Genomic DNA, 115343 nt, shown 5'->3' with positions numbered 1-115343 from the left:
GATGCCTGCTTCGCTGAGTTTTTGCATGATAAAGGCATTAAAGCGGTTATTGACTTTGCCTTTACGCGCTAACTGTTCGATACGCTCGCCGTTGAACGCAGAGGTATCATCACGAAATTCTAAAATCAGATAATCTGGATTGTCAGTTTCGAAGACGGATTTTGCTTTGCCTTTATAAAGTAAATCGAGTTTTTGCATGGTAATTCCCAAATGGCTGTTTAAGATTGGCTAAGGTTGGCTCAGAGTAGCTAATTTATGACAGTTGCATTGATTGGCTGATACGCGGTTAGCAACACAAGCTGCCAACTATCATAGATGCTATCAGCCACTCTTTATTTTACGGTACTAATTGGACGCGGTAGCTCAAAACGCTTACTGCCTTCTTTTGTGATTTTTAACGTATTTTCACCCGATTGCGGCACTGCATAAACTGGCGTAAAAGGTAGCGTTTGTGCATCTGCCGGTAATTGGATGGGTTCAAGTTTTTTGGTCTTTGTATAGTCCAAAGAATTGTCGCCAACTTTACGTTTAAAAGTAGTACAGCCTGTCATAGCAATGCTAGCAGAGGCAATAATCGCTAGGGCTAGCTGGGCGTTGAATCGATTGCGGTTGGTGCTGCGTGTTTTTTTCATAGTAAACCTGCTTTGGCAAGTGCTTCATCCATCACTTGTTGGTGTTCTGGGGTAAGCCAAGTTAATGGTAAACGGATACCTTGCTCAATATGACCCATTTTGTGTAACGCATATTTTGCAGGAATTGGACTTGACTCGATAAATAAATCTTGGTGTAAATGGGCTATTTTTTGGTTTAATGCTTCGGCTTGTTCAAACTCACCTTTGAGTGCCAAGCCAAAAATTTGGCTCATGATTTTTGGTGCGACATTGGCGGTCACTGAGATATTGCCTTTTGCCCCATGACGCATCAGTGCTAACGCGCTTTCATCATCCCCTGACAATACAATCATGCGACCTTTTACTGCTTCAATCAGTTTGGCACCACGCGCCACGTCACCCGTCGCATCTTTAATCGCGATGATATTTTCGATGTCCGCTAAGCGCTCGACAGTGGCTTGCTGCATATCAACAACAGTGCGCCCGGGTACGTTGTACAGCACTTGGGGAATGTCCACGGCTTCAGCAATGGCTTTATAGTGTAAGTATAGCCCTTCTTGGGTCGGTTTGTTGTAGTAGGGGACAACCAACAGCACGGCATCAGCGCCCGCCTGTTTGGCGTGCTGGGTCAGCTCAATGGCTTCAACTGTATTGTTAGCGCCGGTACCCGCGATGACGGGAATACGACCACCCACTTGCTTCATGGTAAATTCAATGACATCCACATGCTCTTGCATGGATAAGGTTGCGGATTCACCCGTCGTACCAACCGACACCAGTACGTCCGTACCTTGCTCGATTTGCCAATCAATGAGATTTGCCAATGATTGCCAATCGACGTCACCATTGCTATGCATAGGTGTAATCAACGCGACCATAGAGCCTTGTAGTTTATCTAAAATGGGGGTCATAACAATACCTTGGACAAAACCTTAAGTAGAATATGTAACAGCTGCGACAATTTTTTGAAAATTTTTGTCTAGTGTAGCATACATTTGGGGCGAAGTTTAAGCGCTTTGATAGCAAATGCAAGTTTCTCCACCGCTGTAGCCAATCAGGTTATAGACCCCACTCAACCAGATAATAAACCAACAACTGTTTATAGTCGCTGGCTTACAGTGGCGAATGGTATGGGTTAAGCATCAACCGTTTGAACCTGGATGGTTAGCACATCAATGGTAGGCGGGCAGTTAAACCGAAACGGCAACCCTGTCACGCCAATCCCGGTATTCACCCATACTTGGTAGCGTTTGCTGGGTTTGTCATCCTCATTGAATGCTTTGGGATGATAGTCGGATTGTTTGGCTGTATCTGGTGTGCGTAACCCTGCTGCTAGTTTATTGCCTGTCAATGCTCTGACCATCAGCGGTGTCAATACAGGTATATTGACCTGCCCACCGTGGGTTTGCCCCGCAATCACCAAAGTATCATTGTTGGCGTCGCTTAAGGTTCGCGGATTGGCTTCTAACTGCTTGATATCATGAGTGGCAATGACTAATGGCTGCCCCGCGCTGCGCTGCTGTTCAATCACGCGCGGTAAATCCATTGTACTGCCATTATGAATACCTATGATTTTTATCCCGGCAATGCGCAAGCCTTGCTCAGGCAATAATTGAATACCGAAGGTTGGCAAAATGTTCCTTAATTGCATATTGCTAGCAGGTTCGCTATTTTGTGCATCATCGACAACCTGCTGGGTATCGGCATCGCTAAGGACGGTATAGCAAGGCTTGTTCAGCGTTTTAAATGGGCTTAGATGGGCATCCAAAGTTGTCGCTTGATATAACCAATCACCCAAAATCAGCACCGCATCAACATCCAAGCGATTAAGGCATTTCACCAAACGCGCTAACTGATGCGGGTTAGAAAATATACCAATGTGGATATCACTCAGCACCGCAATTTTTGCAGCTTGTCTTTTGATAAGTTGTCGTTTGATAGGTTGTGACGATGGCGCAGCCAATGAAATATCGGTCGCGGGCTGATAGCTCGCAGATGTGGTCAAATTGATTGAAAAATGCGAAACGCGCAGCCGATTGGGCTCAACCCAGCTCATATAGATATACAACAGCGATAACGCGGTAAGCAGCCAGTAAATGATTTGGTTGTCATACAGCAGTTGCACGTTTGCCCACACTAACAACCAAACAAACCAATAGCGCGCGTAGAAACTGACCAGTTGTAGCAGGATTTGCAGGTTATCCGTTCGCGCTTTGAGTTGCACGGTTTTTAGGCACGACCATAGGATTACCAAAACGGCAATGAGCGCTCCAAGATGACCTAGCCAACTGCCAATCATGCTACTACCCATATAAAGCGTTACCTAAATTTACTGAATAATCAATAATTTGCATGAAAAATGCGTATAAAAAAAGCGCCCATTATAAATGGCAATGATGAATATGACAATTTAAACTGTCATCATATCGCAAAAAATGAATGAACAGCTAGGCGAGTTTTTTGTATTTAACTCATCTAAAAATGCCTGACTTTGCATTTTGACCCTGTTGTCTGGTAGCGACGGCAAAACAAAGACGAGCGCGTTTGCATACGTCGCACCCTGTTTAGCCTTAACCATTGGCGATTTAGATGGGCTAGCTACTTAAAAAACAAACCATAGAAAAAATCCGCCATCATTTATAAAAGCTGATATGATAGCTTATTTTCCCATGGCTTTTTAAACCTAGCCTTTTAACCATAGCTTTTAAAATAGCCTTTTAAACACAGCCTTTTAAATGTAGCACGCTGACCCAATTTGCTCAGCGCTGGTTTAGATTTTTTTGGCTCTTTAACTCATTAATTTGAAGGACGTCAGCCTTATGACAGCAAGCGTTAATGTGTCAAACTCCTATATCGAAGAAACTACAAAGCCGCAAGCACAGGCTAACCATCGCCACGCATTTGATGTGGTGATTGTTGGCAGTGGCGGTGCAGGTTTATCGTTAGCTTTATCCTTACCAAGCCATCTATCGATTGCGGTTTTGGCAAAAGACAAGCTCACTGAAGCCAGCACTTTTTATGCCCAAGGCGGCGTGGCAGCGGTACTATCGGATGATGACTCGGTTGATGAGCATGTCGATGATACCTTGATTGCAGGGGCAGGTCTTTGCCATGAAGATGCGGTACGTTTTACGGTAGAGCATAGCCGAGAAGCTGTGGAGTTTTTGCTCAAACAAGGTGTCAAGTTTACCTTGGATGAAAACGAAACCTTGCACCTGACCCGTGAAGGTGGTCATACCAAACGTCGTATCATCCATGCGGCAGATGCCACTGGGGTGGCCATTTCTACCACGTTAGTCAAACGTGTCAAACAATGTCCGAATGTCAAACTGTTTGAGTATGTCGCTGCCATTGATGTCATCACTACCAATAAGCTTAGCAAACATAACTACAGTCCGATTAGCGAGCCCAATCGTGCTGTGGGGCTGTACGCCCTTGATTTGGCCACCAATCAAGTCATTACCTTTACCGCACCCTTTATCGCCTTGGCATGCGGTGGTGCTTCAAAAGCGTATTTGTATACATCCAACCCAGATATTGCCACGGGGGATGGTATCGCGATGGCATGGCGCGCAGGTTGCCGCGTTGCGAATTTGGAATTTAATCAGTTCCATCCTACTTGTCTCTATCATCCAGAAGCGCGTTCGTTTTTAATCACCGAAGCCATGCGCGGTGAAGGTGCCTACCTACGCCTGCCAGCAACCAAAGAACACCCAGAAGGTGAGCGCTTTATGCTTCGCTTCGATGAACGGGGTGAGCTGGCACCGCGTGATATCGTGGCTCGCACCATCGATTTTGAGATGAAGCGTTTGGGAATACGTCATGTTTGGTTAGATATTACTCATAGAGACCCAGCGTTTATTAAAGGTCATTTCCCTATGTTATATGAGCGGCTACTAGAGCTGGGCATTGACATGACCCAAGATAAAATCCCCGTAGTACCCGCCGCTCACTACACCTGTGGCGGGGTGATGGTCAATGAAAACGCCCAAACCGATGTGTTCAATTTATATGCCATGGGCGAAACGTCATTTACGGGTCTGCATGGCGCCAATCGCATGGCGAGCAACTCGCTATTAGAATGTTTTGTGTATGGGATGACTGCAGCGCGCCATATTGCCGCCGCATTTGCAGAAAATCGCGTCCCCCCCATTCCTGCTATTCCTGATTGGGACAGCCAACATGTAACCGACCCTGACGAAGAAGTCATCCTACTACAAAACTGGGATGAATTGCGCCAAAGCATGTGGCACTACGTTGGTATTGTGCGCTCAGACAAACGCCTACATCGCGCACTCAACCGCATTTTGTTGTTAAAACAAGAGGTAAATGATTACTACGCCAACTTTGTGGTCAGTAAAAATCTGATTGAATTGCGTAATTTGCTGCTAGTCTCTGAGCTGATTGTGCGCTCGGCGCTACGTCGCCACGAATCGCGCGGACTGCATTACAACAAAGACTTTCCACAAACTTTGCCAGTCGCGGCAGATGTGATTCTAACGCCATCTATGCCATAGTATGGGTTAAATAAAAAAGGGGAAGTTTATCATCCCCTTTTTTTATAATAATTCTAAAAGCTTGATAGCACTAAATAACGACATTAAATACCCAGCTGCGTTAGCACTTTTGCCAACACTTCATCGGCTGTACCCTGCGCATCAATGCGTTTGACGCGCTGCGGTTGCTGCGCTGCTTGATAAGCAAACCCTTGATGCACCCGCTCAAAAAACGCTAGCTGATTTTGCTCAAAGCGGTCTAGTTTGCCGCGATTTTTGGCACGGCTCATCCCTTCTGTCACCGGTAAATCTAGCCAAATGGTCATATCTGGCATTTTTGCCACAAACTGCTGAATCAGTAATTCAATTTTGCTAAGTTCTGCCCTATCGCCCTGTTTGCGCCCAAACCCTTGATAGGCAATGGTGGAATCGGTAAAGCGGTCGCACAGCACCCATTGACCCTGAGCGAGCGCTGGCAAAATCACTTGCGCCACATGATCGGCACGTGCCGCAAACATCAATAAGAGTTCACTGTCCTCTGTCATAGTCGTTGCAGGGTCAAGTAACATGGCGCGTAACTGCTCAGCAAACGGACTGCCGCCCGGTTCACGGGTCTGGATAAAATCGATGCCTTGCGCGGTCAAATACGCTGCCAGATTGGCAATCAAGGTGGACTTACCCACCCCTTCGGTACCTTCAAATGAGATAAATTTTTGGCTAATGGGGGCTTTCGCAGCTGTTTGCATGGGTATCGTTTTTTACTGACCTAATTGGCTGTTTTGGCTGGCGCGTTTTTCACGCATCACCCGCAGATAATCTTGCACCGCTTGGTTATGGTCTTCTAAATTACTGGTAAATTTATGACCGCCATTGCCCGTTGCCACAAAATATAGCGAATCGGTTTGATTTGGGTGGAGTGCCGCTTTAATGGATGCAATACTTGGCAAGGCAATCGGTGTCGGTGGTAAGCCGTCAATCTGATAGGTGTTGTAAGCGGTTTTTTCTTCAAGGTCAGATTTGCGAATATTGCCATCGTAACGATCGCCCATGCCATAAATCACGGTGGGGTCGGTTTGTAGGCGCATATTATTCTTCAGACGATTGACGAACACGCCTGCCACTTCACCCCGCTCACTTTCGACACTGGTTTCTTTTTCAATAATCGATGCCATAATCAGCGCTTCATATGGTGTCTTGTACGGGAGATTGGCTTGGCGATTGTTCCAGTTTTCCATCAATGCTGTGTGTTGACGGGTAAATAAATCCGTTAGCACTTTTTTATCGCTGCTGCCTTCATTAAAATAATAGGTGTCCGGTGAAAACCAACCTTCAAGGTTGCCATTCGGATGGTAGTCAGCAGGGATATTGAGCCCAAGTTTATCGACGTCAACTTTGCTACCATGGATAACTTCGTTTTTAATCCCTTTATTGTCCATCAAATGTTGATATAAATCTTTGGCTGTTTTGCCTTCAATGATTTGCACTTTGATAAAAGCGACTTTTTCACCTTGTTGTAGCATGGCTAAATAATTGGCAAAACTTGGATTTTCAGGCAGTTGATAGACCCCTGAATGGAGCGGTTTATCCACCGTCATTTTGATATATAGTTTGGCGAGTGGCGCGACGAACAGCTTTTTCTTTTTATCCCAGTCGTCTACCAGCGCATAGTAGGTTTGACCTTTATTGATGGTCACCATCTGCTTAGGCTGGGTGATAGTGCCATATAAGGTGTTATACCAAGCAAATAACAACCAGCCTAGCACCAATACAATAAACCCCACTAGCCCCAGTAGACGGTATTTATTTTTTTTGTTTCTACCGGTGATGTTGTCATTGAATTCTCGCGTTGAACGATTAATCAGACAAGCATCGTTAATATTGACGTTTTTGCTATGAGGGTCTTCGTCATCCTTATCCTTGATATCCTTATCTTTGCTATGATTGTCCTGCAATTGAGAATCTGGAATATCCACTGCGTGAGGTGCGTCACTGTGCTGAGTAGGATGATGCTCAGAACCTTCTGAGTTATTAGACATATTATTATTAGATTGGTCGTTCATAGAGAAAGCTTATATTGACTCAATTAGCGAGAATTTAACAATTAATGACAAAAATAGCAATTTTTTTTGGTTACCAGCAACACGATTTAAGTTAATTTTTGCGTATAGATTGGGGCCAAATCAAGCGCTGTTGACTGCCCATTGGGTAGCATCAATGCTTGAATGGGCAAAATCCCCCGTACGGCATTGCAAAAGAACAAGCTTGTGATATTGGCTAAATCCTCGCTGGCTAAATACCGCTCCTCATGCACCCTATCGGAGTCGGCAAACTTAGCCAATAACACCTGCCGCATCACCCCTTTTACCCCTGAGCGGTTGATAGGCGGTGTGTACCACACGTTTTCATGATTAAGCTGATAAAACACATTGCAAAAGGTACCTTCTACCCAATCCCCCATCACATCTTGCACCAGCCCATCAATCATTTGCGCATCTTGAGTTTGATGCTGCCACAGCTCGTGACTTGCCATCACTTTATCTTGGGCGTTTAGTAGCTTAAGTCCTACCAAGGGTTTGGGTAAACAAGCAATTTGCTGCGTAAGACAAATGGCGGTAGCGGCAGGTTGGATGATGACTTGATTGGCTTGCTGTGCTAATGGCTTATCGGTGGGCATGAGCTTAATAAAAGCGTCAAATTCAGAGTTGCAAAATCCATAGCCTTTGATAGGTTGGTTTTTTCGGCAGACTATCAGCTTGAGCATACCGTGATTGAGGGTTTTAGCAAAATTGGCTAACTGGCTATTAAAGTATGCGCGGATAGTGTGATTGGGGGATTCTAAATTGGCGGCGTATAAATTGAAGGAGTCTAAATTGGCTGCGTCTAGGTCAGCGTTGGTTAAATCGAGTTTTAACGCCTGGGCACTCTCGTCGATTCTATCTAAGTGGTAACTGAGCCAATTGATTTGTCCTGCAACCACCGCCATGGTGGTAAAAAACCCATCGCCATATGCTATGACCCGTGAGTCAATATCGATAGCGGTGATTGGCGTTTGCTTGGCATACTGAGCATCAGATAATGAATACCACATGGTTATTTGGCTACTTGATTAAATTGATAGTTGACTGTCTGACAGTGAAAGCCGCATCAATCAACCGCTTTTTTTAGCGGTTTTGGCGGTGACAGTCGGTTTTCTGACCACCAAATCACAATGATAATTGTCACAGCGTGCTAATTCTACCAAAATTCCATGGTAGCTCGTATTTTTAATCGGCTGTCCTTGCAACATGTGGGCAACAACGTCCGAGCCATCTTGCCCAAACCAATTTTGGGTCAGGTGAAACGCGGTTTTGGCATGCTGGATACTGAGGTTTTTAACGCTGGCATTGTCATAGGCACTGGCATAATACCACTGTAACTCGATATACATAGGTGAATCAAGCAAATCAAAATACGGCTCACCGATTTTGGCAAAACTATATTTAGTTGCCACATTGCTTCGGTAATCCAAGCTTTGCTTATCAATGGTAATGGGTTGACCCAATAATAACGTCATGGCTTCGGTATTGTGGATACTGACTTTGTTTGCCAGCGTTTGTTGCTGCCACTCATTGATGGGATAAACCACAGGCGTTGGCTGCGAGGTAGGGTTGATAGACGGATTGGCGGCTGTGGTCGATGCGGTAGTGCTAGCGGTCACACTGGCACTGCGTTGTGAGGTGATTTGTTTGACCTTATCACAGCCAGTTAAGGTAAATGCTAAGATAAGCCATCCCCAGCCAAGATGGTTTAGCCAAGTGGGTTTATTTTGGGTAGCGCCTTTTTGGGTAGCGTCTATCGGATGTGCTGAGCGGTTTCGACGCGATAAAAAAAGCGGTTTGCGGGCAATTAGCTTCATTGTGTTTTGTAAACGTATATTGTATAACGGGTTGGTGTGAATAGCGCATTGTAACAAGGCATTGACAGCAGTTAACAGTACGCTTTTGTTGTTATTTTTAGCCACGTTGATGAAATGCTAAGCTTTACACCCACCCAATCATAACCTAGCCAATTAAAACCCATCCAATCAAAACCCAGCATTGATATAGCAGCCACAGTTATTGTAAAGTGAGGGGAATTGGTAATTTTACTCATCGTATTATAGGTTTTCCCATGTCATCAGTTCCTGATTCAAACGTCCGTTATCATTGCATGGTAATCGGCAATCCGATTGCCCATAGCAAATCGCCTGATTTGCACCAAGCCTTTGCCAAACAAACTGGCATCACCTTGTCTTACCAACGCCAATATTGTCCCAACGATGTCGACAGCTTTACCGCTGTCATCGAAGCATTTTTTGCCGGCGGTGGCACAGGGGCAAATGTGACCGTACCTTTTAAAGAGATGGCATTTGCGCTGTGCCAGCAGCGGGGTCAACTATCTGAATACGCGCGCTTGGCGGGTGCAGTCAATACCCTTGCCATCAAAGCGGGCAAACTGTATGGCGACAATACCGATGGTCGCGGTTTGGTGGCGGATTTATTATCGCAAGGCGTCAGGTTAAAAGACGCAAACGTTGCTATTTTGGGGGCAGGTGGGGCGACTCGTGGCGCGATTTTGCCGTTGCTAGATGCCCAAGTAAAATCGCTACATATTGCCAATCGCACAGTAGAAAAAGCGGAGAATTTAACCCGATTATTTGATACCGATAAGCTCACCTTTTCAAATTTGACGGATTTACCCAATGATATTGAGGTGATTATTAATGCAACGTCGATAGGTCTAAGCGGTGACACCTTGCCGTTCGCTAAGGATATGACGGTCGATTTTGCCTATGACATGATGTATGGCAAACCATCCGCGTTTTTGGACTTTTTTAAAGCGAAACATGCCAAAACCTCGGATGGCTTGGGAATGCTGGTCAATCAAGGGGCATTAAGTTTTGCGCTTTGGACGGGTAAACAAGTCGATTTGACGAATTTTCAGTTTTAGCTTTCTCATAAAAAAGCACTACGCACTCGCCTACGCTTTAGATAAAATAGACAAAACCAAAATTTGCCCAAGAGAGCGCAGGAAAACCCAATAAAAAAAGCCAGTTTGTCACTAGCTTTTTTTAGTCATACTAATTTAGCGATTCGCATTGCCTAATTGCGATAAAATATCACTGATTTCTTTGTTGGCCTGGCTCTCAGTTTGGGTATCGCCATTTGGCGTCAAACTATCAAATAACTGTGGCAAAAGCTCCGCCATACTTTGACGGACTTCACTTTGGTCGACACCAGTTTGTGACGCAACTTGCGCCAACTCATCATTATCAAATAGCTGATTGATATCATTAGCATCCAGCGGTTGGTTTGATTGATGCGCACTCATCCAAGAGTTGGCTTGATGCCCAAATCCCATATTTTGGATTTTATTAAAAGCGCCTGATAGACCCCCATTACGCTGAATAAACATTAACGCGATTGGCAACAAAGCCGCCATTAACATACCCTTACCACCAAAGCCACTTTGACTTTGTGGAAATTGGTTCATACCCACGTTATTGCCCATACCACTACCTAGACCACCGCCCATGCCACCCCCTAGCACGCTACCTAGCACTTGTCCAAGCACGCCACCTTGGGACATACCTTGATTTTGGTTCATCGCCATACCGATGATATCATCCAAACCAAAACCATTTGACTGCATTTGTGGCTGCTGCATCCCGCCGCCTAAAACATTACCAAAAATATTCCCTAGGCCGCCCATATCTGCTTGGCTTTGACCGCCCATTTTGCTTTGGCCCATTTTGCTTTGAATGGCATTTTGCGCCACTTGTGTTACTAGACTTGTTAATAGACCCATGGTCATTCCCTTTTATCTTTTTCAATGATTGTCGTATATCACCAATAATAATGCACTGATGCACGCCCATTGCCAACTGCACTTAAGTTCAAGCTAAAATGCGCAGTCGCCTCAACACTTGGTTGATTTAATTGTAGCAATATTGAATATAACTTATATACCATTTTTGTTATCGCTCCAGCGTGTTCGCTAGCACCTTAAATTGCCGCCATGTATCGCGATCCACTTGGTCTTGCCAAATGGTTACACTGATTTTAGTTGGCGCTGATTCTATCAAGCCAAACGTTAAAATCACTAGGCACCCCATATCAGCGATGCCCAGCAAATTTGCCTGCCACACCGCTTGTTTACTCTGTCTAGGTACTTTGATAACCCCACGTACCCACTGGATTTGCCAGGTTAAAAAATCAAAATTGTCATAGGGTGAGGTTTGATTGTTAGTTTGCGATTTGGCGTGTAACGATGAAATAGCCAATAAGTGACAACTCGATATTTGCCCGAACCAAAGACTGGCTATAGCGACCATACCTAGCAGAAGTTTGTAGATAAGTGCCAAAGGCACCAGGGCCAAAATGCCAACAACCACCCATAAACAAGCCCCCCACAGCAGTTTTTTATCCACACTGGGTTTGAGCGTGGCATCAATGTCAATAAATGACGTGTTATGACGCGATAAGTAGCGCTCGTTCATCTAAGTCAATTAAGAAGAAGCTTTTAATGATTTGAGCTTGGCTATCAAATCAGCAAATTCTGGCTTGGTCGGCTGATTGTGTAAAAACCAATCCAGCAAATCAGGATCTTCTTCTTTCACCAATTCTGCAAAAATTTGCTGCTCTTGTGAGTCGGCTTGTAGATAGTGCGCTCTTACATACGGATCAAAATAATAATCGAGTTCTTTTAGACCGCGTCTGGCACGATAGATGACTTTGCGCTGCTCTAATGTAGGTTCTGGCTGGTTGTCACTCATGATAAATCCTTATCGTTGCGCGTTAAATTGATGTAATTTTTAAATTTTTATGAAGCGTTTGCTTGTTGGGTCGCTTGCCACATCGCAAGCCCTGCTTTAGTCGCTGCTACGTTATGGGTACGCAATATACACGCCCCTTGCTGTACAGCAAATAGCCCTGCAACCATACTACCAACATCTCTATCGGTAGGGTCATGGGGTAGATTGACTAACTTGAGGACTTCACCAACAAAGCGTTTACGGGATAATGCTACCATGACAGGTAAGTTAAACGTATGCAACCGATAAAATTCATTCAGCCATGCCAGATTTTGCTGGGCGTTTTTGGCAAAGCCAAACCCTGGGTCAATGATAAGATTATCACGTCTGACCCCACCCGCCATAACCTCATCAATGCGCTGCTGTAACTCGGTAATAACATCGTTATATAAATCTTGATAATCATTTAGCTGATTCATGGTCGTTGGCTCACCGCGCATATGCATGAGCATGACAGGGATATCGAGCTTGGCAGCGGTAGCAATGGCATCGGGGCGCGTCAAGGCTCGGACATCATTCCAAATTTTTGCGCCGACTTGACTGGCGAGTGTCATCACAGTCGGGCTACTGGTATCAACCGAAACCCACACTTGCTCACCAAAGTTATGATTAATCGCTTCAACCACTTTAATGACTCGGTCAATTTCTTCTTCCTCACTCACAGGACTGGCGTTTGGGCGAGTAGATTCCCCCCCCACATCAATAATCGTCGCCCCGTCTTTGATCATCTGCTCGGTGTGACGCAAGCCTTGGTCGATATGATTATATCGACCGCCATCAGAAAATGAGTCTGGGGTGACATTTAAGATCCCCATGATATGGGGATAAGATAAATCGAGCGTTTGATTATGATAATGAATGGCAAAGTTGGGAATGGGCTGTAACTGCATGATGTCCGCAATGATTGCTAAAATTTTCTACTATTTTAAGTGAAAAACAAAAAAACCGCTATCAAGTTGGTAGCGGTTTTTGGGTAACTCATATTATGGATAAGTTACATTGCAGGTAACGGCGGTGGGGTTAAGCCCGACCCACTTGAGGGTGGATTGCTTGGTTTATCAAAATTTACTCTAACAGGCTCTTGATAAACTTTAGGCTCGCGTGGTGGGATACCCGCCATAATGTCTTGCAATTGGTCACGGTCGATAGTTTCCCATTTCATTAACGCATCAACCATAGCATGCATTTTGTCCGCATTACCTTCAATTAATGCACGTGCGATATCATACTGCGCTTCTAGGATACGACGAACTTCATCGTCCACTTTCTGCTGGGTCGCTTCTGAGATAGTGCGAGATGAGGCACCAAAGTAACCTTGATTTTCATCTTCTTCGTACACCATCACACCCATGGCATCTGACATACCGTATTTGGTAACCATCGCACGTGCCATTTTGGTAGCACGTTCAAAGTCATTTGACGCGCCAGTCGATTGCTGATTGATAAAGGCTTCTTCAGCGATACGACCACCAAACAAAATCGCAATGTCATTTAGCATTTTTGACTTATAAACACTGGTCTGATCATGCTCTGGCAATTGCCAAGTAACACCTAACGCCCAGCCACGCGGCATAATAGTAACCTTATGCACAGGGTCGGTACCCGGTAGCATTTCAGCCACTAAGGCATGCCCTGCTTCATGATAAGCCGTTGCACGACGCTCTTCTTCACGCAGTACCATCGATTTACGTTCTGGACCCATATACAGCTTGTCTTTGGCTTCTTCAAAGTCGTTCATATCAACTGACGCTTTATTGTTACGTGCAGCAAATAGTGCCGCCTCGTTCACCAAATTCGCTAATTGTGCACCACTAAAACCTGGGGTACCACGCGCCAATGAACGAATATCGACGCCAATTGTTGAGGGCAATTTTTTCATGTGTACACGAAGAATTTGCTCACGGCCTTTGATATCAGGCAAGCCAACTTGTACTTGACGATCGAAACGACCTGGGCGCAACAATGCTTTATCGAGTACATCGACTCGGTTGGTTGCAGCAATCACGATTACCCCGTCATTGCCTTCAAAACCATCCATCTCAACCAATAACTGGTTCAAAGTTTGTTCACGTTCGTCATGACCACCGCCCATACCCGCACCACGATGACGACCGACAGCATCAATCTCGTCAATAAAGATGATACAAGGGGCATTTTTCTTGGCTTGTTCAAACATATCACGCACACGGCTTGCACCGACACCCACAAACATCTCAACAAAGTCAGAACCTGAAATTGAGAAGAATGGTACTTTCGCTTCACCTGCAATCGCTTTGGCAAGCAAGGTTTTACCAGTACCGGGTGGACCTACCATCAACACACCACGTGGAATAGTCGCGCCAAGTTTGGTAAATTTTTCTGGGTCACGTAAAAAGTCGACAATTTCTGTTACTTCTTGCTTGGCTTCATCACACCCTGCCACATCTGCAAATGTCACTTTGATTTGGTCTTCTGATAACATTTTGGCTTTAGATTTACCAAAACTCATCGGACCCATACCGCGACCACCACCTGCACCACCACCACTCATGTTACGCATGATGAACAAGAACAAGCCAATAATTAATAGCACAGGGAAGCTTGCAATCAGTAATTGCATCATCACGCCTTGACGTTCAGGGGTGGCACCTTGAACTTCAACATTATGCTTGATAAGCTTTGGCATTAGCTCAGTGTCAGTGACTGCAGGACGCACTGTCTCAAAGGTTGAGCCGTTTTTCTTTTCGCCAGAAATTTGCTCACCGTCAATTTTGACACTTTTGACCTGGTCAGTTGCCACTGCAGTGACAAATTGGGAGTAATTGAGCTTATCAGGTTCATTGCGGGTATCAAAATTGCTAAAGACTAGCACTAATACCCCTATCACAACTAACCACAATAAGGTATTTTTTACCATGTCGCTCACGTTGTTTTTCATCCTTCGCGTTAGGGGGTTGATTAAAAAGTGGGGTTAAATCAAAATGTTTACCAAAGATAGGTAGATTTTTCACCAAAAATAGACGTTACATTAATCTTTCAATATAGCATGATATATGGATTTACCTTAACATTATCAAGCGAATTCTCTGTTATTTTCTAGTAAAAACATATTACCAATTTTTATCCAGTCAACTTCACGGATAGACTAAAGCAAATTACCTTATTTGGTAGCAATCCAATACATTTCTTTTGAGCGTGCGCGTGACGCTGCCGGCTTGATACTGCGCACTTTACTAAAACGCTGCTGCATATTTTTTCGTAAGGCGTCAGAGCCTTCGCCTTGGAATACCTTAATTACTAAGGTACCACCTTCCGGGAGCACTTGCTCGGCAAAGTCCATGGCAAGCTCACACAAATAAATCATGCGTGGCTGATCGACTGCAGAAAACCCCGAGGTATTAGGCGCCATATCAGACAGCACCACTTCCACTTTTTTATCGGCGACTTCTGCCATAATTTTGTCAAAGACTTCTTGCTCACGAAAATCACCTTGGATAAAGGTCACATTCTCTAGCGTATCCATCGGCAATATGTCTGAGGCAATGAGTTTGCCATTATCACCGACTAGTTTGCCAGCAACTTGCGACCAGCTGCCTGGGGCAGAACCCAAATCGACCACCGTCATGCCTTTTTTAATCAGCTGCAGTTTTTCGTTGATTTCTAGCAATTTGTAAGCCGCTCTTGCCCGATAGCCATCGCGCTGGGCAAGTTTGACATAGTGGTCGTCAATGTGCTCTTTCATCCACGCACGGCTACTTTTGGACAATTTTTTGTTGGTAATACGCGTTGCCATAATTCTCTACAAACTACCCTTTATATATAGTTTAAAAATTCTTCACTTGGGATTTGGCTAAAAAACCCAAAGCCATCTTAGAATGACCATCGGCAAATTTTGACAATCTCAAGGGTTAAGGCTGTTATTTTAGCATATTTCACCCAGTTAGCTTGTGTTAACTCATGGATTGGCTATTGATTTTTTTAATTCAGTGATTTTTGCAGATTGATAAGTCATGGCAGTTTTTTTGCCTATGTGTTTTTGCCTATGTATTGCCCATAATTTATTAGGCAAAATGATTAATATGGTATAATGCCAGCTAATTTTTTTATAGGTCAATCGACAGTTATGGCAAATTCAAGCTTATCAAATGCGGATATCAAACATTTAAAAGGCATCGGTCACCAGCTGAACCCTGTGGTAATGATTGGCGGTCAAGGCGTTACCCCAACCGTCATTGAAGAAATAGGGCGCGCACTGACCGATCATGAGCTGATTAAAGTAAAAATTCCAGCCGGTAGCAAAGCAGATCGTGACGCTGTGGCAAATGCGATTGCTGAAGCCACTGATGCGATTTTGGTCACCAGTATCGGTCGTATGGTATTGTTATTGCGTCGCAATCTGGACGCCAATCCTAAGTTATCAAACTTGGCACGTTTTGGCTAAGGCTACAATGGACGCATTACAGGGTGTGACATTCGCACTGACGAGCGCGGCTGAACCACTCACCGTATCGGCAACACTGGACTACCGGCTCTCAGTACATGTGGTCGCTGATAGTAAATTTTTAACGCTCTTATTTGATGCTACCCATCCCAAGATTGATGATAGTCAAACCGCTCTACAAGCTGGTCTATGGGCAAATTTTCCGACATTTAGCCCATTGGTACTTGAACGCGTGATGCGCCAAGATTATTTATGGCAAGCAGATTGTTTTGAGTGTTTTATTGCCAAAGATAGCCAAGCGGATAGCCCGTATCTTGAGGTCAATTTGGCGACCAATGGTGAATTTAATATTTATTATTTTGACAGTTATCGGACACCGAATGCATTACCCCCTCGGCGCTTGCCTATCAAAGCGCTGACTTATGGTGAGGATATCAATTTTTTTAGCCAAGCCGTTACACAAGATACCGAGCTTGCGCTTGTGTTTTGGTGTTCTGCAAGTCCAATGCTCCTTACCCATGTACGAGCCGTACAGCAGCAATATGCGTTTAGTACTGGTACTTTTCGTGTCGGTATGACATTTGCCAAATCAGCCTTGGACAAGTTAGTGGGTGCAAATGGTAATTATGCGCTAAATCCAACGCGTGTGATTCAGCGACCGCCAGACAGTGGATTAGCAAATAGCTTAGCTCCAACCGTCGATGAAATGAGTTATTGGGCCATACAGCATGCACACCCAGCGGACTTTCATAACAAGGCACACTGGATAAACATCTAAATTATGATGGTTTTAAACCGTTTTAAACCATAGCACAGCGAAAAATAAAAAACTGGCATATAAGCCAGTTTTTTTATACCGAGATAGTGTCACGATTAACGCGCTGGCGCCATTGCTAAGTAAGTTTGTGGATTGATGGCTTGACCATTTTGGCGCACTTCATAATGTAAGTGGGCGCCTGTTGAACGACCCGTGTTGCCTACTGCCGCGATTTGCTGGTTTGCATACACCGTATCGCCAACGTTAACATAGTTTGCAGAGGTATGTGTGTAACGCGTGACAGTACCGTTGCCATGATCCACTTCAACATAACGACCATACCCTGTACCCCAACCTGAGAAAGTCACCACACCATTACCGGTGGCATAAATAGGGGTGCCAATGGGAGCAGCAAAGTCCATCCCTTTATGAAACTTTGATTTACCAGTGACCGGGTGGATACGATAGCCAAAACCTGAACTCATACGCGCAGATGAAGCAATCGGACGTACGGTCAACATGCCATTACCTGCATAGCTGCCCATTGCCGGCATGTTGATAATGGTGGTTGGCTGAGTCGATAGCTTTTGTGCTAAACTTGCGAGGCGGTCTTCTTTTTGCTGGGTTTGCTGGCTTAGATTTTTGATAGCGGCATTGACGGCGTCTGAAGGCAGATAATAATCTTCACCATCATCTTCACGGACAATAACTTGACTGGTTTTACCGGCATTGGTAATCGATAGAATTTGAGCTTGTGCAACACTCATTGTGGTTAAAGCAACAACTGGCAATGCGATTAGAGCTAACTTCATCTTTTATCCTTTGTTAAACCTTATGCTATTAAACCCTGTGCCAATGTCATGTGAACGCTGCTTTAGCGCATTGGCAAGATTTAATTCACTATAACTTGGTCTTAAAATCACCTACACTAACACTAAGACCCAATACTAAGACTAAATCAAAATTTTTGTCGCTTAACTACCCACCACACTGCTCATTGACTATGAAAAAACCAACCAACCATCTTGCTTCTCGCACTGAGCGCCTTGCCAACTATCAATTACCGTTTCAAAAAAAGCTGCAGCAATTACAGCAATTGACGGATGATGTTCGCAGCGCTTGGCAAAACGTGTTGACTGAGGAAATCTTAGCAAGTTTACAAGTGATTGCTTGTGAGTCGTTTAGGCTTGTGGTGAGTACGACCAGTCATACCCTTGCCAATCACCTTAATTACAACCAGCAGCACCTACTGTTAACCCTGCAAGCGTTCGACAACAATTTTCATCAATTCAATCAGTTACGTTTTCGCGTGGTGATTGTCAAACCTATTCATGGCTTGCAAATGTCAGATTTACATTGTAACCACAGTGTTAGCAGTGTAAAAAATTGTGAGCTAAGCGAATCTACGAAGCGAAATATAACACAGCTATGTGACCTTGTCACGGATAACGAGCCGCTTAGAACAGCGTTACAAAAACTGATAGAAGACTAAAGCAGCCAAGTTACAATGTAATTTTATGTAAATTATGTTGCTGATATCGCAAGATTTATCAATGCATTAATGGATTGTGCAAGTGAAAGTAAAAAACTATAAAAAAATTTACAATTAATAGGCTAGATGAAGATATCTTTTTTTTTATTTTTACGGCGCTTATAGTAACTAGTGGCTAAAAAAAGATATCCAGAAATCAAATGATAAAATTGAATGGTTGGGTTTAATTAGTGTAATAAAATGATAACTTCTTGATGAAAAAATGTTACTAATCAAACAATAGGTAAAGTTTTCTGATTAGTAAAAATACACAATAAAATTAATAAAGTTAAATAAATCTAGTTAACATTGTTATGCTTTGTTACAACTTTATATTTATTTTCATCACTAAATAAAGCCTGTAATAATTTATTATTGAGTGCATGCCCTGACTTGTAAGCGTAAAATTCACCCAAAATTTGGTGACCGGCAAGGTATAAGTCACCAATCGCATCTAGTACTTTATGGCGCACAAATTCATCGTCAAAGCGTAACCCTTCAGGATTAAGTACGCCACTATCATCTAAAACAATGGCGTTTCGCATACTACCCCCCAGCCCTAAGTTATTGCTTTTTAGGTATTCAATATCTTTTAAAAAGCCGAATGTGCGCGCTTTGGCAATATGCTCGATAAAATTGCCTTCATTAAAATCCAATTTAAACTTTTGATGTGAGCCATTAAACGCAGGGTGATTAAAGTCAATTTGAAAATCTAATACAAATCTATCGTAGGGACGAAAGCCTGCAACTTTATCCTCCACGCGAACCTCAATTGGTTGCAACACCTGAATATAGCGTTTGGCAGACGTTTGCTCGGCAATACCCGCTTGTTGCAATACCTTCACAAATTCGATGGCACTACCATCCATGATTGGAATTTCAGGGGCGGACACTTCGATTTGTAAATTATCAATTTGAAGCGCAGCGATGGCACTCATCAAATGCTCGACTGTCCCAATGCGCTGACCTAACTCATTGGTGAGATTTGAGGACATCATGGTATCGGTTACCGCATGATAGATAGCGGGAATGGGCTGTGCATCTGCTATATCACTACGTAAAAATTGAATCCCATAATCAATGGGTGCAGGAGAAAAGCGCAGGTGTACAGGGTTACCACTATGTAAGCCGATGCCTTCAAGATTGATGGGTTGTTGAATAGTACGCTGCTGCATAATGCCCCCTAGTAGATTGCATTCATCCTTAGCCAAAGCTAGGTTGATATAATTTGTTACATTTGGCTATTCTACCATTGTCCCTTTCCACATCATAGTGATGCTTGATTGATTTTATCGACCTTTATGATTGACTCCAGTGATAAAAAAACCCCACAACGATTAAGGTGTGAGGCTGTTAAAAGTCATACGGTATTTTAGCGATTTTGCTGACGACGTAGATAATCTTGAATACTGTTGCCTGTGCGTTGTGGCTGCGATGATTGCGGTTGCGCTGGCGCAGGCTCAATAGCTTGCTGTACAGGTGGCTGAGGTGCAGGGATGGGTTGTGGTATATCACGGCGTGCCGCATACGCAGGTTCATGCGTGCCTGCTTCTACTTTGTGGGTGCTAGAGGCATCTGAGACAAAATCTCTAGTTGTATGCTTTGGGGTATTATCTAGTGTAAGACCTGTTGCCACCACGGTCACTTGGATTTCATCGCCCATGTCTTCATCAAATACCACGCCATAGAAGATGTTGGCTTCATCAATATCCACCAAGCTATGCACTTTTTGGGTGATGCGCTCTTGCTCTTCAAAATTGAAGTCTGAGCTAGCCACCACGTTGACCAAGAGACCTTTGGCATTTTTAAGTAATAAGTTGTCAAGTAATGGGCTTTTGATGGCTTTTTCGGCAGCGATCTCAGCGCGGTCTTCACCACTGCCTTTACCGATACCCATCATCGCATGGCCTCGGGAAGTCATTGCCGTGCGAATATCGTTAAAGTCGATGTTAATAAAACCATCTTTTGAAATCATATTAGAGATACCTTGCACCGCTTGAAGTAAGACTTCATCGGCTTTTTTGAAGGCATCTTTCATAGAGATTTTGCCATACACTGTCATCAATTTATCGTTAGGGATAGTGATGATGGAGTCGACAAAGTTAGAAAGCTGCTCAATACCTTCTCTAGCCACTTTATTGCGTCTGCCACCTTCAAAGGTAAATGGCATGGTCACCACCGCAACGGTCAACACGCCCAGCTCTTTGGCTAGTCTGGCGATGACTGGCGCAGCGCCTGTACCTGTACCACCGCCCATACCTGCGGTAATAAATACCATGTCAGAATTTTCTAGCAATTGGCGAATTTGTTCTTCATCGCTCTCAGCTGCTTCACGACCCACTTCTGGATTGGCACCTGCCCCCAAGCCGCGGTTGTTATTTTTGATACCGAGCTGGATTTTATTAGGCGCTGACAGGCGGTCAAGCGCTTGTCTATCAGTGTTGGCACAGACAAAGGTAATGCCTTTTACACCATTTTGTACCATGGTTTCAACGGCATTCCCACCGCCACCGCCGACACCGATGACGGTTAAACGGGCTGAATCGGCAAATGTATCAGTGTGATCTTGTACAATACTAAACTTCGCTTCCATAATTGAGAATCTCCGTATACTGTCAAGTAGGCTTGAGCAGCATAAATAGCAAACATATTAAATTAAATATCAAATAAATCATTACACAATTAGTGGATTTTAGAGTCAATCATAACATGAGCACTCTTAAAATACTAAACATCTCTTTTTTAGAAAAATTTACCAAAAAATTTATTCACAATTTTGAGTTTTTCTCGCATGGGCTGAACCTGCAAAGAGTCGGGTGAGCTTTTCTCGCTATGATGAAATGCCTCACTTTGACTATATAACAGTGTGCCAAACGCGGTTTGGTATTTACGCTCACCAATCATCGTCGCAATGGTGCGAAGCTTGTCATCATCACCATATTGGGTGTAGGCAGAAATCGCTGCGTGTTGATTGACCTTGTTTACTTTATTGGCAAAGATTTTTTTGGCCAATGGCAATAATCCGCGCATTTCAGCACCACCGCCCGTGATCACATACCCTTGCTGTAAAAAATCACTTAGCCCCTCTTTATCCAGCTCTCTTTTAATATTGCCTAAAATACTGATATAGCGAGCTTCAGTGACTTCAAGTAGCTCAAGCATATTAATGGTTTTTTCATCGTCATGCTGTGAGCGCTTGATGGTAAAAAATTGGCTTGAGTCAATCCCATGACGATCAACATTGGCTTGGGATTTTTTCATATTCTCTGCTTCAGCAATGGTGACGTCTAGCAGCATAGAGATATCCAGTGTCGCGTGATGTCCGCCTTCGGCAAAACAATGGGTATAAATCAGCTTATCCTCACGGTAAACGCAGACACTGGTGGTAGATGCCCCAATATCAATCAGACATACGCCATGGTATTTTTCTTCAGGCAATAGGCCGTATTCGGCGGTAGATACCGCATCAAATAGCATTTGGTCGATACTGACATCACATTCTTGCAGCAGTTGCTGTAAATTTTGGCGACCTTTGACGGGCATCATCATCAGATGATAGAGCACCATCAAGTCACTTGCTTGCATGCCAATCGCATCATCAATCATCTCAGCATTGCCATCTAAAGCAATACCTTGCTGGGCATAATGCATCAAATACAAATCATCTGTAAGATGTTTATTTTTGGCTTGGGTTAGCGCGGCAACCACGTCTTTGGCTTGTACGATATCGTGTTTGATTTTGACTTCGCCCACACTATTGACGCTTTGCAAATCTGGGGTAGAAAAGCTCAGCCAAACACTGTTGACACGGCAATTTGCCATGTCTTCAGCGTTTTGAATAGATTGTTTGATGGCAGATTTTAGGCGTTCGCGGTGGCGAATGGTACCTTGCGAGAAATCATGATTTTTGACAGTAGATAAACCGATAATACGAATATCTTGCGCACTGTGGATTTGCCCAATCACAGTATGAATAGCAGTAGCACTTAGGTGGACGACGACGATCAGATCTGGCTTTTTCATAGAACACTACAAAATTATATTTCACCTAATGGCTGGGGTAGGCTGGCGTTTTTAAGGCTTCAGTTTTTGAATCGGTTGTTGAGTTGGCATCGGTCACCGGTTTAGTATCAGCCGATTTGGCATTAACGACAGTTGTATCACTGGCTTGCTGTATCATAGGTCGTTTGGTAATTGCCATGCCATTTTTATAGCGTAAATCCACCGTTTGCAGCGTTTTAAGCTGTGGTTTAAGCTGATTTTGTAACATGATGCTCAGTCGATACAGTTTTTCTGAGGTATTGTCATTATCAACCAGTACCCGAAGTCCGTTATCAAAACGAAATAGCCATGCCATTCTGGGCGTTACAATGACTTCTTCAATTTTTATACCCAGTGGCATAAACCAATCACTGACTTGCTTGATTTGCTGCATCATCACAATGGCATTTTGGCTATCGCCTTGTAGCTGCATTAGGCTGGTATTATTTAGGTCATTGCTATCGGCAGGTTTAAATACCATGCCATTGGCATCGACTAAACGCTCACTACCAAACTTGGCAACGGCTTGGCGCGGTACTACATTGACCACAATACCTTGTTGCCAATCGCGGCGCACATCGGCTTGCCCTACCCAATCTACTGTCTCAAGTTTTGCCACATAGCTTTGCAAATCAGCCTTGAGTAAATTTGTGTCTGCTTTTTCGCCCAATAATTGCTGAAGCTGCAGGGTTTGCTGGGTATTTAACCCTTTATGCTGCAAACTGATGGCTGCATTGGGTAATTTATTGAACACATTAATCGCCAAAGCCGCTAATATCAGCAACAATAACACAACGCCAAGCATTAACAACTTTGGCAGCAGCTGATGAAAGCGATTAGGGAGCGTAGTATCTAGAGAAGCAGTTGCCACAAATGAATTTGCCATATTGACCAATCATAACTCGGTCTAAAATTATTAATTACTAAAATCTCAACAACAAAAATCACAATAACTAAAAATATTACAAGGATTTATGCTTAGAAGCATATCATAGCAAATTCAATGAAATGAATGGTAAATAGATAATACGCTTCTAGACAATTCAAGTACTTTTTTTGTAAACAAATATAAACGAAAACGACTTATTCGCTCAACGTTTGTTCTAAGATACGTACGCATAGCGTCGCAAAATCCATGCCACGCGCTTTTGCTGCCATCGGCACCAGACTATGACTGGTCATGCCGGGCACCGTATTGAGTTCAAGCAGATATAGCGTGCCTTCGTCATCTCGTAAAAAATCCACGCGTGACCAACCTTTGCCCCCAATTGCGGCAAATGCTTTTCTTGCAATTTGTTGCATGGTTTGTTCTTGCGCCTCGCTCAAATCTGATGGGCATTGGTAGACGGTATCATCACGATTGTATTTGGCTTCGTAGTCATAAAACTCAGTGGTTGGGATGATGCGAATACTGGGCAACACCTCGTCACCGAGGATTGAGCAAGCATACTCACCGCCTGTGATGGCTTTTTCTGCCAAAATAGCGCCGTGGTATTGTTTGAGCTGTGGGTAGGTCTTGGCAAGCTCGCCCGCTTCTTTAATTTTAAAGACGCCGACACTACTGCCTTCGGCGGCGGGTTTGACAAACAGCGGCAAACCTAGCTGCTGTTCGATAGCGGTAAAATCGGTATTGTCATCAAGCACGACGTAAGGTACGTTTGGTAAATCTAACGCTTGCCAAACTAGGCGATTGCGAAACTTATCCATGGCAATTGCAGAGGCTAACACACCACAACCGGTATACGGAATATTAAAGCCGTCTAGCACCCCTTGCAGGCTGCCATCTTCGCCAAAAGTGCCATGCAACACATTAAATACGCGGTCATAGTCGCGCAGTTTTGAGATATCTGTTTCTTTGGGGTCAAAGTGATGGGCATCCACGCCTTTAGCGAGTAGCGCATCAAGCACAGCTTGACCACTCGTCAGTGACACCTCACGCTCGGCACTCCAGCCCCCACAGACGACCGCCACTTTACCAAATTGTTTGACATCGATAAGCTCTGACATATTGATTCCTAATCTTTTGTTAACCGGATTTATTGCTATAATTATTTCACACAAATTTTTAAACTATTGCTTGGCTATGACTTAGCAATAGTATGGGTATGGTTTAGTAATTTTTTTTCACTTATAAAATAATCGCCTGCTGGCAGCATGGGCAAGCTACAACAGCTTTTCAATATCTTAGTTTCATAGCCGTTTACCGCGTGCTTTTCAATCAAGCGGTTGTTCAATCAAACGGTTACTTATCCGCTAGAAATAAATTATTTTTTGCCAAATCTAGACAGAGTTGACCCACGTTACCCGCCCCTTGGGTAATCAGCAAATCATTGGCTTTTAACATACTACCTAGCACCTGACGGATTTGATCCATGTCATTGATGTTCAGCATAATTGGCTCAACTTGTCCGCGAGTACGGATGGTACGGGCAAGGCTGCGACTATCCGCGCCTTCAATCACGGCTTCACCTGCGCTATACACATCAAGTAGCATCAACACATCGACTTGTGACAATACGTCCACAAAATCATCGAAGCAATCACGGGTACGGGTAAAACGGTGAGGCTGGAAAATCATCACCAAGCGGCGATCGGGATAGCTTTGGCGAGCCGCTTTGATGGTCATTGCCACTTCAGTTGGGTGGTGACCATAGTCGTCAATCAATAGCACATCGCCTGCGCCATCTTTCACAGGGTAGTTACCATTGTTTTCAAAACGTCTGCCCACGCCGGCAAATTTTTTGACCGCTTGACAAATGGCTTCATCACTGACACCTTCATCGGTGGAGATGGTGATAGCCGCTAAGGCGTTATAGACATTATGAATGCCAGGAATGTTCAAAGTAATCGGCAGTGGCTCACGGTCTTTACGCAGTACGGTAAAATGGGTTTTGGTGCCATCTGCCACCACATCAATGGCTTGCACATCGTTATGTTTTTCCAACCCATAAGTCAACACAGGACGTGCGATTTTATCAATCAGTCCGTATAACTCTTTGTCATCACCGCACAATACTGCCAACCCATAAAACGGCATATTCTGTAAAAACTGCACATACGCGGCTTTTAGTTTATCAAAACTGCCGCCATAGGTTTCCATATGGTCTTGGTCGATATTGGTGACAATCGCTGCCATCGGACGCAGCGATAAAAACGACGCATCTGACTCATCCGCTTCCGCCACCAAATAACGGCTTTGACCTAATGACGCGTTTTTGCCTGAGGCGTTAAGTTTACCACCAATCACATAAGTAGGATCCAAACCCGCTTCGGTTAAAATCATGGTAAGCAGGCTAGTGGTGGTGGTCTTGCCATGCGCACCCGCTACTGCAATACCATGACGGTAACGCATCAGCTCACCTAGCATATCGGCGCGGCGTACCACAGGAATACGTCCTGACAAGGCGGCTTGGATTTCTGGATTGGTATGATCAATGGCTGATGACACCACGACCACATCGGCTTCACTGATGTTTTTGGAATCATGCCCGATAAACACTTGAATGCCCATTTGGGTCAAACGGTCGGTCACTGGGCTTTGTTTGATGTCTGAACCGCTAACCATATAGCCATGATTATGGACGACTTCGGCAATACCGCACATCCCTGCCCCACCAATACCGACAAAATGCACGTGGCGAATACGACGCATCTCTGGAATTTCGACCACACGCTTGGTAATTTTTTTGGTGACAGTTTTGGTTTTTTCAGGTTTTTCAGTAGATTGGGCAGTGGCAGTTTTGGCTGATTTTGACATAGACAGGCTCAATGATAAATGACTTATAAGTTGTAAAAATAATTAAGGTTTTAACTGGGATAAAATGGCATCGGCAGCCAGCTGTGTGGCATTGGGTTTGGCAAATTCACGTGCTTTTTCTGCCATCGCTAAGATTTGATGACGGTCGAGCTTGGCTAAAATAGCACTTAAACTCTCTGCCGTTAATTCTTTTTGCGGCATTAAAAACGCGGCGCCATGTTCTGATAGGGTTTTGGCATTGGCCGTTTGGTGATCATCGACTGCATGGGGCAGCGGCACAAACACCGCAGGCAATCCAACCGTGGCAACTTCTGTGACCGTCAGCGCCCCAGCACGGCAGACAATCACATCTGCCCAGCTGTATGCTTCTGCCATATCTTTGACAAATGGCAAAATCTCATACTGGGTTGATTGGAGTTGTGCTTCGCTATATACCGCTTGGGTAGCCTCTTGGTTGTTTTTACCACATTGATGCCGCACTTGCCATGGCTTGGAGTCTGGCATACTTTCTAATTTTTTTAGCGTGGGCGCGATATGATTATTTAATGCCTGAGCACCCAGAGAACCGCCAATGACCAATAGCTTTAAAGGACTGGTATCATTGACATTGATACGGGCTTTTGGTGGCGGTACTTGTACAATAGCCTCGCGTACGGGGTTGCCCACTGTCATCACTTTATTAGAAGGTAGTTCGGTGAAGGTATTTGGGAAGGCTTCTAACACTTGATTAGCAAGCTTAGATAGATAGTTATTACTCATGCCTGCGATGGCATTTTGTTCATGAATTAAAATTGGTATTTTACAAAATTTTGCGGCCAATCCGCCGGGTGCGGTCACATAACCACCAAACCCTACCACGATGTCGATTTTATTGGTTTTGATAATTTTGATAGCCGCTAATGTTGCTTTGAGTAAGGTTGACGGGGCTTTAAATAAGCGTTTGATACCGTTACCGCGTAACCCCTGCATATTGATGGCATGGTAGGTAAAGTCGTAATGTTGTAGTAACTCATTTTCCATACCGACTAGGGTGCCGAGCCAATGCACTTGGGCACCTGATTGTTGTAACGCTTGAGCCACCGCAATCGCGGGAAACACATGCCCACCCGTGCCTGCTGCCATCATCAGCACGCGCGGTTTTTGCATCGTTGGCTCACTCATCTTATTATCCTTGACCAATCCAATCTAGGTGAGGTGGGGATTAAAAAACCCCGTATGACTGACCGTCTATCGGGAAAAACAATCACCATAAAAATGGCAAAATCATAGCATTATTTCACCCAATAATAAAGTAAATCGCTTGAATTGCTAAGTACTACCAAGATTTTGCAGCCATCCTATCGCTTTATATTCAAAGCGGCTGATTAGTTGTAACCGTTCTGTCATGAATCAGTCAAGCCACTGTCACATATCCCCTTTACCATACTCAGCATAATTGTTTCTGCATTATTTCAATAAAATTTATTTCGTAGCCAACTGCTAACTGCTATCAGCAAGGAATTCACTCATGACTGAAGTTAATCAATTAAACCAAACCATTAGCCGCCGTAATGTCATTCGTTTTTTGGCAGGGGTGCCTGCGTTGCCACTTGCCACAGGCTCTGTTGCCACCTTATTAACAGGTTGTGATAGTGATAGTGATACTAATAGCACAGCAGGCATACTCAATAATACACAAAAAACCATTAAAGCGACTGAATTTGTCGGTATGGCTGCACCAAATTTATCAAATCCCGCCAATATGGCAACGGTGTATGTGGATTCAAAGCTAAAAGCAACCTTTGATGACAATACCACGACTGACTATAAGCTGCAGTACCAACCGTTTTTTAAAACAGGCGATAAATTAAAAGACTTAAAGGGTAATGACATCATTGCAGGCGGCTATTTTGATATCTATAACAAGCCTATCATGGATAGCTCAGTGCTAGCCTCTACGCGCCAGTTTTTCTCTGATTGCCCCGATGGTTCTTCATTATTGACAGTTAAAGGCGCGCGCGTGGCAGGGGTAACAGGTAATACCGTATTTGCGGTAGTGCAGTTTGAATATACAAGTAAAGACCAAGCAGGCAGCAATACTTACGGTACACTACCTTCACCCATTGCGGTAGTGACGCTTGACCAAAACCCACAAACAGGCGAACTCAAAGTCGTCAAATACCACAACGTGGATATGTCAAAAGTGTATGGGTTATGGATTACTTGTGGTGCATCTCTCTCACCATGGAATACGCATTTGTCATCAGAAGAGTATGAACCAGACGCTTTCATGGCTAAAAGCAGCGCCCAATTTAAAGCATTTAGTAAAAACTTATACGGTGATGAAACCAAAGCAAACCCATACCACTATGGTCATATACCAGAAATCGTAGTCAATGCGGATGGGTCTGGTATCGCGAAAAAACATTTCAATCTAGGTCGTACCTCTCACGAACTGATTCAAGTCATGCCTGACCAACGTACTGCGTTGATGGGTGATGACTTCACTAACAGTGGTTTATTCATGTTTGTTGCCGATAAAGCAGCTGACCTGTCTGCAGGTAACCTCTATGTTGCCAAAATCAGCCAAACGTCAGCCAAAGGCAGCCCTGCGGCTGCCAGCGATTTTAGCATCAAATGGATTCATTTGGGACATGCGACCAGCGCTGAAATCGAAGCCTTAGCCAATACGGTAGTACCAACCGATATCATGGATGTCAAATACACTGACCCCAATGATACCTCTTACAAAAAAATCGGCTATGACGGGGCAAGTAACTGGGTAAAACTTGCGCCAAATAGCAAATTACCGGCAGACAAACTCACCCAAGCGGCTGCATTTTTAGAAACCCACCGCTACGCAGCGCTGCAAGGTGCGTCAATGGCGTTTACCAAAATGGAAGGCACCACGGTCAATATCAAGGATAAAATTGCCTACTCTGCCATGTCGCGCATTGAAAAATCCATGACCACAGACGAGTACGATGTCAAAGTGGCTCAGCTAAAATCAGGCGCGGTGTATGCCCATGAGCTTAAAGGCGGTCAGGTTGATAACAATGGTAAAGCGATTAACTCTGAGTGGGTCTCTACCCGTATGTATGTACCTGAAGGCTTAGCAGGGGAAGATATTACCAAAGATGCGCTCGGTAATACATCTAACATTGACAAAATCTCTTGCCCCGACAACCTAAAATTCTCTGAAAAAATGCGTACCTTATTTATCGGTGAAGACTCTGGTTACCACGTTAACAACTATCTTTGGGCATACAATGTTGATACCAAAAAATTAGCGCGTATCTTGTCAACACCAGCAGGGGCTGAGTCTACGGGTCTACACGCGGTTGATGAAGTCAATGGCTATACTTATATCATGTCAAACTTCCAACACCCAGGTGATATGACATTTGTCCCCGCCGTTGAGACAGCAGTTCGCCCGCTCATTAACCAAAACTTCAAAGATGGCTACAGTGCTGCGGTGGGTTATTTGGCGTTTAAAGCTTAATACCCTGCCAAGCGATGATATAAAAAACCCAGTCATTGACTGGGTTTGTTATTTTGCTTTGGCAATGACAGCTAGTGAATTTGCGTTTCAATATGGGTTTCAATATGCGATTCAATAAACGCAATAAAATCCTCTGCGATATGCGTGCCGCATTGGTCGTCAATCTCACGCACACAGGTGGGGCTAGTCACGTTAATCTCTGTCACTTTACCACCAATCACATCAAGTCCGACAAAGTACAAGCCTTTTTGTAGTAGCACAGGCGCCACTTGCTCAGCAACTTGGCGCTCTTGCGCTGACAGTGGCATGGCGACCCCACGACCACCTGCGGCTAGATTACCGCGCGTTTCGCCTTGGCTTGGGATACGCGCCAAGCAATAATCCACGGGCTTACCACCGACAATTAAAATGCGTTTATCGCCGTCCTTGATTTCGGGCAAGTATTTTTGCGCCATCACAGGCAAGCTTTCAAGCTGGGTTAGCATCTCAAGGGTTGAGCCGATATTAGGGCTATCGGCGGTCAGACGAAAAATACCCATTCCCCCCATACCATCAAGTGGTTTGACGATGACATCTTGGTGGGTTTTGATAAAATCACGGATATGGGTTTGTTTGTTGGTCACAATCGTCGGTGTCATCAGCTCAGGAAATTGCGTCGCAAACAGTTTTTCGTTACAGTCACGTACGCTTTCTGGGTTGTTGACCACCAATACACCTGCTCGCTGAGCGTATTCTAGCAAGTACAGGCTATACAAAAACTGCATGTCAAACGGCGGGTCTTTACGCATCAAGATGACGTCAAACGCCGTAGCAGGCTGCGTGGTTTTTTCACCCAGCTCATAAAAATGCGCAGGGTCTTTAAACGTTGTGAGCGACTGGCTATCAATTTGCAATGCGCCATTATCGAGCCACAAATCGTGAATTTGGCAATAATGCGCCGTGTGACCACGATCTGCAATCGCCCACAGCATCGCAAGCGTGGTATCTTTTTTGTAGTTGATGGTGTGGATATCGTCCATGACGATCAGAAAATTCAATGGTTTCATTTAGTATCCTTGTTAGTATGCTTGTTCAATTTTATCAATTGTTCATTTTGCTATTAAAACATCGATTCGACCGCATTGCCATTGTTATCGTAGCGCATACCGCTGGTCGGTTGTTCATTGGTAAACCAAAAATGGTATTCAGGATTTCCCGCTTGGTTGTAAACAATCGCTTCTTGTACCCCACCCTGACGGAACAACACTTTTTGTTTGATACGGCTATCGGACAATCGATACGTCACCCAACCATGATATAAACCGTTAACCAAATCGGTGCGAAGCTGGGTCACAAAGTTTGGGTAGTAGACCACCAAAAATTCATCAAAATAACCATTTTTCACAAAGGTGGTAAATTGCTCCCCTTCTGGCATCACGCCATTATAAGGACCATCGGCAATGCCTTGTGGCGCAGCTTGCGGCGATTTTGGCGGCAAGATAAGACTATTTAACGCATCATAAAACGGCTGCTGGTCAGTTGCCACATTGACAATTGCAGGCGGTTTGCTACCCTCTGCCATCAGTTCATTAATACTACTACAACCTGCAAGCGCAAATAATATTGCCGATAAGGTAAGTGCAGTGCCGACACGCAAAAGGTGTGCCGTTGTTAGTGTGGTGGGCAAGGCTTTTGTCAACATAGCCGTCCTCTTCAATGGTTAATTTAAAAATAATCTATGGTTAACGGGGTTGGGTGATGATGTTTATATAACATGATGTAAAAAACTATCTTGTTAAACAATTATCACTCAGGATGATGGCAACCGCTTATTGAACGCCGTATTGCTCGCGGTAGGCTTGCATTTTGGCAAGTTCCTCCTGCGTGCCATTTTTGGCGACATACTCGGTAATGTCATCCATCGTGACCAAGGCAAGTACCGGTACATTGAGGCTTTGCGCCAATTCTTGAATGGCAGATTGTTCGCTTTGACCTTTTTCTTTACGATCTAGCGCAACGATAATCCCCGCGACTTTGGCCTCTGATTTTTCTAGGAGTGCTACGACTTCGCGCATCGCCGTACCCGCGGTCATCACATCATCAATCACCCAAACCGATTTGCCTTTGAGATCGGCGCCAACCAGCATACCGCCTTCCCCGTGGTCTTTGGCTTCTTTGCGGTTGTAGCCCCAATCGGCATTGATTTGGTGATTGTTCCATAGTGCTTGCGCGGTCGCCGCCACAAACGGAATACCTTTATATGCTGCCCCAAAAATCACCAAATCGCTACTATCGGTAGATTGTAGCTGCTTGGCAAGGGCATCCGCATACCCATTTGCCAACACCGACAACAGCTCACCTGTTGATAACAAACCTGCATTAAAAAAATACGGGCTTATACGACCTGATTTTAGGGTAAATTCGCCAAATTTTAATACGTTATTTTTGAGTGCCACCTCAATAAAATGCTGAGGAATAAACTGCGGTGCGTGAGCGGCTTGGGTTTGAGCTGATTGGGTTTGGGATGCTTGGGCTTGAGATGATTGGGACATACGCGACTCCAAAAAAGAACAAGTTAAAAAATACTATTAGCCGCCTGTGATTGGGTTTTGCGAGCTAATGGTAATAGTACGTTTGCTGATGGCTGTTTGCTTACCCACTTGCCAATCCATGGCAATGGCGGCGAGCTCAACATGCTTCGGTTCGATATATAAATCGTCATGCCGGGTCAAAAAATGCAATTGCGTGCGATGCGTCTCGATGTATTGATTGATAGCATCAGCCAAGTCTTGCAAGGTGATTTGTGGGTTGAGTGATTTGCGTGATTTGCATTGGCATAGCAAAAACACACAAAGCGCAAGATGGTACATTTGTCCCATCAGATACAGTTTGGTTTCGATATTGAGTAGCGCTTGGTTATAGGTTGCGTCAGACTGTGTACTGGGGGCATCGTTAGCTTGATGTGCGCAGGAATTTTGCACTGTCTGCTGTGAGAAGGATGTTGTAAGCGTATTCATAATCGCTAAATGCGGGTATTGACCCATCACCTCTTTCATCAGTGAAATACTACTATCATTGACGAGCTGTGGCAACAAAGATAACGGTAAATGCAATGACGGGTGTTTGCTTTGGCTGCTATTGGCCTGCTGTTGCTGCTGCTGGATAAAGTGCCGCATCTCAATGCTTTGCTCAGATAGTAACTGCTCTAGCATGTCAGGTTGATGACTTTGCGGATTTTTTTGCGCCATTTTTGTTGTGTTATCCCTCATTGTGTAGGGCTTGGCAACGTCTTTTACACTAGCGGTGATGTTGTTGGTATCCGCCACTGGCAATGAAAGCGGTTTTTGCATATAGACGTCAAGGGTGTGACGCGCGGGTATGACGCGCTTATCAATCGGGCGACAAGGATCGGGCAAAGCCAATCTTTCTGCCTCAGTCATCACATTGGGATGGCGTAGCTGGTGTTTGTCTTTAACAACTTGGTTTTTTGCGGCTTGGCGCTCGGTGTTGGAATACGTCATGGCATACACGGCTATAAAATCACTGATAGGTGAATGATGAAAAATTTTTGTTGAAACCCACCACCCATCACTAATCGCCTAAAGTCGACAAAATATACTGATAGCCTGACTGCCAATCTGGGTAGTTGAACCAAGTAGCTGGCAAGTTAGTGATAATGCGTTTGCCCGTTGTTGGCTCCATATAGGGCAGCGATAAGCTCAAGCCCTGTGCAGTCGCCAAATAGTTTAGCACAGTATAGAGCGGGACTGGCGCGTTATCTGTCGCCAAGTAAACTGGCACGGTTTGACCGGCATTGATGACAGTGACAATGATACTCACCAAATCTGTATCCATAATACGATTAGTCCATGTATTGCTCGGATAATCGCTCGCCATATTTGGCGACTGCGCTGCTAACTGTTTTGCCATGGTCAGTAGACGCAGCCGTGACTGCCCATAAATCCCACTTGGACGAATGATAACGCTCTTATCTTCAAAGTGCTGCTGCAACAACTGCTCAGTCTGCAAAATCACTTGAGACGTTGCACTCGCTGGCGCGAACACAGGCGTATTGATATCAATGATTTCGCCCGCGTTTTGTCCGTAAACGCCTGTCGAAGAAATAAATACCACACGCTTAAGGTTTGGCAGATGGTCACCCAATCGCACCACATGCTCGGCAATCGCATAATAACTGTCACGGTAACCTTGTAGCGACAAGGTATCTGGACTGACAATAATGCAGATTTGGCTAATTTGGCTTGACCATTGACTTAGCTGCGCAATGGCTAACGTACGCGCATCACTGGCAACAAAATGTAGATTTTGCTGATATAGATTGTCACTGTCAGGCGGCAGCTTGGCTGTCATGGGGTTACAGAAAACCAAATCTGTCGGCGTGGAGCGGCTGACACCAATCACGCAATGCCCCTGCAGCGCTAATTGCTTAGCAACTGGTAAACCAATTTTGCCCAGTCCAATCATTAAAATGGTTTGCATCATGCTATGACCTATCGAGAATGGCATTAAAAAAGCCGACTATTTTTAATCGATGTATTTTTAACCGATTTATTGTTGAAAACGCATCGATAAATCAATGGCTTTGATATGCTTCGTCAACGCACCCATTGAGATAAAATCCACCCCTGTTTCTGCCACTTGGCGTAGATTGGTAAGGCTAATATCACCTGAAGCTTCAAGCTGGCAAGGCTTGCCAAGACTAGCAACCAGCTCGACCGCTTTTTGGGTATCTTCAATGGTAAAATTATCGAGCATCACGATATCAGCATTGGCAGCGATGGCTTGATGCAACTCATCAAAATTTTCCACTTCAACTTCCACTGGCTTATTGGCAATCTGACGCGCCTGACTGACTGCTTGGGCGATACCGCCACACGCCATGATGTGGTTTTCTTTTATTAAAAAGGCATCGTATAGCCCGATACGGTGATTATTGCCGCCGCCACACAGCATGGCGTATTTTTGCGCATGGCGTAGCATTGGGAGGGTTTTACGGGTGTCTAACAATTTGGTCGGTAGTTCTGCGATGACCGCCACATGGTTGGCAACCACAGTGGCAGTAGATGATAAAGTCTGTAAAAAATTGAGCGCGGTACGCTCACCCGTCAGTAGCGCCCGGGTGTTACCGATGAGCGTCACCAAAACTTGATTGGCTGCCACAGCGTCACCATCTTTGACTGCCCAATCAAGCTGCATATTGGGGTCAAGCTGGCGAAATACTTCATCCACCCATGCCTTGCCCGCGACTACCATCGGTTCACGACAAATAATCGTTGCCGTATCGCGCTGTGTGTCAGGTATTAACTGGGCATTAATATCACCAGTGGCGATGTCTTCTTGCAGCGCAAGTGCGACTTGTTTGGCGATTTCAATACGTAGTAGTGAGCTAATGTGCGGCGCGGTGGTCGAGGTGTCACTAATGGTTTGGCTAGCAGCAGGCATGCAAATAATCCCTTATTTTTGATGGGGTATTTTCGATGAAGTATGTTTGATTGTATTATCGCTTATTCTTTGGGGGCTTGGGTAGTAGTTTGTTGATATAAACGCAGGGCAATCAACGCCAAAGCCGCTACAATCGCGGCGAGCACACCCCACAGTGCCCATTTTTTGTAGCGTTCAAATGACGCGTTGGGATTGTTCAATGCCTCGATATTTTGCATTTGTCCTTCAACGGTATTGCCGAGGCTGGTTAGTTGTTGGTTGGAGAGAGTGATATTGGGTTGTTGTAATACACCTGGCTCGTTAATCACCAGTCGGTAAGGCGCTGTGCCTTGTGCTAAAAAGTACATCTCATACATGGGCGTTAACAGATCAACTGGTAAATCATCTTGCTGCATTTGACCGCCCAATTGCAGCGACTTGGTCAACGTGGGTTGCCAACTGACCGTGGTATGGTTTTTATCAATTTGTGAATTGGCTAAAGTTTTATCATTACTTACATTGACGGTTTTGTTGATTTTAGCCAATTGATTGGCTTCTTGCTCAGGTACGTTGATGCTCACTTGCCACAGCTGATTTTCGGGGACAAAAAAACTCACCCCTGTGGTCAACATGGGTTGAGCAAGGCTAAGCCGCCATTGGTTGGCGTCATCTTTGGTTTTTGAAAAATTGGCGCGGGTCAAGAAGAAACTTGCCTCACTCACCATGCGATTTAAGCTTGCTGCCTCAAGATTGATAGGCTGATTTGCCACCACTTGCCAATACCGATAATTGGTTTGCTGCGGCTCGATGGCAATAGCATTGCCTGTCGCTATCGGCTGATTGGTACCGTCAGCTTGCGGCGCTACCATTTGGCTATGTTGAGTAGCCTGGCTAGGTTGACCACGTTGGCTAGAGTCAAAAGGGCTGACCACCGTTTGGCTGACCATCTGCCAGCTTTGCAAGTCATCACTGCCATAAATTTGCAGTTGTAGTGGGCGCTTGCTGGGCTGGGCTGAATTCACGGGTAAAAATTTTAGCCAAAGATTGACTGCTTGCGCGGTTGATAAAGTAGATTGATTTTTGGCAAAGTTGGGATTGGTTAACCACCAAGTTCTGACTGGGCTATTGGTAACAGCGGCGACTTGGTTTGAAGGTAAATTGCTAAGGTCAATGTTAATCGATTGTTGATTGTCTGGGTTATCAAGCTGTACGGTCAACGCATGGCGTAATTTTTCCACCGCATTGGGGTTATCTGTCTCCACGCTAACTATTTGCAATACTTGATTGACAGATGATTGTTTACTGACAGGGCGAATCGCCATCGGCATAATATGACCTTTGGCATCAATCAAGCGGTAATTTTGTTTATCGCTAATAGTTGCCCCATTTTGCTGCATGATTAAAGCTAACAAACTGGGCGTTAACGACGAAAATTTTACCAGTTGGGCGCTGTTGGGGTTGTCCTCTTGATTTTCTCCCGGTAAATCAATGTCGATTGCAAAGCTATTTTGCAATGCCTCAAAGCCATAGCTGAGACTGTCAGTGTCATGCTCTTGCTCTGAATTGTCAACGATGGCAGGCGCTACCGTGGTGGTGGTTTTTTGCGAGGCGACAGTGACGGATGCCGTTTGCGTAGGGTTTTGGGCATCTGCCTGCGTGTAAATGATAGCTACTAACAATAACGGCGAAACTAAAGTTGCCGACAAGATACAGGCGCGGTGTTTGGCTAATCTCACGTGACAGTGCTTATTTTTTTTCATTTTTACTTCATTGTTAATTTATAGTTACTATAGAATTCATAGCCCCTATATAATAGCTACTGTATAATTGATATGACTTTACAAGCTAACCGATTGCGATGGACATTGACAAAAACCCAGACCAATCAGACTTAACCAAAAAAACAGCGTAGCGTGTGTTTGGGTTATTGATATAAAGCCGTCAGTCATAACTAATCTAAAAAATTTGGAAAGCCTAACATTACATGGTTAGCATCAGTAGACAGTAACAACATTAATTTTTTATGTTAGAAACGCGATAAGTGTTTTTCTAACTTATTGATAGTAATTAGATTTATACTTTAATTGCTGTTGCACTTTGCCCTATAAAGATATTAACAATACCCATTCAAAACTTCTATACCGTGCTACAAACCACTAACAAGAGAACCGATATTTTGGATAAATTCTAGCCAGATGTTACAATTTAAAGACAATTAGCCAGCAAGTCTTTGTGCATTTAGCTAAGCCCGCCTGCCGTAAATACGAAAAATAACCCACGTTACTCACGAGCTTTAGCAGGGGTCTACTTAGCTTTTTTTGGCTGCATTGGGTTTGCCTGAATTGAGTTTACCTGCCTTAGGTTTACTTGACTTAGGCGGTAAGGGTGCAAGATAACCAATGACGAGCATCAATAAGCCTGCCCCGATAAAAGACACCACACGCAGTACCGCACTGGTATTCGACATATCAATCAATACCAACTTGGCAACCACAATGGTCAATAATGCGATACCGGCAAACCATACCAAGCGAATGGCTTTTTTGTTTGCCAAGAACATCAATACCATCGCAATGACGGTCCATAAGATAGTCAGCCCCGTCTGTACCATACTGACTGACCAAGCACCATTTTCCCACGTCGGCGTGCCCCAAACGCTGGCAAACCCACGCACCAACATACTACTGACTGTCACAAATGCCCCTAGACCGCAAACCACCAAAACGATAGTACGATAGGTGTTATCAATTTTGAGTGCCACATAAGATTGGTACAGTAAAATACTGATTAAGGTCAAATCCAGTGGATTGAGCAGCGGCAGATAAACGCCCAATAGCTGACCGTCTAACGAGAAATTGGCAGATAAACTCCAAATAAAGGTCATCGGTACCAAAATATAAGCGCTGTGTTTCAGTAGCGTATCAACCTCTAACCAACCAAGCAAACGACCACCAAGCGCCTGCAATCTTGGCAACAACAACAAACTCATCAAACCAAGCACAGCCAACACGGTCGGTAAAATAGTGATAATGGCTCGAAGCTCTTGGGCATGCTGCCAATAGTTAAATGGCACTTGTTGCAGCATCCAAGTTAGCATGGCAATCAGTGTCAAAAACCAAACGAGCGCGTCAACGCTTGTATCCAGTCGGTCGCGGTGCCAGCGACTAAGCAGCCACGCGCCTAGCAATTTTGCGATGGCTAAACAGCCAAGCATGGCGAGCAAATAACGCCCCAACCCGCTAAATGCTTTGATGTGATAATCGTTTAGGTCTACAACCGTCTCGACCTTAACGTGGGTGAGACAGACTAGCACCCAGCTTATCATCGCAAACGGTAAAATCAAGCGGCTCACCTTACGCATACTGCGCCAAACAAAACGCTGATGTATCAGTTGTCCCACAATTAAAAATACCGCCATAGCCACGGCAAGTTTGATAGTGGTGGTTTTGCCACCGTTGTTCCAAAAGGGGTCAGCGGATAAAATCGCCGACAGATACAGCACAAACCCAACAACCACAAGCGCGGTTGCAACAAAGCTGTGACTAGCATTATCAGCAATTTGTTGAACCCTTTTAGGCGTGGTTTTGACTGCCGCAGGTTGAGTTTGAGGCTGAGGTTGGGCTTTAGCTTGGAGTGTGGCTGCCGTTTGGGATGTGGCTGCCGCGATATTGACCCTGTGCTGACGCAAAATAAAAGCAGACAGCAGCACACACGCTGTCAATACGGTCAGTGGCAAGGTGGATGAAGCCGCCACTATAGACATTTGGTGCGGGACAGATAATTGATCCAGTAGCCCATACCAATGCCGCATGAGGGTATCAAAGCCCACCAATAACAGGATACTAAAGCCTTGCAATGCCAACCCAAAATATACCGTCCAGCGTCTTTGGGTACGCGCACCGAGCCACACCAATGCAGCACCCTGCACTGCCCAACCGATACTAATCCATTTGGCTGATAGCGCCAGTGGTATCACCAGAGCCGAGAACCCACAGCCGAGCGCAAGGCTGGCTTCAATCAGTAGCTCAAAGCTGTTATCAAATTGGTTGTTGGCTTGTGGGTCACCTGCGATGCTACGGCGATGATGTTTGAGCAGCCACAATCCTAGACTCAAATAAATAGCCGATAACGCACTGCTAGCAAAGGCCAGATGATAAGGCAAATCATTGAGCAAGCTTGCCATCAGCCCAAACCCTAGTAACGCGGTGCCAAACAACAATCCTGAATCTATCGATATAATCGGGCGTTTGGCTACTCCCGTGTTCATTTGTAGCAGCGTTTGGTTATAACTCACGACCTGCTGAGAGTATCTAACCGCAATAAACAAATACAGCGCCATGTGCCCAACCACTAACCCCAGCAGTTGCCAGCGTAATGACAGCCAGCCTGCACCTGCACTATTGCCACTAAATGCACGAAATCCCCACACGTACGCAAGCCCAAAAGTCACCACTAGGCTTAGTGCATTGAGCAATTTCCAAGTGCGATAATGGGCAATCACCGCAACCGCTATATTGAGTAGTAAATAATAACTAAATAACATCACCACACTACCGTCAGGTCGGCTGACCAGTATCGGCGCAAAAAACGCCCCACCGAACGCCAAGACCGCAAGCGGTAGCGCATTTTGCCACACCGAAAACATCACTGTTAACCCTGCCAGTAACGCAAGCACGCCGAAGGTTAAGGTTGATGTTAGTAGTCCATACAATTTAAAACTTGCAAACACCGTCAAATAAATCACCGCAAAGCCGACACCTTGCAAAGTCAACCCATAACTGCGTTTTTTGGCAGTGGTGCGATAACCGACTACCGTTATTACCAAGCCACCTAACGCTACCAGCGCCATGCGCACAGGCATCGATACCTCAATATATTGGCTGGCAAGTTTGAGTAATAACACCACGCCTACTAGCAATACCAGTGCACCCACACGCACCACCAAGTTCTCCCCAAAAAACCATTGGGTGGCACTTGCCCAAAGCGATGTCACAATATTGGTAGCACTTTCATCATCTTTTAAAGAAGGAGATGATGGCTGTGATACGCTAGGTTTATGCGGTGGGGCTGCGTCATTCACTGACGGCGGCGTTGCCGTTGGCGGAGCTGAACTAGTCGAAGCGTCAAGCGTATTCGCCATTGGCAAAGAGTTTAATGTTGGGAGTGGCACTGGAAGGGGCGCTGAGACTGGAGCTTGACTGATGGACTGAGTGATAGGGTCAGTAATAGGTTTAGTGACAGGCTGATTTTGGCGAATATCGCTTGCCGATTGCTGGGTAGATGATGGCTTTGCCTCGCTGCTTAGGATATACACAGTTGCCATAACGTCAGCGAGTTGTTTTTGCAGGTTGTCGAGCTTGGATTCAAGTCGGGTAATTGCTTTTTGTTGGACAAAAATTTTATAAAGCGCTCCCACCACTGCCAGTATCAACGCCGCTATAATCGTATCCATCAGATGTCCTACCCTTGTTGTCAGCTTAGCGATAGCATACCATTTTTTTTCCAAATTGCTTTTTTTTAACTGTGTCTTTCGGTTAAGGTGAAGATAAGACCAATTTTATGCTAAATTAGCCACAGCATTGAGTAGCGTTTTACCAACTATTTTAAACACCATTTGGATGATTGGGCGGGGTATAGTTATGTCGGGATTTAGCATTGAGCAGGGTTTGTTAAGCCCATGCGAGTTTGTGGCGTCACCCAATTTTGGACAACGCCCCGACCCTAACGATATTCACCTGATTGTGATTCATAACATCAGCTTGCCGCCCAGTGAATTTGGTGTAAAAAATGACCAAGGCGAGCATTTTGTTCGTGCATTTTTTCAAAATCAGTTAGACCCTAAAGCTCATCCGTATTTTGCAACCATCTATCAGCAGCAGGTCTCCGCGCATTTGTTTATTGAGCGTGATGGTAAGGTCACGCAGTTTGTGAGTTTTGATGAGCGTGCTTGGCATGCTGGCAAATCTAGTTATTTGGGCGTGCCAAACTGCAATGACTATTCGATTGGGATTGAGCTGGAGGGTGATGATTATAGCGAGTTTGACGACAGGCAATACCAAGCGTTAAGTGGCGTGATTGCCGCGATTTATCAAGCTTATCCCAAAACCATCAATCATCTAGCCGGTCACAGCGATATCGCGCGCGGTCGCAAATCCGACCCGGGGCTGCATTTTGATTGGGTGAAATTAAGAAACATGGTCAATAGAAACATGGTCAATAAAAGTGAAATCAGCCATTAGATGATTTTCCAAAATTTATCGTATGGCAATTTTTTCACATGATGCTACTGCCCAAATCAAAATAACTGATAACAACTTCTCGGCAAAACTTGCAGCGATTCTTTCATGTCAAAACTTATCAAATCCACCGCTATTATTAGTTTCTTTACCTTATTTTCACGTATCTTGGGCATGATTCGCGACATGGTATTGATGAGCGTGTTTGGTACGGGGGGCATGATGGATGCGTTTTTGGTGGCCTTCAAATTGCCCAATTTTTTGCGGCGGCTGTTCGCTGAAGGCGCTTTTGCCCAAGCTTTTGTCCCTGTACTATCCGATTATCAACACCAAGCCCAAAATAACGACATGACCGATAGCAAAAAAGCCTTGCTTGGCATTCAAATTCTTATCAGTCGGGTGGCAGGTACGTTATTGTTGATTTTATCAGGTCTTACCGCCGTGATAGTCATTTTCGCGCCCGCTGTGATTGCTGTGTTTGCGGTCGGTTATCTGCATGAGCCTAGCAAATTTGCCACAGCGGTTGAGCTGCTTCGTATCACTTTTCCTTATTTGTTATTTATCGCGATGACCGCGTTTGCTAGTAGTATTTTACAAAGCGTGGGGCGGTTTGCCTTGCCTGCCTTTGCACCGGTGATTTTAAATGTGTGTATGATTGTGGGCGCGATTTGGGTAGCACCGCTGCTTGCCAAGCCAATTTTGGCGGTCGGTTACGCAGTTGCGGTGGCAGGTTTGCTGCAGCTATTGATTCAATTACCGCAATTGCACAGCCATCAGCTACTCGTGATGCCAAAGGTCAGCTTTCGTCATCCTGGCGTGCGACGGATTTTAAAACTCATGCTCCCTGCGCTGTTTGGGGTATCGGTTACCCAAATCAATATGCTGGTCAACACGGTACTGGCTTCAACCATGGTTGATGGCTCGGTCTCTTGGCTGTATACCGCCGAGCGGATGAGTGAGTTGCCGCTAGGTCTGATTGGGGTGGCGATTGGCACGGTGATTTTGCCCAGTCTATCCAAAAGTATCGCAAGCGATGACCATCAACAATTTGGACACACCCTAGATTGGGCGACGCGATTGACGGTGTTGGTCGGCGTACCTGCATCCATCGCGCTTGGCATGATTAGTAATGTGTTTATGATATCCCTGTTTGAACATGGAGAGTTTGTGCGGCAAGATGCCATGATGAGTGGGCTTGCGCTACAGTGCTTATCAGGTGGGATTTTGGCATTTATGCTCATTAAAATATTTGCCCCGGCTTTTTTTGCCCGTCATGACAGTCGCACCCCTGTCAAAGTCGGTGTGATTAGCGTGATTGCCAATGTCGTGCTAAGCCTAATACTGGCTGAGTTATTTAAAAAGTGGCAAATCGCGCCCCATGCCGGGCTAGGACTTGCCAATACACTGGCGTCTTTTATCAATGCGGCGCTGTTATATTTTTATTTACATACCCAGGGTATTTATCGGTTTGGTGCGGCTTGGCGACGATTAGCGGTTATCTTTGCCATGGCAAATGGGGCAATGGGGTTGGCACTTGCCGCTGGTATTCATTTTTTCCCCGTTACTGCGCATCAAGGTGTTCGTATTATTGCGCTATTGGCGTTGTGTGTGGTGGGCGCTGTGGTGTATGGCGCAGCGCTATTAATCACTGGCTTTAAGCTATCAGAATTAAAACCGCATCATAGCGTTCAATAAATAATAGAAAATAAACAACGGACAACGGACGAAAAAAGCGGCTAAATAAAATTTATCTAGCCGCTTTTTTTAACTGAAGTTTTTAATTAATTTTTGTGAGTGATTTTTGCACGTGAGATTTTTTAACCGATTCAGGCATCAACCCACCAAGACATTAGCGCTTTATCGAATTTTGGCAGTCTTTATTATCACAAATTCCATATAGTACCAGCGAGTGCCCTGCTAGGGTAAAGCCAAAGTCTTTGGCGACTTTTTCTTGCAGCGCTTCGATTTCTTCATTGTGAAATTCAATGATTTTGCCGCATTGGTCACATACCAAGTGGTCATGGTGCTCATCTTTGGCGATTTCAAACACTGACAAGTTGTTTTCAAAATTGTGACGCTCGACAATTCCCGCTTGTTCAAACTGGGTTAGCACACGGTAAACAGTCGCAAGCCCCACGTCTTCGCCGTGCTCCATCAAGGCTTTATACACATCTTCTGCGCTCATATGATGGGATTCGGCTTTTTCTAGCAATTCTAAAATTTTCAAACGCGGTAACGTGACTTTCAAACCGGCACGACGCAAATCTTGGTTGGTAAAAGACGACATAAAAATCCTCGCACCTATCAGGTGTCGCTTATAAACTAAAAATTATAACTATAATAACAAATTCGATAAAATCCCACAGTAAAAAAACGTGACATCACTGGCAAAAGCGCCCGTTGACAAATAAAGGGCGAATGCAGGCTAAAGACAAAGTACGCCAACCACCAGAACGCCAAATACCAAACCACCGCGGCGTTTTACACCCAAACATTAACTGTATGTAAAATAATTTAAATTTTGGGGTCAATAGGTAGGCAAAAAAACCCAAATCACGTATGATAAGTCGTAAATTTTATCGTTCACCATCTCAAAGCGGTTTGACAAATGACATCTATCACAACACTATCAAAAAAACTGGCAGTCCTGCCTTTGGTTGCCGTAATTAGCAGCGTCACCGTATTACCAGGTTGCTCATGGTTTAGCGTGTACAAAATCGATATCCCACAAGGCAAGCCGATTCATGAAGACAAATTAAGCCAAGTGCAAGTGGGTATGAATGCCAATCAAGTGCTCTATATACTAGGTAGCCCAACCTTTAGAGACACCCTAAATCCTATGCGTTGGGATTACCTGTATGATTTTACCCCAGGTACTAACGCCAAACGCGCCAACAAGCCCGCGATTCATAACGCCCAACAATACGCCAAAATTTATTTTGACCAAAATGGTATTGTCACCCGTATCGAGCGCCCAGCGGTGACTCAGTAAGTTTTTTTGACTAAAAAGCCAATCACAGCATCACGGCAATGATTGGCTTTTTTTATGCACTACACAATAATACCGGGTCACGCCCTTATCGGTTGAATTTTTTAGACAGTAATTTGCGTTTGTTTTGCGGGTCGATGGTCAAAGGGCGATAGATTTCGATTCTATCGCCTGTGTTGATAGCACTTTGCCAGTCTAGTTTATGGGAAAACACACCGACACTATAGCTAAAAATCTGCGGATACTGCTGTTGCCAGCCTGTGGCATTGACTGCATCAATCACCCGGCTATCATCGGCGAGTTGCAGGGTTAACCGCAATTGTGTTTGGCTATCGGGCGCAAAGGCTATATCAACAGTAATCATTTTGCCAATCCTAGTACCCACCCCACCATCGCCAAAATCACCGCCAATGGCACAATAATGCGCACCGCAATGCGCCAAAGGTTATATAAGCCTTCTGAGCTAAAATTCAATGATTTGCGCAAATGGCTGATTTTCATTTGCCAGCCTGCAAATATGGCTAGCCATACCGCCGTGACTAAACTTATCACGATAATTAGCTGATTGAGCCAAGCAGTTGGTACCATGGCTAGCGCAAGACTAAGCACCGCCAATACCACCAATGCCAAAAAGTTAAATTGCTGTTGTTGCCAGCGTAATGACACTTGATGGGTCAAGATATGCAGTAAATACGCCGCCCCTGCCAGCATTGCCAATGCATTCAGCACTGCCGCCATCGCGCTGTTTGGCGATAAAGTCATGGCAATCAGCGCACCCGCTAGTAACTGAAAACTCCACACCGGTAATACATACCGACTCGCGGATTCGCGTACTTGATCTGTCGCCGTAGTGTTCATCGTGAGCATTTGGTGGGTGCGCGCATGCCAGTATAATCCTGTACCTGCGCCAACACAGACCAGCGCCAACACGACCGCCCCCGCCCACTCCGTCAAGGAGGTGGCTGTCATCTGCCACGCCACAAACCCACCCTGCATGACATTGACCACCAACGCGGCAACGGCAAAACCGACCGCCAACCAACCTGCCAAATGCTTGATAAAACTCAAACCAATCACTATCAGCACCATGATGGCTAACAAGGCAGGCAGAGCAATATTGCTCACCAGCGGATGGATAATCTCGCCACTACTTGCTAGTAAATGCCCCACAACCGCCATCAGCAGCACAATCGTCAGCCAACCAAACCCGCGCCAGACCGTTGACACGTCAGCTTCACGGGTCAGTATGGGCAGACCGACCAGCGGTGACGTACCACTACGATGCGCCAAACCAATCTCTGCAAACACCAATGGTAACCCGACCAAGGTCATCGCCACTAGCCACAACAACCAAAAATCAATCTGCCCAATGTAGTCACGGCTAAACCAAGTAAAAACCAGCAGCGGCAGCAAGCTTGCTATCAAAATCGGCTGTAAACGATTAAATGGCATGGTGTTGGATTCCTTTGTAGCGGTGGGTTGTCGTCATAAAATTATTTGAGTCGCTTCGCTAAAGTGACTTAAAAAAATGACTTAAAAAAAATGACTTTGAAAAAACTGACTGTAAAAAACTGACTGTAAAATTCAACAGTGCAAAACTAAATCGCCGCTATTTTAGCAAACCCACACCGCATGCAAAACCCACCAACGCAAAATCCACACAAACTTATCAAAAATAGCTGTCAAAATAAAAAACCCTGCGTATCACAGGGCTTTCTTTATGGCTGCACATTATTACTTCACATTAAAAAGCGCGGTTACACGTGCGGTAAAATCGCAGGCATCAAATCATGAAAGGTACGACCTGACGCAGTTTCACCAATAGCATGCATTTTCCACTCACCGTTATGGCGATAAATTTTTGCCAAAATCAGCGCGGTATGACTGCCTTGGGCTGACAAATCATAACGGGCAACTTCACTATTATTGCTGGCATTCACCAAACGACAAAACGCATTATTGACCGTGGCAAAAGTTTGACCCGTAAAGCTATTGACAGTAAAAACCAAGGCTTGCACATGGTCAGGGATGCGAGATAAATTGACATTAATCACTTCGTCATCGCCATCGCCAGCACCGGTGCGGTTGTCGCCTGTGTGTTGTATGCTACTGTCTTTTGACTGCAATTGTCCAAACCAAATCGCATCCACCATTTGTTTGTTGGCATCAAGCATGATACACGATGCATCCAAGTCAATGCTGCCGCCTGCGCTGCCACCACCGCCAAACAAGCCACCCAAAAATCCACCTAATTTTTGCGGCGCAGCACCGACATCCCAACCCAGACCCATTTTGATTTGGCTAAGTGCCCCACCTGCTTCTTTTTCTAGCGAGATTTTTTGACCTTTTGATAAATTCACTGCCATGTTGGTTTCCTTATTTTTTACTATATTTCTACTATTCTATCTAGCTATGTTTTAAGAGTTTAATAACGGTTTAGCAGAAACTGACTATAACAAACCGCCCAAAATACCTTCATTGCCACCGCGTCCGCCTGAGTTTGACCCCAATAAGCTTTGAATCCAGCCTTGGTAAGTATCACGGTTGCGCGAGCAAATTACTACTTTGCCTTGACCTGAGAACTTTAGCACCATGCCTTCGCCGCTCGTGACTGAATTGATGATATTGCCCAAAAAGCCTTTTTTCTGGCTGGTCGCCATTGACAGGCTATATTGCAGTCGGCTATCCCAGCATACCACGTGACCGTTATCAATAATCACATCTTTATCAGGCGTGACATCAATCTCAAACAAAGAACCAAACCCAGATACCACAAGCTGACCTTGGCCTTGTGTTTGCATGACCATAAAGCCACCCGTATCCCCAAATACAGCGCCGCCTAAATTGCGCTGGATATTGGCACGCAAATCAACGCCATTAGTTGCTGCCACAAAGGCACCGTCACTGAGCGTATACTGATTAGCACCGACGTCTAAAATTTGCATATCGCCATCAAGTGTGGGCGCCAGTAAGCAGTCACCCTCACCATTGACCGCTTCAATTTGCTGCTGAAAAATCGACTCGTCATTGGCAAATCGGCGCATCAAAGCTTGCATGATGCCGCCACGCATCTGACCTTTGAGCTCAAGATTTGACTCCATCATGACCATGGCATTGGATTCGCAATAAATCGAATCGCCTTTTTTGAGATTACAATGCAAAAATGGCTCAATCGTCCCAATCATACTAAACGTCGCTGCCATAGGTTAATGTATCCTTATTGACTAAGTGGCAAAAATGATGATAAAAGTAGCTAAGTTTGAAAAAGCCCTTAGGCTTAAAAAAGCGCTCAAGCTTAAAAAGCGCTCATGCTGAAAAAAAGGGGCAAGCCGATGCCACCCCATTGTTAAAAAAATGTTAAAAGATTTTAGCCAAAGAACTAAACAGCAACGCCATATGACGCAGCCAATGGTCCTAAACCGCCAGCAAAACCTTGTCCAACTGCGCGGAATTTCCACTCGCCATTGTTCTTATAAAGCTCACCAAAAATCATTGCTGTCTCGGTGCTGCTGTCTTCTGACAAATCATACCGAGCCACTTCAGCGCCGCCTTGGGTATTCACGATGCGAATATAAGCGTTTGCTACTTGACCAAAGTTTTGGTTACGCGCTTGACCATCATAAATCACCGCACAAAATACTACTTTGCTCACATCGGCTGGGACTTTAGTTAAATCCACTTTGATGACTTCATCATCGCCATCGCCTTCACCAGTGCGGTTATCACCCGTATGCTCTACTGAGCCATCGGATGATTTTAGGTTGTTAAAGAAAATAAAATCTGCATCTGCCCGTACTTTACCCGATTCATTGACCAAAAACGCGACCGCGTCTAAGTCAAAGGCTTGCCCGTCAGTGGCACGTGGGTTCCAGCCAAGACCAACGGCCATGTTGGTTAAATTCGGTGCTTCCTTTGATAAATTAACATTACCACCTTTGGTTAAGCTAATTGCCATTGTTTTATCCTTTGTAATAAATTTTTGAAATCAAATAAGAAAATCGATGTCCGTTGTCATGCGCTGCGCCTTTCACGCTCAGACTACAAGTGCCTAGAACAAAAGCGCGCCCAGACTAAAATCGCCCAAAATAAAAGGCTCAAACACCATAAAAAATCGCCTAAAAAAACAAAACGTGAGCCGAAACCCACGTTTTAACTATACCTTTGGTGATAGAATTTGTCCACCATTCGGCTACATTAAGCTGTTATATTTATGTGTCAAAAGCTTAAGGGATATTAAGCTCAAGTCAGCATCCTAAATACCGCTACGGTTACGCATGAGCCCCAGTCTTTTTAGCATCTTTTAGTGTTTAGCCAAGGCTGCTTGGCGCTTACGGTAGCTGATAGAGTTAATCACTGCCCATACGATAAAGGCAATCCCAATCAAACCCGTCACGATTTCTGGCACTTCGATATGCACAGTTGCCAATAGCATGATGACCGCCAACGCGCCAATCGCATAATGCGCGCCATGTTCTAGATAAACAAACTCATCGAGCGTGCCTTTTTCTACCAAGAAAATGGTCATGGATCGCACAAACATCGCACCAATGGCAAGCCCAAGCATGATGATAATCACGTCATTGGTAATGGCAAACGCGCCAATCACCCCATCAAAACTAAACGATGCATCGAGTACTTCTAGATACAAGAAACCTGCGATACCGCCTTTGGCAATCGCGCCCGCTACTTCTTTGCCCTCAATCACATCGGGGGTTGATTCATCATCATCGTCCGCGCCTTCTAAAAGGCTTGATAATACATTGGTGGCTAGATAAATCAAAATACCAAACACACCTGCGGTCAAGACAGCGGCTTTACGCGCTGGATCTACCCAAAACAGCGCCATCATCAATAACGCCAATGCCACAAACACGCTCATGGCATCGACTTTGCCAAAGCGCGCAAGCTTACGCTCAAGCCATTCAAACCACATCACTTCTTTTTCATCAAAGATGAAGTTTAAAAAGACGAGCAACAAGAACATCCCACCAAACGCCGCAATCTCTGCATGGTGCTCAATGAGCTTTGCCGAGTATTCTTTCGGGTTGTTGAGCGCCATGTTGATGACATCCATCATGCCCATATCGGCAGTCACCGCGACGATGACAATCGGGAATACTAGACGCATACCAAATACCGCGATGAGCATACCCACAGTCAAGAAAATCATTTTCCAAAACTTATCCCAGGTTTTGAGTACCGAGGCATTGACCACCGCATTATCAAACGACAGCGAAATCTCCATCACTGCCAAAATCAGCGTGACAAACAGCGCCGACATCATAGTGCCAACGCCACCATGCGAAAAACCCCACCACGCTGCAATTGCCAGCGCAATCGTGGTAAAGACAATATCAAAATAAAAATGTCTCATAACAATCCTACAAATTGAAAAAATTAACGGCTAATAGAGTCATCTAACGCATAAGATGATTGGATGTGACTATCTTACACAACTATTTGTTCAATCATACTACAAATGTGTTACCAAACAATTGATTGCACGCTTAAACCACGCATTATGGCAAATATTCGCCAACTTGGTGCATTTATGGGTACAATAGCCACTTTTAATTTTTTAAACCAAGTGCTAACTGCAAAATATTGGGGTCAGCCTATGTTTAAACCCTGTTTGGAAGCGTCGCGGCATGTTAGAAAACTTTATCACCCTTGTTCTGATTCTTACCCCATTGGTGGTCGGGTTTTTGCTGCCATTACCGCAACGATTCATGCCGCTGGTAGACAAGCTACTGACCAACTTGGTGTTTGTGATTTTAACCTTTATTGGTCTTTCGTTGTCGCAGATTCCTAACTTGGGCGCGCAGATTGGGTTTATTGGCACCAATGTGGCGGTATTGGCGATTTGTACCCTAGGTGCAGGTTTTATCAGTTTGCTGATATTTGACAGGCTGCATCCTTGGCAACGTGCCCTTCCCCATGAGAATAGCCAAGCAGGTTTTAGCATCACAGGAAGCCTCGTTCAGTTGTGCTGTGTGGTGTTGGGTTTTGTACTGGGCAAATTGCTGCCAATAACGGATTTGCCGATTGATGGCATCATCAAGGGCTCGTTGATTTTGCTGATTTTATTGGTAGGTTTTCAGTTGTCGCATTCGGGGATGACGTTGCGGCAGGTATTGGTCAACAAACGCGGCGTACAAGCCTGTGTGATTTTTTGTCTGAGTGTGGCAGTCGGTGGTTTAGTGTACGCACTGATAATGCCTGATGTGACCTTCACCCAAGGCTTAGCGCTATCCTCTGGCTATGGCTGGTATTCGTTGTCGGGAATTATCATGACTGATGCGTATGGCGCAGTTTGGGGAAGTGTGGCATTGCTCAATGATTTGTTACGTGAGTTCACGGCGCTACTGTTTATCCCTATGCTGATTCGCAAATACCCAACCACGGCGGTGGGTTTGGGCGGGGTGACCACCATGGATTTTACCTTACCGGTCATCCAAAGCTCAGGGGGGAATGAAGTGGTACCGCTTGCGATGAGCTTTGGATTTTTGGTCAATATCATCTCACCAGTGTTAATGGTGGTATTTTCAAGTTTTGGCTAATCACACAATCAATACGCGCAAAACTCAACTTGTTGGTCGCCATATGGGCTGCGTACTGTCACATAATGCAGACCTTTCATGATAAGTTCAGTAAAAAAATTTGTTTGTTTTTCACTCACCATAAAAAACCCCGCTCATGTCATCACACGATCGGGGTCTTCGTATTCGCTAATACGATTATTTTCGCTAGTACGATTATTGGGCTAACGCAGGATAATCGGTATAGCCTTCTTGATCGCCACCATAAAAAGTGGCTGAGTTCGCTTTATTAAGCGGCGCATTTTGGTGAAAACGCTCAACCAAATCTGGATTTGCAATATAACTACGACCAAATGCGACGGCATCAATTAAGCCATCACGAATTAGCGTGTCTGCTTTTTCTGCGGTATAGCCGCCAGCACCGATAAGCACGCCGTGATAAGTATCACGAATTTGGCGACGGAATTCTGCTGTAAAGGGTTTTCCACCTGCCCAGTCTGGCTCAGAAATATGTAAATAGGCTAGGTTAAAGCTATCAATCAGTTTGATGATTGCTAATGCATCGTCTTCGCTACCGGCATCCACACCATTGAATTGACCCAGTGGCGAGATACGGATACCCACTTTGTCACTACCAATGGCGTTAGTGACTGCGGTTAAAATTTCTTTCAAAAAGCGCATACGGTTCTCTAAGCTACCACCGTATTCATCGCTGCGTTGGTTGACGCTCTCATACAAGAATTGATGAATCAAATAGCCGTGTGCACCGTGGATTTCAATAACATCCATGCCCGCCTCAATCGCATTACGCGCGGCGCTGGCAAAATCATCGACGGTTTGTTTGATTTCTGCGGTGGTCATCTCACGCGCTGGCGTAGCAGTCACACGGTATACTTTGCCTTCGTCATCTCTTAACGAGGTGCGTACCGCATCACCCAAATCCACGGTTGATGCTGATACAGGCGGCTGACCTTGTGGGCGCAAGCTATAATGCGATACTACCCCTGTGTGCCATAGCTGCATAGCGATATGACCGCCTGCTTGGTGTACGCTATCAGCAATCATTTTCCAGCCTGCAATTTGTGCATCACTAAAAACACCGGGCGCACCTGCGTAGCCTTTGGCATCGGCTGAGATATCAGTGGCTTCCGTGATAATCAAACCACTGCTAGCGCGCTGGGTATAATAGGTTGCCATGAGTGGCGTTGGCAAGCCACCAATATTTTTTGTTCCATTTGGCAAATCAGCACTACGCAGACGGGTCAATGGCGCCATAAAGACGCGGTTTGGCAAGCGCATCGCGCCCACGTTAATCGGTGATAAAAGAGCGGAGTAAGACATACATTCCTCGGGATTGTTGATTCATCTTTCGTTGAGTTATTGGACGCTGCTAGCTTCAAGTCATAACAAACTTGATAAAAAAATTGTTGCAGCATCCTTGTTTATAAGGATTTTAGACTTATATACGTTGCTATCAAACTTCGTCACAGCGTAATTTTCACAGGTTAATCTGCTGTTAGAAGCTTGAGCAAAGACTACGTTTTAGCAAGCATCTGTTTCTAAAACACATTTGTTTTTAAAAAGCTTTTGCGAGTTTTAGACAAATTATTGCAATTGCTTTCAGTATTTTATTCTATGATAGCTCTGTGTTTGAGCGTAACGTTTACTTAATAAGTGCCATGGTGCATTTTTACAAGTGGCAATGTATTAACAATAACAAATTCTTAAGGATCGGCATGAATAATTTCCAATATTACAACCCTGTGCGTATCGTATTTGGCGAAGGTCAAATCAAAGAACTCGCCAATCTTGTCCCTGATAATGCCCGCGTACTTATCACCTATGGTGGTAGCTCTGCCAAAAAAACCGGCACACTCGATGAGGTGAAAACCGCGCTACAAGGTAAACAGCGTGAAATCTTTGAATTTGGCGGTATTGAGCCAAATCCAGAATTTAATACCTTGATGAAAGCCGTCGATATGGTACATGCCAACAACATTGATTTTTTGCTCGCTGTCGGTGGTGGTTCAGTACTTGATGGCACCAAATTTGTTGCATTGACTGCCACCTTAGATGACGACAAAGACCATGAAAAAGCGTGGGAAGCATTAAAAGGATATACCCGTGATATTCAAAATGCGCTACCGCTCGGTACTGTATTGACTATTCCTGCAACAGGTTCAGAGATGAATTCAGGCGGCGTTATCAATCATAGTGAGCGTCATGCCAAATTGCCTTTTGGTAATCCGCTAGTATTCCCGCAGTTTTCGATTCTTGACCCTGCCAAAACCTTAACGCTACCTGAGCGTCAAATGATGAATGGTGTAGGCGATGCGTTTGTGCATGTGATGGAGCAGTATCTGACTTACCCAGTCAATGCCAAAGTCCAAGATAGTTTCTCTGAAAGTCTGCTCAAAATCTTGATTGAAGAAGGCCGTGCCGTCAAAGCCAACCCTAACGACATGGAAACGCGGAAAAACATCATGTGGACAGCGACAATGGCACTCAATGGTCTCATTGGCACGGGCGTACCACAAGACTGGACCACCCATATGATTGGGCATGAATTAACCTCCCTACACGGCATTGACCACGCCCGCACCTTGACCATTGTGTTGCCTGGGGTGATGCGTGAGCTCAAAGATAGCAAAAAAGACAAGCTGCTACAGTATGCCAAAAACGTTTGGCATATCACTGAAGGCAACTCTAATCTAAGCGACGAGGATAAAATCGAGCAAGCGATTGTTAACACCGAAAACTTTTTCCGCGAGCTTGGCTTACCGGTGAGATTGTCAGATGCCGACCTTGATGCGTCTGCAATCGCGCCAATTTTAAGCCAATTAGAAGAACATAATATGGTTAAGCTTGGTGAACATCGTAGCAATGATTTGGCAGTGTCTGAGCGGATTTTGCGCGCAGCGATTTGATGATATAAAAAATGGTATAAAAAAAGACCTAGCCATTTGCTAGGTCTTTTTTTGTGGTAGCAACAGTTAAAAACCATTGGGATGAGCCAATTCATCATGCCCATCTTTATCAATCACTTTTGGCAGTGGCAATGCCATACCGACACTACTAGGCGTCTCTTGAATCACCACAGGCGGTGGCTGATAACGGGTAATCACTTCATTGCCCTGCTCATCCTCGCTGAGCACATACTGGTAGCCTTTGCGATTAAAGCGTTTAACTAGCCTTTGATACCACCCTGCAAAACCTGTCGTGCGTTCGTTGGGGTTATGATAAAACGCATTCATCACCGCAGGTAGCCCCAGACCACATACCACGCCGGACATCAATACCACGATAAAGGTATACCCCACCAAAAAGCTGCTATAGGGCTGCAATTCAGGGACGTTAGAAACCGATAAAATCAATGCCAAAGAAATCGCCCCGCGTACCCCGCCCCACGATAAAATCGTCAAACTGCCGTTATAACTGGTTTTTCGAACATCGGATAGCAGACTAAATGACGCAAAATTTGCCAAAAAGCGGGATAAATGCAGACAAATAAATGCCACCACACCGCCCAAAATCAACGAGGTATTCAGCTCTAAAATAAATAGCTCCAGACCGATAAGGGTGAATAAAAATGAATTGATAATCCCCTCAATGGCGTGCCAAAAGTGATTCACATAGGTGATTTCCCCTTCGTCTAAAATCTGGTGCCAACGGTTACCAACAATCAAGCCACCGACCACACAAGCAATCGGCGCGGAAGCATGCGCATACAATGCCACCAAATACGACCCACACGCCAAAAATGCCGTAGTCAAAATCAGTGACTCCATCTCGTGTTTACCGCTTAAAATCCGCAGCGTCATCTGCCCAAAAAACCAACCAATAATCCCTGCAACTACGATTTCATACAACAATACTTCTACTGTGGTCACGATGCTAAAGCCATTGCCTTGCAGACCATGCAAAATAGTCATAAATAGCGCAATACACACTGCATCATTGAACAGCGACTCACCTTCTAGCTTAATCATCAAATGGCGCGGCGCTTTGATAGAGCTAAGCACGCCTTTGATGCCAATCGGGTCAGTCGCGCCCAGTGCTGCACCCAGTAACAACAATACCGCAAACGGAATACTTGCCCCTGTGAGCCACTGAAAGCCAAACATCAGGCTTGCAAAAAACAGCGCACACAGTGCCAATGCGATACTTGCCAAAATCCCAATCGGTTTCCAATAGTTTTTGAGATCGGACACCTTAAACGTCAGCGCCGATGCCGTCAAAATAAAACAAATCACCCCATTGATTAAAAAATCGTAAAAATCGATATCACGCACCGCATTTTGGATACTGGTGATATTGATGGTAATAAACTCGTTGCCATTGAGCAGGCTTGCGCTCCACTGCAAAATAAAAACCAGTACCGCGGACACAATGGGCACCCCAATGGCTTGTGGAAAGTCCAAAATCCGCTTGTTAAATAGCGTGGTAATGATGGACAACGCACAGACGGCTGCAAAAATTTGTAAAAAAATAAAATTTCCCATAGGCGTTTTTTTAGCTCTTCATTCTATAAAACACTGTCACCAAAGCCATTTTTAGCCGTGACAAAGCAAAAATACTTCGACAAAAATAAAACCCTACGACAGTTTGTCGTAGGGTTTTACCGTAAGCAATTGTTTGCGCAAATGCAAGCAATTTTTGTGATTAATATCTCTTAAACCGTGTTGGCGACATGATGCAGCCAGCGCTGAATCATCACATCAAGCGCTTCAGGCTTATAGGGCTTGGTACAGTAATCTTGCATACCCGCGTTAAGATATACTTCTTTATCCCCATGCATGGCATGTGCCGTCACTGCAATGATAGGCGGCAACTGATTGAATGATTGTTTGAGTATCTTGGTGGCTTCCACCCCATCCATGATGGGCATTTGATGATCCATCAAAATGATATGATATTTGCTAGGGTCAGCTTTATAAAAATTGACGGCTTCGAGCCCATCTTTGGCTCGGGTGACTTCATAGCCATATTTTTTTAGGCTTTTGACCGCGACCATGGCATTTACTTCATTGTCTTCTGCTAGCAGAACATGGGCAGGCAGGCGTTCTAGCGGTTGTATTGTGGTTTCATCATGACTTTGGTGCCACTGCTGATAGCTGATTTCATCAGTTGCTATTATTGGTAGAGATAGGGTAAAGGTTGAGCCTTTATTTTTTTCACTGGTTACCTTAATCGTGCCGCCCATCCCTTCTGCCAACGCTTTGCACACAGATAGCCCGAGCCCTGTACCCCCATATAAACGATGAGTAAACTTATCAGCTTGATTATAGGCATCAAAAATCACTGCCAATGATTCAGGCTTGATGCCAACGCCCGTATCAATCACATTGAATTTGATTTGGTGCTTATCACCGCCATTCATAGCTTGAATGGTCACTTTACCTTGTTTTGGGGTAAATTTGATGGCGTTATTGACTAGATTCATTAAAATCTGTCGCACCCGCACCGGATCGGTGTTGACATATTTGGGCAAGTTATCAGGGTAATCGAAGGTTAGCTCCACGCTGTTGTCTTTTGCAGTGGCTAAAAAGCATTGATACACGTCTTGGCATAGCTGTGCTAAATCAACCGGGATACTCTCAAAACGTATTTTACCTGATTCTACTTTGGATAAATCCAAAATGTCGTTGACGATGGTCAGCAGATGCTCATTGGATGTTTTAATCGATTTGATATAGTGTTGCTGCTGCGTATCAAGCGGTGTCTGCTCAAGCAATTCAAGTATGCCCATGATACCATTCATCGGCGTACGAATTTCATGGCTCATATTGGCCAAAAATGCGGTCTTTACCTCATCGGCGCGCTCAGCTTGGTAACGCTGCTGACGTAATTTTAAGGTATCACTGACCATCGCCGCCAAATCTGCTAGCACGTGTTGTTGATTGGCATCAAAATCTTGATGCGGCTGGTCGTCAATCACACACAGCGCACCCAAAGCAAATTCCCTACCTTGACTGTCGTGAACCACGATGGGTGCACCAGCATAAAACCGAATATAAGGGTAACCGGTAACCAAAGGATTGTTTTTAAATCGGGTATCTTGGTGAGTATCGAGCGTGACAAAGGTGTCGTTTTGTGTAATGGTGTAATTGCAAAAAGCAACATCACGGCTGGTTGAAGGTTCTTTTAGACCAATTCTTGATTTAAAAAATTGTATATCAGCATCCAAAAAAGTAATGGCGACAATCTTAGTACCAAAAAATGCCTTAGCCAAAGCGCTAATACGCTCAAATTCGGCTTCTTTGTTCGTCTTGATGATATGGTACTCATCCAATACCGCTAGACGCTGTTTTTCATTGTTTGCTATAGGATATGATATCATCTCGTTAACACCGTCCTACTACGTGATAAAAATTAAACGCTGAGGTTATTTTAACGCTTCAGCAACCAACATCATCCCCACCACTGAGGTCACGGCAACTGCCGATCCATAGCCGCCACAATGCAAACCACCTGTTTGACAGGACTTATCAACAATCGGCGGCTGTGATGAAAACACACAGCGAATACCGAATTTTTCTTTCATCGTACGATTGATGCCATAATCTTGACGAAGTCGCTGTCTGACTTTAGCCAGTAGCGGATCTTGGTAAGTATCCTTAAGGTCTGCCACCTGAATTTGGGTCGGGTCTGTTTTACCACCTGCCCCACCCGCCATAATTAACTTTAATTTATTGAATCGGCAATGCAGCGCAAGCGCAAGCTTGGCATTCATATCATCGACACAATCTAATACCACAAGCTGTTTACCTGACTGTTTAAGCTGTGATTGCAAAGCACGATTAGGTATTAACAATTGTACGTTATCTTTGCTCAAAAAATCGTCAATCAAATGTAATTTGATATGGGGATTGATTTCTTTGATACGTGCTGCCATGGCTTCAATTTTGCTTTTACCAAAATTGCTATCGGTAGCAGGTAATTGTCGATTGACATTGGAAGCTACTAGCACATCCATGTCAATTAATGTCATCTCGCCCACACCTGTACGAGCCAGTCCCTCAGCTGCCCATGAGCCCACCCCGCCCACGCCCACCACATACGCATGCAGATTCTCAAACTTACTAAATTGCGCGGCGCCATACAGTTTTTGGGTACCCGCAAAACGGCGTTCGTATTGGGCATCAGTTAATGTCATATCAGGCGTCATTTCGGCTGTCATTGTCATGGTTTATCTTAATCTTGGTCAGGGTTTATATTCAATTTGTTTGGGATAGGATAATCCCAGCTGACTTGTAGTGCAGCGCAGCTATTTTGCCACAACTGTTCGGCGAGCCGTGATTGATCTTTTCTTAATAAGTCTGATAATGCTGTCAACACGTACGGCAGATTGGCAGGTACATTGCGCCTACCGTGCGTCCCATGACAGGGCAGCGGCGTAAAGTCTGGGCAGTCCGTCTCAATCACAATAGCATCAAGCCCAACGGTTTTGACAAGTTCTGTAAGGGTATGGCGCAGTTTTTTGGCATTCGGATTGGTCACTTGCCCAGTGATGCCGATTTTAAAGCCCAGATTGACCAGCGCTTTGGCTTCTTGGATACCGCCACTAAAGCTATGGGCAATGCCGCCTTGGGTAAATTTTTGTGATTTTAACATTTTAATCACATCGCCATGCGCGCGGCGAATATGTAGCAGCGCCGGCAGTTGGTATTGTTTTGCCAATTCAAGTTGCTGAACAAAAAAATCTTGCTGCCTAGCGTAATTCTCCGCAGTTTTCATCGGCGCAGTAAAAGTATCAAGCCCGATTTCCCCAATCGCAATGGGAGAATATTGCTGAATAAACTGCTCTAGCCGCTGCAAATCGCTGTCTTTATGCTCAGTGATATAAAAAGGATGCAACCCAAAAGCTAAATGCGCCAAAGGTGTGGCTTTGCCTTGCTGCCCATAACCTTGCATTTGCTGTTGGCACGCCAACATTTGTGCAAAATACTTTGCTAAAAAGCCTATCAAAACCAGATGATGAACGCCATTATCCCATGCCAATTGGGATTGGATTTCACGGTCATGATCGAAGCTATCCACATCAAAATGGGTATGCGTATCAATTAATGGCAAATCAAACGAGCAAGTCGGATCATTTATCATAGTCATATCATTTCAAATACTGTGGTTTGACAATACCGTTTAGCTCGCTGTATGGCACGGTCAACTGCGGTGCAGCCCACGCACGTCATGTATTTATCCTTTATTTGTTATCAGCACATAGCTTTACATAAAAATTTTAGCCATTGTTTTAGTTATGGTTATCTTGCTCAGTATTTTTATTGATAGGCTGCTCAAGTGTATTTTTAGCGGATAGACTTTTACGGCAATCGGCTACTTTATCAGCCTGTGGACTACTGCGTCTAGGTAGCAACAATAAAGCTGTCGCAGCAACCCCTAGTTTAATCACCCTCGATATGCTCATACCTTTTCTTTCCCTGCCTTAGTTTTTAAACCTTAGCTTTTAACAGTATTGCCATAAAAAAACCCATCAGTCGATACCCGTTTAATGGTGGACTAATGGGCTGTTTTCAAATGCCGTTATAGTAAATAGCTGTTATATAACAACGTAATTTGATAAGTATTCGATAATTATTAGAATTTTTTACCCAACACTTTAGCAGCTAGCTCTTTACCCATGGTAAATGCAGTAGTTTTGGCAGGTTTTGTGCCATTTGAATTTACCGCAGCATTATCAGCAGGCTCATTGTCAACCGTTGCTGGATTATTTGCTTTGTTTTCAATGGTCGGCTGGGTTTTGTTACGACCTTTTAACATATAGTAAGCGGCACCAAGTACGCCAAGTTTAATTAAGTTTGATTTGGTTACGCCATTTGGGAATTGCATAGTATCCTCACTTTTTTTGTAGTTGTTAATATTTTAAATTAATAGTTATCGCTAATGGATTTATTGTAGCCAAAACTTAAGCTTTTTACTAAAGTAATTAGGTTACCAATATTTATTGTTTGCCATCATTGGGTTATCGTTTGGTAAATTGGGTAAAATCCTTTTAATATTGAAAAAAAGCTGACAGGGTTTGTCAGCTTTTCTGCATTTATCAAGATGAATGTATCAATGCTCACGGGTGGCGCTAAAGGTAATTTCTGGATAACGATCTTCCATCAATTTAAGATTAACCCGGCTTGGTGCAAGATAGGTCAAATACCCACCACCGTCGACCGATAACTGGTCGTGGGCTTTTTTCTTAAACTTCTCAAACGCCACTTTATCATCACAATGCACCCAGCGCACCGTCGCAATCGACACAGGCTCAAAGGTACATTGCACTTTATATTCCTCAAGCAGGCGATGCGCGACCACTTCAAACTGTAGCACCCCTACCGCGCCCAAAATCAAATCATTGTTGATTTGCGGCATAAATACTTGGGTGGCGCCTTCTTCTGATAGCTGCTGTAGACCTTTTTGCAGTTGTTTTGACTTAAGTGGGTCTTTGAGTACCACACGGCGAAACAATTCTGGCGCAAAGTGAGGAATGCCTGTGAAATTTAAAGTTTCGCCTTCGGTAAAGCTATCGCCAATTTGGATGGTGCCATGATTATGTAAGCCGATAATATCACCCGAATACGCTTCTTCCAGCGCTTCTCGGTCACCTGCCAAAAAGGTCAAGGCATCTGAAATGCGTACTTCTTTGCCCAAGCGCACATGTTTCATTTTCATGCCTTTTTCGTACTTGCCTGAACACACCCGCATGAAGGCAATACGGTCACGGTGTTTTGGGTCCATGTTGGCTTGGATTTTAAAGACAAAGCCCGAGAATTTTTCTTCATCGGCTTTGACAGTGCGTTCAACGGCGTCATGGTCTTTAGGCGCTGGGGCGTATTGGGTCAGTACATCAAGCACCATGTTAATCCCAAAGTTACCCAACGCCGTGCCGAACAGCACGGGCGTTTGTTTACCGGTCAAAAATTCATCGACATCCCAATCTTCATGTGCCATTTTTGCAAGCTCTAGGCTTTCTTCAAATTCACGGAAGGCAATTTCACCGATTCTCTCGCGGACATCTGGATAGTCATAGCCATCACGGCTCTCAATCTCGACAATCTCAGTGCCATGACCTTTTTGATAAAAGTAGGTTTTATCTTCGCTGATGTTATACACCCCAACAAAATGCTGACCCGTACCAATCGGCCACGTCATCGGCACACATTGGATTTTTAGGACGTTTTCAATTTCATCAAGCAGTGATAGCGGGTCACGGATTTCACGGTCAAGCTTGTTAACAAATGAGATAATCGGCGTGTCACGCATCCGACATACTTCCATCAGCTTGATGGTTCGTTCTTCGACCCCTTTTGCCCCATCAATCACCATCAGTGCGCTGTCCACCGCGGTTAAGGTACGATAGGTATCTTCTGAAAAGTCGGCGTGACCTGGGGTGTCTAGCAGATTGACCATGTTGTCGGCATAGGGAAACTGCATTACCGAGGTGGTAATTGAGATACCACGCTCTTGCTCCATGCTCATCCAGTCAGATGTCGCGTGTTTGTCGGTTTTGCGTGATTTGACTTCACCTGCGCGCTGAATTGCTTGCCCCCACAGCAGTAATTTTTCGGTCATGGTGGTTTTACCGGCATCGGGGTGCGAGATAATAGCAAAAGTGCGGCGTTTGGCGATTTCAGAATGTAGTGACATAGTGTTTGACTTAAAAGTAGCGAGGCTTGGTAACCGATAAAAGAAAGAATAAAAAAGATGGCATATTGTAGCCGATTTTACGTTTGATTGCGATTTTCACGGGTTATTATTGCGCACAGTGCCCGTGATTTTGACAAAATTTTGTCATAAATTTAATACTTTAATCACTAAAATTGTGTTAGTTTTATCTCATCTTTTTTTATCTTGTTAAGATGTTATTTATGACCGCTGAACCGCTTGGCACCAATCTTGAACCCGCACTTGAAAATAAAAAAAACGTTTCGACCATTCCTCATGGAGGCGATTCTTTTTTGACCAACGATCGACTACAGTGGTCAGATATGAAAAGTTTTTTGTTAGCGATTAGCAGCGTGATTGTTGTCTGGCTGCCTGTGCTATTGCTACATCTTACCTTGGTGCTTTTTGCAACTTTAATTACTTATGCGCTGATTCGCGGTATTGCTGGCTGGATTCATCGGCATGTCATTGCCTATGTGCATAGCGCCTCGCGTCAGCAGCGTATGGATAAAGTCGCAGAATGGTTTGCTATTGCTGTTTTGGCGACCATGATTTCACTTACTGTGTATGTATTTGGCGATTGGATTGCTGATAAAGCGAGTGTTGATGTCTTTAATAAGCTTATCCGACAGATATTGGACATATTTGACCAGCTTCATACCCTTCTACCTGCAAGTATCTCTCAGCATCTACCCATTTCAGTCAGTTCATTTCAAGCTATGCTCATGAGTACTATCAAAAGTCATGCGCCACAACTACAGTTAGTGGGTATTCACACGTTACGCGGGCTTGGTTATGTCCTAGCCGGTGTCGTGATTGGTTGTATTGTGGCACTGCAAGTACCTGTGAATAGCGCAGCGCATAAAACCCCATTTACCCAGCATTTGCGCCAAAAATTTGATGAACTTATCATGGGGTTTAATGATGTATTTTTTGCGCAAGTCAAAATCTCTAGTATCAATACCATCTTAACCTCGGTGTTTTTGCTAGGGATATTACCGCTACTCGGTCATCCGCTACCGATGGCTTGGACCGTTGTGCTTATCACCTTTTGCGCAGGACTATTTCCTGTCGTTGGTAATTTGGTCTCAAACATTGTTATCGTCTTGCTTAGCCTGACTCACGGGCTTGGCATCAGCATTTTATCGCTGGTGTGGTTGGTGAGCATTCATAAACTTGAATACTTTTTAAATGCGCAAATCATTGGTCACAAAATCCGAGCGTCTGCTTGGGAGTTGTTGTTATTTATTTTGGTCCTTGAAGCGACGTTTGGGTTGGCGGGACTCATCAGTGCGCCAGTGATTTATGCCCAAATCAAACGCATTTTGGCAGATAGAGGCTGGGTTATATAAAACTTCCCTTAGTGTTAGATAGCCCATTCACAAATAATTTGCCCAATAAATTGAATTTTTAAATCTTATCGCCATTAATAACAGAACACGGCTTTATTGTTACAGTGTTGTATGGTTGAATAATTAAAAATGTGTTTTAAAATCTATCAACTGCCAAAATTTTAATGATTGATGTTACAATTTACATTAATATTTTTTGGCGTATTTTGAGGTTTAACCAAAAATTGAAAGATTTTCACGGATATTGTAGTGAAAAATCCTAGCAATTTTAATTTTTAGCAATTTTTAATCGATTGTGCCAAAAAAGCGATTTGCCCATCCATTCATTGATTCATAAGGAATTTTAGCGATGTCTACTATCAATAATAACAACGTTGTACATTTTCATTACACCTTAAAAGACGACGAAGGTAACGTCATTGACCAATCACCAGAAGGTCAACCTTTAGCGTATTTACATGGCTACCAAAACATTATTCCAGGTCTTGAGTCACAATTAGCGGGCAAATCAGTGGGTGACAAATTTACTGCAAGCATTGAACCTGCAGATGCTTATGGCGAATTTGATGATGCGGCAGTACAAGAAGTCCCTCGCGAAAACTTCCAAGGTGTCGAAGATATCCAACCAGGTATGCAGTTCCAATCACAAACTGAAGACGGTCATGTGATGTTAGTCACTGTAAAAGATGTACAAGATGACAAAGTGATTGTTGATGCTAACCATCCCTTAGCAGGCAAAAAACTTCATTTTGATGTGGAAGTGGCAAGCATTCGTGATGCATCAGATGAAGAATTGCAACACGGTCATGTACACGGTGCAGGCGGTCATCACCACTAAGTTATCATTAAAGCTTAGAAAGATTAAATGGAAGGCTATATTTATAGCCTTCTTTTTTTGTGCAAAATTTTACCCTATGAAATAATTTTACGGGGTGTAAGAAATGCTTGAGGTTATTTACAAAATCATTGATTTGGTTACGTTTTTTGATGCTTTACTATAGTTTTTACCACATACTGTGCGCTAGATTTTGGCATAATAGTTTTATACCCAACGAACAATCCAAGCAATAATAAAGACGCATGATTGGGTATATATTTTTAGTTATTTATATATTATTAAACTAATTACAAAAAAGGATACTACTCATGAACGAGAATACAATTAAAGGTCAATGGGAACAAGTTAAAGGCGCTGTAAAAGAAACTTGGGGTGACTTAACTGATGATGAAATTACCCAATTGGATGGTAATCGCCAAAAGCTATCAGGTAAAATCCAAGAGCGTTATGGCCGCGCCGAAGATGTGGTAGAAAAAGAAATCGACGACTGGTCAACCCGTAACAACTATCGTTTCTAGAATAGATTAACTCATCCTCCAAAGTAAAAAAGCCATATCATCTGATATGGCTTTTTTACCTGCTATCCTAGCATTACTGACCTCATCCTTAAGATCCTTACTAACTGGTAGTGAATTTCTTGACTCATCCTAAGTCTCACTCCACCTGTTTATCAAGCATCATTCCTTAACACTACGATAAACCATTCCTTTATTGGCAATTCTGTCCTTATCTCAATCCTTGAGAACCATCCCTGTGCCGTTGAATGTATTATTACAAAATTTACCATTCGGTAACAGTCGTACAAACGTCAATGCATGTAAGCTTTTGCTTACACGCATTTTGCCATTAGGGGCGCTGGTTGTTGGCTGTCTGTGCATCTAGCATGACATTAGCCGCTTCAATCACAAATGCTTCACTTTCAGGAAGCTTTGGACGTTCGGCTTGTTTCATATGGCTACGGGCTTCTAACTCTGCATCTTGCGCAGCTTGGTACGCTGTCCACGTGCTATAAGGGCTTTCCCCATTGGCTTGGCGTCTCGCATTTTCTGCTGCCAAGGTTTTCGCCTCAATGTTTTTGCGGAAAGTACGGCGGTCATTGATGTCCAATTTGACAGGTTTCTTATCGTCTTCCTCATTACGGATTCTGTTGAGTTGGCTTAGATAAGCAAACTGGGCATTGGCTGCTTGGCGCTGCTGTGACAAGGCATTGAGCGATTGCAAGGTCTCACGGGAATAGTTGCCCGCAGGTTGGTACGGCGCGGCACGAATGGTATCCCATGCCAGTGGGTTTTTCATGCTACGTTCACCAAACTCCATGCCTTCATAGATATTGACTAAGCGGACATCGGGCACCACGCCTTTATTTTGGGTACTGCCGCCAGTGATACGGTAGAACTTGCGCTGGGTTAAGGTTGCTGACCCTAAGGCAAGGTTATCAAGCTGAATTTGCGCTGAGCCTTTACCTGTGGTCGTGCTACCGACAATCAGACCGCGACCATAATCTTGAATCGCTGCGGCAAAAATCTCGCTGGCTGACGCTGAGCCTTGGTTAATGAGTACGCTCATCGGGCCTGTATACAGCTGCTTACCTTTGTCTTCGTCTTCATACACTTGGATATTGCCGCGGTTATCACGAATCTGTACCAGCGGACCTGACTTGACAAACAAGCCAATCATTTTGGCGACTTCATCGAGTGAGCCACCTGGGTCATCACGCAGGTCTACCACCAAGCCATCGATATTTTGCTGGTTTAAGGCTTTTAACGCATTTTCCGTATCAATGCTGACACTACGATAGTCTTCTCCCGCACGGCGGGCTTTATAGTTGAGATAAAAACTTGGGATTTCTAGCACACCGATTTTTTTGGCTTGTCCGTTTTTATCTTTAACACTAATTACCCGATGATTGACGCCCGATTCTTCTTGCTGAATCACATCACGTATGAGGGTGACATTACGCGCGCTACTGTCTGGGGTGTTAGGCGCTTTGACGCGTACGGTAACGGATGAACCTTTTTTACCGCGAATGAGGTTCACTACTTCACGTGTCGAATAACCCACGGTATCGACCATGCCTTTATCTTCAGTCGATACGCCGATGATTAAGTCATTGGGTTTGATTTGCCCCGAACGAGCGGCAGGCCCGCCATCAACTAGGCTGATGATACGGGTGTAGTCGGGATTTTTGCGATCGGGCTGAATAGAAACGCCGATACCGACCAATTCAAGGGTCGATTGGATTTGCATCTCATTGGCTTGCACGGGGGCAAAATAATTACTGTGCGGGTCATAGGCTGCCATCGCTGCATTTAACAGGGTTTCAACGATTTGGTCGCTATCGATACGCTGTAGCTGCGCATATTGGCGCTTTAAACGCTGGTCTAGCACTTGGCTTGGTGAGCGCGTTTCGTTTTTGACTAAATCACTGGCGTTGTATTTATCGGCATTTTCTTGCAAAAACTTGTCTTTGTTTTTGTCTTCATCTTGGTTGATGGTCATGCCAATGAGCTGGTAGGTCAGCTGTTTGCGCCAAAAATCGCGTTGCTCGGCAACGGTTTTAAAACGGGGCAATTTTTCACGGTTCATAATCACCGTTTCGTTGCTCTGTAAGTTGACAGGGGATTTTAACAAGCTATCGGCAAAGCTGTAATACGCTTTTGAGCGCTCAATAAAACGCTGATAGATGTCAAAACCCGCTTTTAAATCACCGCGTTTGAGATAATCGGCAAAACTATTGCCATATTTTTGGGTAAATTCATCGATATCGGACTGCAAAAATACGCTATGATTGGGGTCAAGCGCATCAAAATAGTCGCCTAAAATTTGCTTGCCTGTTGCAGCGTCCATTTTTTTATCTAGATAATGGCTACGATCCAACAACGCTGCGACTTGCCGAGTCACCTGCCGCTGCTCGTTATTGATCTGCCCGACGCTCGTCGACGCTGCAATGGCGGTTTGGTAACTTTGTCCCAGTATCGCCCCACCCATCAACAGGGCAAATACACTGGCGGTAAGTTGTTTGTATTGCATGACTTTCCTTACTCTATTTAATGAAGCGATAAACAGAAAAAACTGACAGCCCATCTTAGCACTGTCAGTTTTTCCACACCATACAAAACGTGTAAATGTTCGACTCAAATCATCTATCAAACCTCACCGTTTGTAGCGGTAAGTTGTTGTGTTAGCCAATCAATTGATTGTCTTTAAACAGTTGGTTTAATTGCGCGGCTGTGAGCAATTGTTTTTCACCGTCTTGGCGATTGACATATTCGTATTTCACCTCGCCTGTTTCACTGATATTTTTCTCTGAGATAACGATACGATGGGGAATGCCAACGAGCTCTAAATCGGCGAATTTTACCCCCGCGCGCTCGTCTCGGTCATCAAGTAGCACATCAACACCTTGGGCTTTTAGCTCAGTGTAAAGCGCTTCGGCAAGTAGCATTGCTTTGTCTGTCGCAGCATCTTTCATTTTGCCTTTAATCATCGGCACAATCGCCACAGTGAATGGCGCAAGGCTCTCACCTGTGCTACTGGTTTTCCAAATGATACCATTGTCATCGTGATTTTGTTCAATTGCGGCAGCGACGATACGGGTCACGCCGATACCATAACAACCCATCATAGTAATGACAGGTTTGCCCTGCTCGCCCATCACCGTACAGTTTAACGCTTTGGCGTATTTGTCACCCAATTGGAAGATATGACCGACTTCAATACCGCGGCGGATTTGTAAAGCACCTTGTCCATCTGGGCTTGGGTCGCCTTCTACCACGTTGCGAATATCGGCAATTTCGGAGATGGACGCATCACGCTCCCAGTTAACGCCCGTGGTATGAAAATCTGGCTTGTTGGCACCGCTAACAAAATCTGATAACACCGCAGCAGCACGATCTACAATCACTGGCATGTTCAAATCAAATACCCCGATAAACCCTTTGTGCAGCCCCGCTGCTTGCATCGCCTCTTCGCTCGCCATGGTGAGTGGGGCTTTGACTTGCGCCAATTTTTCGGCTTTGATTTCATTTAGGGTATGATCGCCCCGTAACACTAACGCGACTAAGGTGGCTTTACCTTCTTCGGTAGCTTCACCTTCGACGATTAAAGTTTTGACCGTCTGTGACAATGGCAAACCTAAATGCTGAGCCACTTGCTCACAGGTTGGCATATTGGGCGTACTGACATCGGCTTTGTCCTGCGTTGGGGCAGCACGTTCACCGACCGCCACCGCTTCGGCAAGCTCAATATTGGCCGCATAAGCTGAGCTGTCTGAAAATACAATATCGTCTTCACCACTGCCCGCTAGGACTTGAAACTCATGCGACGCAAATCCACCAATCGAGCCGGTATCGGCTTGCACCGCACGAAAATCTAACCCAAGACGGGTAAAGATATTATGATAAGCGCGGTACATATCATCATAGGTGCGCTGTAATGAGGGCTGGTCGATATGAAACGAATAGGCATCTTTCATGATAAATTCACGTGAACGCATGACCCCAAAGCGTGGGCGAATTTCGTCACGAAATTTGGTTTGTACTTGGTAGTAGCTTACAGGGAGCTGTTTATAGCTTTTTAGCAAGTTACGCGCGATATCGGTAATCACTTCTTCATGCGTTGGACCTAACACAAAATCACGTTGGTGACGGTCTTTAAACCGCAGCAGTTCAGGACCATAGGCTTCCCAGCGACCTGATTCTTGCCAAAGCTCAGCCGATTGCACCACAGGCATTAGCAGCTCTTGACAGTTGATGGCATCCATCTCTTCACGGATGATTTTTTTGACTTTTTGTAAGGTTTTTAGACCCATCGGTAGCCACGTGTAGAGACCCGACGCAGATTTACGAATCATCCCTGCACGGAGCATTAATTGGCTGGAGATGATATCGGCATCACTTGGGGTTTCTTTTAACGTTGCAAAAGTAAATTGACTGGCTCGCATGGCACACCTTGTTTGTACGGCTTGAAATAAGAAAAACGAGAATGGATAGACTATTTGGTAAACCGATTATCTTATTTTATGCCACTGGGTGGTGCAATAGTTTTTTTAATTTTTGCCAAGTCGATGCCGTATTTTTGGACTTAGCTTTTTTAGTTTTAGCATTTTTGGTTTTAGCATTTTTATAAATTAGGACAATTTGGTCATAGCCATTGGCTATTTAAACTAGCTACATTGAAATTATGGCAAGTCATAACCATACAAAATAGTATCCACTATTAAACTGTTAGGAATGGATACATGACCCAACTCCCCACTTCGTCTTCCACGCCATCACCTGAGGCAAAACCGACTACAAACTTGCCAGAACCGCCCGCATCGGGTAACAAAAAGCCGGTTTCTTTTTGGCTGAGTTTATTTTTACTGGCGGTGATTGCGGTGGCGGGTTGGCTATTTTTGCAATGGCAACAAGCAAATACGCCTAAAAAAGTTGAGGTATTAACCCGTGAAGGGGTGGTCACTAAGATTCAAAGTCTTAATCGACTACAAACCGTGGCCTATAATGTCGATACCGTTATCACCAGCCAAAAAGAAGGCAATTGGTACGCCCTGTGGCAAGATGAGCAAAAGGGGCTTTTTGTCGCTCATGGACGGGTGACCGCGGGCATTGACTTAAATCAATTAAAACCCACTGATGTACAAGTGACCCCAGATGGTAGCCATGTCAGTATCACCTTGCCCGCTGCGCAGATTTTGGATAGTTATTTAGATAACATTGAAGTGTATGATATTCAAACAGGGGTATTTGGCATGGTGCAAGCCGACCCGCAAATATTTAACCAAGCGCAAGTGGCTGGCAAAGACCAAGTGCTGACATCCGCTTGCCGCTCGGGCATTCTACAAACTGCCAACGATAATGCCCAAAAACAAGTGCAATCGCTATTTGCACTGGCAAATGTACAAGTCACTGTGAAAGTTACCGCGCCCACTAACAATTGTCGTTAAACCGATTTTTTGCACCTAAATAAGATTAATCTAAGGATAAAACCGATTTTTAGTTGTGTATTGTTTTTTTGTCCTGTCAGAATTGGTATGAAAGGCATAAATAATAGATATGTAACCTACCTTAATTATAGGAATGTTGCTAAAATCTCAACTTTATATCCCGCTAGATAGTCCACTAGATAACCCGCTAGTTTTAGACGACATGTATTTGCTACATCATCAAAAATTGTAATCATCATAGCCAGTTAACGTATCCCTAACCCAGGTTTACGATAATTTATTGCAGGGATGCTTGATGGCGTTTTAGTTGTGTAAAAGATTAATTCGCTAGCTGTTGGAGAGTTTACTGAATGAATGTCACGTCTGCCTCAGATCGTCTAAAAAAAGTGATGCGGATTGCTTTGGTTGGCATCAAGCCTGGCGACCAAGTGATGCTAAAAGGCTATCTACGCCTCTTGCTTAGACTCGAAGCAGACCTTGAATGGGTATCAGCGAACAATCAGCAAATTGATTTATTCATGGTCAATCATGATTTGCGTCATGCTGAAAGTGTTCAACAGTTAATTAGTAACAAACCCAATACCGCCACTATTTATACCGCTCGTAGTGAGACGGAAAACGGCTATTTATTGCAAGATTTATTGGTGTTACCCATCAAAGATTTATCGCCATTGAGCGAGTGGTTGTTTTCACAATTGCCGTTCTTGTCTGGTATGCCTGTCGACAATATGCCATCCGCTGCCGCTAAAATCACCGCTGATGCCGTTGACGCTTCTCAATCAGCGACAGACAATACATTAACACTAGCGCTTAGTCTTTAATGCGCCTGCTCGAGTTGGCAATCCATCATCTGGTGTTACCCAGCTTACGCAAGTTTTAGCTGTTATAACCAGTGATACCCCAATGCCCCTAACCCACTTGCCAAAACTAGTCAGTCGGTGAATTGGCGCTAGAGGGCGGCATTAACGCATTGGTCTATATGGCACACCTGGGCAGGAACGCTTTAGCTTTATTTGGCCGATGTTATCGCAAAGCGATGGGCATTTTTAAAACCTTTACGCTAGTAAATATTTGGATACAAATATGAATAATTAGTTGTTTCAAATGGACAGCCGTATTAAGCCCAGTGAGCCATTTACTGTGCTATCTAATAAAGGATTGCACGAATTAATCCATACCATAAGTGGCTATGAATAAAGCAGCTAATCGTTTGACAGAGCACGATAAAGCATCTCATTAATGTAGCGTTAGTTTACACGGTAACCATTCACCATTAACTATTAGCCATGGAAAAGCGCTCAACAGCATTCAGGGCTTTTTTCATGTCCATCCTATCACACCATCCTATCACACAATGAATTCGTAACATTTTCTGCATTTCATCCGACTTTTTATGCAACTTAAGTTTAATAATTTAGCCAAATGTGATTTAAAAATTGCTATGGATTGCCCCATTACCTTTCATCGGTATAATTCATCATTTTGTCATATAACCTGACTACACTACCGTCACCGACGGACGATGGTTTATCGATTTTCTCAATAGGATGACGCAATTTGGGAAATTGAGATAAACCATCGTTTTTATTTTGTGTTAACGGCTGCTGTTAGAGTTTGTAAGCTTTTTTACTTGGGGCTAAGCGATGCAATAGGTCATTTAATTAGCCAATCAATTTGCCAACAGATAAGTGACAATGATGAATTTTTCCAACCTTACCACACGTTTGCTATGCGTATTATTGCTGGTTTTTTTGGTGTTTTTGGCGATGGTGTATTGGATTATTGACCAAAAAGCCAAGCCTAACGTCGCCAAACTGACCTCTCAGACTATCATTGAAACTGGCAATGAGGCGGTGAATGGTATTTTGTCGCGTGTGAGTCAAATTGATGGCATGGCAGTGACAGCGAGCCGTATGACCGGCAGTTTGCCCAAGAATGCCGATATCATCAACACCAGTGTTGGCAATTTAATGGCAAATATGGATAAAGGCATTGTCGGTGGCGGTGTGTGGTACGACCCTTTAATGTACAAACCTAACGTCGATGAAGCCGCGTTTGTTTGGCAACGCGATATGCAGGGTGTCATGCAATCTGCCAGTCAATATCAAGCCATCAATCCTGGCTATCAAGCACCAGCCAAACTTACCGCAAATCGGGTAGCCGACCAAAAAACCCAACCACAGCTTGCCATGCCCTATTACCGTGATTGGTGGTATGTGCCCGCCGTGTATGCCAATCATGACCACTGTGTGTGGAGCCGTGCTTATATTCACCCGGCGACCAAACAGCCCGTTATGACCTGTGCCAAGGCGATTTTTAATGCGCAAAACAATGGCTTTGAAGGGGTGGTGAGTTTTGATGTGCTGCTCGGTCGTATGCAGTCGATGGTCAAAGAATGGCAGCGCAAAACAGGCGGTTACGTGTTTTTGGTCGATATGAACAACAACTTTTTGACCTTCCCCAATGAAGCCCAAGTCAAACAAGTGACTGCTACTAACCCGCAAGGCGAAATGATGGACGTCAATAGTTTTGCCAAGAAAAACCCTGATTTTGCCCCCATTGCCAAAAGCTTAGACAACATCAATGACAACCTCATCAAACAAGCGCAAAAAATAGACGGTGGTAAATTTGATTTTACCGCCAATACGCTAGTAAGTAGTACCAACCTACAAAAAATCTCTCCCTCAGAGGCACGCATCATTTCAGCCATGCTAATGACCCAAAGCGGGCAAAATGAAAATCTCAACGCTACCCATTTTGTCGAAAAAGTCAGCTTAGACAACGATTTATTACTCAAAACCCCTTCCACAGCGTTTATTTTTGCCATGCCGATGACCAATTGGAAAATGGTCATCGTCAAACCCAATCAAGAGCTGATGTTATTTGCCAATCAGCTAGGTAAACAGCTGCAATGGTATATGCTATTGGGTTTCTTACCGGTACTGCTATTAAGTGGTTATGTTTTCCACCGTATTTTGGCGGTACCACTGCACCAAGTCGCTCGTAACGTCCGTGAAATCGGTCAATTGATTGCACAAAAAAAATATCTGTCACTCAGTGATCACAAATTGCCACCGGCAAACATTCAAGAAATTGGCGTGATTACTGACTCGATGAACCAGCTGGTTGATCGGGTGGTCGAGAACGAAGGTGCATTAGCACAAGTCAATGAACGCTTAGAGCAGCAAGTGGCAGAGCGTACCGAAAACTTGCACCAAGCATTAAAAGATTTAAAAGCCTCTCAAGTGCAGTTGGTACAATCAGAGAAAATGGCAACCATCGGTCAAATGGTCGCAGGTGTTGCCCATGAAGTGAACACGCCATTGGGCTATGTGGGTAGTAACTTAGAGTTGATTGATGAAAATATCGTACGTTATGACGAATTGATTGACCATACCCAGCAGCTCAAACAGCTGATGCAAGAGTCGCCGACTGATACAGCAACCATCAACCAAACGATTGAACAAACCATTGCTTGCAGTGATGAATTGGTCGCCGATGCGGTGAGTGATGATTTGCATGGATTGGTGGATGATGCCAAATTTGGGGTTAGCCAAATCTCAGAATTGGTCGTCAATTTACGTGATTTTTCTCGCATCGACCAAGCCAAAATCAAAGCCGTCGATATCAACGACTGTATCAAAAACTCCCTAGTCATTGCCCGTAACAATATCAAGCAGTTAGAGGTGATAACTGAGTTAAATGCTATCGAACCGGTTAGTTGTAACCCATCCCAGATTAACCAAGTGCTGCTAAACCTATTTAATAACGCGGCACAAGCGATGGGGCAAAATCAGCACCCTACATTACACATTACTAGCACCGAAGACGGCGCCAATGTGTATATCAGCGTGGCGGACAACGGTACTGGGATGAGCGCTGAAACCCAAGCCAAGATTTTTGAACCATTCTTTACCACCAAAGCGGCAGGCGAAGGTACGGGACTGGGTCTTGCTATTTCGACCCAAATCATGCAGCAGCATAACGGCGATATTCATGTGCAATCACAACTTGGCGAAGGCACGACATTTACCATTAGATTGCCCAAAACAGCGATTAGCAGCGAGCAATCACCCAAGCTTTTAATCGCAGAAGAAAGCTAATGCTGATGTTAGATAACCGATAGCTGACAGGCAATCTGCTCAGCCATACACGAGCCACACTTGATTGTGGTCAATTTTAATTGTAGCCAATTTTAATTGTAGTCAACCTTGATTTTAGTCAACATACCTAAGTGACATGACCATGATAACGACTGTAACCAAACCCAAAATCGCCTTTATCGATGATGAAGACCGCATTCTACGCAGCCTAAAAATGCATTTTCGCGCCACCCATGATGTGTTTACCACTACCGAGCCCGATGAGCTACTAAGCTATGTACAAAATAACGAGGTCCAAGTGGTGATTAGCGACCAACGCATGCCAAAAAAACTGGGTGTCGAAGTACTAAAAGAGGTCAAAGACGTATCACCCCATACCATCCGCATCTTGTTGACCGGCTATGCAGACTTAACTGCGGTAATTGATTCCATCAACGAAGGGGAGATTTTTCGCTATATCACCAAACCTTGGCAGACGGATGAACTTAAAAGTATCGTCAATCAAGCCACCCAAATCGCGCTGCAAACCAAAGATGTATTCAAAGAAAATCTGCATGTCGCTCAGCCAACCATCGCCAAACGCAAAGTGTTGGTGATCGATGACAGTGAGATGGTATATTTACAGATGCAGCAAAAATTCACCCAGTTTGAAACGCACTGGGCGAATTCATTAGAAAAAGCGATTGAGTTACTTGAAAATGACCGTTTTGGCGTGGCCATCACCGATGTGTCCTTGGGTGGCGAGAACATTTCACCCGTAATCTATGCATTAAAACAAAGCTTTCCAGATTTAGCGGTATTGGTACTCACCTCACTCAACGACAGCCACACCTTAATCGACTTGATCAATAAAGGGCAAGTGTATCGCTACCTGCCGCGTCCCAGTAATTTATCATTATTAGAAATTAGTATTCAGCGCGCTTATGATTATCACCAAACGTTAGTCAATCAACCAAAATTACAAGCGCGACATGTCGTTGATGCCGTCACTGAAGTTGAAACGCGTAGTTTTGGTAATAAAGTCAAAAAATTCTTATCACGCTTTGGTATTGGTAAATCGCGCTTTGCCTAGCTTAAAATCTAGTGGGTAAGATAACAGGTTCAAAGCGTCGCGTTTGAGCCGTCTCAATCAATGAATGTTAGCCATAAAAAAACCGCCTAGAGTCACGACTTAGGCGGTTTTTGAGCGGTTTTTAATAGCCGATGATTAAGCTGTTTGCTCGTACACTGGGTGTTTGGCGCAGATTTCTTGGACTTTTTCACGCACTTCGCCGATAACTTTTTCATCACCGCGGCTATCGAGCACATCACAAATCCAGCCAGCCAACTCTCTTACTTCCGCTTCACCAAACCCACGGGTAGTGACTGCGGGCGTACCAATACGCACCCCTGACGTTACAAACGGTGATTTAGGGTCATTTGGTACCGCGTTTTTGTTGACAGTGATGTGAGCATCGCCCAACCATTTATCCGCTTCTTTGCCGGTGATTTCTTGTTTGATTAAGCTAATCAGCATTAAGTGGTTTTCCGTGCCGCCCGAGACGATATCATAACCGCGCGACATGATGACGTCTGACATGGCTTTGGCGTTTTTAACCACTTGTTGTTGGTAGGCTTTGAAATCTTCGCTTAACGCTTCTTTAAAACACACCGCTTTACCCGCAATCGCGTGCATCAATGGACCACCTTGGTTGCCAGGGAACACAGCAGAGTTGAGTTTTTTCTCAATCTCTGGGTTGGCTTTTGCCAAGATTAAGCCTGAACGTGGACCGCGTAGGGTTTTGTGGGTGGTGGTGGTAGTAACGTCAGCGATTTGCACAGGGCTTGGATAAACACCTGCGGCAACCAGTCCTGCTACGTGCGCCATATCGACCATCAAGTATGCGCCAACGCTGTCTGCGATGTCGCGGAATTTTTGCCAATCAACCACTTGGCTATAAGCAGAAAAACCCGCGATAATCATTTTGGGTTGGTGTTCTTTGGCTAGGCGTTCCACTTCATCATAGTCGATAATGCCCGTTTCTTTGTTTAAGCCATATTGTACGGCTTTATAGTTGATACCAGAGAAGTTTACATGCGCACCATGCGTCAAGTGACCGCCATCAGCAAGGCTCATGCCAAGTACCGTGTCACCCGCTTTTAATAAGGCTAAAAATACCGCGCTGTTGGCTTGGCTACCCGCGTGTGGCTGAACGTTGGCATAGTCTGCGCCAAACAATTCTTTGGCACGGTCAATCGCTAATTGCTCAACCACATCAACATATTCACAGCCACCGTAATAACGTTTGCCTGGGTAACCTTCAGCATATTTATTGGTCAATTGGCTACCTTGCGCTTCCATCACCGCTGGTGAACAGTAGTTTTCTGAAGCAATCAGTTCAATATGGTCTTCTTGACGTTTGGCTTCATTGTCCATCGCTTGGGCAAGTTCAGCGTCAAACTGGTGAATAGTGACATTTTTAAACATGGCAATTTCCTTTTAAGTGAGTCAAAAAATGGGCGGATAAAACCGAAAATATGGCTTAGTTTAGCATGGTTTGGTTTTTTTTAGTGAATAATCCAGCCATTTGGCTGAATTTGTCGTATTACTTGTCGTCGGCTACTGACCTGACTGATATTGATTTGAAAAACTCATTAATACAACGCGCCATCCAAAAAATTTTCATAAAAAAAGACAGTTATCCTAACTGTCTTTTTTTGGCTAACTATTTAAATACTAGCGCACAGCAACCAATGGTTTTTGTACTTATCCTTCTCGTTTGTCAGTGCTGACATGAATCATGCCGTTTTCTTCTTCACCCATAAGGCTATTTTCAAACGCAGGTAAAAAGGTTTCACTAATCAAAAAATTTCTGCCCTGCCATTGGTAAAGGGTGGTGCGTCGCCAGCCTTGCGCTGTCACATCAATCCAGCGGTTGGTCATCGTGGCGCCATGCCGACGAAACAGTATATAGCCAATCGGTGTTGTGCCCAGATTCGCCAGTTTTCGCGCATTACCAATGAGGCTAGCAAACGGAAATACGGACCGCGCCGCCACCCACGCATCTTGATTAGGCTTGCCAAATAATAAGGCTTCGCGCACCCACGCCGATTGGCTCACCCCAAGCGGTAACTGCAGTTGGCGCTTTTCGCTCAAGGACAAGGTTTGCCGCCCTTCAAACGTTGGCTGTACGATGAGTTTATGCTGAGATAAGGCTTCAAATTTGGCGGTGAGCGACCCTGTTGACGTCAGCCAAGGGATAAGTTTCGGCGGTATCTGCTGTTTGTGTGCTGCGCTCAAATGCGCGAAAGCCAAGTTTAGGTTTAGGTTTAGACCAACATTTATCATTATTTTTTCAAAAACTCATTATCGGGTATTGTGCCTTGCGCGGCAACGTCGCCAAAAAATTGGCTTTTATAGGTGTCATTAAAAGGTAATGCAGTCATCGCATCGGCTTGGTACGTCAATATAGCGTGCTGTTCGTCTTGGCAAAACTGGGCAATGGCAGGGGCAAACACCTTGTCGTAGACACGGTGTAGCGAATGGGTCAACACTGGATAAAAGCCGCGAATCAACTTGTGCTCCCCTTGGGTACCAGGGTCAAAGTGACGTAAGCCTTGCTTGATAGCAAATTCAATGCCTTGGTAATAACACAGCTCAAAATGTAAACAATCATATTCTTCTAGGCAGCCCCAATAGCGACCATATAACGTGCTGGTAGCGGCATCGTCATCGAAAAAAAACAAACTACAAGCCACGATATCACCGTGCGCGTTATACGCTTGAGCGAGCATCAGCTTGTCTGCCATAGTCTGCCCAAGCTGCTTAAAAAATGCTAAATTCAAATACGGCTGCCGCCCTCTGACCAGATAGGTCATGGCATAGCATTGATAAAAAACTGCCCAATCCGCCTCGGTGATATCGTCACCGAGTTTAACCTGACAACTTAGATTTTGTTTGAGTACCTTTTGGCGTTCCACCTTAATTGACTTGCGTTTTTTGGCAGTCAATGTTGCCAAAAACTCATCAAAATTGACGAATTTTTTATCTTGCAGATTGCGATTTTGCCATAAAAACTGACAGCTTAGCCGCTCACAAAGATTGGGCATATTGTGCAACGCTTGGACATTTTTTGGGGAGAAAAACAGTCCGTGCCAAGTGGATGCTTGATAGCGACTCGCCAATTCATCCATCGCTTGCAGCAAGGTCTGATACAGTGGCGCGGTTAATGACTTACCTTGTGCCACCCAAATTCGCTCGCCGGTGACGGGTGTAAAAGGCACGCTTGTCACCAATCTTGGATAATAATTTCTACCATAGCGCTCAAAGGCTTCTGCCCAGCTAAAATCAAACACATATTCACCTTGATGATGCTTTTTGATAAACACAGGCATCACAGCAATCAGTTGAGCACTGTCATCTACAATCTGCACATACTGCACCCACCAATCGCTGCGCTCACCAATCAGCTTTGCATCTATCAGCGCTTGCCAAAAATCAAAGTGCATAAAGGGCGTATCAGGCGTCTGCCACTGTGTCTGTAAGTGCCAGTCAAACTTAGTGGTAAATTGATAGTGATAGGACATATGTTAGTATTATTGTAGTTGTATGAACGGATTATTATACCTTGTTTTTAGCCAAAAATACGGGCTTATCCTTTTGCACAATTTGACACAATTTTGCAAAATATGTATGGCGTTGGGCGGTGTGGTTTATAACGGTGACTTTATTGCAATAACCAAATTGCAATAGCCAAGATTAGCGTTTACACTGAACAACTTAGCAGCCAACTGCTTGATGCGGTTTAAGCTTTTTTTCACTCACTTGTCACCCTCTACCATGCCGACACTGATTTTATTTAACAAACCTTATGGCGTACTCAGCCAATTTCGCAGCGATGATAATAACAACTTTGCGACGCTCAGCGATTATTTTAGCGACAAAAGCCTACGCGTGGCGGGGCGATTAGATGCCACTTCCGAAGGATTGCTACTGCTAACCGCTGATGGACAAGTCAATAAAGCCTTGACCCATCCACCCAAAGCCAATGCAGGCAAACAACAAGGCAAAACCTACTGGATACAGGTGGAAGGCGATGCAAGCGATGCCCAGTTACAACAACTACAAACAGGGGTGCCACTCAAAGACGGTATCACCTTACCTGCCGAAGTTGTACGGCTAAGCGAAACACAAATTGCCGAGCATATTTGGCAAGCGCCGGACAAGATTGCCAAACGCAAAGTCACCACGTGGCTCGCCATTACTATTTTTGAAGGTAAAAATCGTCAAGTACGTCGCATGGCGGCCCATGTGGGACTGCCTTGTCTTCGGCTGATTCGCATGGCATCGAGTGGCTTTAGTTTGGGAAATTTAGAGGTTGGCGCATCCACACAAATACATTTATCACCTGCCGATTTAAAGCGACTGGGTGTCCAACCTTTATCCGCAGCAACCACAAAGCCACAATCGCGCAAAAAACCTCGCCTGTTAACGCCTAAATCGCCACAATCAAAGCACCCAACAAGCCGACACAGACAGCCCTGAGTGAACAGCCGTGAGCAGACAGCCATAAGTAAACCGCTATGAGGAAACAGCCATGATTGGTTACATCTATCGTTTTTTTCAAAGCCGCCCTCGTCTACTGTTAGGGTTTGCCACGATGGTGGTGGTGTATTTTGGGTTATCGACGCTGGTTAGCCTATTGCCCAAAGATTGGACGTTTGCGGTAGCCTATGATAAATTGAAGTTTGTGACGCAATTTTTGCTGGCTTGGAATATCGGGCTTTGGGTATATTTACTGGCTATTTTTCGGATGATGTATAAAGCCGATCAAAATGCAATTTTGGATAAAGCCCATGCTGAAGACGAAGGCACGGTATTAATGCTGATTTTGGTTTTTGTCACAGCCATTGTCAGTATGCTGGCGATTGTCGTAGAGTTGGGCGCGAGCAAGGACGCCAAAGGCGCTTTGATGCTGTTTCATATCACGCTCACCGCCATGACGATTTTGACGGCTTGGTTGTTTATTCATACCATGTTTGCTATTCATTACACTCACGAGTATTTCTTGCTTAAAGAAGAAAAAAACGCAGAAATGCTAGATTTTCCTAATGATGACGACCCCGCTTACTGGGATTTTTTATATTTTTCCTACATCATTGGCACATCTGGTCAAACAGCGGATATCGCCTTCAACACCCAGCAAAGTCGAATCATCGGTACCATCCATTGTGTGTTATCATTTTTCTTTAATACCGCAATTTTAGCCTCATTAATCAATATGTCAGCGGGTCTAATCGGTTAAATAAGTCGGCTAAATAAATCAGCTAAATGAGTCAGTTCAATTCAAGTGAATAGATCGTCAAAATCGCTTGCTGTATGAGGTATACTATCTTCGCTTGTGGTCCTCGTCTTAACATAAAGTGATAGGACTGTCATATCCCACTACGCTAATATCTCGCTACTTTATAACTAGGAAATTGTATGATCGCACAATATTTGATGGTCGATAACGCCCTGCTCGAGCAACTGCAAAATGCCACTGATACAGCGCGAACGGCGTTACTTGAAAGTATGAGTGAGCAGCCTCAAGCACAATTGGTAGATTTGGGCAAACTGTGGGACATCATCCATTTTGTGTTAACCAAACACAGCGCCACCCAACCTGTACCCGATGAGCCTGTCAGCGAGTTTGTGGTGGGTGTAGAAACCTTTAGCGACAATGAAGATGCCGATTTCATTGCTTTTATCCCGTGGGCACATATTGTCGAAATCGTTGATGCACTAGAACCAATTAACTTTAAAAAACGCTTAGAAAAAGTCTCGATGAAGTCACTACGTGAGCAGGCTATTTTTCCACCCAATATTTGGCAAGATAAAAAGGAAAACTTGGATAAAGAATTGCTGGCTTCATATAATGAGTTATTGGGGTTTTATAATGACGCCTTAGACAATGGCAATAATATTGTGGTGAGTATTTTATAACGCCGATATAGTCCTTTTTTCATTTTTTGAACCAAAAAAGCACCTTATAAAAGGTGCTTTTTTTATCAATTCGCGGATGAAAATATCAGCTAGCTTGACTTGATTAGTTAACTGACTGGTTAGTTAACCGATTGCGGTGCAAGGATAATCATCTCTACACGGCGGTTTGGTTCATAGCTTGAGCCAAATTGTGTTGTCGCACCGCGACCAATAGCGCTGATACGGTTACTAGAGATGCCACGATTGACTAAGTAATTAGCGACTGCTGATGCACGGCGTTGTGATAACGCTTGGTTTCTATTTGCATCACCTTCCACTGAGGCGTAACCATTTACTTGAATGTTAGTTTGGTTATAGTCACGTAGTGTGGTAGCTACTTTGTCTAACGTATTATAGAAGTTAGGTAGAATAGTAGAATCACCAACGCGGAAAGTTATCGCTTCTGGGATAGACAAGTTAATGTTATTAGTCACTGGGTCACGCGTTACCGTCACGCCAGAACCTGCGGTTTCTGCACGAAGTTTAGCTTCTTGTTGCTGCATGTAGTAACCCACGCCCGCACCTAGTACACCACCGATTGCCGCATCACGACCGGTTCTTTCACCGCCCGTTGCCTTTGAGACACCCGCGCCTGCGGCTGCCCCTAATAGACCCCCCATAAGCGCTTTATTGTCGGTAATGCCTGTTGTTGTCGTACCAGTTGGCGTTGTTGCACAACCTGTTAAGATAACACCTGATGCTAAAGTAGCTGCTAATAATTTAGTACGCATGAGTAATCTCCTTTGAATTCCTCTAGTTATAATTACTTAGTTATAATTACTTAGTTATAATTGTCACGCACCAACTTGTTGTTTTTATCTCATTTGCCAGATAAACCTGACAACACTCAGTTGCTTTGTGATTGAGCTCATTATGCAATAAACTTTTTCGTTATATGTAATGATTTGTCTTAAGGATGTTGTAAGATGGCATAATTTGTTACAAAATATTTTCAAGTATTCATTATCTATATTATTTATTTTTATATATTAAATGCTTCGTGATTTTGATGAAAACTGTGCTGGATAGTCAATCTATTATCCATAGCTTATTCAATAACTTGTTAATTTTTAAAAAAATTTTTTGACAATTAACTTTACTGGGGTGTATAGCACAGCACCAATAAACCTGCAAGATTTGTGCTTGCCAGTGTATAAAAATTTATTAGTGAACATTTTTGACGTTTGCTAAACTAACACTTATTTTTACAATTAACGAAGCCAATTTAATAAAGCCAAGTATTTATTCTTATGTCTCATTCAAATAAGCTTTTTAAATAAGCTTTTTTTAATAAGCTTTGTGGGAGCCAAATATGACAAATAACAATAAACCATCATTGCTCAAAAACACGTTAAATAAACTGCGTAAAACATCACTACCTTTGGCGCAAAATGCCAGCTTAGCGATGGCGGCAGGCACCATTACCGGCAATTCAGTGCTGTTTAGTCTACCGCTTTGGGCGATGGGCGCGGTAAAAACATTAACGGGTCATACATTGGCCGATAAATCCGTGTTAAAAATAGCCAATCACTGGATCAATACCAACAATCGTTTGATTGAAAATATCCTGCCCGATATTGATTTTCGCATCAACCTGCCTGATGACTTGTCGGTCAATGGCAAATATATTTTGCTGAGCAATCACCAATCTTGGGTCGATACGACTGTCATTCAATATATCAGTGAAAACCGACTACCATTAACGCGATTTTTTGCCAAATACGAGCTACTGTATATCCCAATTGTGGGGCAAGCCTTTTATTTTTTAGACTTTCCGATGATGAAACGCTACTCGAAAACAGCGATTGCTAAAAATCCAGCGCTAGAAGACCGCGATATCATCGAAGCCAAACGCGCTTGTCAAAACTTACTCGACAAGCCTTTTACTTTACTTAACTTTATCGAAGGTACGCGGTTTACCCAAAAAAAACGTGACTTGCAACAATCGCCGTATCAATATTTGCTAAAACCCAAAGCAGGCGGCATTGCACTTGCATTGGGTGCGTTGGGTGACGATTTAGACGCGGTGCTCGACATGACGATTGTGTATCCTGACGGTGTTCCTACCTATCAAGATTTATGGAAAGGTAATATCAAACGCATCGGGGTGGATATTCAAAAAATTGCATTGCCAGATGACTTGCTGCAGCGGCTCATGGATGGCAAATACCAACAGGATGAACAAACCAAAATAGATATGTACCGTTGGCTTGATGGCTTGTGGCAGCAAAAAGACCAACGTATCCAAGCCATGCTCGATGATTTTACCCGTCATCCCTAGCGATCTCACCAGTTATATTGCTAATTAAAATCTAAGGCGAGTCATGCAAGGTATGACTTACCTAACTTGTCCTCATTCACATTTTTTGCGGTATTGACCCCATTTTGAGCAATTTTTTATGCCAACTGCTAATTTAGACCCAAAATCCAGCCCAACGCTAAGCTCGAATATTAGCCAACCTCTCGCTGCCCACCCTGCCAAACCCAGTCGTTGGCAGTTAGCCTACGATACCATCATGATGGTTGCTATCGTGTTGGACTTGCTGCTTATGGGGTTTGACGCTTTGATGCTAAGTAGCTTTATGGCAAAAATAGCAAGTTGGCTGGGTTTTCTTGACAGTATCGTCAGTTATCAGCAAGGATGGCACGAGCCGCTCAAGGTAGCAGGGGGTGTGTTTACCATCTTTTTGGTAGCAGAGCTTGTGGTTCGCTGGTTGATTGCCATCGCCCAAAAACGCTATTACCGCTGGTTTTTCTTTCCATTCGTGCATTGGTATGAAGTGTTAGGCTGTGCACCGCAGCTGCGCGCCTTACGACTGCTGCGCGTCGGTGTGATTGGTTATCGTCTGCATGAACTGGGCTACAAAGTTTTGCCCGCCAGTTGGCTTGCCACTATCAAATTTTATTACCAAATGATTATGGAAGAGATTTCTGATCGGGTGATTTTAACTGCGATTGACAATATCCGCACCGAAATAAGCAACACCGATGGGCATTTGGTCAAAAACATCATCGACAAGCATCGAGATGACATACAAAAGGTCATCGTTGAAGTGCTGCAGCAAGAAGCCACACCGTTATTACAATCCACGCCCGCCAATCCTGCCATCTTTGCCAAACCTTTGGCAGAACAGGTGGGCATCGCCATTCAGCAAGCGCTAACCGATACGCCCGAGCTGCATCGCATATTACGATTGATACCGATTGCTGGTAGTCTGATAGAAAACCAAATGCACAGCATCGGGCAACACATTGGGGAAAATCTGACATTAAGCTTGACCACCAACCTTACCAAACCGCAAACGCTCACGCTGATGTATGAAGAAATCGCCAAAAGCTTGGTACAAATTGACGTCACTAGCCCTGCACTAGAAAAATTAGTTAGCGATATTATTGATGATAGTTTGACGTCACTTGCCAACCAAGTTCGCATTCAACAATGGAAGCACCAAATACGCTGATTCAATCCACCAATTTGGCTGGCAGCTAACGGCTGTACAACGCTTTTTTTATTGCCCTATTACCACTTTGGTTGCCAAACAATAAATAGCGCGGTGAATGGTTGTTGTTTTAAATAATACTTGCTAATATGCGGTATGAATCGATTTTGATGTATAAAAAGTTATTATAAAAAGGTTTTTCATGACACAGCCCGCTGCCCTTGACTTGACCCAATATAGTTCATCACAAAAATTACAAAACCTACCTAACCTATCAGAGCAGGATTCACCGCAAAGTCAGCAGCCAGCCAACCCATTACCCACCGACCCTGTAGTCACTAGCGTGAAACTCACTGGCAGACTACTGAATTTTACCCGCCTAAATATTGAAGGCAATGATATCAAAGTAATTTTGACAAAGATTGCACAAAAGCTAGGTCGTCAACGCCAGTCCAACTTACCGGTGATTGTCAGCTGTCATCACCCGTTAAATTTAGCGCAGCTTTGGGGCGGCTTATGGGCACTAGGGTTACAGCCGATTGGGTTGGTCACAGGCGCCAATGACGCCCAAGCCAATGAGCTTCGCATTGCCATTTTTCCAGCAGATGGGCAGCGCATTGACGGCAAATCACCAAAAAATGTGGCGACGGGCAGTGAGCGCAAGCCAGATAGCACAGCAACTACCCCATCGTCTCAACACGTGGCGCAGCCCCCTACCCAATCACCCGCATCCGACAGTCAAGCGACCAAACGACCCACCCATGCTGCCACTCTCCACCAAACCGCCAATGATATCGCAGCCAATAATACCGCAAGCAATGAGACCACAATCAATGAGACCGCAGCTGCACCTGACAAATTTGTCGCCTCACCGCATCACCAATCGCAGCTTGAAGGCGATTTGGTGCATAGTCAAATTTTGCGCTCAGGTCAAAGTATCAATCATGTTGGGGGTGACGTGATTTTGACCAAAGGCATCAATGCCGGCGCGGAAGCGATTACCGATTATAGCCTACACGTGTATGGCAAAGCCGAAGGGCGATTGGTCGCAGGGGCGACGGGCGACACCAATGCCAAAATATTCTGTTTGCGTTTTAATCCGTCACTGGTATCAGTTGCGGGGACTTATTGCCTAAAAGAAAATATTTCCACCGAGTATTTGGATAAAGCGGTACAAGTCAGCTACCTTGATGGTCAAGGGTTGGTCTTTGAATTGATGGAATGATAATCACCCAAACAACCCTATACCATAATCTATGCAAAAATCGCCAATCTCTCGATTAACTTCGAAAAGTTTTTTATGCTAAACTAGTCCAATTAACCAAATTTGGGCTAACTAAAATTTAAGCCTTAACTTTTAACGATTTACGTTAATTTATATCCATATTTTTCAAACCAGTTTAGCGTGAATGTGTGTATGGCTTGATGATTATCCAATACAGCCTCACTGACACCGTGCTATGAATAGGAGTATGCCAAAGTGGCAAAAATCGTTGTTGTAACTTCAGGAAAAGGCGGGGTAGGCAAAACCACCACTAGCGCCTCTTTCGCTACAGGTCTAGCCCTTCGCGGCTTTAAAACTGTGGTGATTGACTTTGACGTGGGTCTTAGAAATCTTGACCTCATTATGGGCTGCGAAAACCGCATCGTGTATGACTTTGTTGATGTTATCTCAGGGAACGCGCGCCTGTCCCAAGCTTTGGTAAAAGACAAACAGCTCAATAATTTGTTTATCTTACCTGCCAGCCAAACCCGCGACAAAGACGCCTTGACAGATGAAGGAGTCGCCGAAGTCATTAATGAGTTAGCCAAACAATTTGACTACATCGTGTGTGACTCGCCCGCTGGTATCGAGCGCGGTGCCCAGCTAGCTATGTACCATGCCGATGAAGCCATCATCGTGACCAACCCAGAAATCTCGTCGGTGCGTGACTCAGACCGTATCATCGGCATTTTGCAAAGCCGTACTAAAAAAGTTGAAGAAGGTACAGGCGTGGTACGTGAGCACTTGGTCATCAACCGCTACAACGCTGAGCGTGCTGAGCGCGGCGAGATGATGGATATCAACAGCATCTCTAATGACATCCTAAAAGTGCCACTACTTGGCGTGATTCCTGAAAGCAATAGCGTACTTGAGGCATCAAACCAAGGTGTGCCTGTGGTGCTAGATCAAAATTCAAAAGCCGGTCAAACTTATGATGACATGGTCGCTCGTTTCTTAGGGGAAGAACGTCCCTATCGCCATATCGAGGTGAAGAAGAAAAGCTTCCTACAACGCTGGTTTGGAGGTTAGGCTATGGGATTTTGGAGTAATTTATTTGGCGGTGAGCAAAAGTCAAACAGTGCCAATACTGCCGCAGAGCGCCTAAAGGTCATCGTTGCTAGCGAAAACCGCTTGCACAATCGGTTAACCCCAGAGCGTATCGAAAAAATGAAACGTGAGATTTTGGCCGTGGTCAATACCTACGTGTCAGGTGTTAACATTGATGACGTCAATATTCAACATCACAATGAAGCAAACATGGAAGTGCTGGAGATGAATATCAGCTTGCCTGATAGTACACGCCAATAATTCATATTGCGCTTAATCTAGATTGGTTCTAATCTAGGTTGCATTGAAAAAATTGTTACTAAAAAGCCCATGATGACATGGGCTTTTTTATACTATGGGCTAACTTAGCGCATACGGCGAATCAAATGGTCTTTTTGGATAAATTGGTGATACAGCGCGCCGATGACATGCAAGGCCGTGAACACCAGCAGCAACGTCCACAACAGATTTTTATGAATTTTTTCTAACGTGCCTGACAAATCACTGTTTTCACTGACAAAGGCTGGGATATCAAACAGCCCAAACATACTCACCCCTTCCCCATCAAACATAACAGAAAACCAGCCCGCCAAAGGCATGGCAAGTAAAATCAAGTACAGTGCCAAATGCGTTAAATGCGATAGTTTATTTTGCCATTTTGGCATCGGCACATCGGCAGGTGCTTTGGTGACAAAACGATTGATAATCCGACCTACTGTCCAAAATAACACACTGAGTCCAAACGCTTTATGCAAATCAAAATAGGTAAAGTCAGTTGCATCTTCATTCAGCTCAATCATTGCCCAAGTCGCAATCAACAATACCACGCTAATCCAATGGAAAATACGTGACGATAGCGACCATTTGTTGATACCGTGTGGGGCAATCGGCTGTGGCGCTTCATTTGCAGGAAATAATGCCATAATGAATTTTACCTTATCATGATTTGTTTTGGGTTATTCTAGCAATGTTTGGGCAAAATAAAAGTAACAGACTGTTGGCAAAATAGCACAAAGGCGGACTGCGTCTAACTATCTAAATCCACCAAGAAATGCGAGAGCTTGTCCAAATCTGGCACCACACATAGCTCACCTGCCAACATGACTGGCTGAAAAATATAGTCCTGCTGTAAGCTATAGTCTGCCAAATTCGGTGCGCGTGAGCGCTCGACGACCTCATCATCTGGCGCGTTTAAGGCGGCTAATAAGTCAGGGTAGTGAGTCGCTAATTCAGCTTGGTAAGTCGCGTCATCAGCGTCTTTGAGATCAGCAATACGCACAGAATGAAAAGTCACTTCGCCATGAATCTGCAAGGCAATCCGATGGATATCGGTGACGCTTTCTAACACCACTAAGTGGGTGGGCTTATCATCTTTTGGCAACAAGTGATACACCGGCACTTCTTGACCGCGCCAAATATAATTCCAGATGCGCTCATCATAGTTATCAATGCTCAAAATCAAAGCTTGCGGCACAATCCAGTCAGGCGAACTGCTAGAAGGAATTCGAGCAATGGTTAATTGACCTGTGGTGATACTTAGGACGCCTACATCCTCATCTTGCTTAAAATAACGGTTTAAATCGTTTGCCATAGCCTGCTCATTTACTGATTAATAAGAAGTTTAGGGGTCGCTGCTAGCCTGCCGTATTAGCCACACAAGGCGATTAGCTGCTGAGCTAACTGCTTAGGGGTGCCAACAAAAGTGACTTGGTTGCTTTCAATCATGCTTTGTGGCTGGCTCGCGCAGGTGCTACTGTCAGGGGATTGCGCCCAAATAATGCTGCCATTTTTTTTGACCGTCGCTGCCACATCACTGCCATCATTGCCCATACCAGAGAACACAATAGTGATTAAATTATTGCCAAACGCTTCACTGCAGTTACGCATGACGTCACTGATTGGCGGTTTGTAACTGCCTTGCCAAGGTTTACGCTGCAAAATCACCCGTCCATTGGAATCACACACCACGCTGTGTTCAATCGGTAAAATCAAACAACGTCCTGTCAATAATTGCTGGGTATTGGTCACTATGTCACAGCGCCACTCATTGTGACGATTTAAAATTCTTGGCAAGGTGTTTAGCGTATTTTGGTTAAAGTGCTGCGCTAGTAACAGCGCCACTGGTAAATCTTCGGGCAAATTATCTAAAAATTCCTTAATCGCCAGCGGTCCGCCCATCGAGGCTGCGAGCAACACCACATATTTCCAGGGTTTGATTTCGCTCTTGGCAGCATCATAGGGCTCTAACAAATCGCTACGTTCTAGCATGTTGGCAATTTTTCGCTTGAGTTGGCGTTGCCATTTGGCATATAGCAGACTTTCATTGATATAAGGCGCAGTGACAAAGCCCAGCAGCACAACCTTAGTCAAATTGACATTCTGTTGTTTTTCAACATTTTGAATGACGGCGTAATCGTCTGGGGTATCGATTAGCCACACATCAACTTTTTGCTGAAAATGTTTTTCGAACAGCTGTGATGCTGCCAAGCATGCCACGATTTCAAATCCCCAAGAACGAATGGTATCGCTAAAGGCGAGCCGTTGCTGATTTTCCTCAGCAACGATAAAAAATCGCAGCGGTGGGTACTTTGACAGCATGAATGATTGTATCCTTTACCTGGCCAGTCGGCTTAGTCAGTTTTTGCTTGTTGGGTAAAGCGCGCTAACGTGTCTAACAGCATTTGTTCTTGGAATGGTTTACCCATGTATTCATTCACCCCGATATCAAACGCGCGTTCACGGTGTTTTTCACCGGTACGCGATGTAATCATGACAATAGGGATATGCTGGAGCCGTGAATTATGGCGAATATGGTTGGCCACTTCAAAGCCGTCCATACGTGGCATCTCAATATCCAATACAATGACTTCAGGTAGCATTTCTTGCAGTTTTTCTAGCGCATCAATACCATCTGTTGCCACTTGGGCCTCATAGCCGTGACGTTCTAGTAAGCGCGAGGTGACTTTGCGCACGGTTACTGAGTCATCCACAATCAATACCAGCGGTTTGTGCGCTCGTTTGGCCGCTTTATTGGCTTTTTGCAGCTCGACTTTGGTAATGTTGCTGACATTACGCATCAATGCCACCAAGTCAAGAATGAGCATAACCGAACCATCACCCATGATGGTGGCAGAAGAAATTCCATCGATATGGGAGAGCTGACGACCGAGCGGTTTGACGACCACTTCAATACGAGAGCCTGCAATCATATCCACTTGTAGCGCCATGCGCTGACCTAAGTCCGTACGAATAATAATCACTGGCACACTGCTTGACTGGTGCGCTAGTGCATCCACCGGGTCACTGCCGTACAAAATCTGATTAAGATAGCGCAAACGATAGGCTTGTCCATCGATATTGATAGTATCGGCATTCGTGGTATAAAAATTAGCAATCGCATCGATATTAACACGCATCACACGTTCAATTTGCACCAATGGTACAGCAAAGTATTTATCCCCTGCCCTCACCATCAAGGCATCAGACACCGCAACTGTCAATGGTAGACGCATGGTAAAGCGTGAGCCTCTGCCAGGCTCAGAGTCGACGGTTACTACCCCCCCTAACTGCTTGACTTCGCTTTGTACCACATCCATACCGACACCACGACCCGAGATTTGTGATACGGATTTGGCGGTGGATAGACCCGCGTTAAAGATATATTGCATGATATCCAGTGTCTTTAGACTGGTATCTTTGGCAGAAATCAAGCCTTGCTCAATCGCTTTTTCGCGTACGGCATTGACATTAATACCGCGTCCATCATCGGTTAAGTTGATAACGATTTCACCGCCTTCACGCAGCACTTCAAGCGTGATTAAGCCTGTTCTTGATTTACCACTTTCAATACGTTCTTGCGATTTTTCAATACCATGGTCAACGGCGTTACGTAGCATATGCTCAAGCGGCGAGGTAATACGCTCAAGGATATTACGGTCAATTTCACCTTCATCGTTTAGGATTCGCAGTTCAACAGATTTACCCAGTTCGGTTGCTATTTGACGGACGACCCGTTGCAGACGTGGCGTGATACGCGAGAATGGCACAGTACGTGAGTCCATCAACCCTTCTTGTAAATCAGTCTGGGTGCGTGATAACTGCAGTAGCAAGTTTTCGGTTTCACGGGTTTTATCGAGCATGGTCGTTTTGATGTCTAACAAGTCCGATGCCGATTCTGAGAGCGATTTTGACAATTGGTTGAGCGCTGAATATTGGTCCATCTCTAACGGGTCAAAGTCACTTTCTAACGCATGCTCATCACCGATTTGTGACAAGATTTGAATCTCAAGCTCTGTTTCCATACGGCGTAGCTGATCTGCTAGACGCTGTACAGTTGCGCCCATCTCTTCGATATTGTTCGACAGACTTGATATACCCATCTCGATTCGCGAGCGGTTAATCGCGGACTCGCCTGATAGGTTAATCATGCGCTCCATGGTACTTGCAGAAATCCTAAGCGTCTCAGCATGAAGGCTCGATTGATCTTGCTCAGATTCAAAGTTACCCGTCATCAGCGGCATGACGCTTAGGTCGCGCTGTTTGACTTCTAACGTGTCTTGTCCCAAACTACTGCGATAGATATCAATTTGCTCAATTTGGCTGGCTAGGTTAGCATTGGGGATTTCTTTTAAGCTATCAGGTTTTTGCGAGAATTGTTGCAGCGCTGCAACCAACGCCACAGGCGTTTGTGGGTTAAATTTATTCTCTAATACATAAATCGCATTTGCTAACCAGTCATGACACACGGCCAATAGGTTGCCAATCATACGCGTCGCAGGTTTGCGGCGGCTGCCTAGCTCTTCGTAGATGGTTTCCATTTCGTGAGCTAACGTGGCAATCCCTTCAGCTCCGACCATTCTTGCGCCACCTTTGATGGTGTGCAATTCACGTTGCAAGGCTTGTAAGGCTGCAAGATCACTGTTATTACTACGGAATTCTTGTAGATGCTGGCTGCTGCTATCGATCAGCTCTTTGGCTTCTTCAAGATAAATTTTTAAGATATCTTCGTCAGGCTCTTGACCTTTCCAAGTCTCTAAACGACGCCCTTCAAAGTTGTTAATAATTTCTTCGATGTAGAGTGGGTCATTTTTTGCAATCGCGCTATCACCCTCTTGGGCAAGTTGTTTTTGCTCCATCAACTCTTCAGGATTGGCTTCAACAATCATCGGCACTGCAAATACCAAGTCTCGGCTTTGCACTGTACCAGCGATAACCTCATCAATTTGGTGGGCAAAGTCGCTGGCATTGAAGGAGCGATTAAATTGTCGAACTTGCTTGAGCTGCGAGGCAATGGTTTCATGCAGCTTTTGCAGCAATGAAGCAGTATCGGCATCACTCGCTAAAATACCTTTATTAATGGCGTCATACACTTGCTCACCACGTAGCGCCATCTCGGCAATACTCGTTACCCCGAGTAGCTCTGCACCCCCTTTTAACATGTGCATATAATTAGATAGTTCTTTGGTGACCGCTAAATTGCTAAGGTTATTGAGCCATTGGTCGTAGTAATTTTGCACGTCGGGCTGAATGGTTTGCACTTCATCCAAGAAAATTTGCAATAGTTCATCATCGGTAGCAACTGGTTGGTACTCGATAGCATCCATCTCGGCTTGGTACTGATTTTTTGCCAATAATTTTCTTAAGGTTTCAATCGCCTCTTCATCGATATTGACGCGCAGGCCTGCTGCAATGGTGTCAAACATATTGATGAGCTGATTGTGTACGCCCATTAAGGCATCATAAATATCTTCGTTTTTGGCAAATTGCGGATAATCAGCGAGTTTTTTATAGGCAAACTGTAAGGTGCTTGGAATGATAAAATAGCTCAAACCTGCAGACGCCTGCGCAAGCCTTGCTGCCTGTTGTTCAAGCTGCTGGGCATAGGCAATAACTTGTTCATTCTCGCCAGCAAACTTAGCTTGCGCTTGCTGATCGGCAGCGAGTAAGTCATCAATCCCAAGCGCCATCAGGTCTTTGACTGTCAGTTTGCTGCTTTCATGAGGCTCAGTATTGGCATCGGTTAGACGCTCAACCAAGTCGGCAACAATGTCATTGTTATCTTCTATAACCGTTACATCATGATGGATTTTATGCTCATCAATGTAGGTTCGCAGTAGATCTGTGGCCTCTTGCAGGGTCAATAACTGGCGAGCCGTCAGCGGCATTTCATTATGTAATAAGTCGCCCAATACTTTTTCTACCGCTGCGCTTAAGCGATAAACATTGTTAAGTTCAATCAGGGCTGCCCCACCACGCAAGGTATGGAATGCGCGTAATATGGCATCAGGCACATGCGTTGCAGGCTCACCCAAATGGTGGGTGATAAAGTTATCAATATTGACCAATAACTCGTCTGCTTCTTCAATAAATACGTCATCAGCGACATCCATTTCACTACTGATGTCACTAATGCCACTGACATCCTGTAGCGCTTGCGTTTGTGCGGTGGCGTGACCAGACGAGAGTGCCGCATCTGTGTGTGACGCACTCGGCGAGGCGGCCCCCTGCCCCATAAAGGCGGACAAGACTTGAGGGTAGCTAAAGCTGTCGCCATGTTTTTTGGCATAGCTATTAGCGACAGCTTGCCACAGTTTAATCACCGCTGGATAGTCTGTACGATTTTGGGCAAAAATCGTGATGAGTCCAGCAAATGCGTCAATGACATCAGCAACTAGGTGTGAAACCCCCTCATCAACCGCTATGGTATGATCAAGCACGCGATTGAGCATGTTTTCAATCGACCAAGCAAGCTCCCCTAGCTGATTGGCGCCAACCATGCGACCTGAGCCTTTTAAGGTATGAAACCCTCGGCGGATTTCTTTTAAGGTATCAAAATCATCGGGCTTGGCTTGCCAAGCTGCGTTAAGCGGGACAATCGTCTCAATCACTTCATTGGCTTCTTCGATATAAATTTCTTGAATATCGGCATCGCTGACCGCATCTGTGACCGTCGTTAGCTGTTCATATTCGCGAGCCACCACCTCAGGTAAGGCATGAATATCCCCTGTAGTTGATGGCGCAGTGTCACTTGCAACCTCAATGCCTTGAGCCATATTATCACTGTCTTTAGCCTCATTAGCACTGACTGGTACAAGGCTATCTAAGCCATTGGTTTCTGGCAGACCTGTGTTAATCGGCTGCTGCTGTAATAGATTAGTCGCTTGCAATACCGTAACCGCAGGGTCAATACTTGGCGCCCGCCGCTGCTGAAAATCTTCAACCAATATCGGCAGTTTGCGATGGGTATCTTTGATAAAGCCCACTAACGCATCACTAACCGCTAAAGTACCATCTAGCACACGGTTGAGCATGTTTTCTACTGCCCAGCACATCTCACCAATTTGATGAGCGCCCACCATACGACCTGAGCCTTTTAAGGTATGAAAACCTCGGCGGATATCTTTGAGCGCGACTAATTCACGAGGGTCCACTTCCCATACCAGAATTTGCTCACCCAACTCAGCAAGGACTTCTTGCGCCTCTTCAATAAAAATATCTCGGATATCTTCATCCATACTATAGTCATCAGCTTTGAGGGCTTGCCTCGCAGCCGCTAGCGCTTGCGATTCTTGCACGCCAGTCGTTTGCGTGACAGCCGTTTGCTTGATAGGCGCTTCTGAAGCCGTAGCTAGCACTTGTGTTGGTGCTTTCATATCACTGGCAATATATTCGCCTCCATCATCGTAAATCACCGTATCACTGCCAAAGTGCTTGGTTGGCGCTATCACTTCGGCGGCGGTTAATGGCATTTCGATTAAGCGATTAAGCAATAAATTGGCACGGTTAAGCTGAGTTTGGGTTTGATCCAAAAATTCTTCATTAACAGACTGATTGGATAAATAATCCAAAAATAGCTCAAAGCGGGCAAGCATGTCGGCGATGGCATCACTGGCTTCCGCGCTTAATACCTGTACCGAATTTTTATGCATACGACTAAATAATAAGCGAATTTGCTCGACCAATTCTTTGGGACGTGTTAATCCTAATGCCCCAAAAACTTGAATAGTGGCAATCAATTCGTCATTGACAGTTAGTTTATTTAAATCACGGGTTTGGATATATTGATTAAACGACTGTTTGATATGTTCAATATGCACGCGCGTTTGGCGCACCGCTTCATTTTGCGGATTGCTGGCATAGGCAAAATGCTTTAAGCCAATTTGGCTATCAAGGATTTCAACCGTTGACAACAACTGGCTATGAACATCTTGCAGCTGGCGTTCTACCTGCCAACTGAGTGATGACGCCATAAAAGTATCTTGCGTCATCAAGCGCACGTCATCGATAATTTGCGCCATTTGGTTTTCATAAAACACCCAACCGCGATTTGCCAAACTGTTTTTGACCGATTCAAGCAGCGGCAAAATGGTGAGCGGCTCATGCACTTGGTAAATAATTTTTTCAAATTTTTCTAATACTTGACTAAATAGATTATCAAGCGTGTCACTACTATTGATATCCAAGCTTGATAGCAGGGCTTTAGTATCATGCGATTTATGGGTTAACGCATTGAGCGCTAACAACACATCAACTGCCAGACGCGACACGGTAATATCAGGGGTGAGAGTCAAATCATGCGTCAGCAGCAATGACAGACTGTTTAACAGCGAAGCATTAGCGGTTGGCGCAGGTTGCTCATTGATGGTTAGATTATTGCACCAAACCGCGACCAACTGCCAAAATTGACGCCAGGCAGGATTGATAGCAGCCTGGGACAAATAGCCCGCAACTTTGCTCAGCGCATCTAAATGTTTGCTATCGTTGGTCGCGTTTTGTAGTAGTTGCAAACTGTTATAACGCCAGACTTTGAGTAACTCATCGGCTTGGGCACTGTCCCATGGGTGTTTGATGTCTGGCGTGGCTAATTGGCTTAAAAATAATAAAGTATTGTTTGCAGCATCTTGGATGGGCTCATAAGTTGATGCTATGCCAAGCAGCTGCTCAAAATAAGCGATTCGGTCATTGACCCAATCGGTATGAATCTGCTGTTTAGCTTGTACTTGTTCAATGTCAAATTGCAGCAATTTCACCGCATGGCTGATTTGACTAAAATACTGCGGGGATAAAGTCTCTTGCTGAATGGCGATAGTGGTTTTATCAAGCGTTTTCGCCAGTTTTGATAAGGCAGGCTGGTTGGCAAGCGCGAGCGCACCGGTGATTTGGTGCAAATGTTGACCGATTAACTGCCACGCTGGCTGCGCGTCATGTCGTTGTAGCAACTGGTTAAGCTCGCCAAATACGTCTTTTAAAACAGGCATCAACCAGTCTAAGGCGATCAAATTACGTTGTTTACTCATACCATATTCCTAGGACAACGACTGTCAAAAACGATGACGATTTTTCTCGATTTTAAGGTAGCTGTAACGCAGTCGTTTATTAATTTCTTATATCACTTAAAATAACTTACCCGCTGTCTGGCGTCAACTCAGGTTGATACCTTTTATAAGTTATAATGTTTTATAAGTTATAATGTTCACCCATTCGCGCTGCGATATTTGCCAATGCTTTGAGCCAATCTAGGACAACCGTTTTGCAATCAAATAACGCACGATATCGCGCTACTCAAATTGCCGAAAATCATCAATTAACACATTGTTGCGGGCAACCAGTTGGTATTGACCTGCCTCTAAAGGCATCGGTTGCTGCGCATCTACCAAATTTTTGCTAAAAAAATGCCATTGCGATTTTATTGTAGGAATTAGCGAAAATTTATCCCTGCCAACGTCTTTAAGCTGGTGATCAAAACCACAGCGTGCAACGCCTGATCTAACACACATAAGAGCTAGCTACATAAAAAGAAAGGTGGTTAAAACCACCCCTTACTTTTAGCTAACTATTGATTACCAAACCTAACTGACCATTAAGCGCTTGCTAAAGCATCATCTGGCAATTTAAAGCCCGATACTGATTCTTGCAGCGCTGCCGCCATTTCATTAAGCTGACCGATTGAACGAGCGGTTGCCATGGTACCTGATGTGGTTTGCGAGGTAATATCTTGAATGATGTTCATGGTATTTGAAATATGACCCGCTGAGGCTGCCTGCAGACGCGCCGCATTTGAGATACTCTGAATCAATGATGCCAAGTTGTTCGATACAGTTTGTACTTCTTCAAGCGCCTCACCCGCATCTTTTGCAAGTTTCGCACCGCGTACAACTTCTGCCGTGGTTGATTCCATCGACATCACGGCTTCGTTCGTATCTGCCTGAATGGTTTTAACCAGTGTTTCAATCTGTTTGGTCGCTGTGGCTGAACGTTCTGCTAGGCGCTGTACCTCGTCAGCAACAACCGCAAAACCACGCCCTGCTTCACCCGCCATTGATGCCTGAATCGCTGCATTCAACGCAAGGATGTTGGTTTGGTCAGCAATGTCATTAATCAGTCCAACGATATCGCCGATCTCTTGCGATGATTCACCGAGGCGCTTAATACGTTTTGAAGTTTCTTGAATCTGGTCACGAATGGTATTCATACCATCGATAGTACGTTGTACCACTTCTGCCCCGTTATAGGCAATCGCAACCGAACGGTCCGCAACCGCAGCAGATTCGGCGGCATTTGACGATACTTGGTCAATCGACACCGCCATCTCATTAATCGCTGCAGAGGCTCCCGCAATTTCTTGCGCTTGGCTTTCAGAGGCTTGGGCTAGTTCAACTGCCGTTGCCTGTGTTTGGTCAGAGGCGCGCGCGACTCGCTCTGCAGTGACGTTAATCGCAGAAACCAGTTGACGCAATTGGTCAATCGCAAAGTTAACCGAGTCTGCAATCGCCCCTGTAAAGTCTTCTGAGACTGTCGCGTTCACGGTCAAGTCACCTTCCGCTAAATCGCCTAACTCATCAAGCAAACGCAAAATCGCCATTTGGTTACGTTCGTTTTCTTCTTGGATTCTGCGGGCACGCTCAGATTCAACTTCCATCTCATGACGTTGACGCAGCGTTTCACGCTCACCTTCTGCCTTCTCTCGAGAGGTTTTAGCATTAATCTGGCGGGTCAAAAAGTAAATTGCCCCAATGACGCCTAATACAATCAAAATAGAGGGCAACCAAATCGTCAAAAAATTATGGGCAACACTATTCTGTTGACGTACCAAAATCATCAATTGGTAGAGTCGATAAATAAATGCCAAACTAGCAACACCACCACAAATACTTGCCCAAATAATCCAGTTGATTGAGTCCCCTTTATTCAAACGATAATTACTCTTGCCAGGCCCGACCGCGACAGGGGAGTTGGTATTGGTACTTAGGGTCGAAGTTTTAGTATCCATGATATGGTAAACTCTCAATTGTTTTAATGAGTTAGAAAATTAGGTTATAACGCTGCTTCTAAATAACGCGTGTCTTGCGCCAATAAGCTTGGCATAAACACATACCAAATCTGCTCGTTTTGTCTAAAACGACCATGCGTATACTGCGCGAGCGGCGAATCGTTCGGCATCTCGATAGGCTGATATTGCCCACGACTAAAGGTTTGGATACCCAATACCTCATCAACTTGTAAGCCACTAAACAGCTTGGGTTGATCAATTACCAAAATCTTTTGATTGCCTGATTGATAGTTTAAGCCTGATGGATGTAAACCTAAGAAGTTCGACAAATTGGTAATCGGTAATAACCGTCCCCGAACATTGGCAATCCCTAGTAGCCAAGGTTTTGACAAAGGCACCGAGGTATAGGCAGGCAAAGATAGTACCTCAGCCACATCACCGAGTGGGGCTACCAAGTGGTGGCCACCTAGCAAAAACGCGACCCCTAGCCACTGATTTCTTTGGTCAAAGTGGGTACCTTTTTGTCGTTTGATACCGCGGTTAGCGAGTCTTAAAAGCTCGATAAAGCCGTTTGAGGACACGAAACCTACTCCATCACGGCGCAGATTACAGTGATTAAGGCTTCTTCTGTAATCGGCTTGCTGAGATAATCCCTGGCGCCTTGGCGCTTGCCCCAGACGCGGTCAGCTTCTTGATTTTTAGTACTGATGATGATGACAGGGATATGACTGGTTTTTGGATCACGGGTAAGTTTGCGGGTTGCTTGGAAGCCGTTCATCTCTGGCATGACCACATCCATCAAAATCACATCGGGGAAAAACTCATTGGCTTTTTGAATTCCATCCTCGCCTGTATGCGCTTCAATGACTTCGTGCTGATGACGAGTCAAAATATCTCGAAATTTTGCCATTTCTGATGGTGAATCATCAACTACTAAGATTTTGGCCATACACTTACCCTTTTACTAATTATTGATTGCATTAATATTTTACTGTTTTGTATGTCGGTGGGAATAAAAACCCAACAGCACAACGGTTAAACTAAACACGCATCCCAAATCTACGTCTAGCTAGGTTGCAATCTGGGCTTATATTTCAGTCATATCGAGTGATTGCAGACTTTAGGGGTTAACAACAGTTGCAAGCAATGGCATGCTGTTTAGCTTCAACCCAGCGCATGAAGAAGCACAGCGCATTAAGACGCAGGACGATGACGTTCAATGGTATCAAATAGCTCTTCTTTACTAAATGGTTTGGTCAAGTACTCATCTGAGCCGACGATACGACCGCGCGCTTTATCAAACAAGCCATCTTTTGATGACAGCATAATCACGGGCGTGGCAGCAAAATCTGCGTTGTTTTTGATTAGTGAACAAGTCTGATAACCGTCGAGGCGTGGCATCATGATATCGACAAAAATCAAATCTGGGTTGGTATCCGCAATTTTTGCCAACGCATCAAAGCCATCAACGGCAGTAGTCACCTCACAGCCTGCTTTGGCAAGTAACGTCTCTGCGGTACGACGAATGGTTTTTGAATCGTCAATAATCATGACTTTTAGGCCTTCAAAATTTGCATCCATAATATTTTCCTAATGGTTGTTTCGCTACGATTTTGCTACCCATTGTCCTATAGCGATTGCTCAAAACTTTAAGTTATAGGCGTTGGGGCAACTATCAAATGATGCCTCAACCCTCAAAAGCAACTGGTACAATTTTTGACAATTAAACAAAGCTATTCTAAATAATTTTTATAAGATATAACAAATATTTCATACAGTATAGTTACAAACCAACTGTATGGTGATATTTTTAAAATACTACCATACTTTTTTGCTGCAAAGTATGCTTAAATCGATGCACTTACCGTTCATTTTTAACATCCTATGATGATTCAGGTTTGATCTATTGACTGCTTTGTAGATTGCCCATACACCCATGTTAATATACACGGATTCCATGAGATAGTGACACATCTTGAGATAAGCTTAGAAAAGTTTATTGCACTGGCTATTTCTACATCGTTTTATATTTTTTTAAGTTGATTGTTTGCGCTGAGGACATCTCTTTCATGATAACACCGAAGTTTATCACCAAAGTTTTACCATTAAGCCTAGCTATGGCTAGCGCTGTTATGAGTTTGAGCGGTTGCCAAAAACAGCAAAACGATAGCAAAAGCCCGTTGTCAACCCAAAAGACCCAAATCACCACCGCGTCAGCCACCACGCAAATCGCCAATAACGAAATTCAGCTATTAGCCGCTGATGTCATCACTGCCAAAGCAGACCGATTTGAACCGAGTGTCACCGTGACAGGGACACTGCAGCCTTCAGACCACACAGTGGTGCAATCAACCGTAAATGCGCAAGTGCAGCAAGTGCTCGCTGATGTGGGTAAAACGGTGGCAAAAGGTGAGCCACTGGTGCGACTTGATATCAGTGATAGTAAAAACCAACTCGCTCAAGCGCAAGCCGATGTTGCTGCCGCCCAAGCACAGGCCATCGTCGCCAATAAACTTGCTGAGCGCAACAAAATTTTGCTCGAGCAAGGCTTTGTCTCACAAATAGAGTATGAGCGTAGTGTGGCAGACAGCATTGCCCAGCGTGAAGCCATCAAAGCCAAACAAGCCCAATTAAGTAGTGCACAAAAAATGTTTGGTGATACCACGATTTATGCCCCTACCACGGGGATTGTCAGCAGCCGCAGCGTCAATGTCGGACAGGTAGTCACGCAAAACCAAGCCTTGATGGAAATCATTGACCCCAATAAACTTGAGTTTGCCGCCAATGTCCCTAGCGAAGCACAAACACAGCTACAACTTGGTCAACAAGTGCCTTTTACTATTAGTAATCAAACCAATCAGTACATCGGACAAATTAGCCGCATTTCGCCCCAAGTCGATGCCGCCACTCGCCAACTGACCATTTATATCGCGGTTAAGCCTTCTCAGCGTAATCTTGGACTTCGCCCGGGCATGTATGCCACAGGCAAGCTTAATTATGGGGTTGCACAAGTTGGGGTATTGGTGCCTATGTCAGCGGTGGTTCTAGAATCTAGAGCAAAAGGCGCAGCCAATAAACCCACCGACCAATCCGCCACAAATCCAACCTTAGAAGCTGGCACGATTTTGGTGGTCAGTAAAGACAATGTGATTACCAAACAGCCTATCAAGGTACTCAAACACCTTGACGATACCAGTCAGTATTTAATTGCTGGCATCGAGCCTAACACCACAGTGATTGTGGCAAATCTCAATGCCAATGATGTGGGTAAAAAAGTCGTGCTCAAATAACCTACTGATAGTGTTTCATTCAATCATTCAATATTGTTAAAAATTTCACTGTTAAAAATTTTGGTATTAGGAATTTGCTATGTGGCTCACCCGCGTCAGTATCAACAATCCTGTGTTTGCTGCCATGATCATGCTCGCGCTGATGGTCATTGGATTGCTGGCAACATTTCGCATGAAAGTTGAGGAATTTCCTAATATTGAATTCCCTTTTGTGGTGGTCAATACCGTTTATAGTGGTGCTTCGCCTGAAGTCATCGAAACCGACATTACCAAAAAAATTGAAGACCAAGTCAATACCATCGCCGGTGTCAAAGAAGTGACCTCCGTCACCCAACAAGGCTTGTCACAAGTTATCGTGCAGTTTGATTTAAATATCCCGTCTGATGTTGCCGCGCAAAACGTGCGTGATAAATTGGCACTGGTGACCCCCACCTTTCGGGATGAAGTCACCACGCCTATCGTTGCGCAGTACAATCCTGCCGATGCGCCTGTGGTGTCCGTCACGTTTCGCTCTGACAAAATGTCGCTTCGGGAGTTATCCACTTACTTAGACAACACGGTCAAAAAACAGCTACAAACAGTCACAGGGGTGGGTCGTGTTGATATCTTGGGGGGTCGGCAGCGTCAAATCCGTGTGCTGCTCAATCCCACCCAAATGAATGCCTATAAAGTCTCAGTCAATCAAATTAGCAATGCACTACGCTCAGAGAACGTCGAATTACCTGTCGGCACTATCAATAATCAAAATCAAGAAATGGTGATTCAAGTTAACGGGTTGGTCAAAACACCCAATGAGTTTAACCAAATCATTGTCGCCCAAAATCGTTCAAGCACGGGTGCTACCGTGCCTGTGTATTTATCGCAAGTTGCCCAAGTCGTTGATGGACAAGCCGAGGCTGAGTCAGCGTCGCTACAAAATGGTCAACCTGCGGTGGCAATGGATATTATCAAAATGTCGGACGCCAATGTGATTGATGTGGTTGATAAAACCCAGCAGCGTCTGGCAGAAATCCAAGCGACCCTACCCCCAGGTGTCACCATGACGGTGGTCGCTGATAGCTCCAAAAGTATTCGTGGCTCGTTAAATAATGTGGTGCGTACCTTGATTGAAGGGGCGATATTGGCGGTGTTTATTGTTTGGTTGTTCTTAGGGTCGTGGCGCTCGACCATTATCACAGGATTGACGCTGCCCATTTCGCTGCTCGGTACTTTAGCGGCGATTTGGACGTTTGGTTTTTCCATCAACATGATGACCCTACTAGCGCTGGCATTATGTATCGGACTGCTGATTGATGATGCGATTGTGGTGCGGGAAAACATCGTGCGCCATGTGGGTATGGGCAAACATCACCGCCAAGCGGCGCTTGATGGCACCCAAGAAATCGGGCTTGCCGTGCTAGCGACGACGCTGGTGATTGTGGCGGTATTTTTACCTGTGGCTTTTATGGGCGGGATTATCGGACGCTTTTTTTATCAGTTTGGTGTGACTGTTTCTACCGCTGTATTGCTGTCGTTATTTGTTAGTTTCACGCTTGACCCGATGTTGTCTTCGATTTGGCCAGACCCAGATGCCGCGCACCAACATGACCGCGTCAATGAACGGGTTTCATTTCGCAAGCGACCGATTGCTTGGCTATTAGATGGGTTTCAGCGCCTGTTAGATCGGCTGACCAATCTATATAGCCATATTCTTGCATGGAGTTTACGCCATCGTTTGATAACTGTGCTTATTGCAATTGGCTCGCTGGTTGCAGCGTTTTTTGCCGTGGGGTTGGTGGGCAAAGAATTTGTCCCGCAAGCGGATATGAATGAAATCAAAGTCAAATTTGAAACACCTGTCAATGCCAATCTTGACTACACCCAACAAAAAGCAGCACAAGTCAACGCGGTATTACAAAGTTTTCCTGAAGTTACCAATACTTATGCCACGGTTAATGCGATGTCCTATAGCGGTAACAATCGGGTACAAGTGAATGTGTCGTTAGTACCTAAAGATGAGCGCACGCGCGGACTAGATGCCTTAAACCGTGCCATGCGTGAGCAATTGCAGCAGGTAGGCGGTATTAAAGTTACCTCAGTAGCGGCCGCTGCCATGGCGGTCAGCGGTGGTCTTAAGCCGATTATGATATCCATCAAAGGCAATGATTTAACTGAGCTGCAACGTTTATCCAATGAGTTTATGCAAAAACTCTCAAACGTCAATGGCTTGGTAGATTTGGAAAGTACCCTTAAACAGCCCAAATCAATGGTCAATGTCACCATTAACCGGGAAGCAGCAAATGATGCCGGTCTTTCGATTGGACAAATCGGACAAGCATTACGCCCACTGCTGGCCGGTGATAATGTGAGCACCTTTAAAGATGACAACGGCAACAATATCGATGTCAACGTGCGCTTAAATGACGACAACCGCCAGACCATCTCGCAGCTACAATCCATGTACTTGTCATCAAGCCGTATGGACCAAAATGGTCAGCCGATGCTAGTGCCGCTATCGCAAGTGGCGAATTTTAGTGAAACCTTGGGTGCACCGCAAATCAACCGCCGTTCGCTGTTTCGTGAGGTGGTAGTCCAAGCCAACACGGACGGCAGACCGGCAGGTGATATCGGCGCGGATATCACAAAAATCCAAAACGAAATGAAACTGCCACCTGGTTACAGCTTTGCGGTACAAGGCTCTAATAAAGACATGGCAGAATCCATTGGCTACGCAACAACCGCACTTGGACTGGCAATTGTGTTTATTTATATGTTGTTAGGGTCACAGTTTAATAGCTTCTTATACCCTGTGGCGATTATGGCGTCGCTGCCATTATCGCTAATTGGGGTGTTCTTTGCGTTATTTTTATTCGGTTCTAGTCTTAATATGTTTTCTATCATCGGTATTATCATGCTGATGGGATTGGTGTGTAAAAATGCGATTTTGCTCATTGATTTTATTAAAGAATCTTTATCAAAGGGTTTGAGCCGAAATGAAGCTATTATGCTCGCGGGGCAAACGCGCCTGCGCCCAATTTTGATGACTACCGCTGCCATGGTGATGGGGATGGTACCGCTGGCACTGGGCATTGGTGAAGGTTCAGAGCAGCAAGCACCGATGGCACACGCCATTATTGGTGGGGTGATTACTTCAACTTTATTGACCTTGATTGTGGTGCCTGTGATTTATACCTATTTAGATGATGGCAAACAGCGGTTTTTGCGATTATTTGCTAAAAAGAAAGCAGAACCCCCTGCGATAGAGCGCCACGACTCACTTTAAGCAATAATTCATTACAATTTTATACAGTGTAAAGAAACTTAAGAATGAGTAGCCCAGTACAATTTTAAATTGGGCTATGCATTAATTGGATTAATTGGGCTGTGTGATTGATAGCTGTATGATTGGCAGCTAAGAAGTTTTATAAAACTGTGTAAGACACTATCATATTGGCAGTCTCTTGCTTTATGATAATAATCTCTTGCTTATGATTATAGGCTCTTGATTGATGATAGAATGCTGGCTTTGATAAGCAAAAGCAATAATAACAACTGATTTATTTTAGAGATTTTTTGGAGTTGGTGATGGAAGATAATAATAGTGGTACTAAAACCGTACTATTGATTGAGGATGATCCAGATTTAGCCGAGTTGATTAGCGAATATTTGGGCATGAATTATTATGAGGTTCAGCATGCCCCAACCGCAACAGAAGGGTTAGAGATGCTATTTAACCCTGCCAAATCCATTGATTTGGTGATTTTAGATTTGATGTTGCCGGATATGGATGGCATGCAAGTATGTCAACGTATTCGTCAGCACAAAGATAGCCGTCTGGCGCAAACGGCGATTATCATGCTCACTGCCAAAGGTGACACTACTGACCGCGTATTGGGGCTTGAGATGGGCGCGGATGATTATGTCTCAAAACCATTTGAACCGCGTGAATTGTTGGCGCGTATCCGTGCGGTCATGCGCCGTCACGACCTGCCGCTTCACCAGCAAAAAGAAGATAACTTAGTATTTGGTCGCTTAAAGGTTTATCCAGATAGTCATGAAGTGACGATTGATGATGAGCCGGTGCGTTTGACCACCCACCAATTTCAATTATTACATTACTTTGCTACCCACTCAGGTAAAGTACTGAGCCGTGAACAGCTGTGGCATGCGATGCCAAACGATGACAGCAGTGATAACATCGACCGTGCCATCGATGTGCATATTTCACGTCTGCGTGCGCTGATTGAAGACAATCCTCGCCAGCCAAAACGCATTATCACGGTGCGTGGTGTCGGCTATCAGTTTGCCACTGACCAAGTGTAAGAGTGTAAGATTGCTTGACAAATTTAACACGCAAAAGGTCATCATACTTGGTCATTTATGTTAGCAAAGCTATTATAATACCCTGTGATGACCCACGATTTCTGGATTCTGTGTGCGATTGAGCGGCATAAAATTTAACAGTGTATTTAGCAAGTTATTTGCCAGCGTTATGCTGGCATTGGTCATTTTTGCTGGGGCAATGGTAGTTTTAAGCCATTTGGTACACGATACCTCTGCCAATACTCGTCATCAAGTCATTGCCAGCCAAGTCACCCAGCAGCTAGACCCGCTACTAGTGGAGCTACGTACCGCTCAAGACCAACAAAAAAACCTCGAAACCCGTTATTTACTTGCCCTCGTACGTCGTAGTTTTAATATCTATAGCGATTCACTCAACGCCAAATTTGGTCTATACGATGGCAAAAGTGGCGAAGCGATTATGATCATGCGTGGGCTGCCTGCCACTTTACCCCCAAACCCGCCATTTTTTTCCTCTTTGTTTCCTAGAGATGATCCAAAACACCCGACCGAAATTCAAGTCAATAGCCAATCGGGTTATGTGCTGTTATACCAATCAAAACTTAGTAACCGCCGTGCGATTTCGCCCGCGATTAATTTACTGACAGGCACCTTGCTACTGCTGCTCATTATGTCGGGCATGTTATGGATGATTGCACGTACCATGACATGGCGTATCAATCAGCTAAGTCGGCAAATCACCCAACTGGGTGATGGCGATTTCTCTGCCCGTGTCACGCCCGTGGGCAACGATGAAATTACCATTTTGGCACGCGGTTTTAACCAAACCGCCGAGCGTATCGAAACCTTGATGAATGCCAATAAACTGCTGTTAGCGCATGCTTCTCATGAGATTCGCACACCGATTACCCGTATTCGTCTACAAGTTGAAATGATGACCATGCTGGCAAGTCATTTTGACAAAACAATACAAGATAAAGTACAAAAACGTGCCGATGCCATCAACCGTGATTTAACGGGTCTTAATGATTTGGTGGAAAGTATTTTGCTCGTCAGTCGTATGGATGCCGGTCATGCGATAGAAAAAGTAGAAGACGTCGATTTATATGAGTTAATTAAAAACGAGATTCAGCACTACCCCCAAGCTAGCTTTACGGGTGGTCATATTATCATCCAAGGACAAGCCAAACTTCTCACCCACCTGGTGCGTAATTTGCTCGACAATGCCCATCTTCATGGCGTCCCACCTGTGAGCGTACAGCTGTATGCCATTGATGATGCGGGTAATCAACTGGCAATTGATGCCCTACCAGCGATGCAAGAGAGTACAAAAGATACCGATAATCAAAAACATACCGATACCGGAAAAGATACCGATGCTCAAAAAGATGAAATAGCTTTCCCCGCCCCTATAAAAGATGCCACCAGTGCCCCTACAAACGGCGATGACATCACCTTTGATACTACGATGTCAGCGACCACTATACCCCCAGTAACAAACACAGCAACGGACACAGCAGCTAGCGAAGCAAATTCGAGCAAACTGACTAATAAACCAAAAAATAAATCGTCTATTTTTTCACGTAAAAAATCTGACATTGTGCACCTGCCAGAATTTCATCAGGTGTGTATTGCGGTTATCGACCAAGGTACAGGCATTCCTAAAGACAAACGCACCGATATTTTTAGCCCATTTGTACGGCTACAACAAGAGAAAAAAGGTTCAGGTCTCGGGCTATCTTTGGTCGCGCAGATTGTCAAAGCCCATGGCGGTAGTATTATCACCGACACAGTGCATGGTCATACCCGCTTTTTGGTCACATTACCTATCACCCAATCGTAACCGCTTTTATCTCTGCCTATAGTTTTGTCACAATTTTTTTCGGTTTTCTCTTCTATTATTTAATTAAACATACCATTCGGCATTTATTTATTCGTTAAAGCGACTAAACGCTGACGACGAGCTGTGCTAAAATTACCTTCTTTTAGCCACTGCAAAATTTTTTATTATCATGATTACCATTGATAACGTTACCAAACGCTTCCAAACCCAAGATGGCAACTGGTTTACCGCGGTAGAGCCGACATCGCTCACAATCCAACAAGGCGAGATTTTTGGCTTGATGGGTTATTCGGGCGCGGGCAAATCCACCTTGCTACGCTTGATTAATTTACTTGAACGCCCAGATAGCGGCACTGTCACCATCGATGGCAAGGAGCTGACTTCGCTATCCACCCACGATTTGCGCCATGCCCGTCAAAACATCGGGATGATTTTTCAGCAGTTTAATCTGATGGCAAATCGCACGGTGGCACAAAATATTGCCTTTGCCCTAGAAATTGCCGGTTGGGAAAAAGCAGCCATCATGCCGCGGGTGATGGAATGCCTTGAAATTGTCGATTTGGTCAATCGCGCCAACCACTATCCCGCCCAGCTCTCTGGCGGTCAAAAACAGCGGGCAGGTATCGCACGGGCGTTAGCACCCAAGCCTCATGTAATGCTCGCCGATGAGCCCACCTCGGCGCTCGACCCTGCGACCACCAAATCGGTGTTAGCCTGTCTCAAGGATATTAATGACAAGTTTAACGTCACTATCGTGATTGTGACTCATGAAATGTCCGTGATTCGCAAGCTGTGCAACCGCGTTGCTCTGCTTGATAAAGGCAGATTACTGGAAGTCGCTGACGTACATTCGGGGCAAATTCATGCCACCACGCCCATTGGGCAACTGCTGATTAGTGATGATTAACGGCGCAAAAACATCGTTGATGGCTGGATAATCTTTTAAGTTTTAAATTGAATCGTTGGGTAATTTCATGGCAAATACATTAACTTGGCAAAGCGCGGTTGATAATCTTTTGGGGATGAAGGCAGAAATTTGGCAAGCGTTTTGGGAAACGCTGATTATGGTGGGTATCTCAACGGTTGCGTCAGTCATCTTTGGTACATTGCTCGGCGTGGCGCTATTTTTGACCAGTAAAAATCAGCTCGCTGACAACAAATCGCTGTATGCAGGACTTGGCAACTTTACCAATATCATGCGTGCTTTTCCGTTTGTGATTTTGATGATTGTGATTATTCCTGTCACTCGCCTCGTTGTCGGTACTACCATTGGTCCAATTGCGGCATCGCTTGCTTTGAGTGTCGCCGGTATCTTCTACTTTGCTAGGCTCGTTGAGCAAAATCTGCGTGATGTGCCAAAAGGTATCATCGAAGCGGCGTTATCAATGGGTGCAAGTACTGGGACGATTATTCGTAACGTGTTATTGGTCGAGTCACGCTCAAGTTTGATTTTAAGTATTACTACCTTGATGATTAGTTTACTCTCTTACAGTGCGGCAGCGGGTATGATTGGGGGTGGCGGTCTCGGTGATTTGGCGATTCGTTATGGTTATAACCGCTACCAAAATGATGTGATGATTTTTATGGTGATTTTATTGGTGGTAATGGTGATTATCATCCAATCAGTCGGTAATATTTTGGCGCACCGTCTGGATAAACGTTAATTTTAGCTGATGGCTGTTTAAAAAATTGTTATTGATGGTTTTTCTAGGAATTATGAAAAAATTTCATATCCATAGGTTAACTCTCAATAACATTTTTTTTATGAATATGTTAAGGTAAGCTGATTGTTTTGTCCGTTTATTTTTTCATTTTTGGAGGAAGGTATGAAATTAACGCATTTATCAAGCCATATCGCGCAGCTGCTAGCAACCGTAGGGGTGGCAGGGATTGCCCTAGTCGGTTGTAGCAAACCTGAAAGCAAAAACGAAACCACAGCACAAGCCAGCACCACCACAACTACGACCACGACTACCGCAAGCTCAACGACTACCACAGCAGCAGCAAGCTCAGGTATCGACCCGAATAAATCTGAAATTGTGATTGGTACTACCGTGGGCGACTTTGGTGACATGGTCAAAAACTCTGTCAAACCCCAGTTAGAAAAACAAGGCTATAAAGTCAGACTGGTTGAATTCTCTGACTATGTGCGCCCAAATAAAGCCTTAGCCGATGGCGATATTGATATCAACGTGTTCCAACACAAACCTTATCTCGACACCTTCAAAAAAGACAACAATCTAGATATCGTTGAAGCCTTCCAAGTGCCTACCGCACCGCTTGGCATCTATCCAGGTAAATTAAATGACCTAAAACAAGTCAAAGACGGTACCACCGTGGCTGCACCGAACGATCCAAGCAACTTTGCACGCGCGCTGGTGATGCTCAACGAACTAGGTTGGGTAAAACTTAAAGCCAATATCGACCCATTGACCGCATCAAAAAATGATATCGCAGAAAACCCAAAAAATATCAAATTGGTAGAGCTAGAAGCCGCACAATTACCACGTGCACGCTCTGACGTTGACTTTGCAGTCATCAACGGTAACTATGCGACCAGCTCAGGTATCAAATTGACTGAAGCGCTGTTCCAAGAACCCAGCTATGCGTATGTCAACTGGTCAGCGATTCGCACCAAAGACAAAGACACACAATGGGTAAAAGACGTGACCAATGCGTATAATTCAGAAGAATTTAAACAATACGCCCACAAAACTTTCCCAGGTTATAAATACCCAGCTATCTGGGGTGAAAACCCTGCGACACCAGCCGCTGCCAGTGCGACCGCCTCTGCTGCCAAATAATGGGTAATTACTAGCATAAAAAAAGAAGCATTAAGCTTCTTTTTTTTATGGTTAGAATGTTTTATGGTCAAAATGCGTTAATTGATTTTAAAACATCTAAATTAACCAAAACTAATGAAACTGGTTACTCTGTGAATAGTTTATCTTCAATACTGCGACGCATTTTTTGCCCCGCTTTAAAGGTAACAACGCGGCGCGCTGTGACATGAACCATCTCGCCAGTCTTTGGGTTGCGACCTGGACGCTGGCTTTTATCCTTAATCTCAAAGTTACCAAAACCCGATAACTTGACTTGGTGACCTTTGGTCAACGTCTGTGACAACTCTGAAAAAAAATTCTCCACAAATGCGCGGCTGTCTTGGCGCGTCATGCCCAAATTTTCCATCAAATGATTGATCATTTCTAATTTGGTTAAGGTTTTGCCTTCAACTTGCATATTCATTATCATACCCACCCTACTAAATGTTCCTATTCTAGCGATTCTAGCAAATACAGTCGATAGTTATTTTTACTTTAAAATCAAAGAAAAACATTGTATCGACTGCCATAATTTGCTAGTCCAAGATTACATACGTAGCGTTGCGTGATACTGCTCATGTAGCGCAGCGATGACAGCTTCCATTTGCGCATTGATACGCTCATCAGAAAGCGTGGCATCGAGGTCTTGCCACACCAGTGCAAAAGCAAGCGATTGTTGATTTTCAGGCAAATTACTGCCGGCATATACATCAAACAACCACACATCTTTTAATAGCTCGCCCCCGACTTGTTTGATAGTATCCCGCATTGATTGCACAGCAATCGACTGGTCTACCACCACGGCGATATCACGGCGTACTTGTGGGAATTTACTTGGTGTCATGATGGTCAATGCCTGCTGGTGCATGTCAATCACAGCCTGTAAATTCAGCTGCGCCACCCAAGTGGTCGGCAAATCCAAGGCTTTGGCAATCTGTGGGTGCAACTGACCCAACCAGCCAATCACCTTGCCTTGATAGTGTACATCGGCACTTTGACCGGGGTGTAAAAACGGCTGCTGGCTACGTTGATAACTGATAGCGGACTGGGCAAACCGTGGGAAAACCGATTCGACGTCATTTTTTAAGTCGTAAAAATCCATCACACGGCTGTCATGATGCTGCTCTGGATGGGTACTGCCGACTGCCACCATCGCCAAAGTGTCCACTTGGTTTAAGCTTGCGATATCACTGCCATCAAAACGCAGACCCGTCTCAAACAGACGCACGCGGTTTTGTTGACGGTTTAAGTTATATTGCACACAAGGCAACAAACTAGACAGCAGGGTACGACGCATGACCGCTAAGTCACTTGAGATTGGATTGGCAAGCGCGAGTGGTGCAGCAAAATGCGCCCCATCAAACAAAGCTTCGACTTTGGCATCACTAAAACTAAAACTCACCGCTTCAAAATAACCTTGATTGACCAAGCTCATTTTTAAGTTATGCAGATCATTTTGGCGTTTATTGTCAAACAAGTTACTGGTAAACGCCGGCAGTTTGTTGGCAATATTGTTATAGCCATAAATACGAGCGATTTCTTCAATCAAATCTTCGGGCAAGGCGATATCAAAACGATGACTTGGCGGCGTGGCAACCAGATTTTCGCCTTGTAACTCGGTGCTGATTTGTAGACTATTTAAAATCTCTATGGCTTTGTCGGTGGCGATATCCGCGCCTAACAATTTGTTGATACTGACAATCGGTAGCATCACTGGCGTACGTTTTGGCAGTTCAGCGGTATTTTCAACCAGCGTGATTTGACCGACCCTAACTTCATTTGAACCATTGCCAAATGTTGCCAATAGATTGACCGCGCGGTCGAGTGCCAATTTTGGCAATTCAAAATCGACACCCCGCTCAAAACGCTGTGACGCATCGGTATGTAAGCCAAAACGGCGTGCTTTACCTGCAATCGCCAACTGTTTGAAAAATGCGCTCTCGATTACCACCCGGGTCGTGCTATCGGTCACTGCGGTGCGAAGTCCACCCATAATTCCCGCTAACGCAATGACACCTTGTTCATCGGCAATCACCAGTTCATCACCTTGTAAGGTAATGGTTTGCTCATTTAATAGCTCAAGGGTTTCGCCTTGTTGGGCATGGCGCACGGTGATTGCACCTACCAGCTTGTCGGCATCAAACGCATGCAGCGGCTGACCGAGCTCAAGTAAGACGTAATTGGTGACATCCACCAGTAAATTACGTGGTTTAACGCCTGAGGCATTCAGGGCTTGTTTCATCCAATCAGGTGATGGCGTGGTGCCTGTCAGTCCACTGACCAGTTGCGCGTAATAACGTGGGCAGTCCGTAGTCTCTACACTAACCGCTTGGCTAGCGTTGTCGGTCACAGCTGCGGTGATGTTGTCAAAGGGCAGTTGAAATGTTAAATCATTGAGTACTGCAAGCTCACGGGCGATACCGCGCACACTAAAACAGTCGCCACGGTTTGGGGTGATTGAAATATCTAGCACATGATTATCTAAGCCAAGATACGCTCGGATATCCATGCCAATCGGGGCGTCTTGTGGCAAAATTAACAAGCCATCAACACCATCATCACAGTCAATCTCACTACCACCACACAGCATACCGTGCGATTCTACGCCGCGCAGTTTGCCTTTTTTAATGTTAAAGGGCTCATCCCCTTGTGCAGGTGGCAGTTTGGCGCCCACCAGTGCTACAGGCACACGCACGCCAGCGGCGACATTGGGTGCACCGCAAACGATTTGTAGGGGTGCTTCGCTATGCTCACCGACATTCACTTTGGCAACGCGCAGTTTATCGGCATCGGGGTGTTGGGTGACGTCAATCACCTCACCGACCACCACACCACTAAAGTCTTTGGCGACTTTATCCAAGCTATCAAGCTCTAAGCCTGCCATCGTCAGTTGTTCGCCAATTTGCTCAGCGCTTAAGTTTGGGTTTGCCCATTGGCGTAACCAGTTTTCGCTAATTTTCATTGTTTTCCCCTAAGCAAACTGCTTTAAAAATCTGACATCATTTTGATAGAACAAGCGTAAATCATTCACCCCATAATACAGCATGGCAAAGCGCTCAATCCCCATCCCAAATGCAAAGCCTTGGTACTTGGTCGGGTCAATACCGCTATCGGACAACACTTTTGGATGCACCATACCGCAGCCCATCACTTCTAGCCACTTGCCCCCACCTGCATAAGTATCGGCAAGGATATCCACTTCCGCAGACGGCTCCGTAAATGGAAAATACGATGGGCGAAAACGCACCGTAAGTTTGCGACCAAAAAACGCCTGCAAAAACTCATGAATCAAGCCTTTTAGCTCAGCAAAATTGGTAGACTCGCTAACATACAAACCTTCAAGCTGATGAAACATCGGTGAGTGGGTTTGGTCGCTGTCGTTGCGATACACACGTCCTGGACAGATGATACGAATCGGCAGGTTGCCTTTTTCCATCGTGCGAATTTGCACCGAACTGGTATGGGTACGTAGCACATAATTGGCATTAAAATAAAACGTATCGTGCATGGCGCGCGCTGGGTGATGGCTTGGAATATTTAGCGCTTCAAAGTTGTAGTAGTCGCTCTCAACTTCAGGACCTGTTGCGACTTCAAAGCCTGCTTGACGGAAAAACCCTTGCATACGCTCAGCGGTCATGGTGACAGGGTGCAAATTACCCGCTTGTTGTCCACGTGCTGGCAGGGTGATGTCAATCGATTCGCTAGCAAGCTTGGCAGCCAAGGCTTTAGCTTCTAAATCGCTTTGCGCTTGTTGTAGGCTGTCATTGATTTGGGTGCGTACTTGATGCAGCATACCGCCGATGGTCTTTTTGCCGTCGGCATCGAGTCCGCCCAGCTGTTTCGACCAAGTGGTAAGGTGGCTTTTTTTGCCGGTTAAAGTCACGCGGATGTTTTGTAGGTCTTGGGGGTTTTGTGCGGTACTGATTAAGGCTTTGGCATCGTTGATAAATTGGGAAAATTGGTCTTGGGTGATATCGGTTAAATTTTCAGAATATTGGATAAGTTTGTCAGTCGTTATTTCTGTCATGAGCGTTGCAATCTTGGTTATCAATAGTGATAGGCATTTTAACTAAAATATGGCGATAAAAAAAGCCATTAAGCTTGCACTTAATGGCTTTTTGAAAAATCGCTTTAAAACAAATTAAGCAGCCAGTGCTTGTTTTGCTTTTTCTGCCAATGCCGTAAAACCTTGCGCATCATGCATAGCGATGTCTGCTAATACACGGCGGTCGATTTCGATGCTGGCTTTTTTCAGACCGTTGATCATACGGCTGTAGCTTAAGCCATTTAGGCGCGCACCCGCGTTGATACGTGCAATCCACAGACGGCGGAATGAACGTTTTTTGTTACGACGGTCACGATACGCATATTGACCTGCTTTGGTAACTGCTTGTACAGCAACACGGAAAACACGAGAACGCGCACCGTAATAACCTTTTGCACGAGCCAATACTTTTTTATGACGGCGATTTGCCTGTACACCACGTTTTACACGAGCCATAATTTACTCCTAAAGTTTTGTAATATCAGTTGATTGAATACCTATAAATTATAGGTAAGGACACATACGGTAAACACGTTTCTCATCAGACACGTGTACCAATTTGCATCCACGTAATTGACGGATACGCTTAGGAGATTTTTTGGTCAAAATGTGGCGTTTGAATGCTTGTTTGCGTTTGATACCGTTACCAGTTTTTTTGAAACGCTTGGCAGCACCACGGCGAGTTTTTAATTTCATGATAGCCTCTTGTTCGTTTTTGACAAAGATTAAAAATCTTTATCAAGTGAAGTTAACCTGTTTGTCAAAAAATCCTCATCACACTGGACTTTTTGCCTTGAGGTGGGAGGCGATATTTTATCAAAAACCATTCATTAATGCACGCTATTGTTAAAACTAATTTTTTCTTTGACATCCATTTTATTGATGTTACTTTAATATTTCTCTACTATAATAGATAAATTATTATTAAGGGCTGTTTGTAGAATACTTAAAAAATCAATGATATTAATTATTTAAAAAAGATGACTTAGTAAATCTATCACAAGATTACATTAATTAAGT

Annotated in this window: 97 protein-coding genes and 2 pseudogenes (1 of these 99 only partly in view); 34 read left to right on the top strand and 65 right to left on the bottom strand. The window is 44.6% G+C overall.

The genetic code is table 11. The features are described from left to right. From purC to RT422_RS04880, 4 genes are all read right to left on the bottom strand, one after another. Positions 1-198: the 5' end (the start) of a phosphoribosylaminoimidazolesuccinocarboxamide synthase gene (gene purC, locus RT422_RS04895; RefSeq protein ID WP_095356156.1), read on the bottom strand. 531 nt of this gene lie to the left of the window's left edge; only the first 198 of its 729 coding nucleotides appear in the window; the start codon lies at positions 196-198; its stop codon lies beyond the left edge, outside the window. A 134-nt stretch (positions 199-332) separates the two neighbouring features. Then, positions 333-632: a hypothetical protein gene (locus RT422_RS04890; RefSeq protein ID WP_007116155.1), complete on the bottom strand. Its 300-nt coding sequence runs from the start codon at positions 630-632 to the stop codon at positions 333-335. Further along, positions 629-1522 carry a 4-hydroxy-tetrahydrodipicolinate synthase gene (gene dapA, locus RT422_RS04885; protein WP_239741487.1) on the bottom strand — a complete coding sequence of 298 codons (894 nt, stop codon included), beginning with the start codon at positions 1520-1522 and terminating at the stop codon, positions 629-631. Before dapA ends, RT422_RS04890 begins: the two co-directional genes overlap by 4 nt. Before the next feature lie 224 nt (positions 1523-1746). Next, on the bottom strand, positions 1747-2922 hold the full coding sequence (locus RT422_RS04880) for a metallophosphoesterase (RefSeq protein WP_313421517.1): 1176 nt from the start codon (positions 2920-2922) through the stop codon (positions 1747-1749). Positions 2923-3430: 508 nt separating this feature from the next. Here RT422_RS04880 and nadB point away from each other — a divergent pair. Then, positions 3431-5128: an L-aspartate oxidase gene (gene nadB, locus RT422_RS04875; protein ID WP_282850348.1), complete on the top strand. Its 1698-nt coding sequence runs from the start codon at positions 3431-3433 to the stop codon at positions 5126-5128. 83 nt (positions 5129-5211) lie between these two features. On the opposite strand, the gene tmk is transcribed toward nadB, so the two are convergent. The 4 genes from tmk to RT422_RS04855 all read right to left on the bottom strand — a co-directional run bounded on the left by tmk (position 5212) and on the right by RT422_RS04855 (position 9002). Further along, positions 5212-5853, bottom strand: coding sequence for a dTMP kinase (tmk, locus tag RT422_RS04870; protein ID WP_313421516.1), 642 nt, complete (start codon positions 5851-5853; stop codon positions 5212-5214). Positions 5854-5865: 12 nt separating this feature from the next. Next, positions 5866-7167, bottom strand: coding sequence for an endolytic transglycosylase MltG (gene mltG / locus RT422_RS04865; RefSeq protein WP_313421515.1), 1302 nt, complete (start codon positions 7165-7167; stop codon positions 5866-5868). A gap of 86 nt (positions 7168-7253) precedes the next feature. Continuing rightward, complete coding sequence (locus RT422_RS04860) at positions 7254-8195, bottom strand: aminotransferase class IV (protein ID WP_313421514.1); 942 nt, start codon at positions 8193-8195, stop codon at positions 7254-7256. A 60-nt stretch (positions 8196-8255) separates the two neighbouring features. Further along, entirely contained in the window at positions 8256-9002 is a 747-nt protein-coding gene (locus tag RT422_RS04855; protein WP_313421513.1) for a hypothetical protein, read from the bottom strand. Between the two features lie 254 nt (positions 9003-9256). Between RT422_RS04855 and aroE the strand changes: the two genes are divergently transcribed. After that, complete coding sequence (gene aroE, locus RT422_RS04850) at positions 9257-10075, top strand: shikimate dehydrogenase (protein ID WP_313421512.1); 819 nt, start codon at positions 9257-9259, stop codon at positions 10073-10075. 135 nt (positions 10076-10210) lie between these two features. Here aroE and RT422_RS04845 read toward each other — a convergent pair whose 3' ends face one another. The 6 genes from RT422_RS04845 to rlmE all read right to left on the bottom strand — a co-directional run bounded on the left by RT422_RS04845 (position 10211) and on the right by rlmE (position 15711). Beyond that, positions 10211-10933 carry a YidB family protein gene (locus RT422_RS04845; RefSeq protein WP_313421511.1) on the bottom strand — a complete coding sequence of 241 codons (723 nt, stop codon included), beginning with the start codon at positions 10931-10933 and terminating at the stop codon, positions 10211-10213. A gap of 169 nt (positions 10934-11102) precedes the next feature. Further along, positions 11103-11624 carry a hypothetical protein gene (locus tag RT422_RS04840; RefSeq protein WP_313421510.1) on the bottom strand — a complete coding sequence of 174 codons (522 nt, stop codon included), beginning with the start codon at positions 11622-11624 and terminating at the stop codon, positions 11103-11105. Between the two features lie 9 nt (positions 11625-11633). After that, a complete protein-coding gene (locus RT422_RS04835; RefSeq protein WP_007116167.1) occupies positions 11634-11900 on the bottom strand; it encodes a succinate dehydrogenase assembly factor 2 in 267 nt (88 codons plus the stop codon). Between the two features lie 47 nt (positions 11901-11947). Further along, entirely contained in the window at positions 11948-12829 is an 882-nt protein-coding gene (gene folP / locus RT422_RS04830; protein WP_313421509.1) for a dihydropteroate synthase, read from the bottom strand. Positions 12830-12933: 104 nt separating this feature from the next. Next, positions 12934-14835: an ATP-dependent zinc metalloprotease FtsH gene (gene ftsH, locus RT422_RS04825; RefSeq protein ID WP_313421508.1), complete on the bottom strand. Its 1902-nt coding sequence runs from the start codon at positions 14833-14835 to the stop codon at positions 12934-12936. Between the two features lie 243 nt (positions 14836-15078). Further along, positions 15079-15711 carry a 23S rRNA (uridine(2552)-2'-O)-methyltransferase RlmE gene (gene rlmE, locus RT422_RS04820; RefSeq protein WP_313421507.1) on the bottom strand — a complete coding sequence of 211 codons (633 nt, stop codon included), beginning with the start codon at positions 15709-15711 and terminating at the stop codon, positions 15079-15081. Between the two features lie 330 nt (positions 15712-16041). Between rlmE and RT422_RS04815 the strand changes: the two genes are divergently transcribed. Further along, positions 16042-16359 carry a YhbY family RNA-binding protein gene (locus RT422_RS04815; RefSeq protein WP_188874625.1) on the top strand — a complete coding sequence of 106 codons (318 nt, stop codon included), beginning with the start codon at positions 16042-16044 and terminating at the stop codon, positions 16357-16359. Between the two features lie 7 nt (positions 16360-16366). Then, positions 16367-17137: a hypothetical protein gene (locus RT422_RS04810; RefSeq protein ID WP_313421506.1), complete on the top strand. Its 771-nt coding sequence runs from the start codon at positions 16367-16369 to the stop codon at positions 17135-17137. Between the two features lie 95 nt (positions 17138-17232). Here RT422_RS04810 and RT422_RS04805 read toward each other — a convergent pair whose 3' ends face one another. After that, positions 17233-17928, bottom strand: a complete 696-nt coding sequence (locus tag RT422_RS04805; RefSeq protein ID WP_159675855.1) for a M23 family metallopeptidase — start codon at positions 17926-17928, stop codon at positions 17233-17235. Positions 17929-18119: 191 nt separating this feature from the next. On the opposite strand from RT422_RS04805, the gene RT422_RS04800 reads away from it, so the two are divergent. Beyond that, positions 18120-18608 (top strand): hypothetical protein, encoded by a 489-nt coding sequence (locus RT422_RS04800; protein WP_313421505.1) that lies wholly within the window; start codon positions 18120-18122, stop codon positions 18606-18608. Positions 18609-18946: 338 nt separating this feature from the next. On the opposite strand, the gene lpxC is transcribed toward RT422_RS04800, so the two are convergent. From lpxC to murG, 7 genes are all read right to left on the bottom strand, one after another. Then, a complete protein-coding gene (gene lpxC / locus RT422_RS04795; RefSeq protein WP_313421588.1) occupies positions 18947-19825 on the bottom strand; it encodes a UDP-3-O-acyl-N-acetylglucosamine deacetylase in 879 nt (292 codons plus the stop codon). 194 nt (positions 19826-20019) lie between these two features. Next, positions 20020-21240, bottom strand: coding sequence for a cell division protein FtsZ (gene ftsZ / locus RT422_RS04790; RefSeq protein ID WP_065253596.1), 1221 nt, complete (start codon positions 21238-21240; stop codon positions 20020-20022). Between the two features lie 149 nt (positions 21241-21389). Further along, the gene (gene ftsA, locus RT422_RS04785) at positions 21390-22670 is read right to left on the bottom strand and encodes a cell division protein FtsA (protein ID WP_313421504.1); all 1281 of its coding nucleotides are present in this window, start codon (positions 22668-22670) and stop codon (positions 21390-21392) included. A gap of 25 nt (positions 22671-22695) precedes the next feature. Further along, entirely contained in the window at positions 22696-23574 is an 879-nt protein-coding gene (locus RT422_RS04780; protein WP_282841839.1) for a cell division protein FtsQ/DivIB, read from the bottom strand. A gap of 197 nt (positions 23575-23771) precedes the next feature. Beyond that, positions 23772-24695: a D-alanine--D-alanine ligase gene (locus tag RT422_RS04775; RefSeq protein WP_095356141.1), complete on the bottom strand. Its 924-nt coding sequence runs from the start codon at positions 24693-24695 to the stop codon at positions 23772-23774. Positions 24696-24930: 235 nt separating this feature from the next. Beyond that, a complete protein-coding gene (gene murC, locus RT422_RS04770; protein WP_313421587.1) occupies positions 24931-26340 on the bottom strand; it encodes a UDP-N-acetylmuramate--L-alanine ligase in 1410 nt (469 codons plus the stop codon). A 147-nt stretch (positions 26341-26487) separates the two neighbouring features. After that, positions 26488-27606 carry an undecaprenyldiphospho-muramoylpentapeptide beta-N-acetylglucosaminyltransferase gene (murG, locus tag RT422_RS04765; protein WP_313421503.1) on the bottom strand — a complete coding sequence of 373 codons (1119 nt, stop codon included), beginning with the start codon at positions 27604-27606 and terminating at the stop codon, positions 26488-26490. A gap of 346 nt (positions 27607-27952) precedes the next feature. On the opposite strand from murG, the gene RT422_RS04760 reads away from it, so the two are divergent. Beyond that, positions 27953-29926, top strand: coding sequence for a PhoX family protein (locus RT422_RS04760; protein ID WP_313421502.1), 1974 nt, complete (start codon positions 27953-27955; stop codon positions 29924-29926). 71 nt (positions 29927-29997) lie between these two features. On the opposite strand, the gene gshB is transcribed toward RT422_RS04760, so the two are convergent. The 8 genes from gshB to RT422_RS04720 form a co-directional block, all read right to left on the bottom strand. After that, positions 29998-30972: a glutathione synthase gene (gene gshB / locus RT422_RS04755; RefSeq protein ID WP_313421501.1), complete on the bottom strand. Its 975-nt coding sequence runs from the start codon at positions 30970-30972 to the stop codon at positions 29998-30000. A gap of 53 nt (positions 30973-31025) precedes the next feature. Beyond that, positions 31026-31607, bottom strand: a complete 582-nt coding sequence (locus tag RT422_RS04750) for a hypothetical protein (RefSeq protein WP_313421500.1) — start codon at positions 31605-31607, stop codon at positions 31026-31028. 127 nt (positions 31608-31734) lie between these two features. Further along, on the bottom strand, positions 31735-32457 hold the full coding sequence (gene pyrE, locus RT422_RS04745) for an orotate phosphoribosyltransferase (protein ID WP_313421499.1): 723 nt from the start codon (positions 32455-32457) through the stop codon (positions 31735-31737). A 36-nt stretch (positions 32458-32493) separates the two neighbouring features. After that, positions 32494-33426, bottom strand: coding sequence for a hypothetical protein (locus RT422_RS04740; protein ID WP_313421498.1), 933 nt, complete (start codon positions 33424-33426; stop codon positions 32494-32496). A gap of 70 nt (positions 33427-33496) precedes the next feature. Continuing rightward, positions 33497-34408 (bottom strand): NAD-dependent epimerase/dehydratase family protein, encoded by a 912-nt coding sequence (locus RT422_RS04735; RefSeq protein WP_313421497.1) that lies wholly within the window; start codon positions 34406-34408, stop codon positions 33497-33499. Between the two features lie 66 nt (positions 34409-34474). Beyond that, the gene (gene nadC / locus RT422_RS04730; protein WP_239741468.1) at positions 34475-35368 is read right to left on the bottom strand and encodes a carboxylating nicotinate-nucleotide diphosphorylase; all 894 of its coding nucleotides are present in this window, start codon (positions 35366-35368) and stop codon (positions 34475-34477) included. 62 nt (positions 35369-35430) lie between these two features. After that, positions 35431-37107: a DUF3999 family protein gene (locus tag RT422_RS04725; RefSeq protein ID WP_313421496.1), complete on the bottom strand. Its 1677-nt coding sequence runs from the start codon at positions 37105-37107 to the stop codon at positions 35431-35433. 548 nt (positions 37108-37655) lie between these two features. Further along, a complete protein-coding gene (locus tag RT422_RS04720) occupies positions 37656-40799 on the bottom strand; it encodes a DUF2339 domain-containing protein (RefSeq protein ID WP_313421495.1) in 3144 nt (1047 codons plus the stop codon). 187 nt (positions 40800-40986) lie between these two features. On the opposite strand from RT422_RS04720, the gene ampD reads away from it, so the two are divergent. Together ampD and murJ are read left to right on the top strand one after the other, a co-directional pair. Next, entirely contained in the window at positions 40987-41586 is a 600-nt protein-coding gene (gene ampD, locus RT422_RS04715) for a 1,6-anhydro-N-acetylmuramyl-L-alanine amidase AmpD (RefSeq protein ID WP_198510459.1), read from the top strand. Positions 41587-41691: 105 nt separating this feature from the next. After that, positions 41692-43278, top strand: coding sequence for a murein biosynthesis integral membrane protein MurJ (gene murJ, locus RT422_RS04710; RefSeq protein WP_313421494.1), 1587 nt, complete (start codon positions 41692-41694; stop codon positions 43276-43278). Between the two features lie 154 nt (positions 43279-43432). On the opposite strand, the gene fur is transcribed toward murJ, so the two are convergent. Beyond that, positions 43433-43870 (bottom strand): ferric iron uptake transcriptional regulator, encoded by a 438-nt coding sequence (gene fur / locus RT422_RS04705; RefSeq protein WP_050325439.1) that lies wholly within the window; start codon positions 43868-43870, stop codon positions 43433-43435. Between the two features lie 321 nt (positions 43871-44191). Here fur and RT422_RS04700 point away from each other — a divergent pair, with 321 nt between their 5' ends. Continuing rightward, positions 44192-44575, top strand: a complete 384-nt coding sequence (locus tag RT422_RS04700) for an outer membrane protein assembly factor BamE (protein WP_282841825.1) — start codon at positions 44192-44194, stop codon at positions 44573-44575. 85 nt (positions 44576-44660) lie between these two features. Here the strand turns inward: RT422_RS04700 and RT422_RS04695 are convergent, their stop codons facing one another. The 6 genes from RT422_RS04695 to RT422_RS04670 all read right to left on the bottom strand — a co-directional run bounded on the left by RT422_RS04695 (position 44661) and on the right by RT422_RS04670 (position 49946). Beyond that, positions 44661-44936 (bottom strand): RnfH family protein, encoded by a 276-nt coding sequence (locus RT422_RS04695; RefSeq protein ID WP_159374121.1) that lies wholly within the window; start codon positions 44934-44936, stop codon positions 44661-44663. Beyond that, positions 44933-46024, bottom strand: a complete 1092-nt coding sequence (locus RT422_RS04690; protein ID WP_313421493.1) for a hypothetical protein — start codon at positions 46022-46024, stop codon at positions 44933-44935. The genes RT422_RS04695 and RT422_RS04690 overlap by 4 nt, the downstream gene beginning before the upstream one ends. Before the next feature lie 305 nt (positions 46025-46329). Next, positions 46330-46938 carry a TerD family protein gene (locus tag RT422_RS04685; protein ID WP_099833442.1) on the bottom strand — a complete coding sequence of 203 codons (609 nt, stop codon included), beginning with the start codon at positions 46936-46938 and terminating at the stop codon, positions 46330-46332. Between the two features lie 84 nt (positions 46939-47022). Then, positions 47023-47775, bottom strand: coding sequence for a TIGR00266 family protein (locus RT422_RS04680; RefSeq protein WP_060995590.1), 753 nt, complete (start codon positions 47773-47775; stop codon positions 47023-47025). A 176-nt stretch (positions 47776-47951) separates the two neighbouring features. Next, positions 47952-48527 (bottom strand): TerD family protein, encoded by a 576-nt coding sequence (locus RT422_RS04675; protein WP_065254149.1) that lies wholly within the window; start codon positions 48525-48527, stop codon positions 47952-47954. 345 nt (positions 48528-48872) lie between these two features. Further along, entirely contained in the window at positions 48873-49946 is a 1074-nt protein-coding gene (locus RT422_RS04670) for a DUF475 domain-containing protein (protein ID WP_313421492.1), read from the bottom strand. 274 nt (positions 49947-50220) lie between these two features. On the opposite strand from RT422_RS04670, the gene RT422_RS04665 reads away from it, so the two are divergent. Continuing rightward, entirely contained in the window at positions 50221-51132 is a 912-nt protein-coding gene (locus RT422_RS04665) for a lysine exporter LysO family protein (protein WP_313421491.1), read from the top strand. A gap of 195 nt (positions 51133-51327) precedes the next feature. Here RT422_RS04665 and nemA read toward each other — a convergent pair whose 3' ends face one another. Further along, positions 51328-52452, bottom strand: coding sequence for an N-ethylmaleimide reductase (nemA, locus tag RT422_RS04660; RefSeq protein ID WP_313421490.1), 1125 nt, complete (start codon positions 52450-52452; stop codon positions 51328-51330). Positions 52453-52847: 395 nt separating this feature from the next. On the opposite strand from nemA, the gene RT422_RS04655 reads away from it, so the two are divergent. Continuing rightward, complete coding sequence (locus RT422_RS04655; RefSeq protein WP_313421489.1) at positions 52848-54038, top strand: iron-containing alcohol dehydrogenase; 1191 nt, start codon at positions 52848-52850, stop codon at positions 54036-54038. Positions 54039-54104: 66 nt separating this feature from the next. Here the strand turns inward: RT422_RS04655 and RT422_RS04650 are convergent, their stop codons facing one another. From RT422_RS04650 to RT422_RS04620, 7 genes are all read right to left on the bottom strand, one after another. After that, positions 54105-55613: a cation:proton antiporter gene (locus tag RT422_RS04650; protein WP_313421488.1), complete on the bottom strand. Its 1509-nt coding sequence runs from the start codon at positions 55611-55613 to the stop codon at positions 54105-54107. Between the two features lie 170 nt (positions 55614-55783). Beyond that, a complete protein-coding gene (locus RT422_RS04645; protein ID WP_313421487.1) occupies positions 55784-57451 on the bottom strand; it encodes an ATP-binding protein in 1668 nt (555 codons plus the stop codon). Between the two features lie 45 nt (positions 57452-57496). Further along, positions 57497-58279, bottom strand: coding sequence for a tRNA threonylcarbamoyladenosine dehydratase (locus RT422_RS04640; RefSeq protein WP_313061178.1), 783 nt, complete (start codon positions 58277-58279; stop codon positions 57497-57499). Between the two features lie 26 nt (positions 58280-58305). Further along, the gene (locus RT422_RS04635; RefSeq protein ID WP_286190320.1) at positions 58306-59214 is read right to left on the bottom strand and encodes a TatD family hydrolase; all 909 of its coding nucleotides are present in this window, start codon (positions 59212-59214) and stop codon (positions 58306-58308) included. Positions 59215-59362: 148 nt separating this feature from the next. Next, positions 59363-59536, bottom strand: a complete 174-nt coding sequence (locus RT422_RS04630; RefSeq protein ID WP_313421486.1) for a hypothetical protein — start codon at positions 59534-59536, stop codon at positions 59363-59365. Positions 59537-59706: 170 nt separating this feature from the next. Then, positions 59707-59958, bottom strand: coding sequence for a hypothetical protein (locus RT422_RS04625; protein WP_313421485.1), 252 nt, complete (start codon positions 59956-59958; stop codon positions 59707-59709). Positions 59959-60183: 225 nt separating this feature from the next. Further along, positions 60184-61764, bottom strand: a complete 1581-nt coding sequence (locus RT422_RS04620) for a peptide chain release factor 3 (RefSeq protein ID WP_313421484.1) — start codon at positions 61762-61764, stop codon at positions 60184-60186. A gap of 221 nt (positions 61765-61985) precedes the next feature. Between RT422_RS04620 and RT422_RS04615 the strand changes: the two genes are divergently transcribed. The 3 genes from RT422_RS04615 (at position 61986) to RT422_RS04605 (ending at position 64490) form a co-directional block, all read left to right on the top strand. Further along, on the top strand, positions 61986-63134 hold the full coding sequence (locus tag RT422_RS04615; RefSeq protein ID WP_313421483.1) for a hypothetical protein: 1149 nt from the start codon (positions 61986-61988) through the stop codon (positions 63132-63134). Positions 63135-63483: 349 nt separating this feature from the next. Further along, entirely contained in the window at positions 63484-63972 is a 489-nt protein-coding gene (locus tag RT422_RS04610) for a peptidylprolyl isomerase (protein WP_065262943.1), read from the top strand. A 308-nt stretch (positions 63973-64280) separates the two neighbouring features. After that, a complete protein-coding gene (locus RT422_RS04605) occupies positions 64281-64490 on the top strand; it encodes a CsbD family protein (protein ID WP_313421482.1) in 210 nt (69 codons plus the stop codon). A 328-nt stretch (positions 64491-64818) separates the two neighbouring features. On the opposite strand, the gene RT422_RS04600 is transcribed toward RT422_RS04605, so the two are convergent. Both RT422_RS04600 and RT422_RS04595 read right to left on the bottom strand, forming a co-directional pair. Continuing rightward, positions 64819-67002 carry a carboxy terminal-processing peptidase gene (locus tag RT422_RS04600; RefSeq protein WP_313421481.1) on the bottom strand — a complete coding sequence of 728 codons (2184 nt, stop codon included), beginning with the start codon at positions 67000-67002 and terminating at the stop codon, positions 64819-64821. A 151-nt stretch (positions 67003-67153) separates the two neighbouring features. Continuing rightward, the gene (locus tag RT422_RS04595) at positions 67154-68914 is read right to left on the bottom strand and encodes a proline--tRNA ligase (protein ID WP_313421479.1); all 1761 of its coding nucleotides are present in this window, start codon (positions 68912-68914) and stop codon (positions 67154-67156) included. Positions 68915-69211: 297 nt separating this feature from the next. Between RT422_RS04595 and RT422_RS04590 the strand changes: the two genes are divergently transcribed. The 5 genes and pseudogenes from RT422_RS04590 (at position 69212) to RT422_RS04570 (ending at position 75091) form a co-directional block, all read left to right on the top strand. Beyond that, on the top strand, positions 69212-69916 hold the full coding sequence (locus RT422_RS04590; protein ID WP_313421478.1) for a DUF4230 domain-containing protein: 705 nt from the start codon (positions 69212-69214) through the stop codon (positions 69914-69916). Positions 69917-70266: 350 nt separating this feature from the next. Further along, complete coding sequence (locus RT422_RS04585; RefSeq protein WP_313421477.1) at positions 70267-70737, top strand: hypothetical protein; 471 nt, start codon at positions 70267-70269, stop codon at positions 70735-70737. 116 nt (positions 70738-70853) lie between these two features. Continuing rightward, positions 70854-70948: pseudogene (locus RT422_RS04580) on the top strand (GTP-binding protein); the annotation flags it as partial. 665 nt (positions 70949-71613) lie between these two features. Further along, positions 71614-74019, top strand: coding sequence for a sensor histidine kinase (locus RT422_RS04575; protein ID WP_313421476.1), 2406 nt, complete (start codon positions 71614-71616; stop codon positions 74017-74019). A 142-nt stretch (positions 74020-74161) separates the two neighbouring features. Then, positions 74162-75091 (top strand): response regulator, encoded by a 930-nt coding sequence (locus RT422_RS04570; RefSeq protein ID WP_313421475.1) that lies wholly within the window; start codon positions 74162-74164, stop codon positions 75089-75091. A 135-nt stretch (positions 75092-75226) separates the two neighbouring features. Here RT422_RS04570 and glyA read toward each other — a convergent pair whose 3' ends face one another. The 3 genes from glyA to RT422_RS04555 form a co-directional block, all read right to left on the bottom strand. Beyond that, positions 75227-76486: a serine hydroxymethyltransferase gene (gene glyA / locus RT422_RS04565; protein WP_313421474.1), complete on the bottom strand. Its 1260-nt coding sequence runs from the start codon at positions 76484-76486 to the stop codon at positions 75227-75229. Between the two features lie 279 nt (positions 76487-76765). After that, positions 76766-77299 carry a chorismate lyase gene (locus tag RT422_RS04560; protein ID WP_313421472.1) on the bottom strand — a complete coding sequence of 178 codons (534 nt, stop codon included), beginning with the start codon at positions 77297-77299 and terminating at the stop codon, positions 76766-76768. Positions 77300-77346: 47 nt separating this feature from the next. After that, on the bottom strand, positions 77347-78585 hold the full coding sequence (locus RT422_RS04555) for a GNAT family N-acetyltransferase (protein ID WP_313421471.1): 1239 nt from the start codon (positions 78583-78585) through the stop codon (positions 77347-77349). Between the two features lie 211 nt (positions 78586-78796). On the opposite strand from RT422_RS04555, the gene RT422_RS04550 reads away from it, so the two are divergent. The 3 genes from RT422_RS04550 (at position 78797) to RT422_RS04540 (ending at position 80983) form a co-directional block, all read left to right on the top strand. Continuing rightward, complete coding sequence (locus tag RT422_RS04550) at positions 78797-79543, top strand: pseudouridine synthase (RefSeq protein ID WP_312522373.1); 747 nt, start codon at positions 78797-78799, stop codon at positions 79541-79543. A gap of 52 nt (positions 79544-79595) precedes the next feature. After that, complete coding sequence (locus RT422_RS04545) at positions 79596-80303, top strand: DUF1345 domain-containing protein (RefSeq protein WP_313421470.1); 708 nt, start codon at positions 79596-79598, stop codon at positions 80301-80303. A gap of 179 nt (positions 80304-80482) precedes the next feature. Beyond that, positions 80483-80983, top strand: coding sequence for a YfbM family protein (locus RT422_RS04540; protein WP_313421469.1), 501 nt, complete (start codon positions 80483-80485; stop codon positions 80981-80983). 119 nt (positions 80984-81102) lie between these two features. Here RT422_RS04540 and RT422_RS04535 read toward each other — a convergent pair whose 3' ends face one another. Next, a complete protein-coding gene (locus tag RT422_RS04535) occupies positions 81103-81753 on the bottom strand; it encodes an OmpA family protein (RefSeq protein WP_313421468.1) in 651 nt (216 codons plus the stop codon). Positions 81754-82334: 581 nt separating this feature from the next. Between RT422_RS04535 and RT422_RS04530 the strand changes: the two genes are divergently transcribed. The 5 genes from RT422_RS04530 to minE all read left to right on the top strand — a co-directional run bounded on the left by RT422_RS04530 (position 82335) and on the right by minE (position 87034). Then, positions 82335-83303 carry an acyltransferase gene (locus RT422_RS04530; RefSeq protein ID WP_313421467.1) on the top strand — a complete coding sequence of 323 codons (969 nt, stop codon included), beginning with the start codon at positions 82335-82337 and terminating at the stop codon, positions 83301-83303. 118 nt (positions 83304-83421) lie between these two features. Further along, positions 83422-84483: a hypothetical protein gene (locus RT422_RS04525; RefSeq protein ID WP_313421466.1), complete on the top strand. Its 1062-nt coding sequence runs from the start codon at positions 83422-83424 to the stop codon at positions 84481-84483. Between the two features lie 181 nt (positions 84484-84664). After that, positions 84665-85687 carry a septum site-determining protein MinC gene (minC, locus tag RT422_RS04520; RefSeq protein ID WP_313421465.1) on the top strand — a complete coding sequence of 341 codons (1023 nt, stop codon included), beginning with the start codon at positions 84665-84667 and terminating at the stop codon, positions 85685-85687. Positions 85688-85942: 255 nt separating this feature from the next. Further along, the gene (minD, locus tag RT422_RS04515) at positions 85943-86755 is read left to right on the top strand and encodes a septum site-determining protein MinD (protein ID WP_036592750.1); all 813 of its coding nucleotides are present in this window, start codon (positions 85943-85945) and stop codon (positions 86753-86755) included. A 3-nt stretch (positions 86756-86758) separates the two neighbouring features. After that, a complete protein-coding gene (gene minE, locus RT422_RS04510; RefSeq protein ID WP_007115412.1) occupies positions 86759-87034 on the top strand; it encodes a cell division topological specificity factor MinE in 276 nt (91 codons plus the stop codon). A gap of 104 nt (positions 87035-87138) precedes the next feature. Here minE and RT422_RS04505 read toward each other — a convergent pair whose 3' ends face one another. From RT422_RS04505 to pilG, 9 genes and pseudogenes are all read right to left on the bottom strand, one after another. Then, entirely contained in the window at positions 87139-87696 is a 558-nt protein-coding gene (locus RT422_RS04505) for a cytochrome b (protein ID WP_313078402.1), read from the bottom strand. 104 nt (positions 87697-87800) lie between these two features. Beyond that, positions 87801-88364, bottom strand: a complete 564-nt coding sequence (locus RT422_RS04500) for a hypothetical protein (protein WP_065254125.1) — start codon at positions 88362-88364, stop codon at positions 87801-87803. Between the two features lie 56 nt (positions 88365-88420). Beyond that, complete coding sequence (locus RT422_RS04495; RefSeq protein ID WP_082168274.1) at positions 88421-89371, bottom strand: chemotaxis protein CheB; 951 nt, start codon at positions 89369-89371, stop codon at positions 88421-88423. 32 nt (positions 89372-89403) lie between these two features. Beyond that, positions 89404-96069, bottom strand: a complete 6666-nt coding sequence (locus RT422_RS04490) for an Hpt domain-containing protein (RefSeq protein WP_313421464.1) — start codon at positions 96067-96069, stop codon at positions 89404-89406. Between the two features lie 261 nt (positions 96070-96330). Continuing rightward, entirely contained in the window at positions 96331-96549 is a 219-nt protein-coding gene (locus RT422_RS04485) for a hypothetical protein (protein ID WP_313421463.1), read from the bottom strand. 83 nt (positions 96550-96632) lie between these two features. Continuing rightward, positions 96633-97667: pseudogene (locus RT422_RS04480) on the bottom strand (methyl-accepting chemotaxis protein); the annotation flags it as partial. Positions 97668-98086: 419 nt separating this feature from the next. Next, complete coding sequence (locus RT422_RS04475) at positions 98087-98623, bottom strand: chemotaxis protein CheW (RefSeq protein ID WP_313421462.1); 537 nt, start codon at positions 98621-98623, stop codon at positions 98087-98089. A 5-nt stretch (positions 98624-98628) separates the two neighbouring features. Continuing rightward, on the bottom strand, positions 98629-98991 hold the full coding sequence (locus RT422_RS04470) for a PleD family two-component system response regulator (protein WP_050324979.1): 363 nt from the start codon (positions 98989-98991) through the stop codon (positions 98629-98631). Positions 98992-99236: 245 nt separating this feature from the next. After that, positions 99237-99623 (bottom strand): twitching motility response regulator PilG, encoded by a 387-nt coding sequence (gene pilG / locus RT422_RS04465; RefSeq protein ID WP_050324978.1) that lies wholly within the window; start codon positions 99621-99623, stop codon positions 99237-99239. 488 nt (positions 99624-100111) lie between these two features. Here pilG and RT422_RS04460 point away from each other — a divergent pair, with 488 nt between their 5' ends. The 7 genes from RT422_RS04460 to RT422_RS04430 all read left to right on the top strand — a co-directional run bounded on the left by RT422_RS04460 (position 100112) and on the right by RT422_RS04430 (position 110260). Further along, positions 100112-101332, top strand: coding sequence for an efflux RND transporter periplasmic adaptor subunit (locus RT422_RS04460; RefSeq protein ID WP_284034534.1), 1221 nt, complete (start codon positions 100112-100114; stop codon positions 101330-101332). A 79-nt stretch (positions 101333-101411) separates the two neighbouring features. Continuing rightward, positions 101412-104594: an efflux RND transporter permease subunit gene (locus RT422_RS04455; RefSeq protein WP_313421460.1), complete on the top strand. Its 3183-nt coding sequence runs from the start codon at positions 101412-101414 to the stop codon at positions 104592-104594. Between the two features lie 302 nt (positions 104595-104896). Beyond that, positions 104897-105634, top strand: coding sequence for a response regulator transcription factor (locus RT422_RS04450; protein WP_050324975.1), 738 nt, complete (start codon positions 104897-104899; stop codon positions 105632-105634). Between the two features lie 169 nt (positions 105635-105803). Then, on the top strand, positions 105804-107456 hold the full coding sequence (locus RT422_RS04445; protein WP_313421459.1) for a HAMP domain-containing sensor histidine kinase: 1653 nt from the start codon (positions 105804-105806) through the stop codon (positions 107454-107456). Positions 107457-107625: 169 nt separating this feature from the next. Further along, positions 107626-108363, top strand: coding sequence for a methionine ABC transporter ATP-binding protein (locus RT422_RS04440; RefSeq protein WP_007115397.1), 738 nt, complete (start codon positions 107626-107628; stop codon positions 108361-108363). Between the two features lie 67 nt (positions 108364-108430). Beyond that, positions 108431-109120 (top strand): methionine ABC transporter permease, encoded by a 690-nt coding sequence (locus tag RT422_RS04435; RefSeq protein ID WP_313421458.1) that lies wholly within the window; start codon positions 108431-108433, stop codon positions 109118-109120. 162 nt (positions 109121-109282) lie between these two features. Beyond that, a complete protein-coding gene (locus RT422_RS04430) occupies positions 109283-110260 on the top strand; it encodes a MetQ/NlpA family ABC transporter substrate-binding protein (protein WP_313421457.1) in 978 nt (325 codons plus the stop codon). Between the two features lie 124 nt (positions 110261-110384). Here RT422_RS04430 and RT422_RS04425 read toward each other — a convergent pair whose 3' ends face one another. The 5 genes from RT422_RS04425 to rpmI all read right to left on the bottom strand — a co-directional run bounded on the left by RT422_RS04425 (position 110385) and on the right by rpmI (position 115022). Continuing rightward, positions 110385-110702, bottom strand: coding sequence for an integration host factor subunit alpha (locus RT422_RS04425; RefSeq protein WP_409418386.1), 318 nt, complete (start codon positions 110700-110702; stop codon positions 110385-110387). 123 nt (positions 110703-110825) lie between these two features. Further along, positions 110826-113240, bottom strand: a complete 2415-nt coding sequence (gene pheT / locus RT422_RS04420) for a phenylalanine--tRNA ligase subunit beta (RefSeq protein WP_313421456.1) — start codon at positions 113238-113240, stop codon at positions 110826-110828. 9 nt (positions 113241-113249) lie between these two features. Then, positions 113250-114305, bottom strand: a complete 1056-nt coding sequence (gene pheS, locus RT422_RS04415; RefSeq protein ID WP_313091509.1) for a phenylalanine--tRNA ligase subunit alpha — start codon at positions 114303-114305, stop codon at positions 113250-113252. Between the two features lie 114 nt (positions 114306-114419). Then, positions 114420-114779 (bottom strand): 50S ribosomal protein L20, encoded by a 360-nt coding sequence (gene rplT, locus RT422_RS04410; protein WP_007117209.1) that lies wholly within the window; start codon positions 114777-114779, stop codon positions 114420-114422. A 48-nt stretch (positions 114780-114827) separates the two neighbouring features. Beyond that, positions 114828-115022: a 50S ribosomal protein L35 gene (rpmI, locus tag RT422_RS04405; RefSeq protein ID WP_036604595.1), complete on the bottom strand. Its 195-nt coding sequence runs from the start codon at positions 115020-115022 to the stop codon at positions 114828-114830. Between the last annotated feature and the right edge of the window lie 321 nt (positions 115023-115343).

This window comes from Moraxella sp. CTOTU49803 (genome assembly GCF_032097965.1).
GTDB lineage: Bacteria > Pseudomonadota > Gammaproteobacteria > Pseudomonadales > Moraxellaceae > Faucicola > Faucicola tetraodonis.
This window is presented reverse-complemented; position numbering and strand designations above follow the sequence as displayed.

Coding starts and splice junctions, on each gene's coding strand:
- RT422_RS04890 (WP_007116155.1), bottom strand. CDS start 632: ATGAAAAAAACACGCAGCACCAACCGCAATCGATTCAACGCCCAGCTA.
- dapA (WP_239741487.1), bottom strand. CDS start 1,522: ATGACCCCCATTTTAGATAAACTACAAGGCTCTATGGTCGCGTTGATT.
- RT422_RS04880 (WP_313421517.1), bottom strand. CDS start 2,922: ATGGGTAGTAGCATGATTGGCAGTTGGCTAGGTCATCTTGGAGCGCTC.
- nadB (WP_282850348.1), top strand. CDS start 3,431: ATGACAGCAAGCGTTAATGTGTCAAACTCCTATATCGAAGAAACTACA.
- tmk (WP_313421516.1), bottom strand. CDS start 5,853: ATGCAAACAGCTGCGAAAGCCCCCATTAGCCAAAAATTTATCTCATTT.
- mltG (WP_313421515.1), bottom strand. CDS start 7,167: ATGAACGACCAATCTAATAATAATATGTCTAATAACTCAGAAGGTTCT.
- RT422_RS04860 (WP_313421514.1), bottom strand. CDS start 8,195: ATGTGGTATTCATTATCTGATGCTCAGTATGCCAAGCAAACGCCAATC.
- RT422_RS04855 (WP_313421513.1), bottom strand. CDS start 9,002: ATGAAGCTAATTGCCCGCAAACCGCTTTTTTTATCGCGTCGAAACCGC.
- aroE (WP_313421512.1), top strand. CDS start 9,257: ATGTCATCAGTTCCTGATTCAAACGTCCGTTATCATTGCATGGTAATC.
- RT422_RS04845 (WP_313421511.1), bottom strand. CDS start 10,933: ATGGGTCTATTAACAAGTCTAGTAACACAAGTGGCGCAAAATGCCATT.
- RT422_RS04840 (WP_313421510.1), bottom strand. CDS start 11,624: ATGAACGAGCGCTACTTATCGCGTCATAACACGTCATTTATTGACATT.
- RT422_RS04835 (WP_007116167.1), bottom strand. CDS start 11,900: ATGAGTGACAACCAGCCAGAACCTACATTAGAGCAGCGCAAAGTCATC.
- folP (WP_313421509.1), bottom strand. CDS start 12,829: ATGCAGTTACAGCCCATTCCCAACTTTGCCATTCATTATCATAATCAA.
- ftsH (WP_313421508.1), bottom strand. CDS start 14,835: ATGGTAAAAAATACCTTATTGTGGTTAGTTGTGATAGGGGTATTAGTG.
- rlmE (WP_313421507.1), bottom strand. CDS start 15,711: ATGGCAACGCGTATTACCAACAAAAAATTGTCCAAAAGTAGCCGTGCG.
- RT422_RS04815 (WP_188874625.1), top strand. CDS start 16,042: ATGGCAAATTCAAGCTTATCAAATGCGGATATCAAACATTTAAAAGGC.
- RT422_RS04810 (WP_313421506.1), top strand. CDS start 16,367: ATGGACGCATTACAGGGTGTGACATTCGCACTGACGAGCGCGGCTGAA.
- RT422_RS04805 (WP_159675855.1), bottom strand. CDS start 17,928: ATGAAGTTAGCTCTAATCGCATTGCCAGTTGTTGCTTTAACCACAATG.
- RT422_RS04800 (WP_313421505.1), top strand. CDS start 18,120: ATGAAAAAACCAACCAACCATCTTGCTTCTCGCACTGAGCGCCTTGCC.
- ftsZ (WP_065253596.1), bottom strand. CDS start 21,240: ATGGAAGCGAAGTTTAGTATTGTACAAGATCACACTGATACATTTGCC.
- ftsA (WP_313421504.1), bottom strand. CDS start 22,670: ATGAAAAAGCCAGATCTGATCGTCGTCGTCCACCTAAGTGCTACTGCT.
- RT422_RS04780 (WP_282841839.1), bottom strand. CDS start 23,574: ATGGCAAATTCATTTGTGGCAACTGCTTCTCTAGATACTACGCTCCCT.
- RT422_RS04775 (WP_095356141.1), bottom strand. CDS start 24,695: ATGTCAGAGCTTATCGATGTCAAACAATTTGGTAAAGTGGCGGTCGTC.
- murC (WP_313421587.1), bottom strand. CDS start 26,340: ATGCGTCGTATTCGCCACGTGCATTTTGTCGGTATTGGTGGGGCAGGG.
- murG (WP_313421503.1), bottom strand. CDS start 27,606: ATGAGTGAGCCAACGATGCAAAAACCGCGCGTGCTGATGATGGCAGCA.
- RT422_RS04760 (WP_313421502.1), top strand. CDS start 27,953: ATGACTGAAGTTAATCAATTAAACCAAACCATTAGCCGCCGTAATGTC.
- gshB (WP_313421501.1), bottom strand. CDS start 30,972: ATGAAACCATTGAATTTTCTGATCGTCATGGACGATATCCACACCATC.
- RT422_RS04750 (WP_313421500.1), bottom strand. CDS start 31,607: ATGTTGACAAAAGCCTTGCCCACCACACTAACAACGGCACACCTTTTG.
- pyrE (WP_313421499.1), bottom strand. CDS start 32,457: ATGTCCCAATCATCTCAAGCCCAAGCATCCCAAACCCAATCAGCTCAA.
- RT422_RS04740 (WP_313421498.1), bottom strand. CDS start 33,426: ATGACGTATTCCAACACCGAGCGCCAAGCCGCAAAAAACCAAGTTGTT.
- RT422_RS04735 (WP_313421497.1), bottom strand. CDS start 34,408: ATGATGCAAACCATTTTAATGATTGGACTGGGCAAAATTGGTTTACCA.
- nadC (WP_239741468.1), bottom strand. CDS start 35,368: ATGCCTGCTGCTAGCCAAACCATTAGTGACACCTCGACCACCGCGCCG.
- RT422_RS04725 (WP_313421496.1), bottom strand. CDS start 37,107: ATGAAAAAAAATAAGCACTGTCACGTGAGATTAGCCAAACACCGCGCC.
- RT422_RS04720 (WP_313421495.1), bottom strand. CDS start 40,799: ATGGATACGATTATAGCGGCGTTGATACTGGCAGTGGTGGGAGCGCTT.
- ampD (WP_198510459.1), top strand. CDS start 40,987: ATGTCGGGATTTAGCATTGAGCAGGGTTTGTTAAGCCCATGCGAGTTT.
- murJ (WP_313421494.1), top strand. CDS start 41,692: ATGTCAAAACTTATCAAATCCACCGCTATTATTAGTTTCTTTACCTTA.
- fur (WP_050325439.1), bottom strand. CDS start 43,870: ATGTCGTCTTTTACCAACCAAGATTTGCGTCGTGCCGGTTTGAAAGTC.
- RT422_RS04700 (WP_282841825.1), top strand. CDS start 44,192: ATGACATCTATCACAACACTATCAAAAAAACTGGCAGTCCTGCCTTTG.
- RT422_RS04695 (WP_159374121.1), bottom strand. CDS start 44,936: ATGATTACTGTTGATATAGCCTTTGCGCCCGATAGCCAAACACAATTG.
- RT422_RS04690 (WP_313421493.1), bottom strand. CDS start 46,024: ATGCCATTTAATCGTTTACAGCCGATTTTGATAGCAAGCTTGCTGCCG.
- RT422_RS04685 (WP_099833442.1), bottom strand. CDS start 46,938: ATGGCAGTGAATTTATCAAAAGGTCAAAAAATCTCGCTAGAAAAAGAA.
- RT422_RS04680 (WP_060995590.1), bottom strand. CDS start 47,775: ATGGCAGCGACGTTTAGTATGATTGGGACGATTGAGCCATTTTTGCAT.
- RT422_RS04675 (WP_065254149.1), bottom strand. CDS start 48,527: ATGGCAATTAGCTTAACCAAAGGTGGTAATGTTAATTTATCAAAGGAA.
- RT422_RS04670 (WP_313421492.1), bottom strand. CDS start 49,946: ATGAGACATTTTTATTTTGATATTGTCTTTACCACGATTGCGCTGGCA.
- RT422_RS04665 (WP_313421491.1), top strand. CDS start 50,221: ATGTTAGAAAACTTTATCACCCTTGTTCTGATTCTTACCCCATTGGTG.
- nemA (WP_313421490.1), bottom strand. CDS start 52,452: ATGTCTTACTCCGCTCTTTTATCACCGATTAACGTGGGCGCGATGCGC.
- RT422_RS04655 (WP_313421489.1), top strand. CDS start 52,848: ATGAATAATTTCCAATATTACAACCCTGTGCGTATCGTATTTGGCGAA.
- RT422_RS04650 (WP_313421488.1), bottom strand. CDS start 55,613: ATGGGAAATTTTATTTTTTTACAAATTTTTGCAGCCGTCTGTGCGTTG.
- RT422_RS04645 (WP_313421487.1), bottom strand. CDS start 57,451: ATGATATCATATCCTATAGCAAACAATGAAAAACAGCGTCTAGCGGTA.
- RT422_RS04640 (WP_313061178.1), bottom strand. CDS start 58,279: ATGACGCCTGATATGACATTAACTGATGCCCAATACGAACGCCGTTTT.
- RT422_RS04635 (WP_286190320.1), bottom strand. CDS start 59,214: ATGATAAATGATCCGACTTGCTCGTTTGATTTGCCATTAATTGATACG.
- RT422_RS04630 (WP_313421486.1), bottom strand. CDS start 59,536: ATGAGCATATCGAGGGTGATTAAACTAGGGGTTGCTGCGACAGCTTTA.
- RT422_RS04625 (WP_313421485.1), bottom strand. CDS start 59,958: ATGCAATTCCCAAATGGCGTAACCAAATCAAACTTAATTAAACTTGGC.
- RT422_RS04620 (WP_313421484.1), bottom strand. CDS start 61,764: ATGTCACTACATTCTGAAATCGCCAAACGCCGCACTTTTGCTATTATC.
- RT422_RS04615 (WP_313421483.1), top strand. CDS start 61,986: ATGACCGCTGAACCGCTTGGCACCAATCTTGAACCCGCACTTGAAAAT.
- RT422_RS04610 (WP_065262943.1), top strand. CDS start 63,484: ATGTCTACTATCAATAATAACAACGTTGTACATTTTCATTACACCTTA.
- RT422_RS04605 (WP_313421482.1), top strand. CDS start 64,281: ATGAACGAGAATACAATTAAAGGTCAATGGGAACAAGTTAAAGGCGCT.
- RT422_RS04600 (WP_313421481.1), bottom strand. CDS start 67,002: ATGCAATACAAACAACTTACCGCCAGTGTATTTGCCCTGTTGATGGGT.
- RT422_RS04595 (WP_313421479.1), bottom strand. CDS start 68,914: ATGCGAGCCAGTCAATTTACTTTTGCAACGTTAAAAGAAACCCCAAGT.
- RT422_RS04590 (WP_313421478.1), top strand. CDS start 69,212: ATGACCCAACTCCCCACTTCGTCTTCCACGCCATCACCTGAGGCAAAA.
- RT422_RS04585 (WP_313421477.1), top strand. CDS start 70,267: ATGAATGTCACGTCTGCCTCAGATCGTCTAAAAAAAGTGATGCGGATT.
- RT422_RS04575 (WP_313421476.1), top strand. CDS start 71,614: ATGAATTTTTCCAACCTTACCACACGTTTGCTATGCGTATTATTGCTG.
- RT422_RS04570 (WP_313421475.1), top strand. CDS start 74,162: ATGATAACGACTGTAACCAAACCCAAAATCGCCTTTATCGATGATGAA.
- glyA (WP_313421474.1), bottom strand. CDS start 76,486: ATGTTTAAAAATGTCACTATTCACCAGTTTGACGCTGAACTTGCCCAA.
- RT422_RS04555 (WP_313421471.1), bottom strand. CDS start 78,585: ATGTCCTATCACTATCAATTTACCACTAAGTTTGACTGGCACTTACAG.
- RT422_RS04550 (WP_312522373.1), top strand. CDS start 78,797: ATGCGGTTTAAGCTTTTTTTCACTCACTTGTCACCCTCTACCATGCCG.
- RT422_RS04545 (WP_313421470.1), top strand. CDS start 79,596: ATGATTGGTTACATCTATCGTTTTTTTCAAAGCCGCCCTCGTCTACTG.
- RT422_RS04540 (WP_313421469.1), top strand. CDS start 80,483: ATGATCGCACAATATTTGATGGTCGATAACGCCCTGCTCGAGCAACTG.
- RT422_RS04535 (WP_313421468.1), bottom strand. CDS start 81,753: ATGCGTACTAAATTATTAGCAGCTACTTTAGCATCAGGTGTTATCTTA.
- RT422_RS04530 (WP_313421467.1), top strand. CDS start 82,335: ATGACAAATAACAATAAACCATCATTGCTCAAAAACACGTTAAATAAA.
- RT422_RS04525 (WP_313421466.1), top strand. CDS start 83,422: ATGCCAACTGCTAATTTAGACCCAAAATCCAGCCCAACGCTAAGCTCG.
- minC (WP_313421465.1), top strand. CDS start 84,665: ATGACACAGCCCGCTGCCCTTGACTTGACCCAATATAGTTCATCACAA.
- minE (WP_007115412.1), top strand. CDS start 86,759: ATGGGATTTTGGAGTAATTTATTTGGCGGTGAGCAAAAGTCAAACAGT.
- RT422_RS04505 (WP_313078402.1), bottom strand. CDS start 87,696: ATGGCATTATTTCCTGCAAATGAAGCGCCACAGCCGATTGCCCCACAC.
- RT422_RS04500 (WP_065254125.1), bottom strand. CDS start 88,364: ATGGCAAACGATTTAAACCGTTATTTTAAGCAAGATGAGGATGTAGGC.
- RT422_RS04495 (WP_082168274.1), bottom strand. CDS start 89,371: ATGCTGTCAAAGTACCCACCGCTGCGATTTTTTATCGTTGCTGAGGAA.
- RT422_RS04490 (WP_313421464.1), bottom strand. CDS start 96,069: ATGAGTAAACAACGTAATTTGATCGCCTTAGACTGGTTGATGCCTGTT.
- RT422_RS04485 (WP_313421463.1), bottom strand. CDS start 96,549: ATGTGTGTTAGATCAGGCGTTGCACGCTGTGGTTTTGATCACCAGCTT.
- RT422_RS04470 (WP_050324979.1), bottom strand. CDS start 98,991: ATGGCCAAAATCTTAGTAGTTGATGATTCACCATCAGAAATGGCAAAA.
- pilG (WP_050324978.1), bottom strand. CDS start 99,623: ATGGATGCAAATTTTGAAGGCCTAAAAGTCATGATTATTGACGATTCA.
- RT422_RS04460 (WP_284034534.1), top strand. CDS start 100,112: ATGATAACACCGAAGTTTATCACCAAAGTTTTACCATTAAGCCTAGCT.
- RT422_RS04455 (WP_313421460.1), top strand. CDS start 101,412: ATGTGGCTCACCCGCGTCAGTATCAACAATCCTGTGTTTGCTGCCATG.
- RT422_RS04450 (WP_050324975.1), top strand. CDS start 104,897: ATGGAAGATAATAATAGTGGTACTAAAACCGTACTATTGATTGAGGAT.
- RT422_RS04445 (WP_313421459.1), top strand. CDS start 105,804: ATGCTGGCATTGGTCATTTTTGCTGGGGCAATGGTAGTTTTAAGCCAT.
- RT422_RS04440 (WP_007115397.1), top strand. CDS start 107,626: ATGATTACCATTGATAACGTTACCAAACGCTTCCAAACCCAAGATGGC.
- RT422_RS04435 (WP_313421458.1), top strand. CDS start 108,431: ATGGCAAATACATTAACTTGGCAAAGCGCGGTTGATAATCTTTTGGGG.
- RT422_RS04430 (WP_313421457.1), top strand. CDS start 109,283: ATGAAATTAACGCATTTATCAAGCCATATCGCGCAGCTGCTAGCAACC.
- RT422_RS04425 (WP_409418386.1), bottom strand. CDS start 110,702: ATGAATATGCAAGTTGAAGGCAAAACCTTAACCAAATTAGAAATGATC.
- pheT (WP_313421456.1), bottom strand. CDS start 113,240: ATGAAAATTAGCGAAAACTGGTTACGCCAATGGGCAAACCCAAACTTA.
- pheS (WP_313091509.1), bottom strand. CDS start 114,305: ATGACAGAAATAACGACTGACAAACTTATCCAATATTCTGAAAATTTA.
- rplT (WP_007117209.1), bottom strand. CDS start 114,779: ATGGCTCGTGTAAAACGTGGTGTACAGGCAAATCGCCGTCATAAAAAA.